This is a genomic window from Rhodanobacter sp. Root627, from assembly GCF_001427835.1.
Classification (GTDB): domain Bacteria; phylum Pseudomonadota; class Gammaproteobacteria; order Xanthomonadales; family Rhodanobacteraceae; genus Rhodanobacter; species Rhodanobacter ginsenosidimutans.
In genome coordinates, this window is the sequence record NZ_LMGW01000001.1 from 1,463,145 (window position 1) to 1,577,219 (window position 114,075).

Below are 114,075 nucleotides of genomic sequence, written 5' to 3' on the forward strand. Positions count from 1 at the left end.
TTGTCCGCCGCGCATGGATTGTCCTATGGATTTTTTCACCCCTGATTTCTTCTCCGGCCTGCTGGCCATCGTGCTGCTCGACCTCGTGCTGGCGGGCGACAACGCCATCGTCATCGCGATGGCCGCCAGCCGCCTGCCCAAGGAGTTGCAGAAGAAAGCGGTGTTCTGGGGCACCTTCGGCGCCGTCGCCGTACGTTTCGCCCTGACCGCGGTGGTGGTCTACCTGCTGAAGTTGCCAGGCCTGATGCTGGTCGGCGGCGCGCTGCTGTTGCCGATCGCCTGGAACCTGCTGCGCCACGACGGCGATGAGAGCCACGAGATCAAGGCAGGCCGCACGTTCTGGAGCGCCTTGCGCACGATCATCGTGGCCGACGCGCTGATGGGGCTGGACAACGTGCTGGCGATCGCCGGTGCGTCACGCGGCCACCTGGGCCTGGTGATCATCGGCCTGCTGATCAGCGTGCCACTGGTGGTATGGGGTTCGACCCTGATCCTGAAACTGATCGAGCGCTTCCCGATCATCATGTACGTGGGTGCTGGCGCCATTGCGTTCACCGCCGCGCGCATGATCGGGCACGACCACTGGCTGGCGGGCTGGTTTGCTGCCCACGGCTGGGCGCAATACGCGCTGGACGTGCTGCTGGTTGGCGCGGTTTGCGTGGGCGGCTGGCTGGCGCAACGGCGGCGGGCGGCACGATCCGCGTCCGCATCGAAGGTCGCCACCCACGGCTAGTACGTGGTGGGCAGGCGCACGGTTACGGTGGCGTCGGGCGTGTCGCGGGTAATGCCGACGCCAAGCGCCACGTTCAGCGTGCGCCGGTCGCTGAGGCGATAGGAACCGCCGACCAGCAAGGTGCCCAGCACCGTCTTCGCCGACCCCGCCACCGTCTTGCCGTTCTGCCTGGTCAGGCCCACGAAACTCTGGTCATAGCCCAGGCTGATGGACGCCTTGTCGTTCAGCGCAAAGCCCATGCCCAGGCTGAGATCCACCACGTCACCCACCTCGATCGTGCCCAGCGACTCCCTGTCCCCACCCAGCACGCGGCGGCTAACGCCATGGCGGGCAAAGTTGTGCAGGTAACTGAGGTTGCCGAAAAACACCACCGGGTCGGACGGATACAGCCAGGTCACGCCCGGCTGCAATGAATAGAAACCCGAGCCCGTCGGCAGTTGCAGCGGCATGCCGGTGCCGGTGACGTTCTGGATGCAGCGGTTGACGCAATCGGTGGTGACATCGAACGGATCGCGACCGGTGCGCGATTTGAAACGCAGCCAGCCCACGAAATAGGGTTTGTCGGCGCCACCGTCATTCATCTGATAGCGCGCGGTCGCCTCGATGTCGCCCAGGCCGTGCCCGCTGGAGGTGAACACGCGATCCTCCGCGCTGCCGGTGAATATCTCGCGGCTGGTCGTGTCGGTATGGCTGTGCAGGTACGGCACCCGCAGCTCCAGTTCCATCCGGTTGGTGAGCCCGTAACGCAACGCCAGCGCGCCGGTCTGCGTGGTGGTCCTGACCTGGCGCGCATCGATCAAGCCGATCAGCACGGCGGGGATCACCGTGTAGCCGATCAGGTCGACCCGGTCGGCCGAGGAATAGCCGAACTGGTACGACGGTTCGATCACGAATTTGCCGCGCGGCGTTAGCACCCCGGGCTGCTCGAAGATGGGCGCCACCGCGGGCGGCCCCGGTTCGCGCACGGGCGCGCGGCCAACCGGTTGCGATGCCGCGGCGACGGCCGTTCCAGTTGTCGCCACGCCGGATGTGGCAGCCGTATTTGCGGTGCCCGCAGACTTGTCACCGCTGTCCATACCCATCTCGTGGCGCAACGTGCGGTAATCCGCCTCCTGTGCCGCCAGCGCGCGCTTGAGCTGTTCGATCTGCGCCATCTGGGCGGCCAGCTGGCTGCGCATGGCATCCAGCCGCTCACCCTGCTGGATCACGTTCTGCCTGATGGCGGCGGGCAGCCCATCGGCGGTGGACGATGCCGGTTGCTGGGCATGCGCCATCCCGAGACAGAGCAAGCCGACGCAACCGGCGGCATATTTGCTTCGCGACGATTTCCCTGCCATGCCCTTTCCTCGTGAGCCCAAAAAGCACGTGCGAAGCCGCACCTCACCGCGTCGTCCGCGTCACCACTCAATGCCCCAGCGACTGGATCAACGCGCCCTGCAAGGTGTCGCCCAGGCGCGCGCTGCGAAACTGGTCCAGGTGATCCACCGACGCGTCGATCGTGGTAAGGCTCTGGATGTGCTGGCCGTCGAGGCTGTTCTGGATCACGGTGGCCGTGGCGGCACCCGATGACACCAGTGCCGCGGTGTTGCCCTGCCCGCCCTGCACCACCGTGAGGACGCCATCGACCGCGGCCAGCGCCCGCGCCTGCGCGGGCGACATGTGGCCGATATCGGGTATCGACACGCTCGTGCGGGTGGCCAGATTGCCGTTGATATAAACCACGCGGTCGATGCCGAACGACGCCAGCAAACCGTTGCCGCTGTCGAAGCCGCCGCGCATGGCATCGAGCTGCGCGTTGCCGACCGGAAGCGACCAGGCATCCATGCAGAGCGACCCGCATGCCGTCGCCAGCGGTGCCGCACCGACCATGCCCGCTGCGATCAAACCCAGCGGGAAAAGGCGAAGATGTCGCGCATGTCGCATCCTGGTCATGGTCCGTTCCACACTCAGAGATCGCCGGGGCCACGTTTGGGCAGGGTGATCCGGTCCAGCCCGCGCCGGTCGATGCCGTCGCCCAGCGAGGCCAGCGGCGCGGCGCGCCAATCGTCCGCGCTGTTGAACACAGCCAGGGTGCGGCGGTTGTGAATGACGAAAACCAGCTTGCTCTGCCATGCCGCCTCGAACGTGCTGCGCGCCATTGCCCGGGTACCGCGCGCGGGGTCGCCCACCAGCACGCGACCGTTGCGCAGGCCCTTCACCACCACGAAATGGTGGTAGCCCTTCTCGTTCAACAGCACGATGGCCGGCACGCTGGACAGGCGCAGCTTGTCCAGCGGTACGTGGAACCCGTCGGCCTCGAAACCGTTGGCGTGCAAAAAACGCTTGATGTCCAGCAGCGAGAAGCCTTCACGCCGGATCTTCGCGCGGTCGCCATGGGTGTACATCTGCTCGAACACCCATTGCTCGTCCACCGGGTAGCCGTACTGATACGTCAGCAGGGTGGCGGTGGCCGCGGAGCCGCAACTGAAGTCGAAATGCTGGCGGATGGTGTTCTTGAAACGCGCTTCCTTGAGGCTGGTGAGGTGGAACGTATAGCCGTTGCCCTGGATGCCTGGCACCTCCATCGTGGCCGCCCACGCCGTGCCGAGCAGCAGCATCGATACCGCCAGCAACACCTTGCACCAGTTGCCATGCTTCATGGCTGGAATTGCACGTTGATGATCGTGGCGTTCTGGATCAGCACGTTGTTGCCGCTGTTCTGGATCACCATCGGCACGCCCGCCGCACCCGTGAATGCGCCGCCGGAAATCGTGTTGTAGCCGCTGGCGACGTGATCGGCGCTGTTGTTGTCCACGGTGCCGTGCAGGTGCATGTTTTCCACGACGTCGGTACCGCCACGCATCGTGGCCAGGGTGGCCGGCGTCGCACGTGGTCCGAAGCCGTCGGTGTTGTCCGGCGTGGCCACATGGGCCATACCTGCCGGCGAGGGAGACACCACCGGGGCCGGTGATTGTGCGAGGGCCGCCATCGCCATGGGCGCCAGCAGGCATCCCGGCAATGTGGGCAGAAGAAATCGGCAGCTTCGCATGGCGTCACTCCGTGAATGCTCGGCGCCAGGGCACGGCGCATTACCGTGCCTTGGCCAGGTCAGGGAAAACGCCGTGGAGCATTACTCCACGGCGAGCTTTCCGTTACGGGCCGACGGTGAGGTTGGCCTGCACATTCACGCTTTGCTGCACCAGCGCGGCAGCGCCGCTGTTCTGGGCGATCACCGCGATACCCGCGGCACCCACGGCGGTGCCGTTCATCTGGTTGGACATGTCGAAGCTGCCGGCATCCGCGTAGGACGTGCCGCCGGCACCACCAGCACCGCCGGCCGCACCCATGCCATCGCCGCCGTTGCCGGCACCACCGTTGCCGCCCGCGCCACCGTTGCCGGCGGTATTGCCGCTGGCACCGCTGCCGCCGCCGCTGCCGGTGGCCGCGCCGCTGTCCGAGGTGGCCGCACCACCGGTACCGGCACCGGCCATCCAGCTGTCCGCACCACCCGTCGCGGTACCGCTGTTGCCGCCGGAGAGCATGCCGGAGCTGTCGTTGTTGTTGTCGCCAGCCGCGCCGCTGCTGTTGCCGCCCGCGCCGAGGCTGCCCGCGGCGACACCGCCACTGCTCGCCGATCCGTAGCCACCGGCGCCGCTATGACCCTGCGCATCGCCACCGCGGCCGCCATGGCCGGCATCGCCGCCATTGCCCCTGGCTCCGTAACCGGCACCGCCGGCACCGCCGCGCCCGCCGTCGGCATTGCCCATGTTGTTGGCGGCGTTGCCCACGGTGACACCCACGTTCGAGACCATGCCGCTCAGTTCGCTGTTGGCGGCGACGCGGTTGACGTTGTTGGAGCTGGTCATGTCATGCGAATCGGCGTGGGTGCTGGAGTTGGAGTGGCTGCTGGAGTCGCTGCTGTTTGCCACGTTTTGCAGCACGGCCGCGTTGTCCTGGGCGTTGGAGCCACCACCGTTGTTCTGGGTCTTGTCCGCCATGGCGGGCAAGGTGAGGCCGATACCGAGGCAGATGGCAGTAGCGATAAGTGTCTTGCGCATTGTCGTTCTCCGTTTGAAAGCCTGATCAAGCTCTGGAATCACCCCGGCGGGCCGGGGCCGTTGTCTGCGATGCCAGAGGGGTCGGATCAGGCGCTCACCGGAACGACAGTGCGTTCGGCGATTCCATGACAACCATCAAGACTTGCTGATCCTGGCTACAACCGGCTCGTGTTCGCAGCGTGCGGAATTTGCATAAACGGTGCCGATCAGACGGATCAGATTAATCTCAAAGAAATCATTGATTTGCGGTTAAAACCAGGAGAACGAAACGCTTCCGTTGCGGAAACGGTGTAACACCGGTGATACACCCGCTGCGCATCACCCGTCGGCAGTTAGGCGCACCGATGGCGCCACGGCGGGCTCGGTGTGACCGCCGTGGCGTCAGTGAGTGGTGTATCGAGGTTGTTACAGGTGTATCGCGGCAAGGCGGTGTTGCCGCTGCCGCGGGGCCTCAATCAGGCGTGTGGAAGAGCATCGCGACTGAAGTCGCTCCTACATATACAGCGTCAGCGCTTGTCGATGGGGATATAGCTGCGGTCTTCCGGGCCGGTGTAGTTGGCGCTGGGGCGGATGATCTTGCCGTCCTCGCGTTGCTCGATCACGTGCGCGCTCCAGCCTGAGGTGCGGGCGATCACGAACAGCGGCGTGAACATCGCGGTGGGCACGCCCATCATGCGGTAGGCGCTGGCGGAGAACCAGTCGAGGTTGGGGAACATCTTCTTGATCTCGGCCATCACCGTCTCGATGCGTTCGGAAACATCAAACAAGGTGGGATTGCCGCCCTCGGTGCACAGCCGGCGCGAGATTTCCTTGATGATCTCGTTGCGCGGGTCGGACACCGTGTACACCGGGTGGCCGAAGCCGATCACGATCTCCTTGCGCTCCACGCGGGCGCGGATGTCGGCCTCCGCGTCATCGGCGCTGCGGTAACGGGAGATGATCTCCATCGCCACCTCGTTGGCGCCGCCATGCTTGGGACCGCGCAGCGCGCCGATCGCCCCGGTGATCGCCGAATAGATATCCGAACCGGTGCCGGCGATGACGCGGGCGGCGAAGGTGGACGCGTTGAACTCGTGCTCGGCGTACAGCACCAGCGACTTGTCCAGCGCCTGCGCGTGCAGGTCGCTGGGCTTCTTGCCGTGCAGCAGGTGCAGGAAATGGGCGGCGATGGATTCATCGTCGGTCTCCGTCTCGATGCGCTTGCCGTTGTGGCTGAAGTGGTACCAGTACAGCAGCATCGAGCCGAAGCTGGCCATCAGGCGATCGGCGATGTCGCGCGCGCCGGTGACGTTGTGGTCGTCCTTTTCCGGCAGCACGGTGCCCAACACCGAGCAACCCGTGCGCAACACATCCATCGGATGGGTGGAGGCCGGCAGCAGCTCCATCGCCGCCTTCACCGGCGCCGGCAGGCCGCGCAACCGCTTCAGCCGCTGGCGGTAATTGTTGAGCTCGGTCCAGTTCGGCAACACGCCGTGTACCAGCAGGTATGCCACTTCCTCGAAGTTGCCCTTGGACGCCAGGTCGTGGATGTCGTAGCCGCGGTAATGCAGGTCATTGCCGCTGCGGCCCACCGTGCACAGCGCGGTGTTGCCGGCGGCCACACCGGACAGTGCGACGGATTTCTTGGCCTTGGGCAGGGCTTGCTCGCTCATGGATATCTCCTGTGATGCAGGGAATTCGAACCTTGAAACGTGTGTCCTGCAGGAGCGCACCCTGTGCGCGAAATGCGTCCGTGAAGAGCTTTCGCGCACAGGCTGCGCTCCTGCAGGGGGAGTCAGTTCTTCTGGGAAAACAGCTCGTCCAGCTTGTCCTCGTACGCGTGATAGTCGAGGAAGTCGTACAGCTCCTCGCGCGTTTGCATCGTTGGCACCGCGGCTTTCTGGGTGCCGTCACGAAGCACGGTTTCGTAGAAGTTCAGCGCGGCCTTGTTCATCGCGCGATAGGCGCCGCAGCAATACAGCGCGATATCGACGTTCGCCTCGCGCAGCTCGTCGGTGGTGAAGAACGGCGTGCTGCCGAATTCGGTGAGGTTGGCCAGGATGGGCACTTTCACCGCGGCCTTGAAGCGGCGGTAGTCGTCCAACGTCTTCATCGCCTCGGGGAAGATCATGTCGGCGCCAGCCTCGACATAGGCGCAGGCACGGTCGATCGCCGCGTCGATGCCTTCCACCGCCGCCGCGTCGGTACGCGCCATGATCACGAAGCCGGGCTCGGTGCGCGCGTCCACCGCGGCCTTCACCCGATCGACCATCTCCTCCTTGCTCACCACTTCCTTGCCGGGACGATGGCCGCAACGTTTCTGGCCCACCTGATCCTCCATGTGCACGGCGGCAACGCCGGCCTGCGTGAAACTGCGGATGGTGCGGGCGATGTTGAACGCGCCGCCCCAGCCGGTGTCGATGTCGACCAGCAGCGGCATGCCGGTGGCATCGACGATGCGCCGCGCGTCGATCAGCACGTCTTCCATGCTGCTGATGCCCAGGTCCGGCACGCCCAGCGAATTGGCCGCCACGCCGCCACCGGAGAGGTAAATGGCCTTGAAACCGGTGCGCTGGGCCATGCGCGCCGCGTAGGCCGTGATGGCGCCGACAACCTGCAACGGTTGCTCCTGCGCCACGGCGGCGCGGAATCGCGCGCCGGGGGAAGCTGTCTGTGTCATGGCGCCTCCGTCAAAGCCGCGATTTTAGCCCACCACGTCTGCGCGGCCGTTCTGCAGGGCAACATATCGATAGTCGCAGCCAATCGAAGCGATGCCGACAATCAATTAGATAGATCGCTCGCCACGTCGTATCTTAGGACTCACCTTCACCAACGAGGATGCTCCCGATGTCCCTGATCAACACCGAAATCAAACCATTCAAGGCGCAGGCTCTGAAGAGCGGCAAGTTCATCGAAGTGACCGACGCCGACCTGAAGGGCAAGTGGTCGGTCGTGTTCTTCTACCCCGCCGACTTCACCTTCGTCTGCCCCACCGAGCTCGAGGACCTGGCCGACAACTACGCCGAGTTCCAGAAGCTGGGCGTGGAAATCTACAGCGTCTCCACCGACACCCATTTCGCCCACAAGGCGTGGCACGACACCTCCGACGCGGTGAAGAAGATCAACTACACCATGATCGGTGACCCGACCCACGCGATCTCGCGCAACTTCGACGTGCTGATCGAAGCCGACGGCATCGCCGATCGCGGTACCTTCGTGATCGACCCCGCGGGCAAGATCCAGATCGTCGAGATCAACGCCGGCGGCATCGGCCGCGACGCCGCGGAACTGCTGCGCAAGGTCAAGGCCGCGCAGTACGTCGCCGCCCATCCGAACGAGGTCTGCCCGGCCAAGTGGAAGGAAGGCGAAAAGACCCTGGCGCCGTCGCTGGACCTGGTTGGCAAGATCTGATTCACCGCGCTACCGAAACCGGGCGCTGAAAAGCGCCCGGCTTCACCTCACTCTGGATGCTTCTGTCAGCGGCTTGCGCCCGGCAACGCTCCCCCGCCTGCCGACCCTCCCCTCGGTACAGGCCGCTGTCACAAACGTCTTTCCTCCCCCCACGATTTTTCTCCGCATCCATCACTGGAGTGGTAGCCATGCTCGATGAAACCCTCAAAACCCAGTTGCAGGCCTATCTGGAAAAGCTGTTGCAGCCGATCGAACTGGTTGCCGCGCTCGACGACAGCGCCAAATCCACAGAGCTGGACGAACTGCTGCAGGAGATCGCCGCGCTGTCGGACAAGATCACGCTGCGCCGCGACGACAGCGAAGCACGCAAGCCCTCGTTCGCGATCAACCGCATCGGGACGGACATCGGCGTGCGCTTCGCCGGCATTCCGATGGGCCATGAATTCACCTCGCTCGTGCTCGCCCTGCTGCAGGTCGGCGGGCATCCCTCCAAGACCGCGGAGGACGTGATCGAGCAGGTACGCAACCTCGATGGCGAATACAAGTTCGAGACCTATTTCTCGCTGTCCTGCCAGAACTGCCCCGACGTGGTGCAGGCGCTGAACCTGATGAGCGTACTGAACCCCAACATCCAGCACGTTGCCATCGACGGCGCGCTGTACCAGGACGAGGTCGAGGCACGCCAGGTGATGTCGGTGCCCACCGTGTTCCTCAACGGCGAGGTGTTCGACCAGGGCCGCATGAGCCTGGAGCAGATCCTGGCGAAGATCGACACCGGCTCCAGCGCCCGCGAAGCGGAGAAGATCAAGGCCAAGGACGCATTCGACGTGCTCGTCATCGGCGGCGGCCCGGCCGGCGCGGCGGCAGCGATCTATGCCGCGCGCAAGGGCATCCGCACCGGTGTGGCAGCCGAGCGTTTCGGCGGCCAGGTGCTGGACACCATGGCGATCGAGAACTTCATCTCGGTGCCGTATACCGAAGGCCCGAAGATGGCGGCGGCGCTGGAACAGCACGTGCACGAATACGAGGTGGACGTGATGAACCTGCAGCGCGCCGAGAAGCTGGTGCCGGCCAGCGACGCCACCGGCGGCCTGGTCGAGGTGCAACTGGCCAACGGCGCCACGCTGAAATCGAAGACCGTGATCCTCTCCACCGGCGCGCGCTGGCGGCAGATGGGCGTGCCCGGTGAAGACCAGTACCGCAACAAGGGCGTGGCCTACTGCCCGCACTGCGACGGCCCGCTGTACAAGGGCAAGCGCGTGGCGGTGATCGGCGGCGGCAACTCCGGCGTCGAGGCGGCCATCGACCTGGCCGGCATCGTGGCCCACGTCACGCTGATCGAGTTCGACAGCAAGCTGCGTGCGGATGATGTCCTGCAGCGCAAGCTGCGCAGCCTGCCCAACGTGGACGTCATCGTCAGCGCACTCAGCACGGAAGTACTGGGCGACGGGCAGAAGGTCAGCGCGCTGGTCTACAAGGATCGCGTCAGCGAAGAGATGCACACGCTCGAGCTGGAAGGCATCTTCGTGCAGATCGGCCTGCTGCCGAACACCGAATGGCTGAAGGGCACGCTGGAACTGTCCCCGCGCGGCGAGATCGTGATCGACGAACGCGGCCAGACCTCCCTGCCTGGCGTGTTCGCCGCCGGCGACGCCACCACGGTGCCGTACAAGCAGATCGTGATCGCGATGGGTGCGGGTTCGACCGCGGCGTTGAGCGCGTTCGACCACCTGATCCGCACGTCGGCACCGGCAGCCGAAACCAGAGCTGTCGCAGCGGCGTGACGCTTGGTACACACCTGTGGGAGCGACTTCAGTCGCGATGCTTCTGCTCTGAAACTCCAAAGCAAGAGCATCGCGACTGAAGTCGCTCCCACAACAACAACACACAAAAAAGCCGGCGAAAGCCGGCTTTTTTGTGTCACATGGATCCGCCGCTTACTTCTTGGCAAACAGATGCTCGACGCCAGCACGCTCCTCGCGCAGCTCCTTGGCGGTGGCGTCCATGCGGGCGCGGGCGAAATCGCTGACGGCCAGGCCCTGCACGATCTCGTACTTGCCGCCCTTCACGGTGACCGGGTAGCCGTAGATCACGCCCGGCTCGATGCCGTACGAACCGTCGGACGGGATGCCCATCGACACCCAGTCGCCCTCGGCCGTGCCCAGCGCCCAAGTGCGCACATGGTCGATCGCGGCCGACGCCGCCGAGGCGGCGGACGAGGCGCCGCGCGCCTTGATGATGGCCGCGCCACGCTGCTGCACGGTGGGAATGAAATCGGTTTCGTACCAGGACTGGTCGACCAGTTCCAGCGCCGGCTTGCCGTCGACGGTGACGTGCGACAGGTCGGGGAACTGGGTGGAGCTGTGGTTGCCCCAGATCGTCATGTGCTTGACGTCGGTGTTGTGCTTGCCGGTTTTCTCGGCCAGCAGGCTCAGCGCGCGGTTGTGGTCCAGGCGCACCATCGCGGTGAAGCACTTCGGATCCAGATCCGGCGCGTTCTGCTGCGCGATCAGCGCGTTGGTGTTGGCCGGGTTGCCCACCACCAGCACCTTCACGTCGCGCTTGGCATGGTCGTTCAACGCCTTGCCCTGCGGCCCGAAGATGGCGCCGTTCGCTTCCAGCAGATCCTTGCGCTCCATGCCGGGGCCGCGCGGACGCGCGCCGACCAGCAGCGCGTAATCGACGTCCTTGAAGGCCACGTTCAGATCATCGGTGGCCACGACGCCGGCCAGCGTGGGGAACGCGCAGTCGTTCAGTTCCATCACCACGCCCTGCAGCGCGGGCAGCGCCGGGGTGATTTCCAGCAGATGCAGGATGACCGGCTGGTCCTTGCCCAGCATGTCGCCAGCGGCGATGCGGAAAAGCAGCGCGTAGCCGATCTGGCCGGCAGCGCCAGTGATGGCAACTCGAACGGGGGCTTTCATGAGCGATGACTCCTACGTGGGGATGTTCAACGGTTGGCTTGGTTTGGTGCGACTTCAGTGGCGATTTCTCAGCTACCCGCCGGAAACACGCGAATACGATGCGCGCCGCGGCATGGCCTTCACCCGTGCAAGGTGAACAAAGGCGGGGATTTTACCACGGCACCGGATGCGCGCTGGAAATGCTGCCGCGCCCCGCACGCCAGCCTCTCCGTCGCAGGGACAGCAGCCTGCTGTGCTGCCCGTCGCAACGCGGGCATGATACGAAGGTCCGCACCGCGGGCACCGCAACCTCACGACCGAAGGAGACGCGCATGCACTGGCTATGGGTATTCGTGATTGGTTTGATCGTTGGCCTGGTGGCCAAACTGCTGATGCCGGGCAAGGACCCGGGCGGCTTCATCATCACCGCCATCATCGGCATCGCCGGCTCGCTGCTGGCGACATGGGTCGGCCAGAACTTTGGCTGGTATCAGGAAGGACAAACCGCCGGCTTCATCGCCTCGGTGATCGGCGCCATCGTGCTGCTGTTGCTGTATCACCTGGTCAAGCGCAAAACGACCTGACCGTGCGCCCGGCGGGGTCTTCCCCCGCCGGGCCTCCACTCAACCCAGCAACTTGCCGGCCAGGCCCTCGAGCGCGCCCAGGTTGAAACCGCCGCCCGCTCCCGGCGCAGCCACCTGGCCGCCAGGTGTCAGGTGATCAACGGCGCCCGGCAACACCTGCGAAAGCTGGCCGAGCAACTGGCCCTGATCGACCCCCAACTTGCCTGCCGCCTCCTGCAGAAGCGAACCCAGGCCGCCCTTCTGCAAGGCCTGGCCCAACTGGTCGCCCGAGACCGGCTGGTTCGACCCGGTGCCCACCCACGACTGCACCGCGTCGCCAAGTCCGTGTTGCTGCAGCATGGCGATGAGGCCCTGCACGCCGCCGGCGCGCTCGATCAATTGTCCGGCCACCGAAATAAGCGAACCGGCTCCGGCCTGTTGTCCCTGGCCACCCAGCAGATCATTGAGCAATGACATGGTCGTTCTCCTTGTGCACTGTCAGTCGAGGAATGCGCATACATGGAACCGCTCGATCATAGGCCGCTGCCCCAACCATGTCTTGGCCGCCCATTCACCTCGCCATAAAAAAACCGCCGGCTCGATACCGGCGGTTTTTGCGTACGGGGTGGACGACTCAGCCGCGCTGGTCGAGCACCGCGTTCCATTCCGCCACGCGCTCGGACTGCGCCGTCAGCAGCGCGTCGACGTCGCCGGACACTTCCACCTTCTCGATCACGTCGCCCTGCTGCACGGCGTTGACCACTTTCTGGTCATCCTCGCCCAGCACTTCGCCGAACACGGTGTGCTTGCCGTCCAGCCACGGCGTGGCGCCATGGGTGATGAAAAACTGGCTGCCATTGGTGCGCGGGCCGGCGTTGGCCATCGACAGCACGCCGGGCTTGTCGTGGCGCAGCGACGGGTTGAACTCGTCCTCGAACTTGTAGCCCGGGCCGCCGCGGCCGCTGCCTTCGGGGCAACCGCCCTGGATCATGAAGTCGGCGATCACGCGATGGAACGACAGGCCGTCGTAGTAACCACGCTTGGCCAGGTTCACGAAACTGGCCACGGTGACCGGCGCCTTGTCGTCGTGCAGCCGCAGGTGGATCGGGCCGCGGTTGGTGGTGAAGGTGACATTGATGGTCATCGATAGTCCTTGAGGTCGGAAACGGTTTGCGCCCATGGCCATGGACGAGGGGCTTGCATCAAAACGAGCCGCCGGGGTCACCAAGAATAACCCAGGCCCTTCCGCGACGCAGTGCGCTCGGCTACCTCCGCAGCATGCGGTGGCGCGGGTGAAAACCGCGCGACCTCATCCACGGCGGCCGGAAACTAGCTGAGCGAAACCACGGCCTGCGTCCGGCTGCTCTCCAGCGCGGCCTCGATGATGCGCACGTTCAGCAAGGTATCGGCCAGCGCCACCGGCGAAGGCGCACCCTCGCGCACATGCCGATAGACGCCCGCGAAGAACGACTGATAGTGGCCCGCCGGCGAGGGAAACCGGCGGCGTTCGTCGCGGCCATCGACGCAGGTGTGCAGAACGCCATACTCCGCCACCGGCTCCTGGCCCCAGTCAGCCACATTCGGCGAGATGCCTTGATCCAGCATGTCGGCCTGCACGTCGGCGCGGGATTTCAGGAACGAGCCCTCCGCGCCATGCACCACGAACCCCGGTACCGGCTCCAGCGCCAGCAGGCTGCTTTTCAGCCGCACGGTGAACGCGCCATACAGCAGCGTCAGGTCGAAATAGTCGTTGACCACCGAGCTGGGTCGATGGGTGCGCAGCACCGCGAAAACCCCCTCCGGCTTGCCGAACAGGCAGATCGCCTGGTCGATCAGATGCGGGCCAAGGTCGTAGATGACGCCCGTGCCCAGCTGATCGACCTCCTTGTGCGCCTTCGCGCTGAGGTTTTTTTCGTAGCGGTCGTAATGGAATTCCGCCTCGATCAGCTGCCCCAGCAGTCCCTTTCCGACAACCTCCCGCACGGCCAGGAAATCGCTGTCCCAGCGGCGATTCTGGAATGCGATCAGCTTGCGATCCTGCCGTGCGGCCAGTTCGACCATCTCGACCGCCTGCGCGGATGTCACCGAGAAGGGCTTCTCCACCACCACATGCTTGCCCGCCAGCAGGGCCATCCGCACGTGCTCGAAATGGTCCACGTTCGGCGTGTTCACCACGACCAGCTCGATGGCCGGGTCCGCCAGCATCGCCTCGACCGAATCGTACGAGCGGATGTCGGGATAGGTATTCGCCACGCGCTTGGCATGGCGTTCCACCACGGCGTGCAGCGAGAACTCGTCCATTGCATGCAGGAATGGCGCCTGGAACATCCGGCCCGACATACCGAACGCGCACAGGCCGGTGACGATGGGGCGCTTGTTTTCCGCCATGGGGTAGCTCCGTGATGGTTTGGCTCGGGGAGATGCGGTTGGGTTGTGCGTCGGCTGAGGGACGCTGGACGTTCAGGAGTATTGCAGCCGCAAAGTGCGGGCGCATTGATGTGGTTTTTGTTCGGCGTTGAGGAGCGCCCCCTTCCGCCCTGTCGGGCACCTTCCCCCCGTTATACGGGGGAAGGAAACTGGCCGTTTCGAGGAGTCCGATCGCTTCCTTCCCCCGCTTGCGGGGGAAGGTGCCAAAGGCGGAAGGGGGCCCTCTCTTCAGCACACCCCAAATCAATCCGCCGCCGGCGACTTCCTGCGCCGTACCGGCTTGGCCTCGCTGGCGGCAATCAGCTGCTGCAAATACGCGATGCCCTCCTCCTCGGGAAAGAACGCCACCACGTCGGCCACGGTCAGGCCATAGCGCTTGCGCAGGGACAGAAAATCCGCCCTTGCGTTGGCGAGTCGCTGGTCGGCGACGGGGACATCAGCGGGAAGGTGCTCCTTGCGATCGATGGCGGCGAGTTCCTCCTGGAAGCGCCGGAATGCATCGTTGGGGACGGTCATGAAACTCGAAGGTGCGGGATGGCGAAGGCCGATATTGTCGCATGACTCGAGCCAACGGCTGGCTGCCGCGCGGATTCGTTCCTCACCCCGGCGCATCCTCCGCCGCCACGAACCCGCCGGTCTGCCGCTTCCACAGCCGCGCATACAGCCCATCGCGTGCGATCAGCTCGGCGTGCGTGCCGCTCTCCACGATCACACCCTTGTCCAGCACCATCAGCCGATCCATGCGGGCGATGGTGGACAGGCGGTGGGCGATGGCGATCACGGTCTTGCCCTGCATCAGGAGGTCGAGGCTGTCCTGGATGGCGGCTTCCGCCTCGGAATCCAGCGCCGAGGTGGCTTCGTCCAGTACCAGGATCGGCGCATCCTTCAGCAGCACGCGGGCGATGGCGATGCGCTGGCGCTGGCCGCCGCTGAGTTTCACGCCGCGCTCGCCGACCAGCGCGTCATAGCCGCGGCGGCCTTCGCCGTCGCTGAGCGTGGGGATGAACTCGTCCGCCCGCGCCTTGCGTACGGCGGCGGCGATCTGCGCATCACTGGCGTCTGGACGTCCATACAGGATGTTGTCGCGGATCGAGCGGTGCAGCAGCGAGGTGTCCTGCGTCACCACGCCGATCTGCGAGCGCAGGCTTTCCTGGGTGACGTGGGCGATGTCCTGGTCGTCGATAAGGATGCGTCCGGATTCCAGGTCGTACAGCCGCAGCAGCACGTTGACCAGGGTGGATTTGCCCGCGCCCGAGGGGCCGACCACACCGATCTTCTCGCCGGCCCGCACGGCCAGGTCGAGTCCCGCGATCACGCCACCCTGCTTGCCGTAATGAAAATGGATGTGCTCGAAACGCACCGCGCCGTTGACCACTTCCAGCGGCATGGCGCCCTCGCGATCCTGCACCGCGCGCGGCTGCGAGATCGTGGTGATGCCGTCCTGCACGGTGCCCACGTCCTCGAAGATGCCGTTGACGACCCACATGATCCAGCCGGACATGTTGTTGATGCGGATCACCAGCCCGGTCGACAGCGCGATCGCGCCCACCGTCACCCGCCCCTCGCTCCACAGCCACAACGCCAGCGCCGAGGTGCCCACGATCAGGAAACCGTTGAGCACGGTGATGCTGGCGTCCATCGCGGTGGTGACGCGGGTCATCCGGCGCAGCTTGTCCGTTTGCTCGGCCATCGCGTCGGCCACATAGGCTTCCTCGCGCCGCGTATGCGCAAACAGTTTCAGCGTCAGGATGTTGCTGTAACCGTCGACGATGCGGCCCATCAGTTTCGAGCGCGCCTCCGAGGCCAGCCACGAGCGGTGCTTGATGCGCGGAATGAAGAACGCCAGCAGGCCGACATACGCAAACACCCACGCGAACAACGGCAGCGCCAGCCACAGGTCGGCCTGCGCAAACAGCACGATGGCGCTGCCGGTGTAGATCACCACGTACCAGATCGCATCGACGATCTGCACCGCCGAGGCGCGCAGCGCGCTGCCGGTCTGCATGATGCGGTTGGCGATGCGGCCGGCGAAATCGTTCTGGAAGAACGCCAGGCTTTGCCGGATCACGTAGCGATGGTTCTGCCAGCGGATGCGGTTGGTGAGGCTGGGCACGATGGCTTGGTTCACCAGCAGGTCGTGGGAACTGTTCAACAGCGGCCGCGCCACCAGGGCCACGAAGGCCATGCCCAGCAGCTCCATGCCGTGCGTGCGGAAGAAGACGTCCGGCCCGCCCTGCGCCAGATCCACCAGCCGCCCGATAAACCCGAACAGCGCCACCTCCACGATGGCCACGCCGAAACCCACCACGATGGCCGCCGCGAACGCGGGCCAGGCCTGGCGCAGGTAGAACAGGTAGAAGCGCCGCACCGACGTCGGCGGCATCACGTCAACCGGTTCCTTGAACGCATCGATGAGGGATTCGAACCAGCGGAAGATCATGGGGAGGCAACGAGCGGGGGATGGGATAACTTGCGTGTCCGCGCCGGGTTTCGCAAGGGCCTGTGGAACCGACTTCTGTGGGAGCGACTTCAGTCGCGATGCTTTTGCTTTGAAACTCCCGACCAAGAGCATCGCGACTGAAGTCGCTCCCACATGATGGGGCCATCGGCACGAACATGAACGCCAGCCTCCGCAACCGGCACGTACGCCCCGGCCGCGATTGACCGCCTGCGGCGGCGCTCCGATCATGCACGGATGCCTATCCTGCTCCGCTGTCTCCTGCTTCTGCTGCTGAGCTTCGGCAGCAGCCTTTCATTGGCCCAGGCCGGCGATCCGTCGCCGGCCGCCATCACGCCGACGGCCACACCGGCGCAATCGCTGGATCAGCTCACCGAACAACTCGATTCGGTGCGGGCCGATCTCAAGAGCAAGGATGGCAATCCGCCGCTGGCCGACCTGCGCGCCACCGCCCTGGGCGTGCAGGACCAGGCGCGCCAGCTGGCCGCCAGTCTGGCGCCGCAAATGATGGCCTTGCAGGCGCAATTGACCGTGCTGGGGCCGGCGCCGGCCAGCGGCGCACCCGCCGAAGCGTCCGAGGTTGCCGCACAACGGCGCCAACTGGACCGGGCGCAGACCAACCTGGACGCGCAGATCAAGCAGGCGCAGTTGCTCAGCCAGAACGCATTGCAACTGGCCGCGCAGATCAGCGGCATGCGCAACGACCAGTTTCAGGCGAGGTTGGCCTCGCGTACGGCCACGCCGTTCAGCGGTGCGTTCTGGCTCGATGTGGCGCGCACCTTGCCGGGCGACACCCAGCGGCTCAAGCGGCTTGGCGTTCGCCTTGGCAATGCGTGGAGCGACGCGTGGCAGCCGCCCAACCGGAAACCGTTGCTGCTTTGCCTGATCGGCGCGGTGCTGCTGCTCGGCGGCGGCCGCTGGGCGCTGGAACGGGCGCTGCTGGGGCTGGCCAAGCGCCATGTTCCGGATGGCCATCTGCGGCGCAGCGCGATGGCCACGGCGGTGGCGCTGACGGCCGTCTTCACCACCGGCCTGGCGGCGGAGCTGGCCTACCTCGGGCTGAACTGGAACGACATCCTCGACGACGACACCGCCACGCTGGCCCATGCCGCGGTGCAACTGGTGTGCTTTGCGGCGTACGTGGTGGGGTTGGGCCGGGCGCTGCTCTCGGTGCGGCGCCCGTCGTGGCGGCTGCCGGCGTTGACCGACCGGGTCGCGCAGTGCCTGCGTCCGTTTCCCTGGTGGCTGGGCGCGGCGGCGCTGGCATTTGGACTGTTCGATCGCGCCAGCCGCACGATCGGCACCAGCCTGCCCGCCACGGTAGCGGCGCGCGGCCTGTTTGCACTGGTCGTCAGCGGCTTGATCGGCATGGCGCTGATGCGGATGCATCGCACGCGCCTGGCATCAGCCAGCAGCGACGCCGAACCACAACATCGCCCCGTGTGGGTAGGCATCCTGATGGCCGCCGCCACGCTGGCCGTGGTGCTCTGCTGGCTGGCAGTGGCGACCGGCTTCATTGCGCTGGCATTTTTCCTGGCCAGGGAAATGCTGTGGGTGGGCGTGATCGTGGCATCCACCTATCTGCTGATCCATCTGCTGACGGATCTGGTCACCGCCCTGCTGGCGCCACAGGGCCGTGGCGGCCAGCGTCTGCAAAGCACGTTCGACCTGCGCCCGCACACGTTGGAGCAGGCGGTGATCGTGCTGAATGCCGTCCTGCGGGTGACCCTGGTGCTGCTGGCGCTGGCGACCGTGCTGACGCCGTTCGGCGCCGGCCCCGGCGACCTGATCACCAGCGCGAAGCAAACGTTCGGCAACCTCAAGCTGGGTGATCTGGCGATCGATCCGGGCAGCATCTTCACCGCCGCGCTGGTGTTCGCGATCGGCTGGTACACGCTGCGCAGACTCAAATGCTGGCTGCGCGACAAGCTGCTGCCGAGCTCCACCATGGAGCTCGGCATGCAGGAATCGCTGGTTACCCTGCTCGGCTACCTGGGCAGCATGCTGGTGTTCGTGCTGACGCTGGCTGCGTTGCATGTGGATCTGAAAAGCATCGCCTGGATCGTCAGCGCGCTGTCGGTGGGTATCGGCTTCGGCCTGCAGGCGATCGTGCAGAACTTCATCTCCGGCCTGATCCTGCTGGTGGAGCGGCCGGTGAAGGTGGGCGACTGGGTCAGCCTGTCGTCGGACGTCGAGGGCGACATCCAGCGCATCAACGTGCGCGCCACCGAAATCCGCATGGGTGACCGCTCCACCGTGATCGTGCCCAACTCGCAACTGATCACCCAGAACGTGCGCAACGTGACCCTCGCCAACGCGCTGGGCCGCGTGCAGATCGTGCTGCCGCTGCCGCTGGATACCGACGCGGGCAAGGTGCGGTCATTGGTGCTGGAGGTGCTGCAGGCGCATCCGGCCACGCTGGACTCGCCCGCCCCGCTGGTGCAGCTGTCCGGCATCGACGCCAACTCGATGACCTTCAGTTGCACCGCCTACGTCAACAGCCCGCGTGACGTGGGCAGCGTGAAAAGCGACCTGCTGTTCGAACTGCTCGACCGCCTGCGCAAGGCCGGGCTCCAGCTGGCGCGCACGCAAAGCATGCTGGTGCGCACGCTGCCGCTGCCCGGGGATGTCGAACCCACGGGCTGAGCCGGTAGTTGCAACCCGTGGCAGGCTAACCGGCGGGCCGGAAATTCAGGGCGTGGCGACAGGCTTCAGCCTTGAATCCGGTCGCGCGATGGCATACATCGCCCAGCTGATCTGCTTGAGCAGGCCGTGGTGGTCGTCGCCGATCCAGTACACATTGCCGTGGGTGCGGTCGGGCAGGAAACGGAACTCGGACTTCGCACCCAGACCATCGAGCACAGCCTTCAGCTTGTGCGCGGAGCCGTCGAGGTAGAACGTGTCGGCGGTGCCCACGTAGAGATGAATCTTGCCGTCCAGGTCGGGTTTCAGCTCGGGCCAGTGCTGCTGCAGGCGGTACGCAATGTCGTAGTGGTCGCGCCAGTACGACACCACCGCCGGATCAACGTCGCCGGTGTCGCGATCGAACATCGGCACAGGCCGACCATCCTTGCCGCGCGGCGAAAACACCCACTCGAACGAAGCCAGCTGGCCGCCGTAGCTGCCCAGCACGCGTTCAAGTTTCGCGAACTGCTCGAACGTACCCAGCACCTTGTCGTGGTTGCGCACCAGCGGGTAGGCCGAGCCGTCGGCGCGGCGATAGACATTGGCATGCGGCGCGTACAGGTCGACGCCGGTGAAGTCGTGGAAGTCGCTGGGGTCGGGCGAGGTCGACCAGGTGCCGCCGAAGATCTTCGGATAGCGCGTCTGCAGCCACAACGTGGCCCAGCCACCGGAGGAGTGGCCGTTGAGGAAGCGACCGTTGACGTCACCATCCATGCGGTAGTGCGCTTCGAGATGCGGGATCAGCTCGGTGGTCAGCGCCTGTCCCCACGGGCCGTTGTTGACCGAGTCGGCAAACTCGTGGGTGCCGGTGGGGCTGGACTCGTCCAGGAACACCCAGATCATCGGCGGCATCTGCTGCTTCGCCATCGCCGTGTAGGCAGTGACGATGGGGCGGATCACGCGATCGTTGTTGCCGCCGAAACCCTGGGTGTAATAGACCGTGGGGTAGCGGGTGGCGGCATTGGCGTAGTAGCCGGGCGGCGTCAGTACCCAGCCGCGCATGTGGATCGGCCGGCCCCAGAACGCGCTCAGCAGCGGGCTGGTGAAATCGACCAGATGCGCGTGCGGGCGTGCCGCGACCACGTTTTCGCGCATCGCCGGCGACGCCGACAGCGGCACGGCCCATGGGTCATCGTCTGCCGGCAAGGCCTTCGCCAGTTTCAGTTTCGGCACACCGGCCGCGGGCAGATGCAGCTTGACCACCTCGCTGACCAGGTCGCCGGCGCCACGCCCCAGGTAGTTGTAGTCGTGGTTCACGTCCAGCACGGCCTGCACCAGGTAATCGCCCGGGGGCAGCTGCGACCAGCCGGCGGGATACGCCATGTGTTCGGTGTCGACGTCGATCGTCTTCCCCGGCACCCAGTGCTCCACCTCGCGTGCCGCCACGCTGGTGACCGTGCCGCTGAACGGATCGGCATCCACCGATTCGACCACGCTGCTCTTGCCCTTCGATTCCGCCTTGGCGGCCGCTTCGGCCACTTTCGCGTCTGTCGCGAACAGCAGCAGCCGACCCGAGGTCGGTTGCGCGCCGTTGGTTCCGAGTTCGACCCGGATGTAGTGATGATCCAGTGCGTGGTCGCCGCGCGCCTGGGCAGCGCCAACCAGCAACCCGAACGACAGCAGGACCGCCACCGCATGATGCCGATACTTCATGTCCCTTCCCCTTGGAGTGTGGGCGGTAGAAACTTTCGAGGCGAAAAAGTGGTTGCGTGAGGACAGATTTTTGCCGATTTGCCGGCCCATGGTGGTTCCATGGGCCAAGAAGCGGCGGAAATATGGACCACGCAACCGCTTTTGCAGCCCGGAAGATTTCTACCGCCCACGCTCTTAGCCTGGGCGCCGCGAACAGCGCGGTGGTGGATCAGTTATCAGTGGTTGGCCGGCTTCAATCGCAAATCCTGGAAATCGAAACTGAAATCGGTCAGCGGCGAAATTGGCTCCATCCGCACCTCGCGCACGGCCCCGTCCGGGTCCAGCGCGTAGCTGACGAACGCATCGGCATTCAGCGTGCGGTCGTCCCAGCGCACCACGAAGGTGTCGTGCTGCCACGGCGTCATCGTGCCGACCAGTTGCGCGGTCTTGCTGAAGCGCATGCGCAGCTTGCCGTTCTCCTGGCTGACGATGATGTCGCCGTACCAGGGGTCGCGGTAGGTGCCGGCGTATTTCGCCAGCGGCAGCGAAGGCTTGCTGTGCTTGTCGCGGGCGGCCTCGTGTTTGGCGAAGCTGTCGTCGGCATGGGCCTGAGATTTCTTCACCGCCTTGGTATAGACGGCCACCCAGTCCGTCTTGTGATCGCGGTTGAGGTAGGCATCCAGCACGCGGTAGGTCACCGCGTTGAAGGCTGCGCCCGATTCGGCATTGGTCAGCACCACCACGCCCAGGTGCTGGTCGGGCACCAGGGTCACCCGCGACACCATGCCGGGCCAGCCGCCGGTGTGCCACACCAGCCGTTGCCCGCGGTAGTCGGACAGGAACCACGACTCGCCGTAGCCGGAGAACTTCGGCGTCAGCGGCGCCAGCTCGGGAATCGACGGTTTGCGGATAGTGATGGGCGTCAGCATGCTCCACATCTGCTGCTGGCTCTTCTCGGAAAACAGCCGTTGCGACTTGCCGTCCGTACCCTTGGTGGGCAGGACGCCGCCGGCCAGTTGCACGTTCATCCACTTGGCCATGTCGTGCACGCTGGCATAGATGCCGCCGGCGCCCGGATCGTTGAGCCAGGCCATCGGCGGCACCGGCTGCAGATCCTTGAAATCGGCCTTGGCGTGCCCCGTGGCCACATCCATCCCGGGTTTGATGTAGGTCTTGTCGATCAGCGACTCGTCCATGCCCACCGGCTTGAAGATGTGGTCGCGCACATAGTCGGCATAGCTCTGCCCGGACGCTTCCTCGATCACCAGCGTGGCCACCGCGAACAGGATGTTGTCGTAGGCATAGCCACTGCGGAAACCATTGGCGATCGGCACATGCGCCAACCGCTGCACCACCTCCTTGGTGGTGTATGAGGTGGGCGGCCAATACAGCAGATCACCCGCGCCCAGCGACAGACCGCTGCGATGCGCCAGCAAATCGCGGATACGCATCTCGTGGGTAATGTACGGGTCGGACATGCGGAACCACGGCAGATGGTCGATCACCCGGTCGTCCATGTTCAGCTTGCCCGCCTCGGCCAGCTGCTGCAGCGAGGCGGCGGTGAACGCCTTGGTATTGGAGGCGATCGCGAACAAGGTGTGCGCATCGACGGCGTCGGGTTTACCCAGCTCGCGCTGGCCGAAGCCCCGCGCCAGCACCACGTTGCCGTCCTTGACGATCGCCACGGCGATGCCGGGCACGTCGAACGCCTTGCGCGCGCTTTCCACATACGCATCGAAATCCTGCAACTGCGCGGGCAGCAGCGGGCGTACCTGGTCGTTGGTGGAGATGGGCAGCTGCGGTATCGAGGAGGTCGGCGCCTGCGCCGCGGCACCCAACGTGGCGACGCACAACGCGCACGCCACCGAGAGGCGCAAGACAAGAGGTCGCTGCAGCATCGATAACTCCATGACAGGGGCAGTCGCACCACTATCGCGGCAAACCGGGCGGCAGGCCAGCGCCGGAAGTCACGCGGCCGCTGGCGGCCGTTCACGACAGTTGCATGCACGTCGCGGCATGCTGCGTTACCAACTCCGCCAGGCCTGTTTCCGATGGAACACCCTGACCACACCGCCGCCAGCAGCGCGCTGCACGGGCCCATCCGCGTCGGTGTGGGCGGCTGGGTGTATGCGCCCTGGCGCGACAATTTCTATCCCGCCGACCTGCTGCGGCGGCTGGAGCTGGATTACGCCAGCCGCCACCTGCGCGCCATCGAGGTCAACGGCACTTACTACAGTGCGCAAAAACCGGCCACCTACGCCAAGTGGGCCGAGGCCACGCCGCCGGGTTTCGTGTTCTCGCTGAAAGCGCCGCGCTACATCACCGAAAGCCGGCCGCTGGCGCACAGCGGCAAGGGCGTGGACAGCTTCATCTACGGCGGCATCGAGGAAATGGGGGATCGGCTGGGCCCGATCCTGTGGCAGCTGCCGCCGTCGCGAAAATTCGATGCCGACGACCTGGACGCCTTCCTGCAGGCGCTGCCTCGCGTATTGAACGGGCGACCACTGCGCCACGTGCTGGAGGTGCGCAACCCCGGCTTCCTGTGCCCGGCTTATGTGGAATTGGCGCGCAAGCACGCGATCCCCACCGTGTTCACCGACTCGCCGAAATTCCCATCGCTGGCCGACCTCACCGGCGACTTCGTCTATGCCCGGCTGATGCGCAGCATCGAAGAGATCGCCACCGGCTACGAAGACAGGGCGCTGGATCAATGGGCGGCGCATGCCCAGGCATGGGCCGCGGGCCGCGACATCGCTGCCCTGCCCCACGTCGGCCCCACCCAACCGCCCGGGCCACCGCGCGAGGTGTTCGTTTTTTTCATCAGCAGCGCAAAACTGCGCAACCCGGCCGCCGCGATGGCGTTGCAGGAGCGAGTTGATCGGCTGGCCTGACGGGAATCGGGAAAGGCAGCGCGCCGCCCCCTCACCGTTCGCCCTGAGGGTAGCCGCGCAGCGGCGAAGTCGAAGGGTGTTTCGCCGCGATGCGGCTACGATGCGAACGGCCAACCGGCACTCGCCCGTTGCGTTTCCGTATCATCACGACTGACCCAAGCCGACCTGCCGCCAACCTGCCATGCGCCGATTCCATCCGCTGATCCTGCTTGCCGCGCTGGTGGTTGCGCTGGTCATGTGGCGACAGCCACCGTCGACCTCGCCGGGGGTGACCCCTACCGCACCGGAAGTCGCCAGCCAGATCGATCACGCGCGCGATTCGTCGACACTGCCAGCGTTCCTGCCGCCCGAGGCCCGCGATACCTTGCGCCGCATCGCCAGCGGCGGGCCATTCGCCCATAGCCAGGATGGCACCGTGTTCGGCAATTACGAGCGCCACCTGCCACAACAACCGCGCGGCTATTACCACGAGTACACCGTGGAAACGCCCGGCGCGCGCAACCGCGGCGCGCGGCGCATCATCACCGGCGACACACCGCCGCGCGTCTATTACTACACCGACGATCATTACCGCAGCTTCCGCCGCTTCACGCTACAACCATGAGCGCGCACCGTTTCGACCTCAACCTGACCCAGCCCGCGCAAAGCGGGGTGTATTTCGTCGGCACCGACGACCTCGACCGGCTGGCGAAGGCGGCGCGACGCGACGAGTTGCAGGTGTGCCGCACGGACCTTGGCGGCTGCGCGGACAAATACGAATTGCTGCAGCGCCTGGCCGTTTCACTGACGTTGCCCGCCAGCTTCGGCCACAACTGGGATGCCCTGGCGGACTGCCTGCGCGACATGAGCTGGTTGCCCGCGTGGGGCTACGCGCTGCTGTTCGAACGCGGCGACGACCTGCGCAAGGCCGCACCGGAAGATTTCACCACCCTGCTCGGCGTGCTGGACGACGCGGCCACCTTCGGTGCCGACCACGACAAACCCTGGTTCGCGTTTCTGGCCCTGCCCGACGAGGCATTCGACGGCGGCTGATCGTGTCACGCTACGCCTCTGCCAACGCACCCATCACCCTGGATACCCATGCAAACGATCGATTTCGAACTGGAAGGCAGCTACGTCGAGTTGAACATGCTGCTGAAGCTGGTCGGCCTGTGCGACAGCGGTGGCGCCGGCAAGCGGCTGGTGGCCGAGGGCGATGTCAAGGTCGACGGCGCCACCGAATTGCGCAAGACCTGCAAGATCGTAGCCGGCCAAACGGTCACGCTTGGCGATGTGGAAATCCGGGTATTGGCTGATCCTGAAGGCTGAACAGCAAAAGCTTTGCTTCCCCCGCTTGCGGGGGAAGCTGCCCGGAGGGCTGAAGGGGGCTTTTCCCAACAGGGAAAGCAAAGACAAGAGCGCCCCCATCCGCCTTCGGCACCTTCCCCCGCAAGCGGGGGAAGGAAACGGGGTGATCCTTGCGCCTTAGGGCTGAAGGTGGCGCTTCAACCTGGCAGTTCGTCCAACCGCCGACCCAGGTCGGCATGCTCCGGCAAACGCAACCCGAACCGCTCCTCCAATACCCGCCGCACCTCCCCGCCATCACGCAACGAATGATGCTCGGGCTCATGGCCCAGCCGGCGCACGGTGAACTCGCGGTCGAGCAGGGTCAGGCGGCGGTCGCCTTCGATGCGGGCGACCACCAGATGGGTGGTGAAGCGGGAGCCGGGATAGGTCGAGACGTAGTGGTTGGCGACCACCAGGTCGATCGGATACGGCGTGTGCAGGTCGAAGCGGTACAGCGGGCGCCAGACGCCATGTACCCGCGACTGCATGCACCAGTCGCTGTCCATCCGCACCAGACGGAAAGGTTCGAGCGGTGTCGGTTGTTCGATATCTGCCTGCAGGCGCAAGGCGCCGGTGAGGGTCTGGCTGCCGAAGCCCACGTCGACCAATCGGGTATCACCATCCAGATCGACGCGCAGCAACATGTGTGTCTGTGCCGTCATGGTGTCGTCGGTTTGCCGCCACAGCACCCGCGCGATCAACGCGGAGACCTCGAAACCGATGGCCCGCAACGCGGCTTGCAGCAACAGGTTCTGTTCGAAGCAGTAACCGCCGCGGCCATCGTGGAGCACTTTGCGCTCGATCGCGGAGAGTTCCAGGTCGACCGGCAGGCCAAGCCAGGGAGTGAGGTTTTCGAAGGGAATGGCGGCCGCATGGGCCGCTACCAGCCCGCGCAGGGTCGGCAGGTCGGGCGCCACGGTGGCGCGATAGTCGATGCGCCGCAGGTAGGCGTCCAGGTCGATGGGCGGGTGCACGCGGGTGGCCGTAGTTATTGGGGCACATGACGGTATCACCGTCGGGACCACGGCGCCCCATGGCAGGCGACGTCGATCAATCGTGGTTGTGCGCGTGCTGCATGGTGTCCAGCGCCAGCGCCGAATGCGCGTAGGCGCCGCCGGCGCGCATCTCCGCCGCCACCCAGATCGCCTCCATGATCTGCTGTTCGCTGGCGCCTTGCTTCAACGCTTCGGCGGTGTGGCCCTTGATGCAATACGGGCATTGGGTGACATGCGCCACCGCCACGGCAATCAACTGCTTGGTGACGGCCGGCACGGCACCCTCGGCAAACACGGCGGCACTGAACGCCTTGAACGCCTTCAGCGGCTCGGGTGCCAGCTCGCGGCGTTTGCGCGCCAGCTCGGCGCTGGCCTGGGGATAGAGGGGTGTGTCCATGGTTGTGCTCCGTGGGGAATCGGCTTCCGGTTCGATCGCAGGGGTATCGAACGGGGATCAGGAAGGCCGTGGCGAGACGCCTTGCACCCAGCTCGGCGGGTCGCTGGCGGGAAAGCTCTGCGCCAGCTCCTCGTCGATGCGCTGCTCGCGCTGCAGCCTCAGTTCCAGTGCGGAAGATGCGGAAAGGGCGGGCCCGCTGATACCGCCGCGCTCCGGCACAACGGCATGGCGATGCAATGGATGGCGAAACACGGACATGGCAATACCTCCTGGTGGACGAACGACGAAACTGCCACCGGGCCCGCCGTGCATGGCGCTCACAACCCCAGGTTGTTGTGCTCCAGCACGCGCTCGGCGCGATAGCTTGAACGAACCAGCGGCCCGGCCACGGCTTCGAGAAAACCCTTGGCCAGGGCCAATTCGCGGTACTGGCGAAACTCCTCCGGCGTCACGAAACGTTGCACCGCCAGGTGATGCGGGCTGGGCCGCATGTACTGGCCGAGGGTGACCACGTCGACGTTGGCGGCACGGATGTCGCCCAGGCTGCGGTCGATCTCCTCGTCGGTCTCGCCCAGCCCCAGCATCAGGCTGGTCTTGGTCAGCGTCTTCGGCGCGTGGCGCTTGGCAAATGCCAGCACGTCCAGCGTCTGCGCGTAACCGGCGCGGGGGTCGCGCACGGGGTGAGTCAGGCGTTCCACCGTCTCCAGGTTCTGCGCATACGTGGCCAGCCCCGCATCAAGCACCGTCGCCACGTCGGCATGCCGACCTGCGAAATCGGGGGTCAGCGCCTCCACCGCGGTTTGCGGCGAGCGCTGGTGGATGGCCCGCACGCAGGCGGCGTAATGGGCGGCGCCGCCATCGGGCAAGTCATCGCGATCGACCGAGGTCAGCACCACGTAGTTGAGCCCCATCAGGGCCACCGCGTCGGCCACCTGCATCGGCTCCAGCGGGTCGAGCCAGCCGTTGGGGTTGCCGGTGCTGACCGAGCAGAAGCGGCAGGCCCGCGTGCACACCGAGCCCATCAGCATCAGCGTGGCGGTGCCGCGGCCCCAGCATTCGGCGATGTTGGGGCATTTCGACTCGGCGCAGACGGTGTGCAGGTTGTGGCTGCGCACGATCTCGTGCACTTCCTCGTAGCGGGCGCCGCTGGGCAGTTTTATGCGCAGCCACGGCGGTTTGTGCCCGATGTCGGGCGTGGCACTGCCGGCGTTGGGGCGGATGCCGCCCTTGATCGCACGGGTGCCCTGCGGGCTGGTGAACTTGGTGCCGTCGGGGACGTGGGTGGGTTGCGGGTCACTGGACATGGGCGGAGTGTCGCGCGTACTTGCGCGACCCGCCATGACATGTATCAGGCGCCACCCGGTCGGTGGCTACAGGCCACGCTTCGGCGGCACCAGCCGCAGCTTGGTCGGCACGTGAAACGAGCGCGGCGACATCAGCTTTTCGATGGCGCTGGCCGTCAGCGCGTACGAATACAGATAGCCCTGCCCCTCATTGCAGCCGGCGCGCATCAGGAACTCGTGTTGCGCCTCGGTCTCGATGCCCTCGGCGATGGTCTTCAGCCCCAGGCTGCGCGACATGGCCAGCATGGCTTCGATGATCGCCACGTCGTCGGTACTTTCCGGCAGGCCGGACACGAACGAGCGGTCGATCTTCAGGTACGCCACCGCCGGCAGTTTCAGATAGGCCATGGAGGAATAGCCGGTGCCGAAATCGTCGACCGCCACCTCCAGCCCCAGCGTATGCAACGCACGCATGGTGCGCTCGGTGTCGTCGCCCATCCGCAACATGGCGCTTTCAGTGATCTCCAGCATCAGCCGCCCGGGCGGCACCCGCCGCTGCTGCATCGCGCGGCTCACGCCATCGACGAAGGCCGCGTGGCCAAACCCGCGCGCCGACACGTTTACCGCCACGCGCACCGGCGGCATGCCGGCCAGGTCCCACGCCTCGATCTGGGCGCAGGCGGTCTGCATCACCCATTCGTCGATGCGGCGGATCAGGCCCAGGCTTTCGGCCACCGGGATGAACTCGCTGGGCAACACCTCGCCCCGGTCGGGATGTTGCCAGCGCACCAGCGCCTCGACCGCCACGATGCGGCCCGTGCGCATCTCGATGCTGGGCTGGTAAACCAGCCGGAATTCCTCGCGAGCCAGCGCCTGGCGCAGCTCGGTGGCCAGCAGCAGGCGGCGGCTTGTGCTGGCGTGCATCATCGGCGTGTAGAAGCGCAGCGTGTTGCGTTCTTCAGTCTTGGCGGCGTACATCGCCGCGTCCGCGTTGGCGACCAGGGTCGCCGCGTCGAGCCCGTCCAGCGGGTAGCCGGCGATACCGATGCTGGCGCTCAGCACGATCTCGTAGTCGTCCACCAGCAGCGGTTCGGACAACACCGCCAGCAGCCGCTCGGCCATCACGCGCGCGTCCTCGCGCAGGTTGAGGTGATGGATCAGCACAGTGAATTCGTCGCCGCCAATGCGCCCGGCCACGTCGCCCTCGGACAACTGGCGGCGGATGCGCTCGGCCACTTTCACCAGCAGCCGGTCGCCAATCGCATGGCTGTAGCTGTCGTTGACGATCTTGAACGCGTCCAGATCGATGAACAGCACCACGGTGGCCAACCGCTCGCGCTCGGCGATGGCAATGGCGTCGGTGCAATACCGCTCGAACTCCGCCCGGTTGACCAGGCCGGTGAGCGGATCGTGCCGGGCCAGGTGTTCCAGGCGCTGCTGCTGCTGCTTGGTCGCGGAGATATTGGTGAACACCGCCACGTAATAGAGCACTTGGTGTTCGGTATCGCGGATAGCGCTGATGCTGAGCTGCTCGGGGTAGCTGGTGCCGTCGCGACGGACGCTCTGCACCTCGCCCAGCCAGTTCCGGCCGGCGGCAATGTCATCCCATATCGACTGCGGCAGGCTGTGGCCGTCGGGCAGGCGGCGCGTGGCGTCGAGGCGCTTGTCGCGCACGGCATCGGCATCGAAACCGGTGAGCTGCTCGTGCGCATCGTTGACGGAAATGATCCGGCGCTGCGGGTCGGCAATGATCACACCCTCGGCGATGCTGGCCAGCGCCTCGGCGGCGATGCGCCGCTCCCGCTCCATCGCCACCCGCTCGGAAATGTCGCGGATGATCGCCTGGCGCACACGCCGGTCGCCCCAATTGACCAGGCTGCACTGCGTTTCCACCGGGAGCTTGGTGCCATCGGCGCCCAGCAAGCCATTGATGGCCGCGCGGCCTTCCAGTTGGGACACCGTCTGGGTGAACAGGTGCACGAAGCGGTCGCCGATCAACTCCCCGGCACGCCGCCCGGTCCATTCCGATGCAGCCCGGTTGGCGTCCAGGATGCGCCCGCTGGCTTCATCCACCATCACGATCGCGTCCGAAGCGCTGTCGAACAGCAACCGGTAACGCTCCTCGGTACCACGAATGCTGGCCAGCGTGCGCCGGGCCATGAGTATCCACAACAAGGCGGCGATAGCGGCCGCAGCCAGTACGCCACCGAACAGCACCTGGCCCATCCAGGTGGCGCCCAGGGCGATTTTCAGCGAAAACAGGTTGCTGCGCGGTTCGATGTAGCTGTTTATCGTACCGATCCGCGCACGCTGACGTGTGACCTCCTGAGCCGACACGGCGCCCAATGCATGGGCACGCTGGAGTTCGAGTGCGATGGTCTCCAACTCGGCGACGGCGTTATCGGTGGATCGCCAAGCCTGCAGTGCGTCGCGCATGTACGGCGCGTCGGAAAAATGATGCAGCATGAAAATCACGCCGGGGATCGCGGTGGGCATCGCATTGGCCCGGCGCAGTCCATTCACGGTGGCGTCGTAGTCGTAGTGCCCCGAGGTGATGTTGTCGCGCGCCCAGCGGTCGGTATTCAGTACGGTCAGGTTGCGCTGAAAATCGCGAAGGTCCGTCGCCGACCCGCTGCTTGCATAGGCATCCAGATCGACCACCGCCTGCTTCTGCGCTTTCGACCAGACGCTCTCGCCGTTGAGAAAGCCGGCGAGAGCCACCTGTGTCTGCAGCGCCACCCAGGTCAAAGCCAGGATGAGCGCCACCATGGCCAGCAATGCATAGACCAGCGGCATCAATCGCCGCGACAGGGGCCGCTGCAAGGTAATCGGGAAAGTACGCATGGATGCCTTTATCTCACGATTTGCGCGTCAATGCGTTTACCAAAGGACCTTGCAGCAACCCGTTCCGTCAAGCTGCCGCTTCGCTGAGAACGTTCAGCATCCGCGAAGGCTGTACACAACGATCAGCAAGTATCCGCATGCTCGTGTAGCTGCGCTTGATACAGGCTGTGATGTGTGCAACCTCCTCGGCTGCCGGGGACGTGCCGAGCAGGGTGCAAACGATTTCCAGCGCCTCCCATGGATGGGTATCGTCATAAGCCGCATGCAACTGTAGCCAGCGTAGCGAACCGGCACGCGTTTTCTCGGGAAAACGCTGCTTGTAGCTCTCGCTTTCATAGATCAGCTGCGACCATTCCCCCGTGGCGCCTTCCACCGCGTAGTTGGTGGCAGCAATGCTGGCTACCAGGCTGTCGCCGCTGCTCACCTCTTCGCACCAATGCGCCAAGGTCTGGGTTCCCCGGGGGGGCATGCCGTTCAGCACTTCATCGCGCGACACCCCTACCCCCTCGGCCCAATGCAACCAGTATTCGGCATGGTTCTGTTCCACGCGGATGTTGCGTACCAGCCAGCGTCGCGCCAGGTTGTCGCCGGCACTACGGCCGTACTGGGTCTTGAGCAGGCTCATCGCCATGTAACCGGGAAACCGCTCGATGACCGGCCAGATGCCACACATGAAATTGATGGTGCCATCGCGACCGAGCGTGCCATCGCTCATCCGGGCCCACAGTTGGTGATCCACCACGCTCTGCTTGGTACTGGCACAGTCCGCGACCATATCTTGCGCCCATTGCGGGTAGCTGGTCAGTTCGGTCAGCGGGCCAGTGCGTTCAAAATGCGAGTTCATGCCGTTCTCCTTGGAGATACAAGTGAGAGGCTGCAGGGTTTGCAGCCTCGGTTGAGCCGGCGCAGGAGACAGGGATCCCTTTTGCCGGTGGTGCTTCAACATCGCGAGCGATGCCAAATCTCATTTCATGAACGCCGGGCCGCGATTGGGCGCGCCGGCCTGCTTGATCGTCATCGTAGACAACCCAGGCGACGATTGCCGCTAACGGCTCGGTCTTTTTCGTATTCGCGCTTCCCCATCACGTAAGGCTTCCGTACGCTGCGCGCCAACGGTCGCCACCTGCATTGACCTTCGATACTCGCGCAGTCCCGCGGCAAGAGAAAGCGCCGGCCCTCCACGGTGTGATGGCGCCCCGCAGCCATCCGACGGCGGCTCCTGAACGGGCCGGGTTCCGCCACCGCTCCCCGCCTGAACGAAATCACGGGCAAGTTGGCGCACAACTCCGTATAATCGGTTAATTCGTCCTTCAAAAACCTGCGTGACGGCCTGTGCGCCGCCCGAGTCGATCCCATGTCTATCGAAAACCTGCGCAATATCGCCATCGTCGCCCACGTCGATCACGGCAAGACCACCCTCGTCGATTGCCTGCTCAAGCAGTCCGGCACGCTCAATGAGCGCACCGTGCTGGCCGAGCGCGTAATGGACTCGAACGACCAGGAAAAGGAGCGTGGCATCACGATCCTGGCCAAGAACACCGCCATCACCTGGCAGGGCAACCGCATCAACATCGTCGACACCCCGGGACACGCCGACTTCGGCGGCGAGGTGGAGCGCGTGCTGTCGATGGTGGATTCGGTGCTGATCCTGGTCGACGCGATGGACGGCCCGATGCCGCAGACCCGCTTCGTGACGCAGAAGGCGTTCGCGATGGGCTTCAAGCCGATCGTGGTGATCAACAAGGTCGATCGCCCGGGCGCGCGCCCTGAATGGGTTGTCGAGCAGGTGTGGGACCTGTTCGACCGCCTCGGCGCCACGCCGGAGCAGATGGATTTCCCGATCGTCTACGCCTCGGCGCTGAATGGCTACGCCGGCCTCAATGACGACGTCCGCGAAGGCGACATGACCCCGCTGTACGAAGCGATCATGCAGCACGTGAGCAAGCCGGACGTGGACCCGGACGGCCCGTTCCAGATGCGCATCAGCCAGCTGGACTACAACAATTTCGTGGGCGTGATCGGCATCGGCCGCATCCAGCGCGGCACGTTGAAGAAGAACATGCCGGTGGCCGTGATCGACCGCCATGGCAAGAAGCGCCAGGGCAAGGTGCTGCAGGTGCTGGGCTTCCTGGGCCTGGAGCGGATCGAGCAGGAAACCGCCGAGGCCGGCGACATCGTGGCCATCTCGGGCATCTCCGAGCTGACCATTTCCGACACCGTGTGCGCGCTGGAGGCCCCCGAGGCCCTGCCCGCGCTGACCGTGGACGAGCCGACCATCAGCATGACCTTCCAGGTCAACAACTCGCCGTTCGCCGGCAACAAGGACCTCAGCGGCGGCAAGTTCCTCACCAGCCGCCAGTTGAAGGACCGCCTGGACCGCGAGCAGGTGCACAACGTGGCGCTGAAGGTCGAGCAGGGTTCGGACGCCGACAAGTTCCTGGTCTCCGGCCGCGGCGAGCTGCACCTGTCGGTGCTGATCGAAAACATGCGCCGCGAAGGCTACGAGCTGGCCGTGTCGCGCCCGGAAGTGATCATCAAGGAGATCGACGGCAAGAAGATGGAGCCGATCGAGCAGCTGGTGGTCGACGTGGAGGAAGTCCACCAGGGCGCCGTGATGGAAAAGCTGGGCATGCGCAAGGGCCAGCTGAAGAACATGGAATCCGACGGCAAGGGCCGCGTGCGGCTGGATTACGAAATCCCGGCGCGTGGCCTGATCGGATTCCAGAACCAGTTCAAGACCCTGACCCAGGGTTCGGGCCTGCTGTTCCACGTGTTCGACCATTACGGTCCGAAGGAAGACGGCCAGATCGCCAAGCGCCTCAACGGCGTGATGATCGCCAATGCCGGCGGCACCACCCCGGCCTACTCGCTCGGGCCGCTGCAGGACCGCGGCAAGCTGTTCGCGGCCGAAGGCGACAACGTGTACGAAGGCCAGCTGGTCGGCATTCACGCCAAGGACAACGACCTCACCGTCAACGTGATCAAGCCCAAGCCGCTGACCAACATGCGCGCCTCCGGCAAGGACGATGCGATCCAGCTGACCCCGGCGATCAAGTTCTCGCTGGAACAGGCGCTGGACTTCATCGACGACGACGAGCTGGTCGAGATCACCCCGAAAGAGATCCGCCTGCGCAAGAAGCACCTCACCGAGAACGACCGCAAGCGCGCCTCGCGCAGCTGAGCTGTCACAGCTGGGTAAAGACAAAAGGCCGCCGCAAGGCGGCCTTTTTTCGTTGGCGATGTTCCTGTGGGAGCGGCTTCAGCCGCGATGCTTTTGCTCAATGGAACGAAGAGCATCGCGGCTGAAGCCGCTCCCACAGGGGACATCGCCAAGGCTGTTACACCACCGGCAACTGCGCCCGCTCCAATGCCGCAATATGCCGCTCCAGCCGCGGCCCCAGGTAGCAATGCGAGCCGCACGACAACAACCCGGCGGCGCCGAACTCGCGCAGATACCACGCCGGCGCGCGGGAGATGAAACCCTGGCGGTCGCCAATCACGTCATCGCGGCTGGTGAACACTTCCAGGAAGGCGATCCCCTCCAGCATCTCCACGATACCGCCCAGGCCAGCGCGGATCTCGGCGGGCTTCAGGTAATGCAGCACGTCGGTGCATACGATCAGGTCGAAGCGCTGTTCGAAACGCAGGTATTCCAGCTGGCCGAAGCTGGCCAGCCCCACATTGCGGCTGCGGCCGTAACGTGCGGCGACATACTCGCTGGCATCCAGCCCGCGGTAATCGATGCCCGGTCGCAAGGCGCGCAGCGGCGCGCGCCACACGGCCTCGCCGCAGCCCACGTCGAGCACGTTGCGGATCGGTCGCGCCAGGTAGTACTCGGCCTGCGCCACCACCATCGCCACCTTGCGCCGCAATTCGGCGGGCGAACCGATCGCGTGACGCGGGTCGCGATACCACTTGTCGAAATAGTTGCGGTCGTAAGTCTTCGGCATGCGCTGGCCCGGGCAAAGCTGCATGGTAACTGTCGCAGACGGCGCGACCCATCTGGGCGACAATCCCCGATCACACAGGAGTGCTGCCTTCCGTGAGTTCCGCTGCGCGATCCACTGCCCTACCGATCGAACCCGGCCTGATGGTGCTGCACGGCAACCGGCTGGAGGATCTGCGCGACCTGCTTGCCGCCTGGCTGGCTCGCGCGCCGTTGCGGCCGCTGGAAAACGAGCTGATGCTGGTGCAGAGCAACGGCATCGCGCAGTGGCTGAAACTGGCCCTGGCCCGCGCGCCGGACGCCGGCGGGCTGGGCATCAGCGCGGCGATCGACGTGCAACTGCCGGGGCGTTTCCTGTGGACCGCGTACCGCGCCGTGCTGGGCCGCGACGCGGTGCCGGCCACCTCGCCGTTCGACAAGACGCGACTCGCCTGGCGGCTGTTGCGGCTGATCCCGCAGCACCTGGACGACAACGACTTCGCGCCCATGCGCGATTTCCTGGGCGATGACCCGGACTGGCAGAAACGCTACCAGCTGGCCGCGCGCGTGGCCGACCTGTTCGACCAATACCAGGTCTACCGCGCCGACTGGCTGGACGACTGGGAACACGGGCGCGACGACCTGCACGATCCCCTGCGCGACCGCCGCACGCCACTGGCGCCGAACCAGCGCTGGCAGCCGCGACTGTGGCGGTTGCTGCTCGATGACGTGGGCGCGGCGTCGGTGCGCAGCCATCGCGCCGCCGTGCACAAGGCGTTCGTCGAGCGCGTACCGACACTGGATGCACGGCCAGCGGGGCTGCCCCGGCGCATCGTGGTGTTCGGCATGTCGTCGCTGCCGCAGCAGACGCTGGAGGCGCTCACCGCGCTGGCGCGCTTTTCCCAGGTGCTGCTGGTGGTCGCCAATCCCTGCCGCCATTACTGGGCCGACATCATCGAGGAGCGCGAACTGCTCAAGGCCAGCCAGCGGAGACAGGCCGGCAAACCCGGCACACCCGCCGTTCCGCGCTACGAGGATCTGCACCTGCACGCCCATCCGCTGCTGGCGGCGTGGGGCAAGCAGGGGCGCGATTACATCCGCCTGCTGGATGGCTGCGACCAGCCCTACCGCTACCGCCAGCAATTCGCCGCGATCGACCGCGGCATCGACCTGTTCCACGACGTGGAAGGCCACGGCCTGCTGCAGCAGGTGCAACAAGCCATCCTGGATCTGGAACCGCTGCCCGCCGACCCGTCATTGCGCAAACCCTGGCGGGCCGACGACGCATCATTGCGATTCCATGTGGCGCACAGCCCGCAGCGCGAGGTGGAAATCCTGCACGACCAGTTGCTGGCGATGTTCGAACGCGCCGCCGCTGCGGGCACGCCGCTGGCGCCACGCGACGTGATCGTGATGGTGCCCGACATCCAGACCTATGCGCCCCATGTGCAGGCCGTGTTCGGGCGGCTGCCGCCCAGTGACCCGCGCTACCTGCCCTGCAGTGTGGCCGACCAGTCCGCGCGCGGCAGCGTGCCGTTGATCGTGGCGCTGGAGCACTTGCTAGCCTTGCCGGAATCACGCTTCGCAGCCAGCGAAATTTTCGACCTGCTGGATGTTCCGGCCCTGCGCGCCAGGTTCGGCTTTGCCGAAGCCGGGCTGCCCACGCTGCGGCGCTGGATCGAGGACGCCGGCATCCGCTGGGGCCTGGATGGCGCGCAGAAGGCCAGCCTGAACCTGCCCGCGCTGGAACAGAACAGCTGGCGCTTCGGCCTGCGCCGCATGCTGCTTGGCTACGCGGTAGGCGATGGCGAATCGCTGGATGGCATCGCGCCGTACGCCGATGTCGGCGGGCTGGACGCTGCACTGCTGGGGCCGCTGAGCCTGCTGCTGGATCAACTGGAACACCACTGGCAGCAATTGCGATTGCCCGCCACGCCCGATGTGTGGAGTGACCGCCTGCACGGGCTGCTGGTGGACTTCTTCGACCGCAGCGACGCCGAGGACGCACTGCGCCTGAACCGCCTGGACGAGGCTCTGGACGAGTGGCAGCAAGCCTGCCGCGAGGCGGATTTCGCCGAGCCCATTCCGCTGGCCATCGTGCGCGAACACTGGCTGCAGGCCATCGACGAGAGCCGGCTGTCGCAGCGCTTCATGGGCGGCGCGGTGAGCTTCGGCACGCTGATGCCGATGCGCGCGATTCCCTTTCGCGTGGTGTGCCTGCTGGGTATGGATGACGGCGCTTACCCGCGCCAGCAGACACCGCTGGATTTCGACCTGATGGCGCAACCGGGCCACAGCCGTCCGGGCGACCGTTCGCGCCGCGAGGATGATCGCTACCTGTTCCTCGAAGCCCTGCTGTCCGCCCGCGAGACCTTGTACGTGAGCTGGGTCGGCCGCAGCGCGCGGGACAACAGCGCGCTGCCTCCCTCCGTACTGGTGGGGCAATTGCGCGACTACCTGGCCGCCGGCTGGTACCGCAACGGTGATACGCCCAGCGACGCCGACGCGGGCAAGAACCTGCTCGCCGCGATCACCACGACCTACCCGCTGCAACCCTTCAGCCGCTGCTATTTCGGCGCCGGCGAGGATGCGCGGGTGTTCACCTACGCGCGGGAGTGGCAGCAGGCGCATCAGGCCCTGCCCGCCGTATTGTCGCCATCGACCCTGGCGCCATGGCAGCCGGACGTGGCGTTGGGCATCGGCGCGTTGCAACGCTTCCTGCACAAGCCTGTGGCGTATTTTTTCAATCAACGATTGAACGTGTTCTTCGCGGACAACAACGACGACGTCAGCGATGACGAACCGTTCGCGCTCGATGGGTTGCAGCGCTACAGCGCCACCCAGGCCGTGCTGCACGCCGCGATCGACCCGGCCGTCGACGACGTCGACCATGCCATCGTCGCGGCGGCCGCGCGCCTGCACGATGAAGGCCGCCTGCCGCCCGGTGGATTCGGTGCCGCGTTGCAGGCGGACATCGCCGAACAGGTCAAGGGGCTGGCCGGCGAATGGCGCGAGGCATGCGTGCAGTGGCCACTCACCGACGACAAGCACGAGCTGCATTACGCCGGCGCGGGATTGCAGGTCGAAGACTGGCTCACCGATCTGCGCCGCAACGACGCAGAACAGTACGGCCGCCTGGAGCTGGTCAACGGCGCCTTGGCGGACAAGAACGGCAAACTGCGCCACGAAAAGTTGTTGTCTGCGTGGGTGATCCATTTGCTGGCCAATGCGAATGGCCTGCACATGCAGACCCGACTGATCGGCGCCGATGCGCAGGCGCGGCTGGATGCGTTGTCGCCCGAAGACGCGGCTGCCCAACTGGATGCCCTGCTCGCCGCCCTGCATGAAGGCATGCAATCGCCGCTGCCCATCGCCCGCAAAACCGCGTTCGCGTGGTTGCAATCGCCGAAAAACCCGGTCACGGCGGCCAAGGCCTGTTACGAAGGCAACAGCTTCGCCCACATCCCCGGCGAAGTGGGCGAAGACGCCTATCTGGCGCGTGCCTGGCCCAGCTTCGAGGCATTGCAGGCGGGTGGCTTCGAGCGCTGGTTGCCGCTGTATCAGGCCGTGGTCGATGCCACCAGCGGGAGCGACGCATGACGCGGATCGAATCCCTCGACCCCCTGCACTTGCCACTGCACGGCGTACGCCTGATCGAGGCCAGCGCGGGCACGGGCAAGACATGGACGATCGCCGCGCTGTATCTGCGCCTGGTGCTCGGGCATGGCGACACCGCAACGCCGTTGCTGCCGCCGCAGATCCTGGTGGTCACCTTCACCAAGGCCGCCACCGCCGAACTGCGCGAGCGCATCCGCGCACGCCTGGGCGAAGCCGCCGCCGCGTTCCGCGGCCAGGGCCTTGCCGACGATTTCCTGACCAAACTGGTCGCCGAGTATCCGGAGGCCGACGATCGCGCCCGCGCCGCCCGCCAGCTGGAACTGGCCGCGCAATGGATGGACGAGGCCGCCATCCACACCATCCACGGCTGGTGCCAACGCATGTTGAGCCAGCATGCGTTCGACAGCGGCCACGCGTTCGTGCAGAACGCCACCGGCGACGAAACGGAGCTGCTGGTCGAGGCCGTGCGCGATTACTGGCGCCAGAACTTTTTCGCGCTCGACCGCCGCGACGCCGAGCAGGTCACCGCGCTGTGGAAAGCACCCGGCGACCTGCAATCCAGCGTCGTGCCGCTGTTGCGCCAGCCGCTGGAGAATCTGCATCTGGACGGCCAAACCCTGCCGGTCATCGACAGCCTCGCCACCGCCATGCAGGCACAACTGGCTCCGCTGCATGAAGCAGACAACATCGCGCGCCAGCTCTGGCGCGACGCCGCCGACACCATCGAGGCCAAACTGAAAGCCGCGATCGAGGCCAAGGCGCTCAGCGCTGCCACCTACAAGGCGGCGCAATTCCCCCTGGACATGGACGAATTGCGCCACTGGGCCAGCGACAACGCCGCCATCGACGACAAGACGCTGGCGCGCTACACGCAAAACAAACTGCTGGCCGCCACCAACAAGAACCACGAGACACCGCGGCACCCCGCCTTCGCCGCCATTGAGCAACTGCTGGAAGCCCGGCCCATCGGCAAGGCACTCAAACCGCTGATCCTGGCCCACGCCGTGCCATGGATCGCGGCGCAGATGGAAACGGCCAAGCAGCAGCGCGCGCAACTGGGTTTCGACGACATGCTCAAGCGTCTGGACCGGGCGCTGCATGACGGCAACGGCGAGCAACTGGCGAACACGATCGCCGCGCAATACCCGGTGGCGCTGATCGACGAGTTCCAGGACACCGACCCGCAGCAATGGCGCATTTTCCGGCAGATTTACGCGCAGCGCGCCGACACCGGACTGCTGCTGATCGGCGACCCCAAGCAGGCGATCTACAGCTTCCGCGGCGCCGATATCCACACCTACCTGCTGGCGCGCAACAGCGCCCGCCAGCCGACCTGGACGCTCACCACCAACTACCGCTCCACCGAGGACATGGTCAAAGCAGTGAACCGCGTGTTCGGTTTCGCCGAGGAACACGCACAGGGTGCCTTCCTGTTCGGCAAGGATCAGCACGGCCTGCCCTTCCTGCCGGTAACCGCGCAAGGGCGCGCGGAGCGCCTGCTGCTGCACGACCTGCCCATGCCCGCGCTGCAACTCGCCGTGGCCGCCGACCCAACGCCGATGAGCAAGGACGCCTACCAGAAGATGATGGCCGCACACGCCGCCGCCACGCTGGTGCAATGGCTGGATGCGGCGCAGCGCGGTGAATGCGGTTTCGCCGATGCGCAGGGCGGCTTCAAGCCATTGTCCACCGGCGATATCGCCATCCTGGTGCGCACCGGTAGCGAAGCGAAGCTCATGCGCGATGCGCTGCAATCGCGCGGGTTGGCCAGCGTCTATCTGTCCGACCGCGATTCGGTGTACGCCTCGCCCGAGGCCCACGACCTGCTGTTGTGGCTGCACGCCTGCGCCGAGCCCGGCTCCGACCGCGCCATGCGCGCGGCGTTGGCCAGCGACACGCTGGGCCAGGGTTATGCCGAGCTGGATCGCCTGAATCAGGACGAGATGTACTGGGAAAGCTGCGGCGACCGCTTCCGCCAGTTGCACGACACCTGGCTGCGCCATGGCGTGCTGGCGATGATGCACGACCTGCTGCACGCGTTCCGCCTGCCCGCGGCACTGCTGGCACGCGCCGATGGCGAGCGCGCGCTGACCAACCTGCTGCATCTGGCCGAACTGCTGCAGCAAGCCGCCACCACGCTGGATGGCGAACATGCGCTGATCCGCCACCTGGCCACCCAGATCGCCGATGCCGGCAGCGCGATGGAAACCGCCGACGAGAAAATCGTGCGGCTGGAAAGCGAAGCCGGGCTGATCAAGATCGTCACCATCCACAAGTCCAAGGGGCTGGAATACCCCGTGGTAATGCTGCCTTTCGTCTGCGGCCTGCGCGAGACGAAACTCACCGACAGCTTCGTCTGGCACGACGACGCCAACCAACCCGCGCTGGATCTACAACCGACCGGCGCTGCACTCGCTGCCGCCGAACGCGAACGGTTGCAGGAGGATCTGCGGCTTTTCTACGTGGCGCTCACCCGCGCGCGCCACAGCTGCTGGCTGGGCATCGGCAATCTCAAGGATGGCCAGAAGAAAACCTCCGGCCTGCACAAATCCGCGTTCGGCCATGTCTTGGCCGGCGGCGAAAGCATCGAGGCGGAAGCGCTTTCGGCACGGATCGAACAGCTTTCAAATGGCCATCCATACGTCCATGTCAGCAAGCTGGAAGAACCAGCGGAAACAAGGCGCCACCAGGCCACCGCCGAGACACCGGCCATCCAGCCCGCACGCACTTTCCACGGACAACCGGCCGAACCGTGGTGGATCGCCAGTTACAGCGCGTTGAAAGTCGCCTCGATGGAAGCGGCACCGCGTCACCCGGCGCCGGAGACGGCTCAGCAGGACAAGCTGACCGAAGCACTGGTCGAATCTTCTGCGGCGCCCCTGCCGATGGGCAACGTCGAAACGCCGACCATCCACAACTTCCCTCGTGGCGCCCAGCCCGGCACCTTCCTGCATGACCTGCTTGAAGCGGCGGCCGACGAAGGCTTTGCGTACAGCGCCACCGCACCAGCCACGCAGAGCGTGCTGATCGCTCACCGTTGCCGCCGCGACTTGCAACGATGGAGCGACATGCTGGCGACATGGCTACCGCAGTTCCTGACTACGCCGCTGCCCTTGCCGACGGGTGGAAGCGTGCCGTTGGCCGCTCTGGCCGACCATGCGTACCGCGCCGAACTGGAGTTCTGGTTCGAGGCCCATCGCGTGGACGCCAGCGCGCTGGATCAGCTGGTCACCGCGCACACGCTGGACGCGCGGCCCCGCGCGCCACTGCTGCCCGACCGCCTCAACGGCATGCTGAAGGGCTTCGTCGACCTGGTGGTCGAACACGACGGCCGCTATTACATCGTCGATTACAAATCGAACTGGCTGGGCGCCGACGCGGCGGCCTACACCACCGATGCCATGCGCGATTCGGTGCTGCACAGCCGTTACGACCTGCAGTACGCGATCTACACGCTGGCGCTGCATCGGCAATTGCGCGCGCGCCTGCCTGGCTACGATTACGCGCAGCATGTCGGCGGCGTGCTCTACCTGTATTTGCGCGGCGTCGATGGCACCGGCCATGGCGTGCACAGCGAACGTCTGCCGTTTGCGCTGGTGGACGCGATGGACCGCCTGTTCGCCGCGGGAGACGCACACGATGCCCACTGAGTCGCTCGCCGCGATGTTCGAATCGGATATCGCACAGCATCGGCTGCGACCACTGGACGTGGCGCTGGCGCGTTTCCTGGCCGAGCGCGACAACGCCGCACCGGCACCGTTGTTGTGGCTGGGCGCCCTGCTCAGCCGTCAGCTGGCCGATGGCCATCTGTGCCTGGATATCGACGCACTGGACGCCCTGGCCGACGAGCAGCAATGGCCCTTCCCCTGGCGCACCTTGCTGCGCCGCGTGCAGGAGGACGTCGGCACATGGCGTTCCCCGTTGATTGCCGACGCCAAGGGCCAGCCAACCGCCGCGCCGCTGGTGCGCGACGGCAGCCGGTTGTACCTGCGTCGCTACTGGAACCACGAATGCCACGTGGCTGCGGCCATTCGCGAACGCCTGGCGCGGCCCCACGAGCTGCCGCTGCAGCTGGCCGACGAACTTCAACGGTTGTTTCCATCAAACGGAAAGAACCCAGTCGAGGCGGTGCACGACACGGCGTCCCTCCACTGGCAGAAAATCGCCTGCGCACTGGCGGCGCGATCTGCCTTCAGCGTCATCACCGGTGGACCGGGCACCGGCAAGACCACCACCGTCGTGCGCTTGCTGGGGCTGCTGCAAACCCTGCATCTGCGCGAACACGCGCGGCCGTTGCGCATCCGACTGGCGGCGCCCACCGGCAAAGCCGCCGAACGTCTGACCGCTTCGATCGTTGCGCAACTGACCACACTGGACGTCGATACAGATGCCCGTACCGCCATTCCCACCCAGGTCGACACGCTGCACCGCCTGCTCGGCTCACGCCCGGACACCCGCCGCTTTCGCCACGACCGCGCCAATCCATTGCATCTGGACGTGCTGGTGATCGACGAAGCGTCGATGATCGATCTGGAGATGATGTCCGCAGTGCTGTCCGCGCTACCTGCCACCGCACGGCTGATCCTGCTGGGTGACAAGGATCAGCTCTCCTCGGTGGAAGCCGGCGCCGTGCTCGGCGACCTGTGCCGCCGCGCGCAGGGCGGTCACTACGATGACGCCACCGCACAATGGCTGAAGGCCACCACCGGCGAAGATGTCTCGCCGTTCGTGACCGCCGACGCCAACGCGCTCGACCAGCAAGTGGCCATGCTGCGGCACAGCCATCGCTTCGATGCCGGCAGCGGCATCGGCAGGCTCGCCGCTGCCGTGAACATGGGCGATGCATCCGCCGTGCACGCATTGCTGACGACCGCCACGACCGACGTGATATGGGAGCCATCGGCGACACCCTCACACCTGGTCGACCTGGCGATAGATGGACGTTCGCACGCACAGGACGACAGCAGCGACGCCAACGCATGCGGACATCGCCACTACCTTGAACAACTGCAGCGCCAACGCCCCACCGATGACGCACGCAACGACGCCCACGATGCGTGGGCACTCGACACACTGCGCGCGTTCAACCGCTTTCAGCTGCTTTGCGCCTTGCGCCGCGGACCGTACGGCGTGGAAGGGCTGAACCGCCAGATCGCCGAAGCACTGCAAGCGCGCGGCCTGATCGAAAGCCGCTTAGCGGGCGTCGGCCCGGGCCATGCAAACGAAGGCTGGTACGAAGGCCGCCCCGTCATGGTCACGCGCAATGACTACAGCCTGGGCCTGTCCAATGGCGACGTCGGCATCTGCTTGCGCTTCCCCGATGGCGAAGGCGGCGCGCGACTGGCCGTGGCATTCCCCGCCAGCACGACGCCGGGCGCAAGAGGCAGCACACACGTACGCCGCATCCTGCCCTCACGCCTCAACGATGTCGCCACTGCCTACGCGATGACAGTGCACAAATCGCAAGGCTCGGAATTCGAACACACCCTGCTGGCCCTGCCACCCGACCCCGGCCCCCTGCTCACCCGCGAACTGCTCTACACCGGCATCACCCGCGCCCGCCGCTGGTTCACCCTGGCTGGCAGCGAGGAGATCATCGAGCTGGCGACCCGGCAACAGACCCGGCGGTACTCGGGGCTGGCTGAGCGGCTGGGAGAAAACCAGGCTCGATAGCACGAATGGCCGCTCAAGAAAGCTGACGACTTCAGTCGCGCGCTCCTATTGAAACCTCGGGGAGAGAAGCGACTGAAGTCGGCTCGTGGAAGGAATCAGGTGGTCGGCGATTCGCAGCTTGCACCCGCACCAAGCTTGCTCGACGCCACTCGACCTGAACCACTGGCGCTCAGCTGGACACCAGGGACGGCTGAGGTACTGCTACCCACTTCATCGGCGTCAGCGACCTTGGCGCAGACATTGAAGGTCACAGGCGTGCTCGACGGCACGCTGGAAACCAGCAGCTCGCCCCGCGAATTGAAAGTGAGCGGCCCGGCCACGTTGGCACGAATCGACGTGCCGGAAGGCGCGGCTTCCGTGCGCAGCAAGCTACCGGCGACCCCTGCTACATAGGCGGCATTGGGTGCAGTCGAGATGTAGACCAGCCAGCCGGCATCGTAATTCTTGCCGGTACTGCAGGCGGTTCCACCCGGTGCGGAAAGCGGACAGACCGTTATGTAGCTTCGCGTGGCAGCCGCCTGCCCGCGCGCAAACTGGAGATCCGAGCGGATGTTGTTCGACTGGGCCACCGCACGATTGCGTCGCATGAAATCCCGCATGCTGGGATAGGCGATCGTGGTGAGTATGGCCAGCACGGTCAGCGATATCATCAGCTCGATGAGGGTGAAGCCCCTCTGCCGCCGTCCGACAGGATGCTGTCTGGCAGGGTCCAATAGAGCACGCCGGTTCGGCAACGAGGGCGTGTGAGTACGCTCACTGGCTGGCATGGGCATCATCCGCGATCACAATATTGGTGAACCTGCTTCTGTGCATCGGCCTTGGCGGCTTCACGCTGCTCGGTAGAGAGCTTGGTTGCCGTGGTGATGTCATCGGGGTTTTGCACGGTTCCCGTATCCAGCACCATGGCACGTCCCGACAGCAGGCGGAGATTGTCGCGCGCCGTGGTGCAAGCCTGCTTGCGGAAATCGCTCTTCGCCGCCTGGAGACCCGTCGCCACATCGGCCGGTGCGGGGCCGGCTGCGGTGGTCGCCGGCGCGGGGCCAGCGCCGTCCGCCCGCAGATGCAAGGCTTGCGCCTTGACCGCTGTCGGTTTCTGCTCACCGTAATGGGTGACGCCGTTGGCATCCGTCCATTTGTAGTAGGTCTGCGCCATGGCACTGCCGATCAGCAGCAGCGACCCCGCCAGTACCGTGGCCCGGCGCATCTTCAACGCCCGCCCCAGCAGGTATCTGCCGTACCGGTACCGCTCGACCCCTTCTCGCCCGAACGCGCCAGGGTGAACGCGGTGCAGGCCGAATCCTGCACCTGTGTGCCCTGTGCCGTGGCGGTGATCAGATAGTCGGTGCTGCTGCTCCCGGCCGGGATGCTGACGCTCACCGTGAAGTACTGGCCGGCCACGCCGGACGTGGCCCCCAGCAACGACAGGTTGTTGGTGTACATGTTGTTGCTGAAGAAATAATTCTCCTGCCTTGATGCCAGATCCTGCAGAGCACGCGTTGCATCCGTGCGATGCCCTCGCAGCACGTACTGCCGATACGAGGGAATCGCAATCGCCGCCAGTATCGAGATGATCACCACCACGATCATCAATTCGATCAGGCTGAAACCAGCCATTCCATGCTTGTTTGTCTTCATTGGTTGTCCATAGGCTCACGCCATGAAATTTCGCCATTGCTGGCTCCCCCTACCGACCCCAGCTCCTGCAGCTTGGTGCCGCCACTCAGGCCGACCGCCGCCGTCACCTGGCCATCCTTCACGATCAGCACGGGCGCCGACGCCTTGCCGCCGCCAAGTCCCACCTTGCGGTTGACGTTGCCCGAGGCATCCGTACCGAAGGACCCGGCAAGCGCGGGGTCAGCCGTGCCCGTCAGATAGTTCATCGCATAAAGGTTGCTGTTGCCGGGTACGGGGATCGGCCGGCACTGGCTTTCCCCGGAATCGAGCTTCTTCTGCCGGCTGGCCGGGAGGTAAGTCGTGGTCTGCAGATCGCCCGCGTACAAGGTCTGGCTGCTCACGACACGTTCGGAAGGAACCTGATTGTCGATGTTCCCCGCCGTCAGCTTCAACTTCCAGCCGGAATAGTTGTAGCAACCCGTGGTGGCGTCTTGTGACGTCAACTTGGCGGCGAGATTATCTACGGTATTTACATCATCGAAACCTTCGGTGGGTAAACCGCTAACCTCTGCGTCCTCGGCCGCGACTTCCACGCTGGTGGTATCAAACAGCGGATCAGTCGTGGGCATTTTCTTGCAGTCCGCATCCAGCCAGCTGATCAGGCTGTTGTCGGAGACGCCGTAGATGTACTGCTGCTGCGTTCCCTGGGCCGACGCACCGTCATCGTCGTTGGTGGTGTAGGAGCGACCCGTACCGAAGAACAGCATCGGGCGACCCGTGGGGTCCAGCGCCACCGTGGGACGAATGGTGACCGGTTGATCCGTGCCAATCACCTGCACCAGCTTGAATGTCGACGGATCACTGGTATCGGCTGCCGTGGCGTTGCCATCCGCATCGGCTGTGCCGCCGGTGTTCATGTCGAGCTTCCACAGCCCACCGGTATAGGTCGCTTTCTTGACCTCCACACTCTTGTCCGGGTTGGTGACTGCGCCGAAATACACGCCTTCGCTGCTGAAGTTCAGGTCGAAGTCCGTGGAAATCATGTCCCCCGCGAAACTGTTGGCGGGACCGGTATCCACCAGCGACGCCACCGGCGTACTGCTCTTGCTGGACACCATGTCGGCCAGATCGTAAACCCAGACCTTGAGCTTGGTGTCGTATGGGGCCGATACCGGCTTGTCGCCGCTGTCACCATTCGGGCCACCGTTGTCGGCCGGCCCAGAACCTACGGTCAGAAGGAAATGCAGCTTGCCGTCGGCCTCGCGGTGTACCGAGAACGCTGGCGCCGCCGAAGCGAAGGTGCCCGTCACAATCTCGCCGAGCACGGTGGGTGGCTGTTCCGGGTCGGTCACGTCGAGGATCACGTAGGCCGAGTTGGACGCCTGGATATCGGCGGCCGTGCCGTTACCCACCGTGTCCACGCTGATGGGACCGCCGCCGAGACGGAACGGCACAGCCATCACCGTGCCCCATCCGCAGACATGCCCCTTGCTGTCGATATCCGCCGTACCTGCCGTACCAGCCTTGCACGCTGTGCTGTTACCCGTAATGGCAGCTGACGTGAAGATCTGCGCGTCAGTCACTACCGGCGAACCGTCGACGTAAAAAACGTGCGTGTAGTCCTTGTCGGCCAGCCAACGCAAATGCGGCACCAGATTGTCGGGGACAAACGCCCATACCTCCTGGCCCAGCTGCCAGTTATTGCCCAGTTTCACGCTGGCGTTGCCGGTGGTCATGCCGCTTTCCGACGTCAGCTGACGCAGTGCCGTCGGGTTGGTCGGGTCGGGGCCCGCCTGGCCGGCGATATAGAAGCCGCCATTGAAGGCATGCAGCATGCCGTCATTGGCGCCCACGTAAACCATCTGACGGCGGCTCTGGTAATTGGCGCGGAACGCGGCATAGCCAAAGTCGCTGTACAACAAGTCATACGACTCCGCCGGCGTACCTACGATCATCGGCGACGAATCCACGATGTCGCCCAGCCGATAGGTATAGGTGGTGCCGGCGATGGGCGCGTCCGCCCCATTCTCATCCACGTGTTTGGGATCGCCCAGGGTAGTGCCGGTGCGGCTGCGGTAGTCCTTCGGGTACTCCACACCCCGCACCCAATTGACCAGCTTCTCGGCTAGCGCGGGGTCTTTCTCGTTGAGCAAGCCGTAATTGCCAAAGCGCTTGCCGTCGGTACCGATGCCACCACAGAAACCCGATGTTGCTGAAAGGGTGTACTTGCCAGTCGTGGCATCACAACTGCCCGCATTCCACACGAAATCCGTCTGCGAACCCGTCGTCACCGTGCCCGTCGCCGTGGAACCGTTCGGTGCACCGGTGAGATAGGTAAAGATGTAACGCTGGCTGTTGCCACTGAGATCCGTGGCATCCCCGTAGGTGCGTTGCTTGGCCAGGTTGGCAATCGCCTTGGCCGCAGCGCTGTCACTGGCCGCCGTCGGGTCGTAATACGCATTGAGCCACTTGCCGGCGTCCCATGCAGGCCGCAGCGGGTTGAACTCCGTGACCATGGAGCAGTCGCCCGTATGCTGAGTCGGGTCAAAATCCTGTCCAGCAGGCGGGATGGCGCAGCGATAACTGGTCATCGCATCCGTCAACGTGCTTGCGGTGTTCTTTCCGGTCGTCACGTAATAGGCGGAACTCTCCAGCTCCTGGGCACCACTGGTGGTGCCTTCCCGCAGATAACTGCCGTCGGACCAAAATGCCTGCAGGCTGCCCGTCCACTTTACGTCGTTGCGTTGCTGGTAGTACTGCACCTGATAAGACAGGCCATAACCCTTGACGTCATTGCTCGACGAAGGCGTGGTGGCGTTGCCGAAGTTGTCGGCTGCCGACGAGCTGATACTGTCGAAAACCGCCTTCAACTGTTCCTTCAACGCACCGGCGTTGCGGGCGAAGAAGTAGTTCTCCGGATCACTGTGGTTAGTGGGCAGGACAGGTGCATCATCCTTGAAGCCGCTGTACTTGGACGCGTACCACAGCGGTGTTTGCAGCATGGCCACAGGGGTTCCCGTGCCAACGGAAAAGCGCGTGATCTGCGGCCTGCTGCTGCAGCCGCCAGAACCGAGGTTGCCAGAGGCGTTACCGAGCAGGTTGCAATTGAATGAAGAACCATTCCTGTCATTGGTTCCCTGGCTCGCCTCACTGTTCCTGACCGAGAATTCCACAAGCCCATCTTTCGTCGTACCGCTTATCTGGTAGCCGATTTTCATGGGGGCCGAACTATATGCCACCAGCTGATTTCGGATGATCACGTCAGTACTACCATCCGGCATGGGTGACTTCAGCTTGCCGTTGCTGTCGCACGCATCTCCTATCGTCCGGGAACTGTCCAGCACCGTTCCGTTCATAACCGCCGGATCGCATATCGCCACACCACCGCTCACGACAGTCGATGGAAGATTGCAACTTTTACCAACGCAATAGGAAATGATATTAGCTTCATCCTGGTCATGATCCGAACCGTACTGCGAATCCTCCCAGATCAAATAGAAGCTTCCAACGTTCGAATAAACGCCAGCTGGCGTCAATCCGTATGTCGTGGAGCCCTTCCCGTCGTAGGCTTTCTGCGCGCCAACACGGACATTGCCGATATAGCAGGTGGCGAAATTACCTCCGTTATTTGGATCAGCGCGGCAACTCGGAGACAGTGAAACAGACTTGCCGTTGCCCACGTTGATGTTGAACGACGGCAGATTATCGGATAACGACACACCGTAGGTCTTCACCTGAAACTTGAGCAGGGTGGCATCGGTCATTTTACGGATCGCCGAAGAGCCATCGGCGTTCCACGCTCCATAGCTCAGACCTGCCAGCAAATAGCTCCCTTGCTGGCCCGGCGCACCATTGCAGATACCCACCAGGTTGGAGAGCTTGCCTATGGACGCGGGTGCACAGAAGGTGGTGTCGCTAGTGGTTTTATCAGCGACAGTAAGCGTCGGGGTAGTCTCGAGTGCATTGATCGAGAGCATGTAACTCCCACTGATTCCCTCGGCATTCTGGATGGCATCCGTCAGGCCAGTAGCATCCAGCGTGGAAGATCCCGTCAGGGTCACCGCCGGCACGTTCTTCGCGTCGAAGGTATTCAGTCCGCTGCTTATCAGAACGATGGAGCAGGCCGCACACTCCTTGTTGCGAAAACTGCCGTCGGTGAGTTTCCCGTACGGGTCAACCCAGGCCGGCGTGGGGAGTGGGCTGCCTGTCTCACGAGTGGGCGTGATATCGCCGTGGATATATTGCAACGCGGTCGCGTACATGCCAGCCAGCGGATTACCAAAATCCGGGCACTTAGCTGGATTCTGCTGAATATCATAGCCACGCCCACCCCATGCGTTGCCCCCGGGGGCATTACAGGCCGTCGAACCCGACGTTCCATAGTCCACTCCATTCCATCCGAACACCTGCAGACGGTCGAGGGTCATGACGATGCCTTCGGTGGCCGTCTTCTTTTTATAGCAAAACGTGCCGTCCTTGCTATTGAACTCGTCACCAACCTCACAACCGGTGCCGGTGGCAGTGCCAGTAGGAGCATTGGAAGCCAGCTTGCCTATGTTCCGGCGCAGTTGCCCGCCTTTGCGGGCGTTGGTCACGGATCCGGTGACCAGGCCAAAACGTTTGATGTCGGAACCACCGTTCTTGCTGTATTTCTGCAGCAGGCCTTCCGGCTTCAGCGAAGTTCCCGTCGCGACGCAGTACGACTCGTTGGGTTGCACGGCGCCGTTCTTGCATACCGTAACCCGCGCCTTGTAATCGGCACCGCTCGATGGCCTGGCGCTATCACCTTCAGCATTGCCGTTACCGGATCTCCATTGGCACTGCAACTTGGCCGTTGATGCCCAGTCCGACCAATTGCCGGAAGCCACGCGAATGACTGGCGTGCTTTTGATGCCGGATATGGCTTGAGTTGGGGTATTCCAGCCGCCTGTTGTGCCTGTGTTGCCCGTGGATACATTACAAAAAGTTTGAGTCCCCGTAAGAGGCGTGTATTTGTTGATATCGGCACCGGAGTAGACCTTCGCCCATGCGTGCAGGTCGTCCGGAATTTCTGCACGTTCAAGGACAGTGCTGGTAGCGGTGTCGATGCTACGTGTGCCTCCATAAAGAACCCAGCGAATAATATCCAGGCGGCTCATTGCCACCCAATTGAGGAAGTTTCCGCTCCAATTACCGGAGCACTGGTGTGTGGTTGCTTTGGTACTCGAGGAATAGGTTCCGCTGTCACTGCTATAGCTGTAGCAGATATCCGGATCGAAATAGCCGTTATAGATAAAAGCGTTGTTATAAGTGGTATCGATCTTGCCGTCGTTATCCAGGTCGGTGTAATCCGGGTACGCCTTGTTGAACAATTGCTCGTCCCGCGACATCACCAGCATGACCAGTGGCGGTACGTGGGGTGCGGCGAGCGCATTGACCCCGGAGGGGTACGATTCGAAATCAGGCATATCCGCGGTGGAAATCCTGCCCGGTGTCACCGCCGGAGCCGTGCTCTGGGCGGAAACACCCACCAGGGCCACGCCACTGATGATGACTATCGGGAGGCTCAGCCACAGGCCGCGCAAAATGTTTTTGAACGTGGTCATGCCTGCGTCCTCATTTGATTTCCAGCTTGTATTGAGCAATGGTGGCGGCCTCGCCATTACCCGGCACCTTCGTGTCGCTGCGTACCTGCAGAAGCAACGCACCACCACCCTTGGCGGTACCCACACCGACGCTGGAATAGCCCTGCTGCGACGCTGCGCCGGAGCCCTTGTTGAGCATGACGCCGTCGCGGACGATCGCAACCCGGCTATTGATCTTCTGGCTTGCCCCGCAGGACTCGCTGCCATCCGCACAAGTGTTCATGACCACAGCGTCGTCCCAGGTCGATGAATCGTAGTTGTAGCTTTCGGTATGCGTGGCGCAGGTCTGCGGCATGTAGAAAATGACCAGGTTGCTGCCGCCGCAGGATGTCTGCAGACCTTCGCCATCATTGGTTTTGGGGTTGATCAGATCGATCCACGCCTCGCGGTGGGCGAACGTGGTGTACAGGTCGAATTTGCCATCCGGCACGCTGCCACCCCAGCTGACTGGCCAGCCGCGGTTGAACACGTGATCGGCCAGGATGGCCTCCGGAATCACCCGCGCCCGCTCGGCTGCCTCGAATGCCTGCTCGTGCCGCGCGGTGGCGGTGGTCATGCGCATCTCGAGCAAGGTGTCCTTCATCACCATCAAGGCCACCAGGCTCAGCATGACAAGAAATACCAGCCCGACGAACAGGGCCACGCCGCGTTGATACCGACTCGATGGCACGACGATGCCCCGTGAATTAACTGGTGTCGGCATGGCAATCATCCCCTCACCCGGTTGCGCAGCTGCACGACGAACTGCTGGCTGGCACGCACGAATTGCCAGGGTTTGTCACCGTAAGGCTTGAAGCCGGCGCAGCCGGTGGTGGTTGCCGCGCTGCCATTGTTGATGGTGTAGGTGCAGTTGCCCAGGGTATAGGTCGCCACGTGCGGCACTGTGAGGTCCCGCACTGGGTTGACCGCCACCAGCGATACGCGCGCCGAGATCACGTCGGCCCAGTTACCAACATTGTCCGCAGAGTGGTACTCGGGCGCCATGCCCGTGGCAGCGGATGCCTCCCCATACTCGATCTTGAGCTGTTCGATACCATCCACCACCGGATCGGAAACGAAATTGCCGTCACTCAAGCGCATGCGCATCAACGTGGGCAAGGGCTGGCCACCATCCGCCGAAGCGGTGCATGTACTGCCCGTCATCACGTTGCACGGGCGCAGGTAGTACATATCGATCTGATAGGGATAGGCATACCGCATCAAGGTGGCATTGGGCTGCGGAGCCGGCACGCTGCCAGCGAAGAGTTCGGCCCTGTTACCCGGTGTGGAAAGCAGGAAGATCCGGTCCGCGTTGCCGGTGATGGTGCTGGCCGCAACAGGCACCGGGCCGGGCGACAACACTTGCGGATCGGCATAGCGCAGCACCAGCACGTCCGAACCGGGCACGTAATTGGCGGTGCCGCCGATGCATGTCGAATCTATCGGCGGACTGGCGGCGCCGTTGTAGCCGAAAATGCCACCGCCGCCAGTGGTCGAGTACGTGATGGCCGTGGCCCAGTTGCCGTCGCAATCACCGTTGTCCGTCACCGTGGCGCTGGCGCTGGAGTCAACCGTCACGCCAACAGCCTTGTTACCGCCCCAGAAATCCACCATGCGCAACGACCAACCCAGACGATCGGAGGCGATACGCATGTTTTCCTGGAGGTAGTTGTTGCCCGATTGCACCTGGTAGGCCTTGCGATTGGCCACGAACAGGTTGATCAAGCCGGCCACCACAAGCAGGCCCAGCACCATGGCGATCATCAGCTCGATCAGCGAAAAGCCCCGTGCAGCGTGTGCCATGCCACGCATGACACGGCCATCGGCAACCTCAGAACTGGCTGGGCTGGTAGTCGAAACTGTATGAATCATTGGTGGGGACTCCGCTGGCGTTGGCGCGCATGCCGCTCCAGCTCGATGTGATGACAAGGGTTCCGCTTTGAGAGGCGTCGGCGCTGGAGGCCCCAGTGGGGTCGGTGCCCCTTACCGTGACCAAGGCCAGGCCGGACGCATCGGCACTGCCGTTGGCCTTGAGCGGAACCGCCGCGCCCGCCCTGAGTTGGGTAACCCAACGTGCCAAATCACCCTTGGCCTGCTTGCAGGCCGCATTCGGGCACCCCGAACTCGATGGCGTAGCCGTACCGTCATAGGCGTAGTAGCTGTCGCTGAGATCGCCATTCTTCGCGGCAATATCCGTCTCGCTGGCTACGCCATAAACCCCCGCAGGATTGGCGCGCATGGCGTCGGCCAGCGACCGTGCCTGCAATACGGCGACGGTACGTGCCCCGGCCTGCTTGGTGTATTGGGCACCCTTGATCTGCATGAGCGCGATGCCCAGCACGCCGATGCTGAAAATCAGCATGGCGACCAGCACCTCGATCAGCGAGACGCCTCGCTGACGCGACAAGACTTGCATGGAAAATTCTCCCTGATACCCCTTCGTGCAATGTAGCCATTCCGCAGCTCTCGACCAGCCCTCTCCCGACAAGCGGTAGCAACGGCCCGATGAGCGGTGTCCGGGCACCGTGAAAACGTGACCGTGGTCCGGTGCGCGATAGGTGCGGGCATGCCTGGTATTAAGGGTGCGGCGGGGAAAAGGTTGCCGACCAGCGCTTGCGGCGCACGCCCTGCGGAATGCCTGCCCGCCACACAGCTTGCGCCAACCACCTCCCGCCCCGTAAAATTCGCGGCTCACTGCCGGAATAGCTCAGTTGGTAGAGCGGCGCATTCGTAATGCGTAGGTCGGAGGTTCGACTCCTCTTTCCGGCACCAGTTTCCTGCAAGACCCGAAGCCCCGGAAAGCGCGAGTTTTCCGGGGCTTTCTTGTGTCGGCGAAGCTCCCCGCTGAGGTGAAGCCACCCACGCCAGGCTTCGCGCTCAGGGGCTCTGCCTGATCTCCATCAGCACGACATCATTGGTTCGCATCGGAACGGGCACGCTTGCCTTTCCATCGGCGTCGACCATCACCGCGAGAATCCCGGGTTGGTCGGTGGTGGCCGCCTGCAATTGCTGCAACTGGCCTGGCGTCAGTGACGCCGGGGAACCCATGCGCAGATAGGCGGTGTACGCGTCGTTGGCGTCGTAGCCCGTGCGGTAAACCGCGGCTTGGTAGGTGCCCGGCGGCAGATGCTTCAGGTCGAGCGTGACGGCGCCATCCTGCCGGGAGGGAAACACCTTCGTGTAGAACGGGCGGTTGCTCTTGTCCTGCGTTGGTTGCACGAAATCCCAGACCAGCACCTTGAGCACGCCGTCGTCCCACGTCACGTAACTCTGCGCGTCGGCGGTTTTCAGCTGGCTTGCGCCGAGCCGGTTCAAATACTTGTAGGCGAACCAGGCCGGCTTGCGGATGCCCTGCGGATTCATCAGGCCGAAACCGCCCTGGAACGGCGCCGTGGGCGGGCCCGGTTCCTCGAACAGGTCGCTGAAGGTCCAGTAGCTCATGCCCTGCGCCAAACCTTCCGACGCCTTGAGCTTGCCGAGGATGTACGCGGCGCTGACGTACGAATCATGCACGGGATCGCGTGGCGTATAGCTGCTGCTCCACTCGGTGAAGTACAGCGGCAGGCCGGGCATGGAGGATTGCTCGATCTGCTGGCGCACGCGGCGCACGTCGCCGACGATCGCATCCGGTGATGGCGAGAGTTTGGTGTCGCTCTCGCCATGCTCATCGAGGAAGCCGCCATCGACGCCATAGGTATGCGTGGTGATGAAATCGATCGGCACGCCGACCTGCCTGGCGTGCGCAATCAACTCGGGCACCCAGGCCGCACCCGCCGTGGCCGGGCCGCCCACTTTCAATTGCGGATCGACCTGCTTGATGTGGCGCACGGTGGCATCGAAAAGGTCGAAATAGGCTTTTTGATCGGCGCCCTCCCAGAAGCCGCTCAGGTTCGGCTCGTTCCAGACCTCGAAATACCAGCGCCGGATCTCCTGCTGGCCGTAGCGCTGCTCCAGGTGACGCACGAACGCGGTCACCAGCGCGCTCCACTTCGAAAGCACCGGATGGGAGGTGTTGCCCTTCCAGTAGAAGAGGTGCTGATCCGAGGTCCGCATCGCCTCCGGCGTGAAGCCCAGCTCCACGAACGGGCGGATGCCCATCGCGAGCAAGCGATCGTAAAGCGCATCGATGCCGGTCCAGTCATAAACCGGTTTGCCGTCGACCTCGCGATAGGTGCCGAGCACGTCGTGGAAGATGGCGTGGAAACGGATGTAGCGAAAGCCCAGTTCCTTCCTTGCGGTCTGCAGCTGCGCGAGGCTGTCGTCGCGCATCAGCGTGCCGGGGTAATCGGAGCCGATGGAGAAATTGAAGAAACGATCCAGCGGCGACGTCTTCCCCTGCACATCGATGTCGATATGTCGTACCCCTTGCGCGGCGTAGACGACGGGCACCAGGCAGACCAGAAGCACAACCAGGCTGCAGGCGGTAAGGGAACGGCGGAAAGTGGGCATGTTCATGGCGCCAGTAAAGCAAACCCGGGCCAGCGATTTCCGGCAGCGGCCTTTACGATTTTCACCAGTTGCCGCAAGCAGGGCACCAAGGGCTTTCGCCGCGGAACAAACCGTGGGTACCGCCCACGCAAAAGGGCCGCGATCACTCGCGGCCCTTTGCTTGAATTTTGGCGCCCGAAGTTGGACTCGAACCAACGACCCCCTGATTAACAGTCAAGTGCTCTAACCAGCTGAGCTATTCGGGCGGGAGCTGCGTAGTTTGTAGTTCGTGCGCTCAGCTGTCAACCCATCGGGAGCAAATTTCGCGCCCTTTTCAAGGCGTACGCACGCGGTAGCAAGGCACGTACGCCGCGCCGCCGGGCAGCTTCATGCGTTGCTGCTCCACGAAGGCCTGCAGCAGCTTGTCCAGGGCCTGCATGATGTCGCTGTCGCCGTCGATGTCGAACGGCCCGTGCTGCTCGATGGCGCGCACACCCTCCTCCTTCACGTTGCCGGCGACGATGCCGGAAAACGCGCGGCGCAGGTCGGCGGCCAGTTCGTGGCGGGGCCGATCATGCCGGATCTGCAACGCCCGCATCGCGGCGTGGTCCGGCTGGAACGGCAGCTGGAACGCATACGGCACCTGCAGTGCCCAGTTGAAGAAGAAGGCATCCTTGGTATCCAGCCGGTGGTGGCGAACCTTTTCCACGCCCTTGACCATGGCCCGTGCCACCGTCGCCGGGTCGTCGACGATGATCTGGTAACGCTCGGCCACTTCATCGCCCAGGGTCAGGCGCAGGAATTGATCGATCTGCTCGAAGTACGCCGCCGATTGTTTCGGCCCGGTAAAGATCAGCGGGAACGGCGTATCGGCGTTGTCCGGATGCAGCAGGATGCCGAGCAGGTAGAGGATCTCCTCGGCGGTGCCGACGCCGCCGGGAAACACGATGATGCCGTGGCCGATGCGCACGAAGGCTTCGAGGCGTTTCTCGATGTCCGGCATGATCACCAGGTGGTTGACGATCGGGTTGGGCGATTCGGCGGCGATGATGCCCGGCTCGGTCAGCCCGATATAGCGGTTGTGCCGGTGGCGCTGCTTGGCGTGCGCAATGGTCGCGCCCTTCATCGGCCCCTTCATGGCACCGGGGCCGCAACCCGTGCAGATGTCCATGCCGCGCAGACCGAGCTGGTAACCGACCAGCTTGGTGTAGTCGTACTCCTCGCGCGAGATGGAATGCCCGCCCCAGCACACCACCAGGTTGGGGTCGGCATGCGGCTTGAGGATGCGCGCGTTGCGCAGGATCTCGAACACGTCCTCGGTGAGCCGGTCGGATTCATCGAGATCGTCGCCGGTGTGCTCCAGCTGGGTCGCCACGTAGACGATGTCGCGTACCACCGCCACCAGCAATTCGTTGATGCCGCGGATGATCTGGCCATCCACGAACGCCTGCGCCGGCGCGTGCGAAAGCTCGATCTTGATGCCGCGATCCTGCTGCAGCACCTGGATGTCGAAATCCGGATATCGCTCCAGGATGGCGCGCGGATCGTCGCTGATGCTGCCCGAGGTGAGCACGGCCAGCGCGCAACGGCGCAGCAGTGCATGCAGCCCGGACCCGCTGGCGCCACGCAGGCGCACCACCTCGTTGCGGGACAGGATATCCAGGCCGCCCGCGGGCGAAATGCGCGCGCTGACGGTGGCGACTTTGCCGGAACCGGTGTTTACAACATTCATGCACTACATCTCCATGCCGTCTCGATACGGCGGACTCGTTAGCTTCACGCGCGGGCGTCGACAGGGTCAAGCCAAAAAAAACCGGCGCCCTCGCGGACGCCGGTCTGTTCGATCAATCCACAGGTTCGCTTAGAACGTGTAGCGAAGGGTCAGCATGGCCGACCAGCGCGAAACCACGCGGGTCGGGTTCTGGCCCGATTCGTACACGCCAATCGGCGTTGCCTGGTAGTTGCCGTTCTTGTCGGTCGGCAGCTTGTAGACGTACTTGCCGTCCACCACGCCGTTGTAACCGGCGAGGTTGCGCGTCTGGTACTGAATGTAGGGCACGCTGCCCCAGTCCTTGTTGACCAGGTTCAGGAAGTTGTAGACATCCAGTCGCAACTCACCCTTGTGGCCCTTGAAGAAGCCCGGAAGCTCCTGCACGAAGCTCATGTCCAGCTCGTTCGACCAGGGCAGATGGCTGGCGTTGCGGCCGGCAACGTCGCCGCGGTGGGCATTGAGGTACTCGTTGTTCGTGATGTAGTCCTGGAACTGCTGCACGAGCTGGGCACTGGCGGGCTTGCCCTTGCTGTCCACGTAGGCACCCACCAGCGCGTCGTTGACCTGCGGGATGTAGGCCAGGTCGTAATAGCTGATGCCGTCGCCATTCGCGTCGCCGCTGTAGACCCAGCTGTACGGCAGGCCGTCGTGGCCCAGGTACAACGCCGAGATCTGCGTGTTGTAGTCGCCGAAGAACTTGTGCTGCCAGGTCAGCGACAGCTTGAGGCTGCGCGGAATGTTGTAGGCGGAAATTTCGTTCTCGTTGCCGTTCGGATTGATGCGCGGCATGTACTGGTAGCTGGAGAACGCCTGCGAGCTGCCGCCCGAATTGACCTCGGTCGAATGGCTGAAGGTGAAGCTGGCGTTGCCGAAGAAGTTCTCCGAGAACGGCTTGCGCAGCGACAGGGTGAAGCTGTCGGCCTTGCCCTTGTGGGTGTTGGTCAGCTGCGTGGAAGCGGTGGAGAACGCCGGGTTGGCACCGTTGTTCGGGCCCTTGGTCGCGCCAGGCGTGACCCAGTATTGCTCGCGGCCGTCAGGCAGGTAGCCCGAGGGCGTGCCCAGGTTGATCGCCTTGTACAGGATCGCATTGCGCACCTGGATGTGCTGGTACTCGGCCGAAGCGATCATGCCCCACCACGGCAATTCGCGATCCAGCGCCAGCGCGGCCTTCCACACGGAGGGCAAGCGGAAGTCCTTGGAGATCGTATCCACCGGGCCGGCCACCGCGCAGCCGGGCGAGTCGTCGATGATCTGGTTGTGCGCGTCCGGGCTGAAATCCGGCTTGGCGTCGCAATGCGAGCCGTAGCCGTACTTGTAGTCAACGAGGGTAAGGCCGTTGTTCTGGTACGGGTTGGTCATCCATACCGTGGGCGGTGTGGTCTGGAACAGGCCCACGCCACCGCGCAACTGCATCATGCGGTCGCCTTCGAAGTTGTAGTTGAACGACAGACGCGGTTCGACCACGCGATTACTGGAACCGACCGCGTAGTTGTTCGGATAGCCGAACGCGGCAGCGGCATCGGCGTTGTACGGCGGCTTGTGGTCGGAGTACGGGATGTCGACGCGGACGCCGTACATCACCGACAGGTTGTCGGTGACCTGCCAGGTGTCCTGCAGGAACGGGGTGTACTGGCGATAGGTCCACTTGGCGGCGATGTCGCCGATGCCGCGGTCGCCGGCGGGCTGGTACAGCTCATAGCTGTCGTAGTTGCCCGCACCGGCGGCGAAATCGTCGATGCTGTTGAACGTGTACGAACCGAACTCCGTGCGGCCGAACAGGTTGTAGATCTGGTCCTGCTCGAAGGCCAGGCCACCCTTGATGGTGTGGTCGCCGGCGTAATAGGTGCCCGCGACAAACGCCGTCCAGCGCTTGGTGTTGATTTCGTTGTAATGGCGGAACTGGTCTTCGCCCAGGTTCACCGACGGGCTGTTGAACGAATCGGTGTGCACCTGGATGGCCGGCTGGTCCTTGGCGCCACCCGCCAGCTGCGAGAACTGCTGGAAGCCGATCTTCACCTCGGTGGAGAAATTGTCGGACCAGTCGTCGAACAGGTGGATCACCGAGTTCTCGGTGAGGCTGTTGGTGGTGTACCAGTAGCTGCTCAGGCCGACCGACGAATTGCCGTTGCCGTTGACCTTCGGATACGACTCTTTCGTGCGCTGGTAGGTGAAGCTGGCGCGGTGGTTGTTGCTGATGTTCCAGTCCAGCTTGACCAGGTAGCGGTCATCCGTCAGGTCGGTCGTGCCTCCGGCAACGTCGCCCGGATCCAGGCCGTAACCGATGGCGATGTTGCGGATGCGCTCGATGTCGCCGGGAGAAACAGCATTGCCGGTGGACGGGCCATCACCGAGGCTCGGGTCATACGCCACATTGGACGAGGAGCCCACGCCGGTGGTCTTCTGCTTCTCGGCGGACACGAAGAAGAACAGCTTGTCCTTGACGATCGGGCCGCCCAGGGTCACGCCCTTGGTGGCGTCGATGCCGTAGCCCTTGTAGTGGTAGTTCGGGTCGTCGCGGTCCAGATAGCCGGCGTCGCCTACCAGGTGGCTGGCGTTGCGATAGGCGTAGTAGACCGAGCCGTGGAAATCGTTGGTACCCGACTTGGTCACCGCGTTGATGCTGGCGCCCACGCTGTTGGAGGTGGTGTCGAAATTCGCGGTGGAGATGTTGTATTCGGCGATGGTGTCGGGCGAGATCGGCGAGCCCTGGTACGGCAGGCCGTTGGCGTTGAGGCCAAACGGGTCGCCCTGCGATACGCCGTCCACGCTGATGTTGTTGTAGCGGGTGTTCTGGCCGTTGGCGGAGATGGCGCCGGAACCCTGGTCGGTCACCGTGATGCGCGGATCAAGACGCGCGATGTCCGAGATCGAGCGGTCAGCCTGCGGCGTCGCCTGCAACTGCTTCTCGGAAAGATTGGTCGACAGGCCCTTGTTGTCCGGCGTGAAGGTCTGCATCAACGCGCTGGCGGACACTGTCACTCCGGAAAGGTCCTGAACATTCTTGGCCTGCTCGGCGCTCATGGTCAGGTTGACCGTGCTTTCCTGGCCCAGCTGCAGGTACACCTGATCCTGCTCGCCCTGGGTCAGGCCGGCCTTGGATGCGGTCACATCGAACGGGCCGCCCACGCGCATGCCCTGGGCCGAATAGCGTCCATCGGCGTCGGTGGTGGTGATCTTCGTGGTGCCGGAAGGCTCATGCACGATCTGCACGGTGGCGCCCGCCACCGGCTGGCCGGCGTTGTCGAGCACGCGCCCACTGATGGCGGACGAGGTGACCTGCGCCATGGCGGGCGCACTCGCCACCAGCAGGGAGGCAATGGCGAGGGGCAGGATCTTGGTGCGTATCGGGTTATTCATTCTTGATCGACCTTGGGCTCACAACGGATTCGTGGGCGTTGCCGGTGACTGCGGGACGGCACGGGCAACGCCGCTGGACAGGTTTCGGACCATCATCGAAGCCGACCGACGGCCTCGATTGTTAAAAAATATTAACGATAGTGTATGACACTTTTATAACGCTTGCAGGTGCCTCGATGCGCGTGGTCACCCCAAAACTCAACGTTTAATGCATGAATATCAGTCACTTATAAAATTTCACCGATTCAGCCGCTGCCGCCCCCAGGTAGCGCGCCCGCTTGGACGCCTTCAGATTCGCCAGATCCAGCATCACCAGGCCGTCGACACAGCCGGAGAAATCCGGGTCCTCGCCAAAGTCCAGAAACTGCACACCCGCCGGCTCCATCAAGTCGACGTACTGGCGATACAGCACCGGCAGGCTGACGCCCAGGGCATCGAGCTGGTGTTTGAGCTGGCCCAGGCCCTCTTGCGGGTCCAGCCCGGCCAGTGCCTGATGCACGCGCTCGGCCACCTGCGGCGACACCACGAACGGCTGGCGCGCCGCGGCCAGGCCCGGCGCGCCGAAATAATGCTGGTGCGCCACGGCGATCCACTCGCGCGCCTCGCGCGGCAGCTTCACCGACATGCTGACCGGGCCGAACAGGTAGCGGATTTCACGGTGACGCTGCAGATACAGGCCAATGCCCTGCCACAGCTGATCGAGTGCCCGCGACCGCCAATACGCCGGAGCGATGAAACTGCGCCCCAGTTCCAGTCCCTGGCTCAGGCGGCTCTCGAGCGCGGGCGAATAATGGAACAGGCTGGCGGTGTACAAACCGGCCATTCCGCGCTCGGACAGCACCCGGGCGCCATGACCGAAGCGGTAGGCACCCACGATGCGTTGCGCCACCGGGTCCCATAGCAGCAGGTGCTCGTAATGGGCGTCGTACGCATCCAGGTCGCAGCGCTGGCCGGTGCCCTCACCCACCTTGCGAAAGGTCAGCTCGCGCAAGCGGCCGATCTCGCGCAGCACCGCGCTGTCGCACGAACCGGTGAATAGCAACACCTGTTTTCCATCCGACAGATCGCCCAGTTTTTCGGCGCCGGCCAGTTCGTCGACCAGCTGCTGCACGGGCTCCGGATGCGCCAGCGCCACCTGCCCGCCGAAGATTAGCCCGCGACCACGCGCTACCCGATAGACGTGCCGCCGCATCAGCACCGTCGCGCGTGCCGGCGAATTCCCGCTGCGCAAGGCCAACTCATCGGGATCGATCAGGGCGCCAATCTGGAAGCCGATACGCCGCTGTCCCGCGGCCACCGCCTCGCGCGGCAGCATCGCCGTGCTCAACGGCTTGGCCAGCATCGACAGCCCGTAGAAAGCGGCGGAATTGCGCGCCGTCACGTGGATCGGCAGCACCGGCACCTTTCGCCGCAACGACAACCGGGCGAAACCATCCGACCAGCGCCCGTCACGCACGCCCGTGGCGCGCATGCGCGACACTTCGCCGGCAGGAAACACGATCAAGGCCTCGCCGTTGTCCAGCGCGCGATAGATGCCACGCAGGCGCGAAGCGGCGCCGTTGCCGAATACATCCACCGGCAGCAGCAGGTCCCCCAGTTGCGGCACCACGGCCAGCCAGTCGTTGCCCAGCACCCGCACGTCACGACGCACGGAGCCGATCAACTGCAACAGCGCCAGCGCATCCTGCATGCCCAGCGGATGGTTGGCGACCACCAGCAGCGGGCCGTCCACCGGAATGTTCTCGCGCTGCTGCGGGTAGACGTGGCTGCGCGTTCCCAGCAGCGCCAGCGTGCGGTCGACAAAGTCGAAACCGCGCGCAGCGCCAGCCTGGTCAAGCACGCGGTTGAAGGTGGATTCGTCGGCCAGGCGTCCGAAAAGCCCGGCCATGGGGCGGCGGATCCTGGGGTGCTGCGCCAGCCAGGGCATCCGCTCGACCAGCGCCTGTTCAATGCTCAGCATGTCGCGCCCTCGAGAGTTTTCCCCAATCTGTCAGACGATTGTGACAACAGGTCGAGTATGTGCGGCGTCAATGCCGCTTCATCCGGGGCGCCGAGGGAAAGCGCCTCGCGCTCAGATCGCCAGATGCAGGAACGAGGCGACGCCGCCCAGGAACATCTGCACGGACAAGGCGATCAGCAACATGCCCATGACCCGCTCCAGCGCCGTCAGCACACTCTCGCCCAGCCAGCGGAACAGGTAGGTGGCGCTGAGCAGGATCACCGACGTGGCCAGCCACGCCAGCAACAAGGCGATCACCCAGTCGGCGGTGCGACCGGGCTGGGTGTTGGTCAGCAGCAGCAGCGCGGCCATGGCCGACGGGCCGGCCACGCCGGGGATCGCCATCGGCACGATGAACGGTTCACCCTCGCCCGCCTTGCCAAAGATGCCGCCGCCGTCGGCCGGCGGAAACACCATGCGGATGCCGATCAGGAACAGCACGATGCCGCCGGCGATGCTGATCGAATCGGACTTCAGCTGCAGCAGCTTCAGCATGAACTGGCCGCCGAACAGGAACACCAGCAGCACGCCCAGCGCAATCAGCAGCTCGCGCACCATCACCAGGCGACGCCGGCGCGGCGGCACGTCCTTGAGCAGGCTGAGGAAGAACGGGATGTTGCCCAGCGGGTCCATGATCAGAAACAACATGATTCCCGCCGACAACGTGGTCATCTGCGTTTCCATCGAACCGGAGGCTCCTTGGGTGGCGGGTCGTTCGACCCGTGCAGGGGTTGCGTACAGACTGCGGTTTTACACCGAAACCAGCGGCCGCCTGCGAAGGCGGTGTACCGCTCGGAATCAGGCGCCGTCGCGCAGGTCCAGCACCGCGCCACGCGCCGGTGCCGCATCGGGGCCAAGCAGGTAAACCGCCGCTTCCGCCGTCGCATCAGGCAGCGGCAGTTGCATGGAGTCTTCGCCGAAATAGGCCATGCGCCGCAACGTGGTGCGCATGGGCGCGGGAAGCAGCGCATGCGTGCGCATCGCGCCGTCGTCGGTTTCCTGATGCAGGATCGCCACCAACCGCTCCAGCGCCGCCTTCGATGCGCCATAGGCGCCCCAGTGCGCCCGCTGCAACAGCTCCGGGTTGTCCAGCACGAACACCACGGCGCTGTCCGGCGCGCCAAGCAGCAGCGGCATGCAGGCCTGGGTCAGCGCGAAGGGCGCCGACACATTCACGTGCATCGTGCGCAGCCAGGCATCGGGCTTGTGCATGACGATGGGCGTGAGTCCGGCAAAATTCGCCGCCGCATGCACGATGCCGTCCAGACGGCCAAAGTCGCGCTCCAGCCCTTCGGCCAGCGCGGCGTAATCGGTGGGCGTGGCCGCCTCCATGTCCAGCGGATGGATCACCGGCTCGGGCAAGCCCTCGGACATCATGGCGTCGTAAAGCTGCTCCAGCTGGCGCTTGCGCTTGCCGGTGATGACGACTGTGGCACCGGCGCGCGCAGCTGCGCGCGACACCGCGCCACCCAACCCGCCATAGGCACCGGTGACGAGAACAACGCGCCCGGCCAGCGTATCGGCCGCAGGTTTCCAGCCCTCGGGCAAGCGGGCTACAGGCAGCGCGGTCAATGCGTCGTTTCCGCGACGTCGCTGGCCATGCGTGCCAGTTCACCGGCCACCTGCAAATCCTCGATGACGTCGCAGCCGCCGATCAACTCGCCCTGGATGAACATCTGCGGGAACGTGGGCAGGTTGGCGAAATGCGGCAACGCTGCGCGCACCTGGGGATCGGCCAGCACATTCACGGCGTGGAATGGCGCACCGGCATCGCTCAACGCACGCGCCGCGCGGCTGGAAAAACCACACATGGGAAATTCCGGCGTACCCTTCATGAAGAGCACGATGGGATGCTCGGCAAGCATCGCCTTGATTCGTTCGTTAATATCCATGGTTCGAATGTTTCATCTTTACAATGCGTGCAGGCCGGCATTGTATCAGCCCCCCAGCGGCCGGCCGTTGCGACCGGTCGCGCTTCCTCCGCCATCGCCAAGGAGCCAATCATGGCAATTGAACTTCCTCCCCTTCCGTACGAAAAAAGCGCCCTCGAGCCCCATATCTCGGCCGAAACGCTGGAGTTTCATTACGGCAAGCATCATCAGGCCTATGTCACCAACCTGAACAAGCAGATCGAAGGCACCGAGTTTGCCAACGCATCGCTCGAGGACATCATCAAGAAGTCGTCCGGCGGCGTGTTCAACAACGCGGCGCAAACCTGGAACCACACGTTCTACTGGAACTCGATGAAGCCCAACGGCGGCGGCGAGCCGACCGGCAAGCTGGCCGACGCGATCAACAAGGCGTTCGGTTCGGTCGAGAAATTCAAGGAGGAGTTCACCAAGTCCGCCGCCGGCAACTTCGGCTCGGGCTGGACCTGGCTGGTGCAGCGCCAGGATGGCTCGCTGGGCATCGTCAACACGTCCAACGCCGCCACCCCGATCACCGGCACCGACAAGCCGCTGTTCACCGCCGACGTGTGGGAGCACGCGTATTACATCGATTACCGCAACGCCCGCCCGAAGTATCTGGAAGCGTTCTGGAATCTCGTGAACTGGGATTTCGCGGCGAAGAACCTGGCCTGATTTTTCCTGTCAGCGCCACCAAAAAAACGGAGCCGTCATGGCTCCGTTTTTTTATGGGTCGACGCGGTCGCGATGGCGCTTAGCGGGTCAATGCATCCAGCGCCGGCTGCGCTTGCGGCAGGCGGCCCAGTGTCGTGGCGACATCAGCCAGACGATCGGCCAGGGCGCCGGACGTGGGCGCGCAAAGCGTGGCATGGCCGACCTTGCGACCCGGCCGTGCTTGTTTGCCGTAGTCATGCCAGTGCGCATCCACCGTGCGCAATACGGGCGCGGGATCCGGCAGGTCGCCGATCCAGTTGAACATCGCCGATACGCCGCGCGCCTCGCAATCACCCAGCGGCATGCCGAGGACGGCGCGAACATGATTCTCGAACTGGCTGGTGTGCGCGCCTTCGATCGTCCAGTGGCCGGAGTTGTGCACGCGCGGCGCCATCTCGTTGCCCAGCAACTCGCCGTCTTTCACGAACAGTTCCAGCGCGAAAACGCCGACATAACCCAGCCGCTCGGCCAATGTGCGCGCCAGCTCGGTGGCCCTGCCCTGCAGCTGATCGATATCCGGCGCGGGCGCCAGGCTCATGCTGAGCACGCCATCGGTATGCCAGTTTCGGGTCAGTGGCCAGGTGTTGAAATCACCGTTGCGACCGCGCACCGCGATCACCGACAACTCGCGCTGGAACGGCACGAAAGCCTCCAGGATCAGGCCATGCCGCGCGGCGGCCGCACCCAGCGATGCCCATGCGGCATCGGCATCGGCGATCGAGTGCAGGCGGAACTGCCCCTTGCCGTCGTAACCCAGCCGACGCGTCTTCAGAATGGCCGGCGTGCCGATCGTGGCCAGCGCCTGATCCAGCATCTCGCGGGTATCCACCGCCATGAACGCGGCCGTCTGCAGGCCACAGTCGCGAAACATGGTCTTTTCGGCCAGACGATCCTGCGCGACGGCCAAGGCCTGCGGCGCGGGGAACACCGCCACGCGCTCAGCCAGCCAATGCGCGGTTTCCGCAGGCACATTCTCGAAATCGAAGGTGACCACGTCGACTTTCGCGGCAAACGCTTCCAGCGCGGCGTAATCGGTCCAGTCGGCCACCACCAGCGGCGCCACCTGACCGGCGCAGGCATCGGCGACGCCGTCCACGACCAGGGTCTTCACGCCCAGCGGCGCCGCGGCCAGCGCCAGCATGCGGGCCAGTTGACCGCCACCAAGAATGCCCAGCACGGGCTGCCGATCAGCGGTCATTGACGGGGATCCGGTTGATCGATCACCGCTTGCGTCTGGCGGCTGCGCCACGCGTCCAGCGCCTTGGCCAGCTCGCCGTCGTGCAAGGCCAGCACCGCGGCGGCCAGCAATCCGGCATTGACGGCACCAGCGCGCCCGATGGCCAGCGTCCCCACCGGGATGCCGGCCGGCATCTGGGCGATGGAGAGCAGTGAATCCATGCCGTTGAGCGCCTTGGACTGCACCGGCACGCCGAACACTGGCAGCCGCGTTTTTGCCGCCAGCATGCCGGGCAGGTGCGCCGCGCCGCCAGCCCCGGCAATCACCACCTGGATGCCCCGGCCGGCAGCCTGTTCGGCGTAATGAAACAGCAAGTCAGGCGTGCGGTGCGCGGAGACCACCTGCACCTCGTGTGACACGCCCAGCTCGGTCAGCACATCGGCCGCGTGCTGCATGGTTTCCCAGTCCGAACGTGACCCCATCACCACGCCAACGCGCGGCGCCCTGATTGCTGCTGTCATGGTTCGGCCGTCCAAAAACCGCTATTGTACGGGCTTTCCGCAGCTCCGGCATCCCGCATAAATCATCATGGACAAGCGCTTACTCGACATCCTGTGCTGCCCGGTCAGCAAGACACCGGTGCGGCCCCTGGGCAAGCATGAACTCGACGCCCTGAATTCGGCCATCAGCGCCGGATCCGTCGATACCGTGGCGCACGCCCGCGTGAGCCAACCCATCACCGAAGGCCTGATCACCACGGACCGGAAGGTCATCTACCGGGTCGACGATGGCATTCCTGTCATGCTCCCGGAAGAAGGTATCGGTACGCTGCAACTGACGGATTTTCCGGCGGCATCCTGAAAACGAGTAAATGCCCTGCGGCCATCGGGCCGACCGGATCATTGATAATGTGCGCCAGGCATGACATGCGGGCTCGCTTTGGCTTATTGTGGCATTCCGACCGGTTCGCCCGGGCGGCACTGCATGACTGATGACGCTCCGGGGGCGTGGCTATGAACGAAGCCAGTGACTCATCAAAAATCGTCAATTTGAACCAGCGCATGGATCCTTCCAGCGAGCGCGTCGGTGAATTGCTTGCAACGGTTCGCACCATTGCCAATCGTTTGCTGCAGCAGTGGGTCGGCAACGTGTTCGAGCATGTCGACGACGCATTATTCGACCTGGCCGAAAAGGCCGAGAACAATGCGGCCCAGATGCACTACTTCGATGGCATGCGCGACGTGCGCAAGCGTCGGGCGACGGTGGAGCGGTCGTTCCTGTCCACCATCGGGCGCGAGCTGGGCGAACTGGCCAGCCGCCGTCCGTCGGCAACGCATTCCCCCGCCCCTACCGGCGTGGTGGAGTTGTCGCTGGTTGCCGACAACGAACTGGAAGAATCGCTGGCGATCACCAGCATGATCGGCAAGAACGAATCGCGCATGTCCCGCGATCTGTTCGCCGTCAATCATCGCCTGTCGGTCATTTGCGGCGGCCACAAGATCGACGACAGCAACAACCCCGTCGCGCCCGCGATCCTGTCCCAGGCATTCCGCACGGCATTGCACGAACTCAGTGCCGACATGCGCGTGAAGCTGATTATCTACAAACTGTTCGACCGCTATGTACTGTCGGCGCTCGAGGAGTTGTATCAGGCGATCAACGCGGAGCTTATTCGCGCTGGCGTACTGCCCCAACTGCGCCCCCACGTGGCTCGCCAGCCGTCCGGTACGGCGGCTGCGTCCTCGTCGGTAAATGGCGAACGCCAAGGCGTGGCCAGCGAGGAGTCGGGCGACATTCCCGGCGACCTGCTGCAAACCCTGCATGCGCTGTTCAGTGCACGTCGTGGCAATCCCGGTGAAAGCGGCGACGGCGGGGCGGGCAATTATTCCAGCGGCCCGTTGCCCTCGGTGAACGAGTTGCTGGGCGCACTCAGCGTGTTGCAGAACCAGATAGCCACCACTGACGCGCAACCATCGGCCGGCGGCCTGTCCGGTGCCAACCTCAGCCACGAGGTCACCGCGCTGAAGGAACAACTGCTGCGCCAGATCGGGGCCTTGCGTGGTGCACGGCCGGGCCAGGTGGCCTCGATCGACGAGGACACCATCGACCTGGTCGGCATGTTGTTCGAATTCATCTTGGAAGACCGCAACCTGCCACCGGAGATGCAGGTGCTGCTGGCTCGACTGCAGATTCCCTATCTGAAAGCGGCCATCATCGATCGCAAGCTTTTCGCGCATCGCCAGCATCCGGCACGGCGCCTGCTCGACGGCCTGGCGGAACAGGCGAAGGGCTGGTCCGACGAATCCGACCGCGACCGGCGCCTGCACGAGAAGGTCAAGTCCATCGTCGAACAGCTGCTGCACGAATTCGATGATGACATGGGCATTTTCGACCGGCTCCTGGCGGACCTGCAGCAGTTCCAGGAACTGAGCATGAAACGCGCGGATCTGGCCGAGCTGCGCGTGGCCGAATCCACCCGCGGCCGCGAAAAGCTGGAATACGCACGTCGTCGCGCCGCCCGGGAAATCGTCGAGCGGATCGGCACCAACGAATTGCCACCGTTGATCCATGGCGTACTGGCCCGCGCATGGGCCAATCACATGGTGCTGCTGCTGTTGCGTCACGGCGATGATTCGACCGAGTTCAAGGTGGCGCTGCATTTCGTCAATGAATTCATCGCCAGCAGCCGTCCCGCCCAAACCCCTGAAGCCCGGCAGGCGCTTAGGCAGATGTTGCCCGGCATCGAGCGGGCGCTACGTCACGGCTTGGCCAATGTCGCTTTCCAGGAGCCGGATATCGAGCGACTGCTGGGTCAGTTGCATACCTACTACCGCCAGCAACTGGGCGAGATAAACCCTTCCGCCGCACCGCCGGCGGAGGACGAATCCACACTGCCTATCCCCGACAGCATCCAGCCGCTGGTTCAGGCCGCACCGGATTTCGACGACGACAATCTCGGTTTCGCGTCTCCGGACATCACTACGGACAGCCCCGAGTATCGTCAGGTGGAAGCGCTTCAGTCGGGCACCTGGCTGGAGCTCTCGCTCGCCGATGACTCCTGCACGCGGGCCAAGCTGTCATGGATCAGCCCGATGACCGGGCGCTACCTGTTCGTGAATCGGCGCGGGCTGAAGGTGGCGGATTACGCGCCACGTGAGCTGGCCACCCTGCTGAAGCAGGGCAAGGCGCGCGTACTGGCCGCCAACGCGTTGTTCGAGCGAGCCATGAGCGCCATCGTGGACCGCCTCAGCCATCCGTCCCCTGTCACAGAAGAAGAATGAATTCCGGCACGCCTTTTTCGCCCCCTTCCCCCGACCAGATCAGCAACGACATCGAACGCGCTTTCGCCGAGGACATCGGCGCAGGCGATGCAACGGCGGACCTGCTCGGCGCCGATGCCCACGGGCGCGCCGAGCTCACCTGCCGTGACGACGCGGTATTGGCCGGAAGCGCATGGTTCGAGGCCTGCTTCCAGCGGCTGGATCCCTCAGTCCATATCGAATGGCGGCTGCAGGACGGGCAACGGGCTACGGCTGGTGCCGTGATCTGCCGCCTTTCCGGTCAAGCCCGGGCATTGGTGACGGCGGAGCGTTCGGCGCTGAACTTCCTGCAATTGCTGTCCGGCACCGCCACCGTCACCTCGTCCCATGTCGGGGCCATCGCCGGCACCGCCGCGCGCATCCTCGACACCCGCAAAACCGTACCGGGGCTGCGATTGGCGCAAAAATACGCGGTGCGTTGCGGCGGCGGCCACAACCAGCGGATGGGCTTGTACGACGCCATCCTGATCAAGGAAAACCACATCATCGCCGCGGGCAGCCTCGCAGCGGCGGTGCAATCGGCGAGGCAAAAACACCCTGATCTGCCACTTGAAGTCGAGGTGGAGACGCTGGCCGAGCTGGCACTGGCGCTGGAGACGGATGTGGACCGCATCATGCTGGACAACTTCGACCTGCCACAAATGGCCGAAGCGGTGCGGATCACGGCCGGCCGTGTGCCACTGGAAGCTTCGGGCAACGTCGACCTGCAGACGATCGGCGCCATCGCGCGCACCGGCGTGGATTTCATTTCCGTGGGTGCGCTGACCAAGCATGTCCACGCGGTGGATTTCTCCCTGCGCCTGCAATTGAGCTGACGGCTCAGCGTTTGTGGGGTAAACCACTTCCTGTGGTGTACCTCTGTCGCGCTTCCGGTACATGCCCGGAAGCGCTCACGCGAATGAATCACCGGCGTGATCGACACGCCCCCGCCCATCGCGACCGTGCTTCGAGATTGAAAAATCACAACCTCTCGGCGCGCCAACTCCCCGAACCGGTGAATCGTCCGTCGCCGACCGCACCGCAGGCCGAACGATATGCCGGCGATCGCTTGCACACGGTAGCGACGGCCCACACACTGACGGCATGAGCAATCTTTCAGACCTGCTGTTGCTGCTGTCGCTTGGTGCCGTTGTCGGCCTGTGGCTGAAAATCAGCGCGGCGCGGGAACATGCCGTACGCGAAGCGCGTCGCTTGTGCCTGCAACATGGGCTGCAACTGCTCGATGAAACCGTCGGGCTGCGTGCCTTGCGACTGCATCGCGGCAGTCCCGGCCGGGGCAGGATCGAGCGCTGCTACGGGTTCGAGGTCAGTCTTGAAGGCGATGATCGCAAATCCGCGCACATGTGGATGCTGGGCACAGCGATCAGCGCACTGAGCTTGCCTACGCCAGACCTGCCGGTGTCTCCGGTTGCCATTACCGGCGCGACAAGCGCAAGCCACCAGACATCCGACAACGTGATCCCGCTGCGTCCCCGTCGCGCCGACCAACGCCTGCACTGATTCCCGCGTTTACGCGCGGTACCTGTTGGTTATTTGACGACGCGCAGATGCGCGCCGCGCTTTGGCGCCGCTTCGGCGGGTGCGGCGGGGCCGGCGGACGTCTTGTCGTCGTCGGGCGGCGTGGTCGGCGGAGGCATGTCGCCCTCCTCCTCGGCCGGGAACATCATGCCTTGCCCGTTTTCCTGGGCATACAGCGCCAGCACCGCACGAACCGGTATGTGGATCGACTGGCTGACGCCAGAGAAGCGCGCCTGGAAGCTGATCCAGTCGTTGCCCAGGTCAAGGTTGGCGACGGCGCGCATGGCGAGATTGAGCACGACCTGGCCGTTCTTGATGACCTGGGGCGGCACCCTGACCCCTTCCACGCCGGCGTCCACCAGCACGTACGGGGTGAGGTTGTTGTCGCTGATCCAGTCGTAGATCGCCCGCAGCAAATACGGGCGATTGGAACTCATCGAGGGGGACTCGTCGGTGCTCATCTGTGGGGGTGATGCCTCAAGGCCAGGGGCCAAATGAAAGTCGATGTTTGCGGGCGTACCAGAATGTTGGCGGCGGACAGCTGAACATCAACAAATGGATCGTGCGTCGACAGCTTGTCAGCCGTCGCCCGTGCCGTCAGCGTTGGACACCCTGCGACAGCGGGCGGAAAAATGATGTCAAGACGGCCGCAGCCGGCTTCAGCGCACCGTTTCCAACCGCATGTTTTTTTCGTCCTCGGTAAGACTGCGCTCGAAGCCCTGGCTGTGGAACAGCCGCTCACCGTAATCGACGATCGGTCGCCCTTCCTTGCCAAGATCAACGTCCAGCGACGGCAACCGCCAGATCACCGGGGCCACCAGGCAGTCCACCAGGCTCATCTCGGGGTTGAGGAAGAAGCGCGACGCCTTGAACAGCGGCACCGTGGAAAGCAGGTTCTGCCGCAGCCGCTTGCGCGCGGCGTCCGCGGGCCGACCACCAGCACGGATCACATCCACTTCCGTCAGCCAGTCTTTTTCGATACGCACCGCCGCAACACGAAGCCTGGCGCGCGAAAGCGGATCGATCGGCATCAGAGGCGGATGTGGATAACGTTCGTCCAGGTATTCGCACACCACGCTGGTGTCATAGAGGACCAGGTCGCGATCAACGAGCGTCGGCGTCGTGCCGTAAGGGTTGAGCTCCACCAGCTCCGCCGACGCCTTGTCGCGGTCCACGATCACGCGTTCGTAGCTGACGCCCTTGGCTGCCAGAACCAGTCGTGCCCGGTGACACTGGATGTCATCGGCCAGGGTATACAAGGTGAGTACGTTACGTGAGCGCGCGCTTTGAACCATGCACCAATCCCCTTCGTCGACACGAAGGCGGCGGCTGGTCGGCCGCCGCATTCGCAGGGTTATCTCACCCGTTTCAGTGGACGTCTTTCCAGTATTCCTTCTTCAGCATGTATGCCAGCAAGGTAAAGAAGGCCAGGAACAGCAGCACCCAGACACCATAGGCATGGCGTTCAAGCGCGGCCGGTTCGGACGCGTATTCCAGGAAGCTGGTCAGATCGCGGGTAGCCTGCTGGAACTGCGCCGGGGTCAGTTTGCCCGGGTGCGACAGCACCAGCTTCTCCACCTGCGCATCTTCACCGGGCTTGGCCGGCTTCATTTCCGCCGTCTGCAGACCCTGCAGCTCCCACATCGGGAACGGCATCGAGGCGTTCGGGAACACGGTGTTGTTCCAGCCCACCGGACGGCTCGGATCCAGGTAGAACGAGTTGAGGTAGGCGTTGACCCAATCAGCGCCCTTGGCGCGCACTTCCAGCGACAGATCCGGCGGTGCCTTGCCGAACCACGCTGCGGCCGAGGCCTCGGGCATGTGCGAGATCACCGGTTCACCGAACTTGGCACCGGTGAAGTTGAGGTTCTGCATCACTTCCTGTTCGGACAGGCCCAGATCGGCCGCAATCCGCTCGTAACGCATGTACTTCAACGAGTGGCAACCCACGCAATAGTTGAAGTACAGCTTGGCTCCGCGCTGCAGCGACGCCTGGTCGTGCACGTTGGTGCCAGCCGCCGGCAAACCGCCCTCTTCGGACGCCTGCACCGACATGCTGCCGACGAGCAGACTCAGCGCCAACGCCACCGGGAAGATGTATCGCTTCATTAGCAGCTGCCGCTTAGTCATGCGTGGTCACCCGTTCCGGAACCGGCTTGGTCTTTTCCCAGCCGAAATATGTGTAAGCCCAAAGGAAGGCGAAGAAGCCGAAGTAGACGAGCGTCATCACGCGGCCGAACAGGTTCTCCCAGAACGTCACGTCGACATCGCCGAACCAGACCGGGATCACCTCGGCGGTAATGCCCGCACCGACCGCGCCCAGCGCGAAGAACGACAGCACGAACAAGCCCAGGCCCACCTTGAAACCGGTGCCGCGGTAACGGATCGACTTCACCTTGCCCCGATCGAACCAGGGCAGCGCGAACAGCACCGCGATGGCGCCGAACATCGCCAGCACGCCCCACACGGCCGAGCCGAGGAAGGACGGGATCATGCGCACGATCGCGTAGAACGGGGTGAAATACCACACCGGCTTGATGTGCGACGGAGTCGCCAGGTTGTTCGCCGGGATGAAGTTGTCATGCTCCAGGAACCAGCCGCCAAACGTCGGCGCGAAGAAGATGATGAACGCGGCGATCATCAGGAAGAAGCCCACGCCGACCAGGTCCTTCACCGTGTAGTACGGATGGAACGGAATGCCGTCGGCCGGCTTAAGCGCATCCCAGCGGTTGCCCTTGGGACCCTTCTTGATTTCCACGCCGTCGGGGTTGTTGGAGCCCACTTCGTGCAGCGCGGCGATGTGCAACACCACCAGCAGCAGCAGCACGATCGGCAACGCGATCACGTGCAGTGCGAAGAAGCGGTTCAAGGTGGCGTCGGCGGGCAGGAAGTCGCCCATGATCCACTCCACCAGCGTGTCGCCGATGTAGGGGATGGTGCCAAACAGCGAGATGATCACCTTGGCGCCCCAGAACGACATGTTGCCCCACGGCAACACGTAGCCCATGAAGGCTTCCGCCATCAGCACCAGGAAGATCAGCATGCCGAGCAGCCACACCAGCTCGCGTGGCTTCTTGTACGAGCCGTACATGATGCCGCGGAACATGTGCAGGAACACCACCACGAAGAACAGCGAGGCGCCGGTGGAGTGCATGTAGCGGATCAGCCAACCCCACTCCACGTCACGCATGATGTACTCGACCGAGTTGAAGGCTCCCGCCGCACTCGGGTTGTAGTTCATGGTGAGGAAGATGCCGGTGACGATCTGGTTGATCAGCACCAGCAGCGCCAGCGAACCGAAGTAGTACCAGAGGTTGAAGTTCTTCGGCGCGTAGTACTCGGTCATGTGCGCGCGGTACATCGGCGCCATGCCGGGTGCGCGTTCGTTGACCCAGTCACCGATGCTCGTGAATACGTTGGCCATCAGACAGCCTCCTTCGGATCCACGCCAATCTGGATGGTGTTGTCGTCAACAAAGTGATACGGCGGCACCGGCAGATTCTTCGGCGCCGGTACGCCCTGGAACACACGGCCGGCCAGGTCGTAGCGCGACTTGTGGCAGGGGCAGTAGAAACCGCCTTTCCATTCCGGATCGAACGGCTCGGGCTTGATCTCCGGCACGAAATCGGGGACGCAGCCCAGATGCGTGCAGATGCCGATCACCACCAGCCATTCCGGCTTGATCGAGCGCGCTTCGTTCTGTGCGTACTTCGGCTGCTGGTCGGCCGAGGCGCCGTCGGACTTGGGGTCCACCAGCCGCGAGTCGACCATCGGCAACGTGGCCAGTTGCGCCTTGCTGCGATTCAACACGAACACCGGCAGGCTGCGCCACGACACGGTCAGCATCTGGCCGCTCTCGATCTTGGCCAGAGACTGCGTTACCGGAGCACCGGCGGCCCGGGCTCGCGCGCTGGGTTCCCACGACTTGATGAAGGGCACAGCCGCCGCAACGATTCCCACCCCACCAACCACCGCAGTGGTTGCTGTAAGGAAACGGCGGCGGCCGTGATCGACGACTTCGTTCGCCATCAGGCTCTCCGGTACTTGCAATATCATCGTGATGGGTTTGGGCATGCCGATCGTCGAAGCCTCAAGCTGCTTCGCCGAAACTGGCAGAACCAGTGCCCGCAAAAATCGCGTTAGTGTAGCGTCAGGGCCGGCCCCGTACAATAAAACACCTACCCGGCGATGGCGACGCGCCGCGGCCCCAGCTCCCGACTTGCCGAGTATCCCCCTCGATATGAAACATGCCGCCGGCACGCTCGCCTTCATTGCCCGATTCGTGATTCTCGGGCTGGCGATCGCCTTCGTGATCACCCTGTTGTGGCCCGGCAGCGGTGATCGCCTGCGCAGTCGATTCGGGGTAACGACCACGCCGCCAGCACGTACCGAGCCGACCAGTGCGCCGGCCGGCAGCCCGTTGTCGTATGCCGACGCGGTGGCCGCCGCCGAACCTTCGGTGGTGAATATCTACGCCAACAAGATCGTCACCGGCCAGGCCTTCCGGATGTACAACGATCCGCTGCTGCAGCAACTGCTCGGCGGGCAGCCGACCACATACCAGAGGCGGGAACAGACTCTTGGGTCGGGCGTGATCGTCAACGCGCAGGGCCAGGATTACGTACTGACCAACAACCACGTCATCGCGCACGCCGCCGATATCCAGGTGCTGCTCTACGACGGCCGCATCGCCAAGGCGACGCTGGTGGGCGCCGACGAGGAAACCGACCTGGCGGTATTGAAGATCGACGCCAGCAACCTGCCCTCCATCCACATCGCCGATCAGCAACCACTGCGCGCCGGCGACGTAGTGCTGGCGATCGGCAACCCGCTGGGCCTCAACCAGACCGTGACGATGGGCATCGTCAGCGCGATCGGGCGCCAGTTGAACAGCTCCAGCGCCGAGGATTTCATCCAGACCGACGCGGCCATCAACCTCGGCAATTCGGGTGGCGCGCTGATCAACGCCCGCGGCCTGCTGGTCGGCATCAATACGCTGTTGATCGGCAAGGCGGCCGGGGCCGAGGGCATCGGTTTTGCCATCCCGGTCAACACGGCCATGAAGGTCCTCGACCAGATCATTGCCACCGGGCACGTGGTGCGCGGTTGGCTGGGCGCCGATTACGCCTTCGTGCCGGTGGCCGCCAACAGCGGCCTGCCGGCGGCGGCGCGCGGCGCCCAGGTAACGGACGTCTATCCGGGTAGCCCGGCAGCCCTCGCCGGCCTGCAGCCGCACGACATCCTGCTGAAAATAGGCAAGGACGACATTCTCGATCCAGCCGATCTGCGACGACATGAGGCAGCGTTGGAACCGGGCAGCAAGGTCACGGTTTCCGGCCTGCGCAACGGCGCTCCCTTCCATTCGGAACTGACGGTCGCCAAACGTCCGCCCATGGCCACCAGCACCACCTCGGACGACTGAGCGGAATCCCGCCTGGCCCAGTTCACCCGGCCCGGTCAGCCCGGCCCGCTGGCCGCCAGCGGCGGATGGATCGCTGCGCCATAACGCTGCCGCAGCGTACCGACACGTTCTACATACACCTTGGTTTCCGCGTACGGCGGCACGCCGTTGTAGCGTTGCACGGCGCCCCGGCCCGCGTTGTAGGCAGCCGCCGCCAAGCGTTCGTTGCCGTGGAAATTCTGCAGCAGCAAACCCAGGTAACGCGCGCCGCCGCGGATGTTCTGGTCGGCATCGAAGGCATCCAGCACACCCATGTCGCTGGCCGTGCCCGGCATCAGTTGCATCAGCCCCTGCGCGCCCTTTATCGAAAGCGCGCGCGGATTGAACGCGCTTTCGGCATGGATGATCGCGCGCAGAAACGCCTCGTCGACGCCATATTCAAGACTGGCGGCACGGATGGTGTCGTTGTAGGCGGTGAGGTTGAGCGCCACCCGCCCCCAGCGAATGGTGGAATGCAGATCGCAGGCAGCACAGGTGGCGATGTAGCTGAAAAGCAGGGTCGCCGCCTTGCGGCCGCGCGGCGGCAGGTTGGTGTATTCAACGGTGCCGTCGTGGCCCACGACACGGTAAACCGCTCCGCGCAACACCCTGGTCGACGGGGCGATCGCCGTGGCTGGCGCCGCTTCGGCATCATGCGATTCGCGATAACTCCATTGCCCTGGCTTGGCGGCGACGGCGACGGGTGCCGGGTGCGCGCCCTTGCCGGTGGTGCTTGCGCTCGCCTCCACCTGGGCCAACGAAGCGCGCCGTACCGAGGCCGCGCCCACCGCCGTGGCACTGGTCTGCACGCTCCCTTGCACGTTGGCCAGCGACACCGGCTCGATGCCATCCGCTGCCAGGCTGCGCGCCGAGGTCGTCACGTCGCCGTTCGCCCGCGCCAGCGATGCCCGCGGCACCGGCACCTTGCGCGACGGCGAGGCACCGAACGTGCTGATCCGCTTGCAGCCGTGGTAGCCCACCGTGCTGCTGCTGAACACCGCTTCCCCACCGCTGCCCGTGCAGCGGTACAACGCACCCGCTGAAGCACCCGGCAGCCAGAAGGCGCCGCACAGCAATGCGCCGGCCAGCGCGAGCCGGCGCGGCAACGTGATCAAGGAGAAGCCCCCGGCGAACCGACCGACGCTTCCCCCGTGGCGTGCGGTATCGAACATGCGCAGAGTGTGGCGCCAACGCAACGTCGACGCCAAGTGCAATGTCTCACTTTTGCGGAACCGCAGCGGCCCGCGGCCAGTTGACGCAAGTGGTTGATCCGCGAAGCATCGATTGGCGGGGCCAGTCGTGCAGGGGTAAAATGCGCGGTTCAGTGCATTACGCCTCACCAACCACGGTACCCACGCCATGAGCGGCAAACTCTTCATCAAGACCCACGGCTGCCAGATGAACGAGTACGACTCGGCCAAGATGGCCGACGTGCTGCGGGAGTCGCACGGCATGGAGCTGACGCTGGACGAGTCCGAGGCGGACGTGATCCTGATCAACACCTGCTCGATCCGTGAGAAGGCGCAGGAAAAAGTCTTCAGCCAGCTCGGCCGCTGGAAGCAGCACAAGAAGGACGGCAAGCCGGTGCTGATCGGCGTCGGCGGTTGCGTGGCCTCGCAGGAAGGCGCGGCGATCGTCAAGCGCGCGCCGTACGTGGACCTGGTGTTTGGCCCGCAGACCCTGCATCGCCTGCCCCAGCTGATCGAGCAGCAGCGCGCCAGCGGCTTGCCGCAGGTCGACATCAGCTTTCCGGAAATCGAGAAGTTCGACTGCCTGCCCGAGCCGCGCGCCGAAGGCCCCACCGCGTTCGTGTCGATCATGGAAGGTTGCTCGAAGTACTGCAGCTACTGCGTGGTGCCGTACACCCGCGGCGAGGAACTGAGCCGTCCGTTCGACGACGTGATCGTCGAAGTCGCCAAGCTGGCCGCCCAGGGCGTGCGCGAGGTCAACCTGCTGGGCCAGAACGTCAACGCCTACCGCGGACCCACCTTCGACGGCGGCACCGCCGACCTGGCCGTGCTGATCCACGCCATCGCCCAGATCGACGGCATCGGCCGCATCCGCTTCACCACCTCGCATCCGCTGGAGTTTTCCGACTCGTTGATCGAGGCCTACGCCAACGTGCCGCAGTTGGCCAACTACCTGCACCTGCCGGTGCAGGCCGGCTCCGACCGCATTCTCAGCGCCATGAAGCGCGGCTACACGGCGCTGGAATTCAAGCAGAAGATCCGCAAGCTGCGCGCGGTGCGGCCGGATATCTGCGTGTCATCCGACTTCATCGTGGGCTTCCCCGGCGAGACCGAGGCGGATTTCGAGAAGACCATGAAACTGATCGAGGACATCGGCTTCGACCAGAGCTTCTCCTTCATCTTCTCCTCGCGCCCGGGCACACCGGCGGCGGGGCTGGCCGACGACACGCCGGCCGAAGAAAAGCACGCCCGGCTGAGCCGGCTCCAGGCCGCGATCAACGCCAATGCGAAACGGATCAGCCAGGCGATGATCGGCAGCGTGCAGCGCGTGCTGGTGGAAAAACCCAGCACGCGCGACGCCTCCGAGCTGACCGGCCGCACCGAGAACATGCGCTTCGTGAACTTCGCCGGCCACCCGCGCCTGATCGGCCAGTTCGTCGACGTGGAGATCACCGAGGCGATGGCCAATTCGCTGCGCGGACGCGTGAAGCTGACCGACGACGTCGCCGCCTGACTCTGTCGCCCGGCCGAACGGCGGCTGGGCGATCCCCCGGGTAACCAATCGCCGCCACCGCCCAGGGCAGATCGAAGCTCACCATCGGCTCGGATTTCGGCTACTGCCGCGCCATACCCGCCTTTGCCGGTGGGTAGGGGCCTGCCGGCCGCGGAAAACGGGCTCCGGCACAGCGGCGCGCACGAGGCTCCACGAAAAGTGGGCACGGCCTCTCCGAACCTCGCCGGCGGTCACAAATGACCTTGCAAACAATGGATGACCTTCCGCGCAGACTGCGGTAGATTCAACAACATACGGGGATGGGGTAGAAATACGGTTATGTCTTCTGAAGTGCAAGCAACGCTCGCGGGTTTATCCGGCATGGCGCGCCGGCTGGTATCCGAAGGCGTACTGCCGGAGACGGATGTGCGCAAGGCGATGTCCGACAGCGCCGCGCATAAAACCACGCTGGCGGTCTGGCTGCTGGACCATGGCCTGGTCGACAGCGCGCGCATGACGCAGATCGCGTCAGCCGAATTCGGCATGCCGATGATGGATGTCTCGGCGCTCAATCCGACCACCATGCCGATGGACCTGATCAGTGAAGCGCTGATCAGCAAGCATCAGGCCCTGCCCCTGTTTCGCCGTGGCAAGCGCCTGTTCGTCGGCATTGCCGATCCCATGCAGTCGCGCGCGCTGGACGAGATCAAGTTCAACTCCAACTGCAATGTCGAACCGATCCTGGTCGAGCGTGCCACGCTGCAGCGCACGATCGAGACCTTGCTCAACAGCATGCGCGACACCATGCCGGATATCGGCGGCAGCGAGCTGGACGGGCTGGAGCTGGAGATCGGCGATGACGAGAGCGAGGCCGCCGGCACCGGCGTCGACGCGAACGCCAACGACGACGCGCCGGTGGTGAAATTCGTCAACAAGATCCTGCTCGACGCGATCCGCCGCGGCGCGTCGGACATCCATTTCGAGCCGTTCGAAACGCAGTACCGGGTACGCCTGCGCATGGATGGCATGTTGCGCGCCGTGGCCAGCCCGCCGATGAAACTGGCCAACCGCATCTCCTCCCGCCTGAAGGTGATGTCGCAACTGGACATCGCTGAGAAGCGCGTGCCGCAGGATGGCCGCATCAAGCTCAACCTGTCCAAGACCCGCGCAGTCGACTTCCGCGTCAGCACGCTGCCGACCCTGTTCGGCGAAAAGATCGTGCTGCGTATCCTCGATGGCTCGTCGGCCAAGGTCGGTATCGAAAAACTGGGCTACGAACCGGATCAGCAGAAGCTCTACGTCGACGCCATCCACAAACCCTACGGCATGGTGCTGGTCACCGGCCCCACCGGCTCGGGCAAGACCGTGTCGCTGTATACCGGCCTGAACATGCTCAATACCGCCGAGCGCAACATCTCGACGGTGGAAGACCCGGTGGAAATCCGCGTCGAAGGCATCAACCAGGTGCAGCAGAACGCCAAGCGCGGCATGACTTTCGCCAGCGCGCTGCGATCGTTCCTGCGCCAGGATCCGGACGTGATCATGGTCGGCGAAATCCGCGACCTGGAAACCGCGGAAATCGCGATCAAGGCGGCGCAGACCGGCCACATGGTGCTGTCCACGCTGCACACCAACGACGCGGCACAGACCATCGCCCGATTGATGAACATGGGCATCGCGCCGTACAACATCACCTCGTCGGTCACCCTGATCATCGCCCAGCGCCTGGCCCGGCGCCTTCACGACTGCAAGAAGCCGCAAAGCCTGCCGCCGAACGTGCTGCTGGCGGCGGGCTTCACCCAGGCCGACATCGACGCGGGCATGACCGTATACGAAGCGGTCGGCTGCTCGGGGTGCAATGATGGCTACAAGGGCCGCGTGGGCATTTACCAGGTGATGCCGATGCTGGAGGAAATCCAGAAGATCATCCTGCAAGGCGGCAACGCCCTGCAGATTTCCGAGGTGGCGAAGGCGCAAGGCATCAATGATTTGCGTGCGTCGGCACTGCTCAAGGTGAAAAACGGGTTGACCAGCCTGACCGAGATCGACCGCGTCACCAAGGACTGAGCAAGACATTTGTTGGAAAAACCGTTGGCTGGAGTTGCGTTGCGCGCCACGGTTTGGGGGCTGGAAATTGGCATAAGCTGTACTGACCTTGCCTGCCGCCTGCGGCAAGTCTGGATTGGATCATTGGGGGAAAATGCGCATGGCCACGGCTACCGCAAGCAAGACGCGCACGCTCGGCGCCCAACGCGCCGAAGTCAGCAGGCTGACCACCTACGAGTGGGTGGCGCTGGACAAGCGCGGCAAACGAATGAAAGGCGACATGCCGGCGAAGAACGCCTCGCTGGTAAAAGCCGAACTGCGCCGCCAGGGGATGAATCCGCAGACCGTGCGCGAACGCGCCAAGCCGCTGTTCGGTTCGTCCGGCAAGCCAGTCAAGCCGCTCGACGTCGCGGTTTTCAGCCGCCAGATCGCCACCATGATGGCGTCCGGCGTACCCATCGTGCAGTCGTTCGACATCATTGCCGACGGCCAGAAAAACGTCCGCTTCAAGAACATCCTGCTGGATGTGAAGCAGAACATCGAAGGTGGCTCGGCCCTGCACGAAGCGCTGCACCGCTATCCGGTGCAATTCGACGAGCTGTACTGCAACCTGGTGCGCGCGGGTGAAGCCTCCGGTGTGCTGGACACGGTACTGGACACCGTGGCCACCTACAAAGAGCGCATGGAAGCGATCAAGAAGAAGATCAAGAAAGCGCTGTTCTACCCGATGATGGTGCTGGCCGTGGTGTTCATGGTCTGCCTGATCATGCTGCTGTTCGTGGTGCCGGTGTTCGCCAAGACCTTCCAGGACGCCGGCGCGCAGCTGCCGGCGCCGACGCAGTTGCTGGTGAGCGCTTCGGAGTTCATGCAGAGCTATTGGTGGGTGGTGATCGGCATCATCGGCGGCAGCATCGCGGCGCTCATTGTCGCCAAGAAACGCTCGGTGAAGTTTGCCCATTTCCTGGACCGCATGGCGCTCAAGATGCCGGTGATGGGCAACATCGTGCGCAACTCGGCCATCGCCCGTTTCGCCCGCACGCTGGGCGTCACGTTCCGCGCCGGTGTGCCGCTGGTCGAGGCGCTGGATGCGGTGGCAGGCGCCACCGGCAGCGTGGTTTATGGCGACGCGGTGCACCAGATGCGCGAGGACATCGCGGTCGGCCACCAACTGCAACTGGCGATGAAGCAGACCGGCCTGTTCCCCAACATGGTGGTGCAGATGACTGCCATCGGCGAGGAATCCGGCGCCCTGGACAACATGTTGTTCAAGGTGGCGGAGTTCTACGAGGAGGAAGTCAGCAACGCGGTCGACACGCTGTCGACCCTGCTCGAGCCCATCATCATGGTGGTGCTCGGCACCTTGGTCGGCGGCATGGTGGTCGCGTTGTACCTGCCGATCTTCAAGCTCGCCGGCACGTTCTGAGCTTGCGAAGAACATGATGCGGAAACGGCGGGCAATGCCCGCCGTTTCCGTTGTAGGAGCGCACCCTGTGCGCGAAAGCTCTTCGCGCACAGGGTGCGCTCCTACACGAAGCACCGTAACCTAGGCTGCTCTCTTCGCACGCCTCACATACAAGGCTGACGCATGCCCGATCTTCCTTTTGCCCTTTGGATCACCATCGCCGTCGTGCTGGGCCTGCTGGTCGGCAGTTTCCTCAACGTGGTGATCCTGCGCCTGCCCGAACGGATGGCGGCGGGGTGGCGGCAGGAAGCCCGCGACGTGCTGGAACTGGAGGCCGACGCCACGCCACTGCCGCCCGGCATCGTGCGCGAACCATCGCATTGCCCGCACTGCAAACATCGCCTGGCGGCTGGCGACAACATCCCGCTGTTCAGCTGGCTGCTGCTGCGCGGGCGCTGCCGTTATTGCAAGGCGGCCATCTCGATCCAGTACCCGCTGGTGGAACTGCTCAGTGGCATCCTGAGCGCCGTCATCGTGTGGAAGTTCGGGCCGACCGGGGTGGCGCTGGCGGGGTTGGTGTTTACCTGGACGCTGATTGCGCTGGCCGGCATCGACTTCCGCACCCAACTGCTGCCCGATCAGCTGACCTTCCCGCTGCTGTGGCTGGGCCTGCTGCTGTCGTTGCTGCCGATGTTCGTGGCGGCACCGTCGGCGATCATCGGCGCCGCCGCCGGCTACCTGAGCTTGTGGAGCGTGTACCGGCTGTTCAAGCTGCTCACCGGCAAGGAAGGCATGGGTTACGGCGATTTCAAATTGCTGGCCGCGCTGGGCGCGTGGATGGGGCCGGTGTCGTTGCTGCCGATCATCCTGTTGTCGTCGCTGATCGGTGCGCTGATCGGCGGCACGCTGATTGCCCTGCGCCGGCACCAACGGGAGTTGCCGATGCCGTTCGGGCCGTTCATCGCGGCGGCCGGCTGGGTCTGGCTGGTAGCCGGTGATGGCCTGCTGCAGGGCTACATGCAGTTCACCGGCCTGCGATGAACACGCGGCCTTTCGTCGTCGCCGTGACCGGCGGCATTGCCTCCGGCAAGAGCGCGGTGACGCGCCGGTTCCAGGCCCTGGGTGTGCCTGTGCACGACGCCGACGTGGCGGCCCGCGAAGTCATCGAACCGGGCACGCCCGGACTGCGGGCGGTGGTGCAGGCCTTTGGCCAAGACGTGCTGGACCAGGACGGCCGGCTGGACCGCCCCGCGATGCGCCGCCACGTGTTTGCCGATGACGGCGCCCGACGCAAGCTGGAACAGATCATCCATCCACGCGTGCGCGAGTGGCTGCACGATCGCGCGATGGCGCAGCACGATCCCTATTGCCTGCTGGCGATCCCGTTGCTGGCGGAGAACATGGACGCCTACCGCTGGGTGGATCGCGTGCTGCTGGTGGATGCGCCGCCAGCGACGCAGATCGCGCGGCTGGTCGAGCGCGACGGCATCGACGCGGCGCTGGCGCAGCGCATGCTGGATCGCCAGGCGAGTCGCACCGAACGCCTGGCCGTGGCCGACGACGTGATCGACAACAGCGGCGGTGAAGCAGCACTGGACGACGCCGTCATGGCACTGCACCAGCGCTATCTGGCGCAAGCGCGTTAGGAAGCAGTACCACCCACCGTCATGTTGTCGATCTTCAGGGTTGGCTGGCCCACGCCCACGGGCACGCTCTGGCCGTCCTTGCCGCACACGCCCACGCCTTCATCCAGCTTCAGGTCGTTGCCGATCATCGAAACGCGGTTGAGCACTTCCGGGCCGGAGCCGATCAAGGTGGCGCCCTTCACCGGGCGGGTGATGCGGCCGTCCTCGATCAGGTAGGCCTCGCTGGCGGAAAACACGAACTTGCCGTTGGTGATGTCCACCTGCCCGCCACCGAAATTGGGTGCGTACAAGCCACGTTTCACCGAGCGGATGATTTCCTGCGGGTCGTGCTGGCCGGCCAGCATGTAGGTGTTGGTCATGCGCGGCATCGGCAGCGCGGTGAACGATTCGCGGCGACCGTTACCGGTGGATTTGACGCCCATCAGCCCGGCGTTGAGCTTGTCCTGCATGTAGCCCTTGAGGATGCCGTTCTCGATCAGCGTGGTGCACTCGGTCGGCGTGCCTTCGTCATCGATGCTGAGCGAACCGCGGCGATTGGCAAGCGTGCCGTCATCGACCACGGTGACCCCAGCGGCAGCCACGCGATCACCGATGCGGCCGGCGAAGGCGGAGCTGCCCTTGCGGTTGAAATCGCCTTCCAGCCCGTGCCCGATCGCCTCGTGCAGCAGCACGCCGGGCCAGCCCGGACCAAGCACTACCGTCATGCTGCCGGCCGGGGCATCGACCGCCTCCAGGTTCACCAGCGCCTGGCGCACGGCCTCGTCGGCGAAACCCAGGGCGCGGCCGTTCTCCATCAGTTCGCGATAACTGTGGCGACCGCCACCGCCGGAATGACCCTGCTCGCGCCGGCCGTTCTGCTCCGCGATCACCTGCACGCTCATGCGCACCAGCGGCCGCACGTCAGCCGCCAGGGTGCCGTCGGAGGCGGCGATCAGGATGGTGTCGACGGTGGCGGCAATGCTGACGATCACCTGTTTGATGCGCGGGTCGCGCGAACGCGCATACGCATCGACCTCGCGCAGCAGCGCGATCTTGTCGGGGTTGGGCAGGCTGTCGACCGGATCGATGGCCGGATACAGCTGACGCGCGCCGTTCAGCGCCAGCGGCTTGCCGGCGCCGTTGCCGTCATGCGCGATGGCGCGGGCCGCTTTGGACGCCTGCAACAGCTGCGGCATCACGATCTCGTCGGAATAGGCGAAGCCGGTCTTTTCACCCGAGATGGCACGCACGCCCACGCCCTGCTCGATCGAATGACTGCCGTCCTTGACGATGCCCTCCTCCAGCAGCCACGACTCGCTGCGCGAATGCTGGAAATACAGGTCGGCGGCGTCGATCGACGGCCCCATCAATTGCGAGAAAACGCGATCGAGATCGGTGGCGGCAAGGCCGCCGGGCGTCAACAACCGGCGCTCGGCCTGGGCAATCAGGGAATCCATCAAATCTCAGCCATTCAATGCGGGGGAGTCTTGTCAGATGAGGGTCGGAGCGCACCGTTTAAAGGGAACCTGCGGGGATCGCCGCCCCAACGTTGCCGTCGCGGGCCTCAATGCGCGGCAGAACTGGCTGGCGCCGGCAGCAAGGTCGTACCGGCCGCAGGCGGCTCCCCCGCGTCGCGATACGGCGGCGCCAGAACCGGCGCGGTTGTCGCGGGCGTGGGCACATCGTGTTTCTCGATCAGCGTCATCACTGGTTTGTCCCAGCTGCCGCTGACGTGATATCGGGCGCCTGCGGCGCGGTTGAGGCCCTTGCCGAGCAAGCCCTGCATGGCGATCCCCGCCGCCGCACCGATGGGTCCGGCCACTACGGCTCCCACGATCGGCAAGCTGTTGCCCACATGCGGTACCACGGTCACCTGCTGGTCGTAATCGCGGCTGCGCAGGCCGGTGCGGCCGGAAATGCTGATCCGGGCCGCCGGCCCCTGAATCACCAGGTTGTCGGTGGTGGCATTGCCGTCGGCCAGGGTGAAGTCGCCGGTGATCGCGTCGAATGCGAGGCCCTTGCCGAACACGTCGCCGAAATCCAGGGTCAGCCGACGCGGCAGTTCGGCCATCGACACCAGACCGAACAACCGGCCCATGCCGGGTGGAACCTCCGGAATGCGGCCGTCGCTGACGTTCACTTTCAAGGTGCCGCGCATGTTGGCCAGCGCCAGCGCCGAGGGCGACCCGGGCCAGCTGGCATCCAGCTCGTCATGCGTCTTGCCGCCTTCGAACAGACCGGTGTAGCCCAGCGCGGTCAGCATGCTGCCGAGGTTTTCCGCGGCGAATTCGATGCGCATATGAGTATGACTGTCGCTGGCCGTGCCATTCCAGTCGCCACTGCCGGTGATCTGCACGCGACTGGACAGCGCACGCAGTTGATCGATGTGCATGCCGTCGGCCGTCGGCCAGCTTTCCAGCCGCGCTTCGCCCAAGCGCGCCGTACCCAGGCGCAAATCACTCACCCACAGATGCAGCGGCGGTACCGATGCGGGAGCGATGCCGGTATCGGACGGGTGATCCTCCACCGCGGACGCGGGAGTCGGCTCGGCCGGTGGCGCCGCGGCCACTGCGGGCGCGGCAGACGGCTTGTGCGGCTCAGTCGACTCCTTCGTCTCCTTCGGCCAGTACAAGCGCTGCAACCGCGCCGTGATGCCGCGCTTGGCGAGTTCCTGCCGCGGAATGCTGAAATTGCCGACCATCGCCGCGCCCGTCACGTCCACGCTCAACGCATCCGGCTGCACATTGGCGCGGATCTGCATCGCACCCAGCGGCTGGCCAAACCACTCGGCGTGTTCGGTGCTTACATCCACGCTTTCCAGACCCGGCCCATCGCCGCCCGTGCCGGCCGCAGCGCGCTGGACCCAGCCTGTCACATCCAGCGTGTCGGCGTGACCGAGGATGCGCAGGTCTTTTGCGGGCAAGGCGGTGGGCATCTCGCTGCCGAAGGCCAGGGCGCCGGCCAGCGGCTTCCGCGCACCCGGGTTGCCCGTGTTCGGTACATCCTGCGGCAGACGCAAATGCCCGCGCATCACCTGCCCCAATGACAGCTGCACATCGCTGCCATCGACCGGCAGCGTCAGCGCCACGTGCAGCGGCAGGCTGCCATTGGCGGGTTTGCGTAGCGGAGCCGGCAGATCGAGCGCGGTGCCGTCCAGGCTGGAATCGATGCGCAAGGACTGCGCGGCGGGTGCCGCGCCACGCGAATCGGCAATGGAAAAACCGACCGTGAAATCGCTGCGGCCGTCGGCAAGCTTGCCCAGCCAATCCAGCGTCGGGTAATCGCTGACCAGTTCGGCCATCGTGTAGCGGCCTGTCATGCTGGCCGAAAGCACTGTCGATGGGTCACCGGTTGCGGCACCCACCGCCAGTTGCAGCGTCGAGGGCTGGCCATGGAACGCGCCGCTCAACGGCCCCACCCGCAGGCCATGCGCGTCGAAACGCAGCGGGCCGGCAAGCTTGCCCAGCGCCAGGTTCCAGTCCGGCGCATCAAGATCGGCGGCACTGAGCTGCGCCTTGCCGTCAAGGCTCACCGACTGCACGTCATGCAGCGGCAACACCAGGTGGAAATCGAACGTGGCGCTGCCGCCGAGTTTCATTTTTGCCAGTACATCAGCCTCGCGACGCGCCACCGGGCTTTGCCGGGCGAACGTGAGCAGATCACGGGCGGCGCCGTGGCCGCTCACGTTGAGGTCGAGCAGGCTTTGCCCGTAGTCGGGTATCACCGCGACAGCCTTGTCGACCTTGACGCCCAACGACTGGCCACTGCTGGCTTCGGCCAGCAAGCCGTTGTTGACGAAACTGGCGACCACATCAACGCCTTTGGCGACCGGCCATTCGTCGTGGCCATAATCCAGCGTCAGGTCGCTGATGTTCGCGTGCGCCTCGAACCGCCCTTCATTGTGGCGAAACGGCCAGTCGGCCAGATTCCCGTGCAGCACGACCTGCGCGCTGTCGAGCGTGCCGCCGGCCAGTGCGGTGTCCAGCCAGGCGGTGGTCCCATGGGGCGATGTCGATGGCGGAAGGAACAGGCGCGTCGCCGTGACATCCGCGTGATCCACCGCGGCATACAGGTCGACAAACGGCTTGCCGCCTTTCGCGGGCAACAGCACCTGGCCACGCACCTGCCCGGCAAAACCGTCGCCTTCGATGTCGAGTGCATCGGCGCCGAGATGCCAGTCGTCACCGTCAGGCCAGAACGCCAGCGTGCCGCCAAGTTTCGACAACGCGAGTGGCTGGCGGAAAAGATGCGGGAACGTCAGCGTGGTCGCCTGCACGGGCAGTTCCAGCGAAAGCGCCTCGCCATCACCGCGCAGGGTGCCGCGCAACCCGCTGACGCCCGGCAATGCACCGGCCGCGTCGATGCCCACGTCCTTGAACGCCAGCTCGATCGACCGCAACCCGGCCGCCTCGCTCCAGTTCATCGCCAGCCGGCTCAATTCACCATGGGGGCGTCCATCGCCCAGCCACTGCGCCACCCCGTTCGGGAGCCCGGATTTCAGCGCCAGCCACGGCAACAATGGCGCCAGTTGCAGATCGCGGGCGGCAACGGCCAGCCACCGCTTTCCATCTGCCGGCTGGTGCAGCGCCAGCACCAGCGCGCCGCCCTGGTCGCCCGCCCAGCGCAGTTCGTAACCGTCATCGTTCCGGCGCAGGCTGGCCACGCCATGCAAGGCGGGCACGTTGGCGCTGTCGTGGTTCGGCGCGGTGATCTGCACGTCGTTGAGATCGAGGCGCGCGGTGGCGCCGACGATGCGCTTGTCGCGCCAATCAACCCAAACCCCCAAGCGACCATGGCCACGATTGGCCGTATAGCCGTCCATATCGACGCCTTGCAGCGCCGCCTGGAGATCCACCTGATCCGCGCCGAGCCAGAGCCTGCCCGCACTGCCGTCATCGCTGAAACGCCCGACCACGCTCAGTGATCCCGCCGCACCGGTCCGGTGCAGCACGCCACCAACCCGCAAGTTTCCGCCGCGACGGCTCAGCCGAAGCTGACGGGAGGTGAGTGTGTAATGCCGGTCGAGCGCTTCATCGGTGACATTGACGCGCACGTCGTTCAGCCACAGATCGAGCGACATGCCTCGCAGCGATACCGGCTGCCGCTGCGCCGTGGCATCCGTACCGATGCCATCGAGATGCCAGCGGCCATCACGACTGTGCAGGACATCGAGTTGCAACCCGCTCACGTGCAGGTTGAACAGATGCCGCGACGGCCAAAGCCAGCCACCGAAATCGAGCTTCAAACTCGACGAGGGAATGTGCAACGGGCTTCCGCTTTCGCCTACCGGCACGCCGATGGTCACGCCATGCAGCACCAGCGACGGGCCGGAACGGGGGCGATGGCCCTCCATCGCCTCGATGCTGACGGGGCGTTGCAGGCGTTGCGAAAGCTTTGCGGCCACCCAGTCCGGGTGATGGGCCACCAGCGGCAGCAACAGCTGCGCCAACGCCACCATCAATGCGAGGGCGATCAGCAGACTGCCTGCCGTCCAGCCCAGGCCACGAGCGGCCCGCTGCCAACGGCGTCGCCACTCCATGTTCACGCGCAACGGATCCCGACGGATTTACAGCAAAACGACATCAAACTGTTCCTGCGAATAATGCTCTTCAGCCTGAAATCGTATGCTTTTGGAGATGAACTCTTCCAGTTCCGCCACCGCGCCTGACTCTTCTTCCAGGATGCGGTTGACCACCGCCGGGTTGGCCATCACCAGCAGCTTCTCGGCATCGAACTGGCGGACCGCGCGGGTGATCTCGCGGAAGATCTCGTAGGTGATGGTTTCGGCGGTTTTCAGCACGCCCCGGCCGTTGCAGGTGGCGCAGGGCTCGCACAGTTGCCGGGCCAGGCTTTCCGTGGTGCGCTTGCGCGTCATCTCCACCAGGCCCAGTGCGGAAATCGGGTACACGGTGGTCTTGGCGTGGTCGCGCGCCAGGCCCTTGTTGAGCATCCGCAGCACCTGGCGCTTGTGTTCCTCATCCACCATGTCGATGAAATCGATGATGATGATGCCGCCCAGATTGCGCAGGCGCAGTTGCCGCGATGCGGCCTGGGCCGCTTCCAGGTTGGTGCGGTAGACGGTTTCTTCCAGATTGCGGGTGCCGAGGTAGGCGCCGGTGTTGACATCGATGGTGGTCATCGCTTCGGTCTGGTCGACGATCAGGTAACCGCCGGATTTCAGCGGCACCTCCTTCTTGAGCGCGCGCTGCATTTCGTCCTCGGCCCCGTACAGGTCGAAGATCGGTCGCTCGCCGTCGTAGTGCTCGATGCGGTCGTCCAGGCTCGGCATGAACTTGTGCACGAACTTCACCACGTTGTCGAACGTGGTTTGCGAATCGACGCGCACCTTTTCGATGTCGCTGTTGAGCATGTCGCGCAGGCTGCGCAGCGGCAGCGACAATTCCTCGTAGACGCGCTCGCCCGCCTTCGCCTTGGCGATGTTCTCCTGCACCACACGCCAGACCTTGCCCAGGTAGGCCACGTCGAACGCCAGCGATTCGGCGCTCTGCCCCTCGGCGTTGGTGCGCACGATATAACCCAGCCGGTGGCTGCCGGGAATGTCCTCGCCGATCATCGGCGTGAGCACGTCCTTGAGCCGCTGGCGTTCGGCCTCGTCCTCGATGCGCGCGGAAATGCCCAGGGTGCGCGAATACGGCAACAACACCAGATAGCGGGAAGGAATCGACAGGTGCGCCGACAACCGTGCGCCCTTGGTGCTGATCGGGTCCTTGACCACCTGCACCACGATTTCCTGGCCTTCGTGCACCAGTTCGCTGATCGATGGAATGTGGCCGTTGCCGTTCGATTCCGTGCCATCGGCGCCACCCGGCGCCGGCGGCTTCACGATGTCCGACGCGTGCAGGAACGCCGCGCGCTCCAGCCCGATCTCCACGAACACCGCCTGCATGCCCGGCATCACCCGCTGCACGCGACCCTTGTAGATATTGCCCACGTAGCCACGTTTGGAGGCGCGTTCGACATGCACTTCCTGCAGCATGCCGTTCTCGACCACACCAACTCGTGTTTCCCGCGGGGTTACGTTGATCAGGATCTCTTCACTCACCACACACCCCCAGGACAAGTGTTCTTTATAGCGGGTGGCCGCGGCGGCTGTCGATCCATCGCACGGGCTGTTGTGACGCGGTCGGCCTACGCCGACGATGCGACACGACGATCAGGTACACGGCGCCGGATGAAAGCGCGCCCATAGCGCTCTCAGGGCGAACCCGGCGACGGCCCGTCGGCAGGTTGCGCCAGCAGCGGACGGGAGCGGTCCGGCGGTGACGCGGCGCTTTCAGCCTGATGAAACTCGGTGCGGCGCAGCGGCAGGTGCTGCGGATAGTTGGCCTGCACGAATGCGATCAGCCCCTCGCGCACAAAACAACGCAGGTCCCAGCCGGTGCCCGAATCCACGGTGCTGACCAGCACGCGCAATTGCATCGCCTGTTCATTGGCGTCGGTCACCTGCAACACGCACACCCGGCCGTCCCACTGCGGTGCCTGCTTGCACAACCGCTGCAACTCCGCGCGCAATGGCTCCAGTGGCATGCGGTAATCCAGCCACAGAAACACCGAGCCGATCAGCTGCGAGGTGGTGCGGGTCCAGTTCTGGAACGGGTTCTCGATGAAATAGTTCAGCGGCACCACCAGCCGCCGCTCGTCCCAGATGCTCACGACGACATAGGTGCCGGTGATTTCCTCGATGCGGCCCCACTCCCCTTCGATGATCACCACGTCGTCCAGCCGGATCGGCTGCGCCAGCGCGATCTGCAGGCCGGCGATCAGGTTGCCCAATACCGGCTTGGCGGCAAAACCCAGCGCCAGTCCCGCCACGCCCGCCGACGCCAGCAGGCTGGTTCCGATCTGGCGAACGCCGGGGATCGTCATCAGGATCAGTGCGGCGCCAATCAACACCAGGATGACGTCCCCGGCGCGGCCCAGCACGCGAGCCTGGGTTTGTACCCGCCGTGCACGCAGGTTGTCAGCGGTGTTGAGCGGATATTCGCGCACCATCCAGCTCTCCAGCGCACCGATGCACGACACGCCCAGCCAGGTGGCGGTGCCGATCAACGCCGCCAGCAGCACGTGCTGTATCAACCCGGGAACCATTGGCGACATGCGCAAGGCCACCGTCAACGTGATCAACGGCACCAGCCAGCCCATCGGCGCACTGGCACGGTGCAACATGTCGGTGGCCACCTCGCGGCCACGCGTCAGCCGGCGCAACACCAGGTAAACCAGACGGTGCAACAAGGCGCCGAGCAGCAAGGCGACGACGATGGTGGCGCCCAGTCGTGCCCACGGATGGGCGTTCCAGAAATCGATGAGGGGGATCATGGCCGCCACCTTGGCAGCGCCTACGTCCATGCCACGTCGATACGGGAGCAAGTTAAAGTAAGGCAATGAATGCGCGCCCCATACTGCTGGCCTGGAGCGGCGGGAAGGATTGCCTGCTCGCCCTGCAGCGATTGCTTGCCGACCCACGCTGGCACGTCGTCGGCCTGCTCACCACCATCAACCGCTCCTACCAGCGGGTGGCCATGCATGGCGTGCGGCAGGAAGTGCTCGCCGCACAAACCGCCGCGCTCGGCCTGCCGCTGGTGGAAGTGGCGCTGGACTGGCCCGGCAGCAACGAGGCCTATGAAAAGGCACATGCGGAGGCGCTGGCGCAGGCACAACGCCGCTGGCCCGGACTGCGCCATTGCGCTTTCGGCGACCTGTTCCTGCAAGACGTGCGCGACTATCGGGTGCGCCAACTCGGCCGCGAAAACTGGCGCGCGGTGTTTCCCTTGTGGGGCGAGGACACCACCCTGTTGTCGCGGCGCTTCATCAGCGAAGGTCATCGCGCCAGGTTGTGCTGCGTCGACACGCAGCAACTGGACGCAGGTTTCTGCGGCCGCGACTACGATGCGGCGCTGCTCGATTCGCTCCCCGCCGGCGTCGACCCCTGCGGCGAACGCGGCGAATTCCACACACTGAGCTACGCCGGGCCACTGTTTCGCCAACCGCTGACCTTGAACCGCGGCGAATCGGTGCTGCGCGACGACCGCTTCCAGTTCACCGATTTCCTGCTTGCGGACGCGTGATGGTGGCCGATGCGGACATGATCCTGCCCGACCTGCTGCAACCGGGCCTGGCCCTGGTGTTCTGCGGCACCGCCGCGGGCAAACGATCGGCCGCCGAACACGCCTACTACGCGCACCCCGGCAATCTGTTCTGGCGCGCACTGCACGAGGCAAGGCTCACCCCGCGCCGACTGGCGCCTTCCGAATTCCCCGTCTTGCCAGACTTCGGCATTGGCCTTACCGACCTGGCCAAGCGCCACAGCGGCAATGACAACCAACTGCCACCTGACGCCTTCGACGTATCTGCACTGCACGCCAAGATCGCGATTTATTCCCCGCACGTGCTCGCGTTCACCAGCAAGAATGCCGCACGCGCTGCGCTGGGCCACGCGGTGGATTACGGCCTGCAGACCGGGCATATCGGCACGACACAGTTGTTCGTACTGCCCTCGCCGTCCGGCCAGGCGCGAGGGCACTGGCAGATTGCGCCATGGCTCGCGCTTGGGCAGTTGGTGGAGACGCTGCGCAACCGGTGAAGCCGGGCGCAGCATTCGCGCGCTAATCGATTGGCGTATGCCGGTAGACGCTGACGTCCGACGGCCGCACCGCCGGCGCCTTGTTCGACCACGACTGGCGGATGTAGCTGACCACCGCCGCCACATCCTCGTCGTTCAATTCCTGCGCATAAGGCGGCATCGAGTACGGACGCGGATTACCCGCGGTGACCGGCGCAAAACCGCCCAGCAGCACGGTGCGGATCGCGTTGATGCCGGTCGGTTCGTTGATCGAGGTATTGCCGTCCAGCGGTGGATAGATGCCCGCCACGCCGCGACCATCGGCACCATGGCAATCCGCACACCGATCCGCATACAGCTGCGCGCCCTTCTTCCGGTCGAACGACACGCGCGACACCAGCGCCTGTGCGGCCGGGCGCGCCGGCAACGATTGCAGATAGGTGGCGATCGCATCCAGATCCGTGTCGGTCATGTGCTGGGTGCTCTTGCGCACCACGTCCGCCATGGGCCCGAAGGCTGCGCCCTTGGCCGACTGACCGGTTTTCAGCAGGTCGACGATGTCGCCCTTGCTCCACCCTTCCAGCCCGCCACCCTGGTTGACGCTCAGATCGGGGGCGTACCAGTTCTGCTCGGGAATCTGGCCGCCGGTCAGCGTGTGATCGGGAGACAGGCCGCCGAGTGCGTCACGCGTGGCATGGCATTCGTTGCAATGGCCCAGGCCCTGTACCAGGTAGGCGCCGCGATTCCACTGTTCCGACCGCGCGGGGTCAGGCTGATAAACCCCAGGCTTGAAATACAGCGCGCGCCACGCCGCAAGGCTGCGACGCAGGCTGTACGGGAAACGCAACGAGGGCTCCTCGGACGCCTGCCGCACGGGCGGCAACGACTGCAGGTAGGCGAAGATCGCCAGCGCGTCGTCATGCGTGACCTTGGTGAACGAGGTGTAGGAAAACACCGGATACAGCAACTCGCCGTGGCGTCCCTCGCCCAGGTGCAATGCCCGCCAGAAATCCTCGAAGCTCCACTGGCCCAGGCCGGTCTCGGGGTCCGGCGTGAGGTTGGGCGCCGGCACATTGCCGAACGGCGTCGCCAGCGAACGACCACCCGCATAACGAACGCCGCCCTTGCGGGTATGGCAGGCCGCACAATCGCCAACCGCGGCAAGGTATTCGCCGCGGGCAATCAGCGCGGGGTCACGCAGAGTGGTGGCACTCACCTGGGATGATGCGGACTGTGGCGATTTTTCCCGGGGCGAGGGGAAGAACGTCCACGCCAACGCCAACGCCACGAGCACGATGACGACCGCCAGCAAACCGCCAAGCCACCGCTTCATGGCGTGACTCCGGCGTCACTCACCACGCACCAGCCCGGCAAGACCTGCTTTTCGACATCGGCCGGCTGCGCGTGCATGTCCGTCGGTGGCGGCAGGCTGCCCAGCCACGCGGCGACCGCCGTGATGTCGGAATCACGCAGGCGATTGGCCACGATCGCCATGCAATCGGGCGACTTTGCCGCACGGGTATGCGTGCGCCAGGAGCCGATCTGCGCGCTGACGTAATCGTAGGACAACCCGGCCAGACCCGGCATCGCCGGCTCCACGCCGGTAAGCCGCTCACCATGGCAACTGACACACGAGGGGATGCCGCGTGTCGAATCACCACGTTCCACCAACTGCTTGCCGCGCTCCATCACCGCCGTGGAAACCGAAGGCACCGGCGACTGGTGATAAGGCGCTTCCTGGGCGGAAAAATAGGCGGCGATCTCTTCCATGTAAGCCGGGCTAAGCTGGCGCACGGTGTATTCCATCGGCGCGTACTTGCGCAGACCGTCCTGGAAATAAGCGAGTTGCTGCGCAAGATAAGCAGCCGGCTTGCCCGCCAGTCGCGGGAACACACCGTCGCCGGCGGAGCCCTCGCCGTGCACGCCATGACAGGTGGTGCAGGCTTTCACGCGCTGCTGAATCGTATCGGGAACCTGCGGCTGCGTGTCCGCGGTGGATACGGAATCGGCGGCCAACGTCGTGGCAAGAGGCGCACAAACCACGAGCAACGCGATCGCTGCCCGCGAAGCCCATCCCGACCAGGCGAGGTACGGCAAGACAAACCAGTTCATCCGCCGATTATAGATCCCCTGTCACAGGCAATCGCGCAAACATGGAGTCAACCGCGACGTCGTGCCGCACCTCGCCGCGTGGATTTCCCGGGAGGATCAGCCGTGGAAGGGAATCTTTCCGTTCGACTTGCGCACGATCAGCATGGCCATTTCCAGCGACTGCTCGTAGTTCAAGCGCGGATCCACCATCGATTTGTAGGCACGGTCCAGATCCGCATCAACCAGGCCACGTGCGCCGCCGGTGCATTCGGTCACGTCCTCGCCGGTCAACTCCAGATGCACGCCGCCCAGGCGCGTACCTGCCGCCGCGTGGATATCGAACGCCTGATCGAGCTCGCCGCTGATATTGGCGAAGCGTCGCGTCTTGTAGCCGTTCGACGTGCCCTCGGTATTGCCATGCATGGGGTCGGCCACCCACAACACGCGGCGCCCTTCGCGCTTGACCGCCTGCAGCAACGGCGGCAAGGCCTCGCCGATTTTCGTGTTGCCCATGCGATGGATCAGCGTGAGCCGGCCCGGCTCATCCTCGGGGTTCAGTGCGTCGATCAAGGGCAGCAACTGGTCCGCCGTCACCGTGGGGCCCACCTTCACCGCCACCGGATTGCGGATGCCGCGGAAATATTCCACATGCGCGCCATCCAGCGCCGCCGTGCGCATGCCGATCCAGGGGAAGTGGGTGGAGAGGTTGAACCAGCCAGGGTTACGCGGCACTTCGCGCGTCAGCGCCTGCTCGTAATGCAACAGCAGCGCTTCATGCGAGGTGAAAAAATCCACCTTGGAAAAACCGGCAATCGGGCCGGCCAGCGTTTCCATGAACTGCAGGGAATCGCCGATGGCCGCCACCATTTGCCGATACTCGGCCGCCCAGGGCGAATGCTCCACCCAGGCCAGGTCCCAATACTCGGGATGGCGCAGATCGGCGAACCCGCCATCGACCAGCGCACGCACGAAGTTCATCGTCAAGGCGGAATGCGCATGCGCCTGGATCAACCGCTGCGGATCGGGCCGCCGCGCGGCGGGCGTGAATTCCGGGCTGTTGACCAGGTCACCACGAAAACTCGGCAGGCTCACGCCGTCGCGCGTTTCCATGTCCGCCGAGCGCGGCTTCGCGTACTGGCCAGCAAAACGCCCGACCCGCAATACCGGCTTCTTGAGACCGTGCACGAGCACGAGACTCATCTGCAGCAATACCTTCAACCGGTTGGAAATGATCGGGCTGCTGCAGTCGGCGAAGCTCTCGGCACAATCGCCGCCCTGGAGCAGGAATCGCTGCCCATCCTGCGCCTCGGCCAAGGCCTGCTTCAGAGCCAGAACCTCCCACGACGTCACCAGCGGCGGCAGCTGCGCCAGGTGCGTGGTGGCCGCGGCCAGCTCGGCTGCGTCCTCGTAATGCGGCTGCTGGAGTGCTTCGTGCTGCTGCCACGATGCCGGGGTCCACGACGCCGGCGCTGGCGGGAAGGTGTTCGCGCCCCGCTGCGACCCAGGTTGCATGATCATTTCCCCACGCTACGACGACGGCTTGCCACGATCACCAGCACCGCCAGCAACACGAACCACAACAAACTCCACGCCGGCATCGGCAAGCCCAGGATGGGCTCCACCTTGGCGCACTCACCCGAACCGGTGAACACCAGCTTCAGCATTTTCCCCAACGGAAACGCATCGAACAGATAGCCGATGCCGGGACCGCAGGACGGAACCTGATCCGGTGGCAGCGTTTGCAACCACAGGTGCCGGCCGGCAGTGACAAGCCCGCCCAGTGCACTCAGCAGCACCAGCCCCGCGTATGTCCACCGACCGTTGCGGCCGCTCGGCGCATGCAAGCCTCCCAGCAAGAAGAAGAAACCCATCGCAAGGAAGGCAATGCGCTGGAACACGCACAAGGGGCAAGGCGCCATGCCGAGGCCGTATTCGGCGTACAGGGCGAAAGCGAGCAAGCCGAAACAGGCGCAAAACCCGACGAGGAAACTGACGCGGTACGACCAACGAAGTGGATTCATGACATCTTGCTGCATGGCGAGCTCCCGACATTACCGGTTCGGCGCGATGCTGTCAGCATGCCGGACCGGGCCAAATACATCATCGCACCGGCGATGGATGCGCCGACAGAACCGATCTTTCGACAAACAAAAACCCCGGAAGGTTGCCCGACCGGGGTTTCGTGTTTGGACGTCTGGATGTCCGTGCCGCTTAGTCGGCGTCGACTGCCTCGACCTGCGGACGGCCCACCAGCTCGACGTACGCCATCGGCGCATTGTCGCCGGGACGGAAGCCGCACTTCAGGATACGCAGGTAGCCGCCGGGACGTTCGCGGTAGCGCGGGCCCAGCTCGACGAACAGCTTGCCCACCGCTTCCTTGTCGCGCAGGCGCGAAAAGGCGAGGCGACGGTTGGCGACGCCATCGGTCTTGGCCAGCGTGATCAGCGGCTCGGCGACGCGGCGAAGTTCCTTCGCTTTGGGCAGGGTGGTACGAATCAGCTCGTGCTTGAACAGCGACGAGGCCATGTTCTTGAACATGGCTTCGCGATGGCTGCTGGTGCGATTGAGCTTGCGTCCGGAATATTGATGGCGCATGGCGGAAAACTCTCTAGTCTGTTGTTATGAAAAACCGGCACCTGTGTCCGGCTTTCCGCGGATTGCCCGCTTTTATTCGGGATTCGGGATTAGAGATGCGGGATTCGTGAAAAGCATGCGCTCGCGAGAGCGTGCCTTACCGAATCCCGAATCCCGTCTGCCGAGTCCCGGCTTTCAATCAACCCAACTGCATGCCGTGGGACAAGCCCGGCGGCGGCCAGTTTTCAAGCTTCATGCCCAGGGCCAGGCCACGGCCACCCAGGACGTCCTTGATTTCGGTGAGCGACTTCTTGCCCAGGTTCGGCGTCTTCAGCAGCTCGACCTCGGTCTTCTGCACCAGGTCGCCGATGTAGTAGATGCTCTCGGCCTTCAGGCAGTTCGCCGAACGCACGGTGAGTTCCAGATCATCGATCGGACGCAGCAACAACGGATCGAAACCGCTCTTCTCGGCGGTGCTGATGTCGTTCTCGCGACGCGAGAAGTCGCCAAAGACCGACAACTGGTCGTTGATGATCTCGGCCGCCTTGCGGACCGCATCCTCGGCATTGATGGTGCCGTTGGTCTCGATGTCGAGAACCAGCTTGTCGAGGTTGGTACGCTGTTCGACACGAGCCGCATCCACCTCATAGGCGACGCGCAACACGGGGGCAAACGACGCGTCCAGCTGCAGCCGGCCGATCGGACGCGCCTCGTCATCCGGATGCTGGCGCGCGCTGGCCGGCTGGTAGCCGACGCCGCGACGCACCTTCAGGCGCATGTTGAGTGCGATGTCCTTGGTCAGGTGGCAGATCACGTGCTCGGGGTTGATGATTTCCACCGAGTGATCGACGGCGATGTCGCCGGCGGTGACCACGCCCTTGCCCTTCTTGGACAGCGTAAGGGTGACTTCATCGCCGGTGTGCTGACGAATCGCCACTTCCTTCAGGTTGAGCAGGACTTCGATCACGTCCTCCTGCAGACCCTCAAGGGTGGTGTACTCGTGCAGCACGCCATCGATTTCCACCTCGACGATGGCACTGCCAGGGATCGAGGAGAGCAGCACGCGACGCAGCGCGTTGCCCAGGGTGTGGCCAAAGCCACGCTCGAGCGGCTCGACCACCACCTTGGCGCGGTTGGCTCCGAGCTGTTCGACGCTGAGGCCACGAGGCCGCAGCACGCTAGTTGACGAAACTGCCATGCAGAGCTCCGGTAATTACTTCGAGTAAAGCTCGATGATCAATGCTTCATTGATGTCGGACGGCAGATCGCCGCGATCCGGCACCGACTTGAACGTACCTTCAAATTTCTTGGCATCGACCTCGACCCAGATCGGACGCAGGTCCATCGTGTCGAACACGGTTGCCGCTTCCTGCACGCGCAGTTGGCTGCGCGCCTTTTCAGTCAGTGCAATCGCATCGCCCGGACGAACCTGGTACGAAGGAATATTCACTTTCTTGCCGTTCACCAGGATCGCCTTGTGGGCAACCAGCTGACGCGCCTGGGCGCGGGTCACCGCGAAGCCCATGCGATAAACGACGTTGTCCAGGCGGCTCTCGAGCAGGCGCAACAGGTTTTCACCGGTGTTGCCCTTGAGCGTGGTCGCCTTGGTGTAGTAGTTGCTGAACTGGCGCTCAAGCACACCGTAGATGCGCTTGACCTTCTGCTTCTCACGCAACTGCACGGCGTAGTCGGACATGCGCATGCGCTTGTTGGCGCCATGCTGACCGGGCTTGTTTTCCAGCTTGCACTTGGAATCCAGCGCACGCGCCGGGCTCTTCAGGTTGAGATCCGCACCCTCGCGACGGGCGAGTTTGCAGGTAGCTCCACGATAACGGGCCATGGGTTACTCCTTAGACTCGACGCTTCTTGGGGGGACGGCAGCCATTGTGCGGAATGGGCGTGACGTCGATGATGTTGAGCACCTTGAAGCCCAACGCGTTCAGCGAGCGCACGGCCGACTCGCGACCCGGGCCTGGGCCCTTGATCCGCACTTCGACTGTCTTGACGCCATACTCGCCAGCCACGCGACCGGCCTTTTCCGCTGCGACCTGCGCAGCGAACGGGGTGGACTTGCGCGAGCCACGGAAACCGGCGCCGCCGGCGGTAGCCCACGACAAGGCATTGCCCTGGCGATCGGTGATGGTGACGATGGTGTTGTTGAAGGAAGCCTGCACGTGGGCCACCGCATCGGTGACAACGCGCTTGATCTTCTTCTTTGCTTTTACCGGCTTAGCCATATTCGGAATCCGTTACTTCTTGATCGCGCGACGGGGACCCTTGCGGGTACGTGCGTTGGTACGCGTGCGCTGACCGCGCACCGGCAGGCCACGACGATGGCGCAGGCCACGGTAGCAACCAAGATCCATCAGACGCTTGATGGCGATACCCACCTCGCGACGCAGATCACCTTCGACAATGTACTTGCCGATCTCGTGGCGGATTTTCTCCACCTCACCCTCGCTGAGGGACTTGATCTGGGTGGTGGGAACCACACCAGCATCCGCGCAGACCTTTTTGGCCCGGCTGCGGCCGATACCGTAAATGCTCTGCAAACCAACCCAGACATGCTTCTGGACCGGCAAATTGACACCCGCGATGCGCGCCATGATGTTCTTTCTCCGATGCGTTTCGTGCGCGGTAAACGCGCAATTCTAACCTGAATTACACTGCCGGGAAAGCCCTGCGGCACCGCGGTGCCGCCACCTCCCGACTTCGAACCCGACACACGCAGCTCAACTGCGGCGAAGGTTGGCCTTCTTGAGCAGACTTTCGTACTGATGACTGACCAGATGCGCCTGGATCTGCGACGTGAAGTCCATCACCACCACCACCACAATCAGCAGCGAGGTGCCGCCGAAATAGAACGGTACGTGCCAGAAGCTCTGCATGAACGACGGCACCAGGCACACCAGCACCAGATACAGAGCGCCCACACCGGTCAAGCGCGTCATTACCGCGTCGACGTAACTGGCCGTGGCCCGACCCGGACGGATGCCCGGAATCAGCGCACCTGACCGCTTGAGATTGTCGGCGGTCTCATCGGCGTTGAAGACGATCGCCGTATAGAAGAACGCGAAACCAATCACCAGGATCGAGTACACGATGTCGTACAACGGCTCGCCCGGATTCAGCGACTGCGTCAGTTCCTGCAGCCAACGTGACTGGTGACCGGTACCGAACCAGGTGATCGCCGTTGCCGGGAACATCAGCAGGCTGGACGCGAAGATCGGCGGGATCACACCCGACATGTTGATCTTCAGCGGCAGGTGCGAGCTCTGGTTCTGGTAAGCGTTCTGACCGCCGCCGCGTCGCGCGTAATTCACGGTGATACGCCGTTGCGCACGCTCCATGAACACCACGAACGCCGTGACCGCCAGGACCAGCCCGAACACCATCAACAGCTTCAGCACCGTCAGCTCGCCGTTGTTGGCCATGCCCAGCGTATGCACCACCGCTTCCGGCAGGCCGGCAACGATACCGGCGAAGATCAGCAGCGAGATGCCGTTGCCGATACCGCGCTCGGTCATCTGTTCGCCCAACCACATCAGGAACATCGTTCCCGCGGTCAGCCCGATCACCGATGCCATGATGAAGCCGAAGCCCGGGTGGTAAACCACCGGTGCCCCGCCGGCCGCCACCTGCTTCTGCAGCGCCACCGCGATACCGAACGACTGGAACAACGCCAACCCGACCGTGCCGAAGCGCGTGTACATGGTCATCTTGCGCTTGCCGGACTCGCCTTCCTTGCGCAGTGCCTGCAGACTGGGTACGACCGACCCCATCATCTGGATCACGATCGACGCGGAAATGTACGGGATCACGCCCAGCGCGAACACCGAGAACCGCTCCAGCGCGCCCCCCGAGAACATGTTGAACATGTCCATCAGGCCATTGCCGTTGACCAGGCTGGTCATCGCCGCCGGATTGACGCCGGGCACCGGAATGAACGAGCCCAGGCGGAACACCACCAGGGCGCCGATCACGAAGAAGATGCGCTGACGAAGCTCCGTCAGCTTGCCGAGCTTGCCGAGTGCATTGCCCTTGGCTGCAGCCACCGTCTTACTCCACGCTGCCGCCGGCCGCCTCGATGGCTGCCTTGGCGCCGGCGGTAGCCAGCAGACCTGACAGCTTCACCGCGCGACCGATCTCGCCCTTCAGGACGACCTTGACCTTCTTGGCGCGACTGTTGATCAGGCCAGCCTGATGCAGCGCGACGACGTCGATCACGTCAGCCTTGAGACTGGCCAGCTGGTACAGGAACACTTCCTGGCTGCCGACCTTCAGCTTGGAACGGAAACCGACCTTCGGCATCCGGCGGTTCAGCGGCATCTGGCCGCCTTCGAAACCGTACTTGTGGGTGCCGCCCGCACGGGCATGCTGACCCTTGTGACCGCGACCGGCGGTCTTGCCCAGGCCCGAACCGATACCGCGACCGACGCGCAAACGCGTCTTGTGCGAACCGGCGGCCGGCTTGATGTCATTCAGACGCATGATGATTACTCCTCGACCCGGACCAGGTAGTAGACCGTGTTGATCAGGCCACGAACCTGCGGGCTGTCCTTCAATTCGCGGACATCATTGAGCTTGCCCAGACCCAGCGCCTTCACGCTGAGACGGTGACGCGCCTGCACGCCGCGCAGGCCCTTGACCAGGCGCACGCGCACGGTCTTGTCGGCGGTTGCTTGAGACTTAGCCATTGCCGAGCACCTCTTCCAGTGTCTTGCCACGCTTGGCGGCGATCTTCTTGGGCGAGGCGACCGCCTGCAGACCCTTGATGGTGGCGCGCACCAGGTTGATCGGGTTGCGCGAGCCGACCGCCTTGGCCAGCACGTTCTTGACGCCAACCACTTCCAGCACGGCACGCATGGCGCCGCCGGCGATCACGCCGGTACCTTCGGAAGCGGGCTGCATGTAGACGCGGGCCGCACCATGGTTGGCCTTGATGGCGTACCACAGCGTGCCGTTGTTCAGTTCGATGTTCACCATCTGGCGGCGGGCGCGCTCCATCGCCTTGGAAATGGCCACCGGCACTTCACGTGCCTTGCCATAGCCGAAGCCGACCTTGCCCTCGCCGTCGCCGACAACCGTCAGCGCGGTGAAACTCATTTGGCGGCCACCCTTGACGGTCTTGGCCACGCGGTTGACGGCAATCAGCTTTTCGAGCAGGCCGTCCGAATTTTCGCGATCGTTAGAAGACATGTTCTATCCGTATGCCCGACAAACGGGACTTTGCTTGCGGCTGGGCCGCTTGGAGTTGTAGGTGTTGCTTGCGGCATCGGCACGCCGGAGGCACTGCCGAACCAGGTGTCGCTTTCTTAAAACTTCAGACCCGCTTCGCGAGCAGCTTCGGCCAACGCCTTGATACGCCCGTGATAGCGGAAACCGGAGCGGTCGAATGCCACCGACTCGATACCGGCAGCCTTGGCGCGCTCGGCCACAGCCTTGCCCACCGCCGCGGCAGCGGCCAAGTTCTTGGTGCCCTTCAGGCCTTCGGCCACGGACTTCTGCAGCGTCGAGGCAGCGGCCACCACGTTGGTACCCGACGCATCGAACACCTGCGCGTACAGATGCTGGCCGGTGCGATGCACCGACAGGCGCGCAACCGCCAGCTTGCGGATGTGCGAGCGGGTGGACTTGGCGCGGCGCAGACGACTTTCGTTCTTGTTCATCGTTATATCTCCAGGAAGCGGATCGACTTGCATGAGTGTTAGCGAATCGCCCTGCTCTTTTGAGGAGTGCGGCCATGAATGGCCGCTTTCCTCACGCAGGGAAAGCGTACTAACCCACTTAAGCCTTCTTGGCTTCCTTCATCGTGATCTTCTCACCGGCATAGCGGACGCCCTTGCCCTTGTACGGCTCGGGCGGACGGAAGCCGCGGATCTTGGCGGCCACCTGGCCGACGCGCTGCTTGTCGCTGCCCTTGATCAGGACTTCGGTCTGCGTCGGCGTCTCGATGCTGATGCCTTCGGGCGCTTCAAACACCACCGGATGGGAAAACCCGAGGCTGAGGTTCAGCGACTTGCCGGTCATCGAAGCGCGATAACCCACGCCGACCAACTCCAGCTTGCGCTCGTAACCGTCGGAAACGCCCTTGACCATGTTGGCCAGCAACGCACGCGCGGTGCCGCCGAACATGTCATCAGTACCTTCGGCGAGGCTGATGGTGGCAACGCCGTTGTCCACCGCCACCGAAACACCCGGCAGATGATGAACGGACAGGGTTCCCTTCGGGCCCTTGACCGAAATGTTCTCGGCACCCACGACCAGTTCCACGCCCTTGGGCAGGGTAATCGGCTGTTTGGCTACTCGTGACATGATCGACTCCTTATGCCACTTGGCCGATGACTTCGCCGCCCAGACCCTTGGCACGGGCCTGCGCGTCGGTCAGTAGACCGGCGGAAGTCGAGATGATGGAAATGCCCAGACCGCCCAGCACCTTGGGCAGCTCGTCCTTGCCGCGATACACACGCAGGCCGGAGCGGCTGACACGGGAAATGGTCTCGATGGCGGGTGCGCCGTCGAAGTACTTGAGTTGAATCTCGAGTACTGGCTTGCCCTCCTCGGCGGAGGTCTTGAGATCGAGGATATAACCCTCGTTCTTGAGAAGGTTGGCGATCGCCACCTTCAACTTCGACGACGGCATACGAACGGTCGGCTTGCCCATGGCCTGGGCATTGCGGACGCGCGTAAACAGATCGGCGATGGGATCAGTCATGCTCATGAAAACATCCTTCAGAGTGCACCGATATCCGATAAAACCGGAAATCAATCAGATTGTGAGCCAGCATGGAAGCCGGCCTGCGTTGCGCAGACCGCCGACTATATCAGCTTTACCAGGTTTTAGCGAATCTCGATGCGGTAGTCGCATCAGCGATGGCGACATGCCAGCGCGTGGCTCGACGTCGGGGCGGAATGCCCCGACGTCGGCTCAATCAAATTACCAGCTGGCCTTGCGCAGACCCGGCACGTCGCCGCGCATGGTCGCTTCACGCAGCTTGTTGCGACCCAGGCCGAACTTCGCGTAGACGGCACGCGGGCGGCCGGTCAACGCGCAGCGCGTGCGCTGGCGTACCGGGCTGGCGTCGCGCGGCAGCTTCTGCAGTTTGCCCTGGGCGTCCATCTTCTCTTCATAAGAAGCGGTGGCGCTCAGTACGATCGCCTTCAGTTCGGCGCGCTTGGCGGCGTACTTCTGGACGAGTTTGGTCCGCTTGATATCGCGGTTCACCATTGATGTCTTGGCCATGGATAACGCCTATCAGTTGCGGAACGGGAAGCTGAACGCGGCCAGCAAGGCCTTGGCTTCGTCATCGGTCTTGGCGGTGGTGGTGATGGAAATGTCCATACCGCGCAGCGCGTCGACCTGGTCGAAATCGATCTCCGGGAAGATGATCTGTTCCTTGATGCCGAAGTTGTAGTTGCCACGGCCGTCGAATGCCTTCGCCGACACGCCGCGGAAATCGCGCACGCGGGGCAGCGAGATGTTGATCAGGCGGTCCATGAACTCCCACATCTGGGCGCGGCGCAAGGTGACCTTGCAACCGATCGGCCAGCCGTCGCGGATCTTGAACGAGGCCACGGAAACGCGCGCCTTGGTCGTGATCGGCTTCTGGCCCGAAAGCTTGGCCATATCGGCCACGGCATTCTCCAGCACTTTCTTGTTGCCGGCCGCTTCGCCCACGCCCATGTTCAGCGTGATCTTGGTGATGCGGGGAACCTGCATCACGTTCTGGTAGCCGAACTGCTCGGTGAGCTTCGCCACTACCTGCTCTTTATAAAACTTTTCAAGGCGCGTCATGATCGTGTTCCTTACGCGTCCACGACCTCGCCATTCGAACGGAACACGCGGACCTTGCGCCCATCTTCGAGCGTTTTGGTGCCGACGCGTTCACCCTTGTTCGTGGCGGGGTTGAACAGCTGCACATTGGAGAGATGGATCGAAGCTTCACGCTCGACGATACCGCCAGCCTGGTTGGCCTGCGGGTTCGGCTTGGTGTGGCGCTTGACCAGATTCACGTTGGAGACGAACACGCGCTCGCCTGCAACACGCAGCACATCGCCGCGTTGGCCCTTGTTTTTGCCGGTGATCACGAGGACCTGATCACCTTTACGGATACGGTTCATGTCTTGACTCCGCTCAGAGCACTTCAGGCGCGAGGGAGACGATCTTCATGAACTTCTCGCTGCGCAGCTCGCGGGTAACCGGCCCGAAAATACGGGTGCCGATCGGCTCGAGCTTGTTGTTGAGGAGGACCGCTGCATTGCCGTCGAAACGGATCAGCGAACCATCGGGACGGCGCACGCCCTTGGCGGTACGAACCACCACGGCGCTGTACACCTCGCCCTTCTTTACCTTGCCGCGGGGAATCGCATCCTTCACGGTGACCTTGATGACATCGCCGATCGCGGCGTAACGGCGCTTGGAGCCACCGAGCACCTTGATGCACATCAGTTCCTTCGCGCCGCTGTTGTCCGCTGCGGAGAGCGTGCTTTGCACCTGAATCATGTCTGCACCCTCCCTTAGACGCTGGCGCGCGTGATGATTTCGACCACACGGTGATGCTTGGTCTTGGACAACGGACGGCACTCGGCGATACGTACGAGATCACCTTCGTTCGCACCCAGGTCGTCCTGCGCATGCAGCTTGGTCGAACGACGGATGATCTTGCCCAGCAGCCAATGCTGCACCTGGCGCTCGACCAGCACGGTGACCGTCTTGTTCATCTTGTTGCTGGTGACGCGACCCTCGAGGGTACGCGCCTGCTTCGCTTCTGCTTGAACTTCTTGATTGTTGGCGCTCATCTCGGCCGTCCCTTACTTCTTGCCGCCGAGCACGAACTTCGTGCGGGCGATGTCACGCCGAACGCGGCGAAGCTGGTGCGGCTGAGTGAGCTGGCCGGAACCCTTTTGCATGCGCAGGTTGAACTGCTCCTTGCGCAGGTCCAGCAGGTGCTGCTTCAACTCGTCGGCCGACTGGTTATTGATATCTTTGCTGGCCATCACATCACCGCCCTGGTCACGAACTGGGTCTGCACGGACAGCTTCGCCGCCGCCAGACGGAACGCTTCACGCGCCGTGGTCTCGTCGAGACCCTCGATCTCGTAAAGCATGCGGCCGGGCTGGATCTGGGCAACCCAGAACTCGACGCTGCCCTTGCCGGCGCCCATACGCACTTCGATCGGCTTCTTGGTGATCGGCTTGTCGGGGAACACGCGGATCCACAACTTGCCGCCACGCTTGACGTAGCGCGTGATGCAACGACGGGCGGCCTCGATCTGACGCGCGGTGATCGCACCGTGCGTGATCGCCTTCAGGCCGTACTCGCCGAAACTGACGAGGTTGGCGCACTGGGCCAAGCCGTCGTTGCGGCCCTTGAACTGCTTGCGGTATTTGGTTCGCTTAGGTTGCAACATGGCAACTCTCCTTACTTCGCAGACCGCTCGCGGCGGCCGTCACCGGCCTCGCGACGCGAATCATTACGACGACCTTCGCCACCCTCGCGGCGCGGCTGCGACGACTCGTCCTTCGACTCCTGGGTGGCCGCGGCGAGATCGAAGATTTCGCCCTTGAAGATCCACACCTTGATGCCGATGATGCCGTAGGTGGTTTTCGCCTCGGCAAAGCCGTAATCGATGTCGGCGCGCAGCGTATGCAGCGGCACGCGACCTTCGCGGCTCCATTCGGAACGAGCGATCTCGGCACCGTTCAGACGACCGGACACGTTGATCTTGACGCCCAGCGCACCGAGGCGCATCGCGTTGCCGACCGAGCGCTTCATCGCGCGGCGGAACATGATGCGGCGCTCCAGCTGCTGCGCGATCGACTCGGCAACCAACTGCGCGTCGAGCTCGGGCTTGCGCACTTCGCTGACGTTGATGTGCGTCGGGACGCCCATCATGTCGCTGACTTCCTTGCGCAGCTTCTCGATATCCTCGCCCTTCTTGCCGATCACCACGCCCGGACGGGCGGTGTGGATCGTCACGCGTGCGGTCTTGGCCGGACGCTCGATCTGGATTTTCGAGATGCCGGCCTGGGCCAGCTTCTTCTTCAGCATGTCGCGAACCTTGATGTCAGCCACGAGGTACGTGGCGTAATCGCGCTTGTTCGCATACCACTTCGAGTTCCAATCCTTGGCAATGCCGAGGCGGATACCGGTGGGATGAACTTTATGACCCATCGTCTATATCCTCGGTCAGTTGCCAACAACCACAGTGATGTGGCTGGTGCGTTTCAGGATGCGCGAACCGCGGCCCTTGGCCCTGGCGTACATGCGCTTCATCGCCGGACCTTCGTCGACGAAGATGCTGGACACCTTCAGCTCGTCAACGTCGGCGCCGAGATTGTTCTCGGCATTGGCGACGGCCGAAAGCAGCACCTTGCGAACGAGGTGTGCGGCCTTCTTGTTGGTGTAGGTGAGCACGTCGCTGGCCCGGCCCACGGGAAGCCCGCGGACGAGATCAGCCACCAGGCGTGCCTTTTGCGCCGAGATGCGGGCGCCACGCAGGATCGCTTTGGCTTCAGTGCTCATCACTTACCCTTCTTGTCGCCGACATGGCCCTTGAACGTACGGGTCACCGCGAACTCGCCGAGCTTGTGCCCGACCATGTTCTCGTTGATCAGGACGGGCACGTGCTGACGGCCGTTGTGGATGGCGATGGTCAAGCCGACCATTTCCGGCAGGATCATCGAGCGGCGCGACCAGGTCTTGATCGGACGCTTGTTGTTGGCGGAAACCGCAGCTTCCACCTTCTTTACGAGGTGAAGGTCGACGAACGGACCTTTCTTCAGAGAGCGAGGCATGTCGGTTTCCTGTTACTTCGTACGACGACGCACGATGAACTGCTGCGTGCGCTTGTTGTTACGGGTCTTGTAACCCTTCGCCGGCGTGCCCCACGGGCTGACCGGATGACGACCACCGGAGGTCTTGCCTTCACCACCGCCGTGCGGATGGTCGACCGGGTTCATCACCACACCGCGAACGGTCGGGCGGATACCCAGCCAGCGCTTGGCGCCGGCCTTGCCGAGCTTCTTCAGGCTGTGCTCGCCGTTGCCGACCTCACCGATGGTGGCGCGGCAATCGACCGAGACGCGGCGCATTTCGCCGGAGCGAAGACGCAAGGTGGCGTAGCCGGACTCGCGGGCCACCAGCTGCACCGAGGCGCCGGCGCTGCGGGCAATTTGCGCGCCCTTGCCCGGACGCAGCTCGATGCAATGGATCGTGCTGCCCATCGGGATGTTGCGCAGCTGCAGGCAGTTGCCGGCCTTGATCGGCGCGTCGCGACCGGACACCAGGCGATCGTCCACCTGCACGCCCTTGGGCGCGATGATGTAACGACGCTCGCCATCGGCGTAGCACAGCAGCGCGATGTGCGCGGTGCGGTTCGGATCGTATTCGATGCGCTCGACGCGGGCGGCGATGCCTTCCTTGTCACGCTTGAAATCGATGATGCGGTAGTGCTGCTTGTGACCGCCGCCGCGATGACGCACGGTGATGCGGCCATGATGGTTGCGACCGCCGCTGCGGGACTGCGACTCGGTCAACGCCGCGTACGGCGCACCCTTGTACAGGCCTTCCGTCTTGACGCTGACGGCGTCGCGACGGCCTGGCGAGGTCGGCTTGTGGTTGATTAGTGCCATCTCAAAGAACTCCTGGCTCAGGCCTTGGCGGACACGTCGATGGTCTGGCCATCGGCAAGACGCACATAGGCCTTGCGCTTGCCCTGGCGGCTGCCAGCGCGGAAACGGAAGGACTTGACCTTGCCTTTCGTGTTGACGAGGTTCACCTGCTCGACTTTCACGTCGAACAACTTCTCCACGGCAGCGCGGACATCGGCCTTGGTTGCCGCGGGGGCAACCACGAATACGTACTGGTTGTGCTCGGCCAGACGCGCCGATTTCTCGGAAATGTGCGGCGCGCGCAGCGTATCGAGAATGCGTTCGTTGTTCATGCCAGCCACTCCTCGATCTTCTTCACCGCATCGACCGTCACCACTACGTGGTCGGAGCCGACGAGGCTGACGGGGTTCAGGCCCATCACGTCCAGCACATGGATATAGGGGATGTTGCGCGCGGCCAGAAACACCGACTCGGACGCATCTTCGGACACCAGCAGCACGCGACCGGAAACGTCCAGCTCGGCCAGCTTGGCAACCATCGCGGAGGTCTTCGGCGTTTCGATACCAAAGCTCTCGACCACCTTCAGGCGATCCTGACGAATCAGCTCGGAGAAAATCGAGCGGATCGCCACGCGGTAGGCCTTGCGGTTGACCTTCTGCTCGTAGCTGCGCGGCTTGGCGGCAAACGTGACACCGCCACCGATGAAGATCGGAGCGCGGTAATCGCCGTGACGGGCGCCGCCGCCCTTCTGCTTCTTGAACTTCTTGGTGGTACCGGACATCTCGCCACGCGAGAGCTGCGCCTTCGTACCGGCGCGGCCGGCGGCCTGATAGGCCACCACGACCTGATGAACCAGGGCCTTCTTGTACTCACCGCCGAACACTTCGTCGGACACGCTGAGCGACTTGGCACCAATGACATTGAGTTCCATGGCGTCTCTCCTCAGCTCTTCGTCGTCGGGCGGATGATGACGTCGCCACCGGTTGCACCGGGGACCGCGCCCTTCACCGCGATCAGATGACGCTCGGCGTCGACCTTGACCACTTCCAGACCCTGCTGCGTGCGGTTGACCGCACCCATGTGACCGGCCATCTTCTTGCCCGGGAAAACGCGACCCGGGGTCTGGCGCTGACCGATGGAACCCGGCGCGCGATGCGACAGCGAGTTACCGTGGGTAGCGTCACCCATCTTGAAGTTCCAGCGCTTGATCGTGCCCTGGAAACCCTTGCCCTTCGACACACCGGCAACATCGACGATCTGGCCGACGCTGAACACCTCGTCCGCCTTGATGTCGGCACCGACGCTGTACTTGCCGAGATCATCGGCGGACACGCGGAATTCCCACAAGCCACGACCCGGCTCGACCTTTGCCTTTGCGTAATGACCCTTCAGCGGCTGGGTCAACAGGTTCGCGCGCTTGGTGCCCGCTGCAACCTGGACGGCGCTGTAGCCATCGTTATCTTCCGTCTTCAGCTGGGTCACGCGATTCGGGGTCGCTTCGATCAGCGTCACCGGAATCGAGCGGCCATCTTCAGTGAAGAGGCGACTCATGCCGCATTTGCGGCCAACCAATCCGATACTCATCTTCGTATCCTGTCTGTCGCTCAACCGAGCTTGATCTGAACATCGACGCCAGCGGCGAGATCAAGCTTCATGAGCGCGTCCACGGTTTTGTCGTTCGGGTCGACAATGTCGAGTACACGCTTGTGCGTGCGGGTCTCGTACTGATCGCGCGCATCCTTGTCCACATGCGGGGACGTGAGGATCGTGTAGCGCTCGATCTTGGTCGGGAGCGGGATCGGGCCGAGTACCGTTGCGCCAGTGCGCTTGGCGGTCTCGACAATCTCGCTGGCCGAGCGGTCGATCAGTCGGTGATCGTATGCCTTCAGCCGAATCCGAATCTTCTGGTTCGCCATAACCGTGTCCTGTTGTCGAAAGAACGTAATGTGAAACGGAACGGCTTCTCACCGATCCGCACAACCTGTTTCTGCACCACATCGGGGCCGCAAACACGCCGCCCCAAATCCGAAAAGCCCAGGCGAACGTTGACGGCTCGCCTGGACCAGCATTTGCCTTCGCGCAAAAAAACCGATCATCGGCCATGCCTTTGATCGAGTGAGATTGCGAGGGCCGTCCTCGGCCAGCGAACTCGAAACACTTCCTGTGTCTCATTTCGCGGTAGATCGACGAAAACCATGTCCGTCGATAAGCAAGCTGCGAAGTATATCTGCAAACTTCCGCTTAGTGAAGCCCCCTCGACATTTCAGTCGATGGGAACCTGCGCGGGAATGCACACGAGGCCGCGCAAGGCGGCCTCGTGATTGACGGCTTTACTTGATGACCTTGGCCACCACGCCGGCGCCGACGGTGCGGCCGCCTTCGCGAATAGCGAAACGCAGGCCTTCGTCCATCGCGATCGGGTGGATCAGGCTCACCACCATCTTCACGTTGTCGCCCGGCATCACCATTTCCACGCCCTCGGGCAGCTCGCAAGCGCCGGTGACGTCAGTGGTGCGGAAGTAGAACTGCGGACGGTAGCCCTTGAAGAACGGGGTATGACGGCCACCCTCATCCTTGCTCAGCACATAGACCTCGGCCTCGAAGTCGGTGTGCGGGGTGATCGTGCCCGGCTTGGCCAGCACCTGGCCACGCTCCACGTCGTCACGCTTCGGCGAAACGCAGGCCTTCGTCCATCGCGATCGGGTGGATCAGGCTCACCACCATCTTCACGTTGTCGCCCGGCATCACCATTTCCACGCCCTCGGGCAGCTCGCAAGCGCCGGTGACGTCGGTGGTGCGGAAGTAGAACTGCGGACGGTAGCCCTTGAAGAACGGGGTATGACGGCCACCCTCGTCCTTGCTCAGCACATAGACCTCGGCCTCGAAGTCGGTGTGCGGGGTGATCGTGCCCGGCTTGGCCAGCACCTGGCCACGCTCCACGTCGTCACGCTTCAGGCCGCGCAGCAGCAGACCGGCGTTGTCGCCTGCCTGACCCTGGTCCAGCAGCTTGCGGAACATTTCCACGCCGGTGACCGTGGTCTTCTGCGTGTCGCGGATACCGACCACTTCGACTTCGTCGCCGACCTTGATGATGCCGCGCTCGATACGACCGGTGACGACCGTGCCGCGRCCGGAGATCGAGAACACGTCCTCGACCGGCATCAGGAACGGCTTGTCGATGGTGCGCACCGGCTCCGGGATGTAGCTGTCCAGCGCGTCGACCAGCTTGATGATCGCCGGCACGCCGATTTCGCTCTGATCACCTTCCAGCGCCTTCAGCGCCGAACCGTGGATGATCGGGGTGTCGTCGCCCGGGAAGTCGTACTTGGAAAGCAGCTCGCGCACTTCCATYTCGACCAGCTCGAGCAGCTCGGCGTCGTCGACCATGTCGGCCTTGTTCAGGAACACCACGATGTACGGCACGCCGACCTGACGCGACAGCAGGATGTGCTCGCGGGTCTGCGGCATCGGGCCGTCAGCGGCCGAGCACACCAGGATCGCGCCGTCCATCTGCGCCGCACCGGTGATCATGTTCTTCACATAGTCSGCGTGGCCCGGGCAATCGACGTGCGCGTAGTGGCGCACCGGCGATTCGTATTCCACGTGGGCGGTCGAGATCGTGATGCCGCGCGCCTTCTCTTCCGGCGCCGCGTCGATCGCGCTGTAGTCCTTGAACTCGCCACCGAAGCGCTCGGCACCGACCTTCGTCAGTGCGGCCGTCAGCGTCGTCTTGCCGTGATCCACGTGACCAATCGTGCCGACGTTGACGTGCGGCTTGGTGCGTTCGAATTTACCCTTTGCCATGACTCAAACCTCGAAAGAACTGTTATTCGG

The 114,075-nt window shown here is 64.3% G+C and carries 107 protein-coding genes, 2 tRNA genes and 1 pseudogene; 28 read left to right on the forward strand and 82 right to left on the reverse strand.

The features are described from left to right. Window positions 1-25 precede the first annotated feature (25 nt). Window positions 26-733: a TerC family protein gene (locus tag ASD68_RS06835; RefSeq protein WP_056080442.1), complete on the forward strand. Its 708-nt coding sequence runs from the start codon at window positions 26-28 to the stop codon at window positions 731-733. Here the strand turns inward: ASD68_RS06835 and ASD68_RS06840 are convergent. The 7 genes from ASD68_RS06840 to prpB all read right to left on the reverse strand — a co-directional run bounded on the left by ASD68_RS06840 (window position 730) and on the right by prpB (window position 7,429). Next, on the reverse strand, window positions 730-2,070 hold the full coding sequence (locus tag ASD68_RS06840; protein WP_056604785.1) for an acetate kinase: 1,341 nt from the start codon (window positions 2,068-2,070) through the stop codon (window positions 730-732). The two genes, ASD68_RS06835 and ASD68_RS06840, sit on opposite strands and share 4 nt — an antisense overlap. 67 nt (window positions 2,071-2,137) lie before the next feature. Beyond that, a complete protein-coding gene (locus tag ASD68_RS06845; RefSeq protein WP_156458352.1) occupies window positions 2,138-2,665 on the reverse strand; it encodes a hypothetical protein in 528 nt (175 codons plus the stop codon). A gap of 14 nt (window positions 2,666-2,679) precedes the next feature. Next, window positions 2,680-3,372, reverse strand: coding sequence for a C39 family peptidase (locus tag ASD68_RS06850; RefSeq protein WP_056604791.1), 693 nt, complete (start codon window positions 3,370-3,372; stop codon window positions 2,680-2,682). After that, window positions 3,369-3,761, reverse strand: coding sequence for a hypothetical protein (locus ASD68_RS06855; protein ID WP_235578652.1), 393 nt, complete (start codon window positions 3,759-3,761; stop codon window positions 3,369-3,371). The genes ASD68_RS06850 and ASD68_RS06855 overlap by 4 nt, the downstream gene beginning before the upstream one ends. A gap of 103 nt (window positions 3,762-3,864) precedes the next feature. Further along, window positions 3,865-4,770, reverse strand: coding sequence for a hypothetical protein (locus tag ASD68_RS06860; RefSeq protein ID WP_056604797.1), 906 nt, complete (start codon window positions 4,768-4,770; stop codon window positions 3,865-3,867). A gap of 506 nt (window positions 4,771-5,276) precedes the next feature. Next, window positions 5,277-6,422: a 2-methylcitrate synthase gene (prpC, locus tag ASD68_RS06865; protein WP_056080455.1), complete on the reverse strand. Its 1,146-nt coding sequence runs from the start codon at window positions 6,420-6,422 to the stop codon at window positions 5,277-5,279. Window positions 6,423-6,544: 122 nt separating this feature from the next. Beyond that, window positions 6,545-7,429, reverse strand: coding sequence for a methylisocitrate lyase (gene prpB, locus ASD68_RS06870; RefSeq protein WP_056080458.1), 885 nt, complete (start codon window positions 7,427-7,429; stop codon window positions 6,545-6,547). 167 nt (window positions 7,430-7,596) lie between these two features. Between prpB and ahpC the strand changes: the two genes are divergently transcribed. Together ahpC and ahpF are read left to right on the forward strand one after the other, a co-directional pair. Next, window positions 7,597-8,160 (forward strand): alkyl hydroperoxide reductase subunit C, encoded by a 564-nt coding sequence (gene ahpC / locus ASD68_RS06875; protein WP_056080462.1) that lies wholly within the window; start codon window positions 7,597-7,599, stop codon window positions 8,158-8,160. A gap of 188 nt (window positions 8,161-8,348) precedes the next feature. Beyond that, on the forward strand, window positions 8,349-9,944 hold the full coding sequence (gene ahpF / locus ASD68_RS06880; RefSeq protein WP_056604800.1) for an alkyl hydroperoxide reductase subunit F: 1,596 nt from the start codon (window positions 8,349-8,351) through the stop codon (window positions 9,942-9,944). A gap of 153 nt (window positions 9,945-10,097) precedes the next feature. On the opposite strand, the gene ASD68_RS06885 is transcribed toward ahpF, so the two are convergent. Continuing rightward, complete coding sequence (locus tag ASD68_RS06885) at window positions 10,098-11,084, reverse strand: malate dehydrogenase (protein ID WP_056080468.1); 987 nt, start codon at window positions 11,082-11,084, stop codon at window positions 10,098-10,100. On the opposite strand from ASD68_RS06885, the gene ASD68_RS17255 reads away from it, so the two are divergent. Continuing rightward, entirely contained in the window at window positions 11,083-11,220 is a 138-nt protein-coding gene (locus ASD68_RS17255; protein WP_235578653.1) for a hypothetical protein, read from the forward strand. The genes ASD68_RS06885 and ASD68_RS17255 overlap by 2 nt on opposite strands. 175 nt (window positions 11,221-11,395) lie before the next feature. After that, window positions 11,396-11,647 carry a GlsB/YeaQ/YmgE family stress response membrane protein gene (locus ASD68_RS06890; protein WP_056080470.1) on the forward strand — a complete coding sequence of 84 codons (252 nt, stop codon included), beginning with the start codon at window positions 11,396-11,398 and terminating at the stop codon, window positions 11,645-11,647. 39 nt (window positions 11,648-11,686) lie between these two features. Here ASD68_RS06890 and ASD68_RS06895 read toward each other — a convergent pair whose 3' ends face one another. From ASD68_RS06895 to ASD68_RS06915, 5 genes are all read right to left on the reverse strand, one after another. Continuing rightward, window positions 11,687-12,103: a YidB family protein gene (locus ASD68_RS06895; RefSeq protein WP_056080473.1), complete on the reverse strand. Its 417-nt coding sequence runs from the start codon at window positions 12,101-12,103 to the stop codon at window positions 11,687-11,689. 157 nt (window positions 12,104-12,260) lie between these two features. Continuing rightward, window positions 12,261-12,770, reverse strand: a complete 510-nt coding sequence (locus ASD68_RS06900) for a peptidylprolyl isomerase (protein WP_056604803.1) — start codon at window positions 12,768-12,770, stop codon at window positions 12,261-12,263. Between the two features lie 185 nt (window positions 12,771-12,955). Next, window positions 12,956-14,014 carry a Gfo/Idh/MocA family oxidoreductase gene (locus ASD68_RS06905; RefSeq protein WP_056604806.1) on the reverse strand — a complete coding sequence of 353 codons (1,059 nt, stop codon included), beginning with the start codon at window positions 14,012-14,014 and terminating at the stop codon, window positions 12,956-12,958. Between the two features lie 282 nt (window positions 14,015-14,296). After that, on the reverse strand, window positions 14,297-14,569 hold the full coding sequence (locus ASD68_RS06910; protein WP_056080478.1) for a hypothetical protein: 273 nt from the start codon (window positions 14,567-14,569) through the stop codon (window positions 14,297-14,299). Window positions 14,570-14,651: 82 nt separating this feature from the next. Beyond that, window positions 14,652-16,490, reverse strand: a complete 1,839-nt coding sequence (locus ASD68_RS06915) for an ABC transporter ATP-binding protein (RefSeq protein WP_056605261.1) — start codon at window positions 16,488-16,490, stop codon at window positions 14,652-14,654. 258 nt (window positions 16,491-16,748) lie between these two features. Between ASD68_RS06915 and ASD68_RS06920 the strand changes: the two genes are divergently transcribed. Continuing rightward, window positions 16,749-19,157: a DUF3772 domain-containing protein gene (locus ASD68_RS06920; RefSeq protein WP_056604808.1), complete on the forward strand. Its 2,409-nt coding sequence runs from the start codon at window positions 16,749-16,751 to the stop codon at window positions 19,155-19,157. Between the two features lie 45 nt (window positions 19,158-19,202). On the opposite strand, the gene ASD68_RS06925 is transcribed toward ASD68_RS06920, so the two are convergent. Continuing rightward, window positions 19,203-20,849 carry an alpha/beta hydrolase-fold protein gene (locus ASD68_RS06925; protein WP_056604811.1) on the reverse strand — a complete coding sequence of 549 codons (1,647 nt, stop codon included), beginning with the start codon at window positions 20,847-20,849 and terminating at the stop codon, window positions 19,203-19,205. A 215-nt stretch (window positions 20,850-21,064) separates the two neighbouring features. After that, window positions 21,065-22,726, reverse strand: a complete 1,662-nt coding sequence (locus ASD68_RS06930; protein WP_056080486.1) for a serine hydrolase — start codon at window positions 22,724-22,726, stop codon at window positions 21,065-21,067. Window positions 22,727-22,879: 153 nt separating this feature from the next. Here ASD68_RS06930 and ASD68_RS06935 point away from each other — a divergent pair, with 153 nt between their 5' ends. The 4 genes from ASD68_RS06935 (at window position 22,880) to ASD68_RS06950 (ending at window position 25,027) form a co-directional block, all read left to right on the forward strand. Next, the gene (locus tag ASD68_RS06935) at window positions 22,880-23,719 is read left to right on the forward strand and encodes a DUF72 domain-containing protein (protein WP_056080489.1); all 840 of its coding nucleotides are present in this window, start codon (window positions 22,880-22,882) and stop codon (window positions 23,717-23,719) included. Window positions 23,720-23,900: 181 nt separating this feature from the next. Beyond that, complete coding sequence (locus ASD68_RS06940) at window positions 23,901-24,323, forward strand: ribonuclease domain-containing protein (RefSeq protein WP_056604813.1); 423 nt, start codon at window positions 23,901-23,903, stop codon at window positions 24,321-24,323. Further along, a complete protein-coding gene (locus ASD68_RS06945; RefSeq protein WP_056604816.1) occupies window positions 24,320-24,751 on the forward strand; it encodes a barstar family protein in 432 nt (143 codons plus the stop codon). Before ASD68_RS06940 ends, ASD68_RS06945 begins: the two co-directional genes overlap by 4 nt. Window positions 24,752-24,799: 48 nt before the next feature. After that, entirely contained in the window at window positions 24,800-25,027 is a 228-nt protein-coding gene (locus ASD68_RS06950; RefSeq protein ID WP_056080498.1) for an RNA-binding S4 domain-containing protein, read from the forward strand. 176 nt (window positions 25,028-25,203) lie between these two features. On the opposite strand, the gene ASD68_RS06955 is transcribed toward ASD68_RS06950, so the two are convergent. From ASD68_RS06955 to ASD68_RS06980, 6 genes are all read right to left on the reverse strand, one after another. After that, window positions 25,204-26,019 carry an arylamine N-acetyltransferase gene (locus ASD68_RS06955; protein WP_056604819.1) on the reverse strand — a complete coding sequence of 272 codons (816 nt, stop codon included), beginning with the start codon at window positions 26,017-26,019 and terminating at the stop codon, window positions 25,204-25,206. Between the two features lie 76 nt (window positions 26,020-26,095). Continuing rightward, window positions 26,096-26,437 carry a carboxymuconolactone decarboxylase family protein gene (locus ASD68_RS06960; RefSeq protein WP_056080505.1) on the reverse strand — a complete coding sequence of 114 codons (342 nt, stop codon included), beginning with the start codon at window positions 26,435-26,437 and terminating at the stop codon, window positions 26,096-26,098. A gap of 57 nt (window positions 26,438-26,494) precedes the next feature. Further along, window positions 26,495-26,695 carry a hypothetical protein gene (locus tag ASD68_RS06965; RefSeq protein ID WP_056604822.1) on the reverse strand — a complete coding sequence of 67 codons (201 nt, stop codon included), beginning with the start codon at window positions 26,693-26,695 and terminating at the stop codon, window positions 26,495-26,497. Between the two features lie 59 nt (window positions 26,696-26,754). Then, window positions 26,755-27,741, reverse strand: a complete 987-nt coding sequence (lipA, locus tag ASD68_RS06970; protein ID WP_056604825.1) for a lipoyl synthase — start codon at window positions 27,739-27,741, stop codon at window positions 26,755-26,757. A gap of 66 nt (window positions 27,742-27,807) precedes the next feature. Beyond that, window positions 27,808-30,564 carry an EAL domain-containing protein gene (locus tag ASD68_RS06975; protein ID WP_082545977.1) on the reverse strand — a complete coding sequence of 919 codons (2,757 nt, stop codon included), beginning with the start codon at window positions 30,562-30,564 and terminating at the stop codon, window positions 27,808-27,810. A gap of 67 nt (window positions 30,565-30,631) precedes the next feature. Next, entirely contained in the window at window positions 30,632-31,408 is a 777-nt protein-coding gene (locus ASD68_RS06980; RefSeq protein WP_056604831.1) for an iron-containing redox enzyme family protein, read from the reverse strand. Between the two features lie 510 nt (window positions 31,409-31,918). Here ASD68_RS06980 and typA point away from each other — a divergent pair. After that, window positions 31,919-33,745, forward strand: a complete 1,827-nt coding sequence (gene typA / locus ASD68_RS06985) for a translational GTPase TypA (RefSeq protein WP_056080515.1) — start codon at window positions 31,919-31,921, stop codon at window positions 33,743-33,745. Window positions 33,746-33,902: 157 nt separating this feature from the next. On the opposite strand, the gene ASD68_RS06990 is transcribed toward typA, so the two are convergent. Further along, window positions 33,903-34,514, reverse strand: a complete 612-nt coding sequence (locus tag ASD68_RS06990) for a class I SAM-dependent methyltransferase (RefSeq protein ID WP_056604834.1) — start codon at window positions 34,512-34,514, stop codon at window positions 33,903-33,905. Window positions 34,515-34,606: 92 nt separating this feature from the next. Here ASD68_RS06990 and recC point away from each other — a divergent pair, with 92 nt between their 5' ends. Genes recC through recD form a run of 3 tightly spaced genes read left to right on the forward strand, consistent with a single transcriptional unit; the run spans window position 34,607 to window position 43,780 of the window. Beyond that, on the forward strand, window positions 34,607-38,089 hold the full coding sequence (gene recC / locus ASD68_RS06995) for an exodeoxyribonuclease V subunit gamma (protein WP_082545997.1): 3,483 nt from the start codon (window positions 34,607-34,609) through the stop codon (window positions 38,087-38,089). Continuing rightward, window positions 38,086-41,757, forward strand: coding sequence for an exodeoxyribonuclease V subunit beta (gene recB / locus ASD68_RS07000; protein ID WP_056604839.1), 3,672 nt, complete (start codon window positions 38,086-38,088; stop codon window positions 41,755-41,757). Before recC ends, recB begins: the two co-directional genes overlap by 4 nt. After that, window positions 41,747-43,780 (forward strand): exodeoxyribonuclease V subunit alpha, encoded by a 2,034-nt coding sequence (recD, locus tag ASD68_RS07005; RefSeq protein WP_056604842.1) that lies wholly within the window; start codon window positions 41,747-41,749, stop codon window positions 43,778-43,780. The genes recB and recD overlap by 11 nt, the downstream gene beginning before the upstream one ends. A 95-nt stretch (window positions 43,781-43,875) precedes the next feature. Here recD and ASD68_RS07010 read toward each other — a convergent pair whose 3' ends face one another. Genes ASD68_RS07010 through pilV form a run of 7 tightly spaced genes read right to left on the reverse strand, consistent with a single transcriptional unit; the run spans window position 43,876 to window position 53,413 of the window. After that, window positions 43,876-44,514, reverse strand: coding sequence for a GspH/FimT family pseudopilin (locus ASD68_RS07010; RefSeq protein ID WP_343123438.1), 639 nt, complete (start codon window positions 44,512-44,514; stop codon window positions 43,876-43,878). A 38-nt stretch (window positions 44,515-44,552) separates the two neighbouring features. Continuing rightward, window positions 44,553-44,984 (reverse strand): DUF4124 domain-containing protein, encoded by a 432-nt coding sequence (locus ASD68_RS07015; RefSeq protein WP_056604844.1) that lies wholly within the window; start codon window positions 44,982-44,984, stop codon window positions 44,553-44,555. Between the two features lie 2 nt (window positions 44,985-44,986). Beyond that, the gene (locus ASD68_RS07020) at window positions 44,987-45,394 is read right to left on the reverse strand and encodes a type IV pilin protein (RefSeq protein ID WP_056604847.1); all 408 of its coding nucleotides are present in this window, start codon (window positions 45,392-45,394) and stop codon (window positions 44,987-44,989) included. 17 nt (window positions 45,395-45,411) lie between these two features. Next, a complete protein-coding gene (locus ASD68_RS16815; protein ID WP_156458353.1) occupies window positions 45,412-50,979 on the reverse strand; it encodes a hypothetical protein in 5,568 nt (1,855 codons plus the stop codon). Between the two features lie 10 nt (window positions 50,980-50,989). Beyond that, window positions 50,990-51,721: a pilus assembly PilX N-terminal domain-containing protein gene (locus ASD68_RS07030; RefSeq protein ID WP_162245063.1), complete on the reverse strand. Its 732-nt coding sequence runs from the start codon at window positions 51,719-51,721 to the stop codon at window positions 50,990-50,992. A 5-nt stretch (window positions 51,722-51,726) separates the two neighbouring features. Then, window positions 51,727-52,809 carry a PilW family protein gene (locus ASD68_RS07035; protein WP_056080544.1) on the reverse strand — a complete coding sequence of 361 codons (1,083 nt, stop codon included), beginning with the start codon at window positions 52,807-52,809 and terminating at the stop codon, window positions 51,727-51,729. A 19-nt stretch (window positions 52,810-52,828) separates the two neighbouring features. Further along, window positions 52,829-53,413, reverse strand: coding sequence for a type IV pilus modification protein PilV (gene pilV / locus ASD68_RS07040; RefSeq protein ID WP_056604857.1), 585 nt, complete (start codon window positions 53,411-53,413; stop codon window positions 52,829-52,831). Window positions 53,414-53,693: 280 nt separating this feature from the next. Between pilV and ASD68_RS07045 the strand changes: the two genes are divergently transcribed. Beyond that, window positions 53,694-53,769: transfer RNA gene (locus ASD68_RS07045), tRNA-Thr, on the forward strand. 105 nt (window positions 53,770-53,874) lie between these two features. Here the strand turns inward: ASD68_RS07045 and ASD68_RS07050 are convergent. From ASD68_RS07050 to grxD, 8 genes are all read right to left on the reverse strand, one after another. After that, window positions 53,875-55,452, reverse strand: a complete 1,578-nt coding sequence (locus ASD68_RS07050; protein WP_156458354.1) for a beta-xylosidase — start codon at window positions 55,450-55,452, stop codon at window positions 53,875-53,877. Between the two features lie 162 nt (window positions 55,453-55,614). Beyond that, window positions 55,615-55,691, reverse strand: a tRNA-Asn gene (locus ASD68_RS07055). A 68-nt stretch (window positions 55,692-55,759) separates the two neighbouring features. Next, window positions 55,760-57,157, reverse strand: coding sequence for a nucleotide 5'-monophosphate nucleosidase PpnN (ppnN, locus tag ASD68_RS07060; protein ID WP_056080551.1), 1,398 nt, complete (start codon window positions 57,155-57,157; stop codon window positions 55,760-55,762). Window positions 57,158-57,286: 129 nt separating this feature from the next. Then, window positions 57,287-60,553, reverse strand: coding sequence for a TonB-dependent receptor (locus ASD68_RS07065; RefSeq protein WP_056604859.1), 3,267 nt, complete (start codon window positions 60,551-60,553; stop codon window positions 57,287-57,289). A gap of 223 nt (window positions 60,554-60,776) precedes the next feature. Further along, complete coding sequence (locus ASD68_RS07070; RefSeq protein WP_056604862.1) at window positions 60,777-62,513, reverse strand: lysophospholipid acyltransferase family protein; 1,737 nt, start codon at window positions 62,511-62,513, stop codon at window positions 60,777-60,779. Window positions 62,514-62,624: 111 nt separating this feature from the next. Continuing rightward, window positions 62,625-63,224: a YhgN family NAAT transporter gene (locus ASD68_RS07075; RefSeq protein ID WP_056081082.1), complete on the reverse strand. Its 600-nt coding sequence runs from the start codon at window positions 63,222-63,224 to the stop codon at window positions 62,625-62,627. 126 nt (window positions 63,225-63,350) lie between these two features. Next, on the reverse strand, window positions 63,351-64,124 hold the full coding sequence (locus tag ASD68_RS07080; protein ID WP_056604863.1) for an SDR family NAD(P)-dependent oxidoreductase: 774 nt from the start codon (window positions 64,122-64,124) through the stop codon (window positions 63,351-63,353). Next, window positions 64,121-64,444 (reverse strand): Grx4 family monothiol glutaredoxin, encoded by a 324-nt coding sequence (gene grxD, locus ASD68_RS07085; protein ID WP_040671014.1) that lies wholly within the window; start codon window positions 64,442-64,444, stop codon window positions 64,121-64,123. Before grxD ends, ASD68_RS07080 begins: the two co-directional genes overlap by 4 nt. Before the next feature lie 111 nt (window positions 64,445-64,555). Between grxD and ASD68_RS07090 the strand changes: the two genes are divergently transcribed. After that, a complete protein-coding gene (locus ASD68_RS07090; protein WP_056080564.1) occupies window positions 64,556-65,134 on the forward strand; it encodes a Fe-Mn family superoxide dismutase in 579 nt (192 codons plus the stop codon). A gap of 79 nt (window positions 65,135-65,213) precedes the next feature. Here ASD68_RS07090 and ASD68_RS07095 read toward each other — a convergent pair whose 3' ends face one another. Together ASD68_RS07095 and purE are read right to left on the reverse strand one after the other, a co-directional pair. Beyond that, a complete protein-coding gene (locus ASD68_RS07095; RefSeq protein WP_056604866.1) occupies window positions 65,214-66,371 on the reverse strand; it encodes a 5-(carboxyamino)imidazole ribonucleotide synthase in 1,158 nt (385 codons plus the stop codon). Continuing rightward, entirely contained in the window at window positions 66,368-66,871 is a 504-nt protein-coding gene (gene purE, locus ASD68_RS07100) for a 5-(carboxyamino)imidazole ribonucleotide mutase (protein WP_056080571.1), read from the reverse strand. The genes ASD68_RS07095 and purE overlap by 4 nt, the downstream gene beginning before the upstream one ends. Window positions 66,872-66,938: 67 nt before the next feature. On the opposite strand from purE, the gene ASD68_RS07105 reads away from it, so the two are divergent. From ASD68_RS07105 to ASD68_RS07120, 4 genes are all read left to right on the forward strand, one after another. Then, window positions 66,939-67,211, forward strand: a complete 273-nt coding sequence (locus tag ASD68_RS07105) for a Trm112 family protein (RefSeq protein ID WP_056080574.1) — start codon at window positions 66,939-66,941, stop codon at window positions 67,209-67,211. Between the two features lie 152 nt (window positions 67,212-67,363). Next, a complete protein-coding gene (locus tag ASD68_RS07110; RefSeq protein WP_056604870.1) occupies window positions 67,364-69,631 on the forward strand; it encodes a DUF1631 domain-containing protein in 2,268 nt (755 codons plus the stop codon). Continuing rightward, entirely contained in the window at window positions 69,628-70,485 is an 858-nt protein-coding gene (gene nadC / locus ASD68_RS07115; protein WP_056604873.1) for a carboxylating nicotinate-nucleotide diphosphorylase, read from the forward strand. The genes ASD68_RS07110 and nadC overlap by 4 nt, the downstream gene beginning before the upstream one ends. A 268-nt stretch (window positions 70,486-70,753) precedes the next feature. Further along, window positions 70,754-71,170, forward strand: coding sequence for a DUF3301 domain-containing protein (locus ASD68_RS07120; RefSeq protein WP_056604875.1), 417 nt, complete (start codon window positions 70,754-70,756; stop codon window positions 71,168-71,170). Window positions 71,171-71,199: 29 nt separating this feature from the next. Here the strand turns inward: ASD68_RS07120 and ASD68_RS07125 are convergent, their stop codons facing one another. The 5 genes from ASD68_RS07125 to petA form a co-directional block, all read right to left on the reverse strand. Then, a complete protein-coding gene (locus ASD68_RS07125) occupies window positions 71,200-71,625 on the reverse strand; it encodes a ClpXP protease specificity-enhancing factor (RefSeq protein WP_082520146.1) in 426 nt (141 codons plus the stop codon). 222 nt (window positions 71,626-71,847) lie between these two features. Continuing rightward, on the reverse strand, window positions 71,848-72,483 hold the full coding sequence (locus ASD68_RS07130; protein WP_056080587.1) for a glutathione S-transferase N-terminal domain-containing protein: 636 nt from the start codon (window positions 72,481-72,483) through the stop codon (window positions 71,848-71,850). Window positions 72,484-72,556: 73 nt separating this feature from the next. Beyond that, entirely contained in the window at window positions 72,557-73,297 is a 741-nt protein-coding gene (locus tag ASD68_RS07135) for a cytochrome c1 (protein ID WP_056604877.1), read from the reverse strand. 13 nt (window positions 73,298-73,310) lie between these two features. Continuing rightward, window positions 73,311-74,612 carry a cytochrome bc complex cytochrome b subunit gene (locus ASD68_RS07140; protein WP_056080593.1) on the reverse strand — a complete coding sequence of 434 codons (1,302 nt, stop codon included), beginning with the start codon at window positions 74,610-74,612 and terminating at the stop codon, window positions 73,311-73,313. Further along, complete coding sequence (gene petA / locus ASD68_RS07145; RefSeq protein ID WP_056081086.1) at window positions 74,612-75,217, reverse strand: ubiquinol-cytochrome c reductase iron-sulfur subunit; 606 nt, start codon at window positions 75,215-75,217, stop codon at window positions 74,612-74,614. The genes ASD68_RS07140 and petA overlap by 1 nt, the downstream gene beginning before the upstream one ends. Window positions 75,218-75,428: 211 nt before the next feature. Here petA and ASD68_RS07150 point away from each other — a divergent pair, with 211 nt between their 5' ends. Next, window positions 75,429-76,610 carry a trypsin-like peptidase domain-containing protein gene (locus ASD68_RS07150; RefSeq protein ID WP_056604883.1) on the forward strand — a complete coding sequence of 394 codons (1,182 nt, stop codon included), beginning with the start codon at window positions 75,429-75,431 and terminating at the stop codon, window positions 76,608-76,610. 35 nt (window positions 76,611-76,645) lie between these two features. Here the strand turns inward: ASD68_RS07150 and ASD68_RS07155 are convergent, their stop codons facing one another. After that, window positions 76,646-77,743 (reverse strand): lytic transglycosylase domain-containing protein, encoded by a 1,098-nt coding sequence (locus tag ASD68_RS07155; protein WP_343123435.1) that lies wholly within the window; start codon window positions 77,741-77,743, stop codon window positions 76,646-76,648. A gap of 244 nt (window positions 77,744-77,987) precedes the next feature. Here ASD68_RS07155 and miaB point away from each other — a divergent pair, with 244 nt between their 5' ends. From miaB to coaE, 5 genes are all read left to right on the forward strand, one after another. Beyond that, window positions 77,988-79,331 carry a tRNA (N6-isopentenyl adenosine(37)-C2)-methylthiotransferase MiaB gene (gene miaB / locus ASD68_RS07160; protein ID WP_056080601.1) on the forward strand — a complete coding sequence of 448 codons (1,344 nt, stop codon included), beginning with the start codon at window positions 77,988-77,990 and terminating at the stop codon, window positions 79,329-79,331. Window positions 79,332-79,649: 318 nt separating this feature from the next. After that, the gene (gene pilB, locus ASD68_RS07165) at window positions 79,650-81,377 is read left to right on the forward strand and encodes a type IV-A pilus assembly ATPase PilB (RefSeq protein ID WP_056604896.1); all 1,728 of its coding nucleotides are present in this window, start codon (window positions 79,650-79,652) and stop codon (window positions 81,375-81,377) included. A 139-nt stretch (window positions 81,378-81,516) separates the two neighbouring features. Further along, window positions 81,517-82,779, forward strand: a complete 1,263-nt coding sequence (locus ASD68_RS07170) for a type II secretion system F family protein (RefSeq protein WP_056604900.1) — start codon at window positions 81,517-81,519, stop codon at window positions 82,777-82,779. A 162-nt stretch (window positions 82,780-82,941) separates the two neighbouring features. Beyond that, window positions 82,942-83,799: an A24 family peptidase gene (locus ASD68_RS07175; protein ID WP_056604903.1), complete on the forward strand. Its 858-nt coding sequence runs from the start codon at window positions 82,942-82,944 to the stop codon at window positions 83,797-83,799. Then, window positions 83,796-84,404 (forward strand): dephospho-CoA kinase, encoded by a 609-nt coding sequence (gene coaE / locus ASD68_RS07180; RefSeq protein ID WP_056604906.1) that lies wholly within the window; start codon window positions 83,796-83,798, stop codon window positions 84,402-84,404. The genes ASD68_RS07175 and coaE overlap by 4 nt, the downstream gene beginning before the upstream one ends. On the opposite strand, the gene tldD is transcribed toward coaE, so the two are convergent. From tldD to ASD68_RS07200, 4 genes are all read right to left on the reverse strand, one after another. Then, complete coding sequence (gene tldD, locus ASD68_RS07185) at window positions 84,401-85,843, reverse strand: metalloprotease TldD (protein WP_200945333.1); 1,443 nt, start codon at window positions 85,841-85,843, stop codon at window positions 84,401-84,403. The genes coaE and tldD overlap by 4 nt on opposite strands. A 104-nt stretch (window positions 85,844-85,947) precedes the next feature. Beyond that, a complete protein-coding gene (locus ASD68_RS07190) occupies window positions 85,948-89,922 on the reverse strand; it encodes a YhdP family protein (RefSeq protein ID WP_235578675.1) in 3,975 nt (1,324 codons plus the stop codon). Window positions 89,923-89,949: 27 nt separating this feature from the next. Continuing rightward, window positions 89,950-91,446 carry a ribonuclease G gene (rng, locus tag ASD68_RS07195; protein WP_056081093.1) on the reverse strand — a complete coding sequence of 499 codons (1,497 nt, stop codon included), beginning with the start codon at window positions 91,444-91,446 and terminating at the stop codon, window positions 89,950-89,952. A 152-nt stretch (window positions 91,447-91,598) separates the two neighbouring features. Further along, window positions 91,599-92,720: a mechanosensitive ion channel family protein gene (locus tag ASD68_RS07200; RefSeq protein WP_235578654.1), complete on the reverse strand. Its 1,122-nt coding sequence runs from the start codon at window positions 92,718-92,720 to the stop codon at window positions 91,599-91,601. Between the two features lie 65 nt (window positions 92,721-92,785). On the opposite strand from ASD68_RS07200, the gene ASD68_RS07205 reads away from it, so the two are divergent. Both ASD68_RS07205 and ASD68_RS07210 read left to right on the forward strand, forming a co-directional pair. Next, entirely contained in the window at window positions 92,786-93,469 is a 684-nt protein-coding gene (locus tag ASD68_RS07205) for an ATP-binding protein (RefSeq protein ID WP_056080620.1), read from the forward strand. Window positions 93,470-93,486: 17 nt separating this feature from the next. Next, on the forward strand, window positions 93,487-93,984 hold the full coding sequence (locus ASD68_RS07210; RefSeq protein ID WP_235578655.1) for a mismatch-specific DNA-glycosylase: 498 nt from the start codon (window positions 93,487-93,489) through the stop codon (window positions 93,982-93,984). A gap of 22 nt (window positions 93,985-94,006) precedes the next feature. Here the strand turns inward: ASD68_RS07210 and ASD68_RS07215 are convergent, their stop codons facing one another. The 33 genes and pseudogenes from ASD68_RS07215 to tuf (ASD68_RS07375) form a co-directional block, all read right to left on the reverse strand. Next, window positions 94,007-95,296, reverse strand: coding sequence for a cytochrome c (locus ASD68_RS07215; protein WP_056080625.1), 1,290 nt, complete (start codon window positions 95,294-95,296; stop codon window positions 94,007-94,009). Continuing rightward, window positions 95,293-96,075, reverse strand: coding sequence for a c-type cytochrome (locus tag ASD68_RS07220; protein ID WP_056604916.1), 783 nt, complete (start codon window positions 96,073-96,075; stop codon window positions 95,293-95,295). The genes ASD68_RS07215 and ASD68_RS07220 overlap by 4 nt, the downstream gene beginning before the upstream one ends. 96 nt (window positions 96,076-96,171) lie before the next feature. Then, the gene (locus ASD68_RS07225; protein ID WP_056605270.1) at window positions 96,172-97,566 is read right to left on the reverse strand and encodes a 3-deoxy-7-phosphoheptulonate synthase class II; all 1,395 of its coding nucleotides are present in this window, start codon (window positions 97,564-97,566) and stop codon (window positions 96,172-96,174) included. A 2-nt stretch (window positions 97,567-97,568) separates the two neighbouring features. After that, window positions 97,569-98,075 carry a disulfide bond formation protein B gene (locus ASD68_RS07230; protein ID WP_056081096.1) on the reverse strand — a complete coding sequence of 169 codons (507 nt, stop codon included), beginning with the start codon at window positions 98,073-98,075 and terminating at the stop codon, window positions 97,569-97,571. 190 nt (window positions 98,076-98,265) lie between these two features. Continuing rightward, window positions 98,266-98,649 carry a 50S ribosomal protein L17 gene (gene rplQ, locus ASD68_RS07235; RefSeq protein ID WP_056080634.1) on the reverse strand — a complete coding sequence of 128 codons (384 nt, stop codon included), beginning with the start codon at window positions 98,647-98,649 and terminating at the stop codon, window positions 98,266-98,268. A 178-nt stretch (window positions 98,650-98,827) separates the two neighbouring features. After that, the gene (gene rpoA, locus ASD68_RS07240; protein WP_056080637.1) at window positions 98,828-99,826 is read right to left on the reverse strand and encodes a DNA-directed RNA polymerase subunit alpha; all 999 of its coding nucleotides are present in this window, start codon (window positions 99,824-99,826) and stop codon (window positions 98,828-98,830) included. A gap of 15 nt (window positions 99,827-99,841) precedes the next feature. Further along, entirely contained in the window at window positions 99,842-100,468 is a 627-nt protein-coding gene (rpsD, locus tag ASD68_RS07245; RefSeq protein ID WP_056080640.1) for a 30S ribosomal protein S4, read from the reverse strand. 10 nt (window positions 100,469-100,478) lie between these two features. Then, window positions 100,479-100,865 (reverse strand): 30S ribosomal protein S11, encoded by a 387-nt coding sequence (rpsK, locus tag ASD68_RS07250; protein WP_007082196.1) that lies wholly within the window; start codon window positions 100,863-100,865, stop codon window positions 100,479-100,481. 12 nt (window positions 100,866-100,877) lie between these two features. Continuing rightward, window positions 100,878-101,234 (reverse strand): 30S ribosomal protein S13, encoded by a 357-nt coding sequence (gene rpsM, locus ASD68_RS07255; protein ID WP_007082195.1) that lies wholly within the window; start codon window positions 101,232-101,234, stop codon window positions 100,878-100,880. A gap of 126 nt (window positions 101,235-101,360) precedes the next feature. Then, window positions 101,361-102,683: a preprotein translocase subunit SecY gene (secY, locus tag ASD68_RS07260; RefSeq protein ID WP_007082194.1), complete on the reverse strand. Its 1,323-nt coding sequence runs from the start codon at window positions 102,681-102,683 to the stop codon at window positions 101,361-101,363. Window positions 102,684-102,687: 4 nt separating this feature from the next. Next, entirely contained in the window at window positions 102,688-103,125 is a 438-nt protein-coding gene (gene rplO / locus ASD68_RS07265) for a 50S ribosomal protein L15 (protein ID WP_193385306.1), read from the reverse strand. Further along, window positions 103,125-103,325, reverse strand: coding sequence for a 50S ribosomal protein L30 (gene rpmD, locus ASD68_RS07270; protein WP_040671001.1), 201 nt, complete (start codon window positions 103,323-103,325; stop codon window positions 103,125-103,127). Before rpmD ends, rplO begins: the two co-directional genes overlap by 1 nt. Beyond that, window positions 103,318-103,827: a 30S ribosomal protein S5 gene (rpsE, locus tag ASD68_RS07275; protein ID WP_007082191.1), complete on the reverse strand. Its 510-nt coding sequence runs from the start codon at window positions 103,825-103,827 to the stop codon at window positions 103,318-103,320. The genes rpmD and rpsE overlap by 8 nt, the downstream gene beginning before the upstream one ends. A gap of 116 nt (window positions 103,828-103,943) precedes the next feature. Further along, window positions 103,944-104,303, reverse strand: coding sequence for a 50S ribosomal protein L18 (gene rplR, locus ASD68_RS07280; RefSeq protein ID WP_193385305.1), 360 nt, complete (start codon window positions 104,301-104,303; stop codon window positions 103,944-103,946). A 112-nt stretch (window positions 104,304-104,415) separates the two neighbouring features. Then, window positions 104,416-104,943: a 50S ribosomal protein L6 gene (gene rplF, locus ASD68_RS07285; RefSeq protein ID WP_056080644.1), complete on the reverse strand. Its 528-nt coding sequence runs from the start codon at window positions 104,941-104,943 to the stop codon at window positions 104,416-104,418. 10 nt (window positions 104,944-104,953) lie between these two features. After that, window positions 104,954-105,349, reverse strand: a complete 396-nt coding sequence (rpsH, locus tag ASD68_RS07290; RefSeq protein WP_056080647.1) for a 30S ribosomal protein S8 — start codon at window positions 105,347-105,349, stop codon at window positions 104,954-104,956. A 216-nt stretch (window positions 105,350-105,565) separates the two neighbouring features. Next, window positions 105,566-105,871, reverse strand: a complete 306-nt coding sequence (gene rpsN / locus ASD68_RS07295; RefSeq protein WP_007082187.1) for a 30S ribosomal protein S14 — start codon at window positions 105,869-105,871, stop codon at window positions 105,566-105,568. Between the two features lie 12 nt (window positions 105,872-105,883). Further along, complete coding sequence (rplE, locus tag ASD68_RS07300; protein WP_193385304.1) at window positions 105,884-106,426, reverse strand: 50S ribosomal protein L5; 543 nt, start codon at window positions 106,424-106,426, stop codon at window positions 105,884-105,886. 8 nt (window positions 106,427-106,434) lie between these two features. Then, entirely contained in the window at window positions 106,435-106,749 is a 315-nt protein-coding gene (gene rplX, locus ASD68_RS07305; RefSeq protein WP_007082185.1) for a 50S ribosomal protein L24, read from the reverse strand. Between the two features lie 13 nt (window positions 106,750-106,762). Then, window positions 106,763-107,131: a 50S ribosomal protein L14 gene (gene rplN, locus ASD68_RS07310; protein ID WP_007082184.1), complete on the reverse strand. Its 369-nt coding sequence runs from the start codon at window positions 107,129-107,131 to the stop codon at window positions 106,763-106,765. A 14-nt stretch (window positions 107,132-107,145) separates the two neighbouring features. Beyond that, window positions 107,146-107,427: a 30S ribosomal protein S17 gene (gene rpsQ, locus ASD68_RS07315; protein ID WP_007082183.1), complete on the reverse strand. Its 282-nt coding sequence runs from the start codon at window positions 107,425-107,427 to the stop codon at window positions 107,146-107,148. A 12-nt stretch (window positions 107,428-107,439) separates the two neighbouring features. Next, window positions 107,440-107,625, reverse strand: coding sequence for a 50S ribosomal protein L29 (gene rpmC / locus ASD68_RS07320; protein WP_007082182.1), 186 nt, complete (start codon window positions 107,623-107,625; stop codon window positions 107,440-107,442). Continuing rightward, window positions 107,625-108,038: a 50S ribosomal protein L16 gene (rplP, locus tag ASD68_RS07325; RefSeq protein ID WP_007082181.1), complete on the reverse strand. Its 414-nt coding sequence runs from the start codon at window positions 108,036-108,038 to the stop codon at window positions 107,625-107,627. The genes rpmC and rplP overlap by 1 nt, the downstream gene beginning before the upstream one ends. 11 nt (window positions 108,039-108,049) lie before the next feature. Further along, window positions 108,050-108,802, reverse strand: a complete 753-nt coding sequence (rpsC, locus tag ASD68_RS07330; RefSeq protein ID WP_007082180.1) for a 30S ribosomal protein S3 — start codon at window positions 108,800-108,802, stop codon at window positions 108,050-108,052. Window positions 108,803-108,817: 15 nt separating this feature from the next. Further along, complete coding sequence (gene rplV, locus ASD68_RS07335; protein ID WP_007082179.1) at window positions 108,818-109,153, reverse strand: 50S ribosomal protein L22; 336 nt, start codon at window positions 109,151-109,153, stop codon at window positions 108,818-108,820. Further along, a complete protein-coding gene (gene rpsS, locus ASD68_RS07340; RefSeq protein WP_007082178.1) occupies window positions 109,153-109,425 on the reverse strand; it encodes a 30S ribosomal protein S19 in 273 nt (90 codons plus the stop codon). Before rpsS ends, rplV begins: the two co-directional genes overlap by 1 nt. Window positions 109,426-109,437: 12 nt before the next feature. Next, complete coding sequence (gene rplB / locus ASD68_RS07345; RefSeq protein WP_007082177.1) at window positions 109,438-110,262, reverse strand: 50S ribosomal protein L2; 825 nt, start codon at window positions 110,260-110,262, stop codon at window positions 109,438-109,440. Window positions 110,263-110,279: 17 nt separating this feature from the next. Continuing rightward, a complete protein-coding gene (rplW, locus tag ASD68_RS07350) occupies window positions 110,280-110,573 on the reverse strand; it encodes a 50S ribosomal protein L23 (protein ID WP_007082176.1) in 294 nt (97 codons plus the stop codon). Beyond that, complete coding sequence (gene rplD / locus ASD68_RS07355; RefSeq protein WP_007082175.1) at window positions 110,570-111,172, reverse strand: 50S ribosomal protein L4; 603 nt, start codon at window positions 111,170-111,172, stop codon at window positions 110,570-110,572. Before rplD ends, rplW begins: the two co-directional genes overlap by 4 nt. 11 nt (window positions 111,173-111,183) lie before the next feature. Next, window positions 111,184-111,825, reverse strand: a complete 642-nt coding sequence (gene rplC / locus ASD68_RS07360) for a 50S ribosomal protein L3 (RefSeq protein ID WP_056080653.1) — start codon at window positions 111,823-111,825, stop codon at window positions 111,184-111,186. A gap of 20 nt (window positions 111,826-111,845) precedes the next feature. After that, on the reverse strand, window positions 111,846-112,157 hold the full coding sequence (gene rpsJ / locus ASD68_RS07365) for a 30S ribosomal protein S10 (RefSeq protein ID WP_007082173.1): 312 nt from the start codon (window positions 112,155-112,157) through the stop codon (window positions 111,846-111,848). Window positions 112,158-112,571: 414 nt separating this feature from the next. Beyond that, window positions 112,572-112,910 (reverse strand): annotated as a pseudogene (gene tuf, locus ASD68_RS07370) (elongation factor Tu); the annotation flags it as partial. Continuing rightward, window positions 112,903-114,045, reverse strand: coding sequence for an elongation factor Tu (gene tuf / locus ASD68_RS07375; protein ID WP_056604920.1), 1,143 nt, complete (start codon window positions 114,043-114,045; stop codon window positions 112,903-112,905). The pseudogene tuf (ASD68_RS07370) and the gene tuf (ASD68_RS07375), both read right to left, overlap by 8 nt. Between the last annotated feature and the right edge of the window lie 30 nt (window positions 114,046-114,075).

Excerpts from the sequence above, each read along its gene's own strand:
- ASD68_RS06935 (WP_056080489.1), top strand. The coding sequence starts at position 22,880 with ATGGAACACCCTGACCACACCGCCGCCAGCAGCGCGCTGCACGGGCCC.
- rplX (WP_007082185.1), bottom strand. The coding sequence starts at position 106,749 with ATGAACCGTATCCGTAAAGGTGATCAGGTCCTCGTGATCACCGGCAAA.
- prpB (WP_056080458.1), bottom strand. The coding sequence starts at position 7,429 with ATGACACAGACAGCTTCCCCCGGCGCGCGATTCCGCGCCGCCGTGGCG.
- pilV (WP_056604857.1), bottom strand. The coding sequence starts at position 53,413 with ATGCAAGTCTTGTCGCGTCAGCGAGGCGTCTCGCTGATCGAGGTGCTG.
- recB (WP_056604839.1), top strand. The coding sequence starts at position 38,086 with ATGACGCGGATCGAATCCCTCGACCCCCTGCACTTGCCACTGCACGGC.
- rpsD (WP_056080640.1), bottom strand. The coding sequence starts at position 100,468 with ATGGCCCGTTATCGTGGAGCTACCTGCAAACTCGCCCGTCGCGAGGGT.
- ASD68_RS06905 (WP_056604806.1), bottom strand. The coding sequence starts at position 14,014 with ATGGCGGAAAACAAGCGCCCCATCGTCACCGGCCTGTGCGCGTTCGGT.
- ASD68_RS07015 (WP_056604844.1), bottom strand. The coding sequence starts at position 44,984 with ATGCGCCGGGCCACGGTACTGGCGGGGTCGCTGCTGCTGATCGGCAGT.
- ASD68_RS07125 (WP_082520146.1), bottom strand. The coding sequence starts at position 71,625 with ATGAGTTCCAATCGCCCGTATTTGCTGCGGGCGATCTACGACTGGATC.
- rpsC (WP_007082180.1), bottom strand. The coding sequence starts at position 108,802 with ATGGGTCATAAAGTTCATCCCACCGGTATCCGCCTCGGCATTGCCAAG.
- ASD68_RS07110 (WP_056604870.1), top strand. The coding sequence starts at position 67,364 with ATGAACGAAGCCAGTGACTCATCAAAAATCGTCAATTTGAACCAGCGC.
- rplN (WP_007082184.1), bottom strand. The coding sequence starts at position 107,131 with ATGATTCAGGTGCAAAGCACGCTCTCCGCAGCGGACAACAGCGGCGCG.
- ASD68_RS07030 (WP_162245063.1), bottom strand. The coding sequence starts at position 51,721 with ATGCCGACACCAGTTAATTCACGGGGCATCGTCGTGCCATCGAGTCGG.
- ASD68_RS07135 (WP_056604877.1), bottom strand. The coding sequence starts at position 73,297 with ATGAAGCGATACATCTTCCCGGTGGCGTTGGCGCTGAGTCTGCTCGTC.
- ASD68_RS07105 (WP_056080574.1), top strand. The coding sequence starts at position 66,939 with ATGGACAAGCGCTTACTCGACATCCTGTGCTGCCCGGTCAGCAAGACA.
- nadC (WP_056604873.1), top strand. The coding sequence starts at position 69,628 with ATGAATTCCGGCACGCCTTTTTCGCCCCCTTCCCCCGACCAGATCAGC.
- rpsQ (WP_007082183.1), bottom strand. The coding sequence starts at position 107,427 with ATGAGCGCCAACAATCAAGAAGTTCAAGCAGAAGCGAAGCAGGCGCGT.
- ahpF (WP_056604800.1), top strand. The coding sequence starts at position 8,349 with ATGCTCGATGAAACCCTCAAAACCCAGTTGCAGGCCTATCTGGAAAAG.
- ASD68_RS07190 (WP_235578675.1), bottom strand. The coding sequence starts at position 89,922 with ATGGAGTGGCGACGCCGTTGGCAGCGGGCCGCTCGTGGCCTGGGCTGG.
- rpsM (WP_007082195.1), bottom strand. The coding sequence starts at position 101,234 with ATGGCGCGCATCGCGGGTGTCAATTTGCCGGTCCAGAAGCATGTCTGG.
- lipA (WP_056604825.1), bottom strand. The coding sequence starts at position 27,741 with ATGTCCAGTGACCCGCAACCCACCCACGTCCCCGACGGCACCAAGTTC.
- prpC (WP_056080455.1), bottom strand. The coding sequence starts at position 6,422 with ATGAGCGAGCAAGCCCTGCCCAAGGCCAAGAAATCCGTCGCACTGTCC.
- ASD68_RS06925 (WP_056604811.1), bottom strand. The coding sequence starts at position 20,849 with ATGAAGTATCGGCATCATGCGGTGGCGGTCCTGCTGTCGTTCGGGTTG.
- ASD68_RS07210 (WP_235578655.1), top strand. The coding sequence starts at position 93,487 with ATGATCCTGCCCGACCTGCTGCAACCGGGCCTGGCCCTGGTGTTCTGC.
- ASD68_RS17255 (WP_235578653.1), top strand. The coding sequence starts at position 11,083 with ATGAGCGATGACTCCTACGTGGGGATGTTCAACGGTTGGCTTGGTTTG.
- ASD68_RS06895 (WP_056080473.1), bottom strand. The coding sequence starts at position 12,103 with ATGTCATTGCTCAATGATCTGCTGGGTGGCCAGGGACAACAGGCCGGA.
- ASD68_RS07150 (WP_056604883.1), top strand. The coding sequence starts at position 75,429 with ATGAAACATGCCGCCGGCACGCTCGCCTTCATTGCCCGATTCGTGATT.
- ASD68_RS07170 (WP_056604900.1), top strand. The coding sequence starts at position 81,517 with ATGGCCACGGCTACCGCAAGCAAGACGCGCACGCTCGGCGCCCAACGC.
- ASD68_RS06945 (WP_056604816.1), top strand. The coding sequence starts at position 24,320 with ATGAGCGCGCACCGTTTCGACCTCAACCTGACCCAGCCCGCGCAAAGC.
- ahpC (WP_056080462.1), top strand. The coding sequence starts at position 7,597 with ATGTCCCTGATCAACACCGAAATCAAACCATTCAAGGCGCAGGCTCTG.
- ASD68_RS07095 (WP_056604866.1), bottom strand. The coding sequence starts at position 66,371 with ATGACCGCTGATCGGCAGCCCGTGCTGGGCATTCTTGGTGGCGGTCAA.
- pilB (WP_056604896.1), top strand. The coding sequence starts at position 79,650 with ATGTCTTCTGAAGTGCAAGCAACGCTCGCGGGTTTATCCGGCATGGCG.
- grxD (WP_040671014.1), bottom strand. The coding sequence starts at position 64,444 with ATGGATATTAACGAACGAATCAAGGCGATGCTTGCCGAGCATCCCATC.
- ASD68_RS07200 (WP_235578654.1), bottom strand. The coding sequence starts at position 92,720 with ATGATCCCCCTCATCGATTTCTGGAACGCCCATCCGTGGGCACGACTG.
- rpmC (WP_007082182.1), bottom strand. The coding sequence starts at position 107,625 with ATGGCCAGCAAAGATATCAATAACCAGTCGGCCGACGAGTTGAAGCAG.
- ASD68_RS07215 (WP_056080625.1), bottom strand. The coding sequence starts at position 95,296 with ATGAAGCGGTGGCTTGGCGGTTTGCTGGCGGTCGTCATCGTGCTCGTG.
- ASD68_RS06980 (WP_056604831.1), bottom strand. The coding sequence starts at position 31,408 with ATGAACTCGCATTTTGAACGCACTGGCCCGCTGACCGAACTGACCAGC.
- ASD68_RS07130 (WP_056080587.1), bottom strand. The coding sequence starts at position 72,483 with ATGGTTCAAAGCGCGCGCTCACGTAACGTACTCACCTTGTATACCCTG.
- ASD68_RS16815 (WP_156458353.1), bottom strand. The coding sequence starts at position 50,979 with ATGACCACGTTCAAAAACATTTTGCGCGGCCTGTGGCTGAGCCTCCCG.
- ASD68_RS07140 (WP_056080593.1), bottom strand. The coding sequence starts at position 74,612 with ATGGCCAACGTATTCACGAGCATCGGTGACTGGGTCAACGAACGCGCA.
- ASD68_RS06855 (WP_235578652.1), bottom strand. The coding sequence starts at position 3,761 with ATGCGAAGCTGCCGATTTCTTCTGCCCACATTGCCGGGATGCCTGCTG.
- ASD68_RS06835 (WP_056080442.1), top strand. The coding sequence starts at position 26 with ATGGATTTTTTCACCCCTGATTTCTTCTCCGGCCTGCTGGCCATCGTG.
- ASD68_RS07070 (WP_056604862.1), bottom strand. The coding sequence starts at position 62,513 with ATGCTGAGCATTGAACAGGCGCTGGTCGAGCGGATGCCCTGGCTGGCG.
- rplV (WP_007082179.1), bottom strand. The coding sequence starts at position 109,153 with ATGAGCACTGAAGCCAAAGCGATCCTGCGTGGCGCCCGCATCTCGGCG.
- ASD68_RS06890 (WP_056080470.1), top strand. The coding sequence starts at position 11,396 with ATGCACTGGCTATGGGTATTCGTGATTGGTTTGATCGTTGGCCTGGTG.
- typA (WP_056080515.1), top strand. The coding sequence starts at position 31,919 with ATGTCTATCGAAAACCTGCGCAATATCGCCATCGTCGCCCACGTCGAT.
- ASD68_RS06900 (WP_056604803.1), bottom strand. The coding sequence starts at position 12,770 with ATGACCATCAATGTCACCTTCACCACCAACCGCGGCCCGATCCACCTG.
- ASD68_RS06940 (WP_056604813.1), top strand. The coding sequence starts at position 23,901 with ATGCGCCGATTCCATCCGCTGATCCTGCTTGCCGCGCTGGTGGTTGCG.
- ASD68_RS07075 (WP_056081082.1), bottom strand. The coding sequence starts at position 63,224 with ATGACCACGTTGTCGGCGGGAATCATGTTGTTTCTGATCATGGACCCG.
- ASD68_RS07050 (WP_156458354.1), bottom strand. The coding sequence starts at position 55,452 with ATGAACATGCCCACTTTCCGCCGTTCCCTTACCGCCTGCAGCCTGGTT.
- rpsN (WP_007082187.1), bottom strand. The coding sequence starts at position 105,871 with ATGGCCAAGACATCAATGGTGAACCGCGATATCAAGCGGACCAAACTC.
- ASD68_RS07090 (WP_056080564.1), top strand. The coding sequence starts at position 64,556 with ATGGCAATTGAACTTCCTCCCCTTCCGTACGAAAAAAGCGCCCTCGAG.
- ASD68_RS06965 (WP_056604822.1), bottom strand. The coding sequence starts at position 26,695 with ATGTCCGTGTTTCGCCATCCATTGCATCGCCATGCCGTTGTGCCGGAG.
- rpsH (WP_056080647.1), bottom strand. The coding sequence starts at position 105,349 with ATGAGCATGACTGATCCCATCGCCGATCTGTTTACGCGCGTCCGCAAT.
- rpmD (WP_040671001.1), bottom strand. The coding sequence starts at position 103,325 with ATGGCTAAGTCTCAAGCAACCGCCGACAAGACCGTGCGCGTGCGCCTG.
- ASD68_RS06860 (WP_056604797.1), bottom strand. The coding sequence starts at position 4,770 with ATGCGCAAGACACTTATCGCTACTGCCATCTGCCTCGGTATCGGCCTC.
- ASD68_RS07065 (WP_056604859.1), bottom strand. The coding sequence starts at position 60,553 with ATGAATAACCCGATACGCACCAAGATCCTGCCCCTCGCCATTGCCTCC.
- ASD68_RS07220 (WP_056604916.1), bottom strand. The coding sequence starts at position 96,075 with ATGAACTGGTTTGTCTTGCCGTACCTCGCCTGGTCGGGATGGGCTTCG.
- ASD68_RS06950 (WP_056080498.1), top strand. The coding sequence starts at position 24,800 with ATGCAAACGATCGATTTCGAACTGGAAGGCAGCTACGTCGAGTTGAAC.
- ASD68_RS06850 (WP_056604791.1), bottom strand. The coding sequence starts at position 3,372 with ATGAAGCATGGCAACTGGTGCAAGGTGTTGCTGGCGGTATCGATGCTG.
- rplD (WP_007082175.1), bottom strand. The coding sequence starts at position 111,172 with ATGGAACTCAATGTCATTGGTGCCAAGTCGCTCAGCGTGTCCGACGAA.
- rpsS (WP_007082178.1), bottom strand. The coding sequence starts at position 109,425 with ATGCCTCGCTCTCTGAAGAAAGGTCCGTTCGTCGACCTTCACCTCGTA.
- rplB (WP_007082177.1), bottom strand. The coding sequence starts at position 110,262 with ATGGCACTAATCAACCACAAGCCGACCTCGCCAGGCCGTCGCGACGCC.
- rplQ (WP_056080634.1), bottom strand. The coding sequence starts at position 98,649 with ATGCGCCATCAATATTCCGGACGCAAGCTCAATCGCACCAGCAGCCAT.
- rpsK (WP_007082196.1), bottom strand. The coding sequence starts at position 100,865 with ATGGCTAAGCCGGTAAAAGCAAAGAAGAAGATCAAGCGCGTTGTCACC.
- ASD68_RS07020 (WP_056604847.1), bottom strand. The coding sequence starts at position 45,394 with ATGGCTGGTTTCAGCCTGATCGAATTGATGATCGTGGTGGTGATCATC.
- ASD68_RS06910 (WP_056080478.1), bottom strand. The coding sequence starts at position 14,569 with ATGACCGTCCCCAACGATGCATTCCGGCGCTTCCAGGAGGAACTCGCC.
- miaB (WP_056080601.1), top strand. The coding sequence starts at position 77,988 with ATGAGCGGCAAACTCTTCATCAAGACCCACGGCTGCCAGATGAACGAG.
- rplP (WP_007082181.1), bottom strand. The coding sequence starts at position 108,038 with ATGTTGCAACCTAAGCGAACCAAATACCGCAAGCAGTTCAAGGGCCGC.
- ASD68_RS07205 (WP_056080620.1), top strand. The coding sequence starts at position 92,786 with ATGAATGCGCGCCCCATACTGCTGGCCTGGAGCGGCGGGAAGGATTGC.
- ASD68_RS07225 (WP_056605270.1), bottom strand. The coding sequence starts at position 97,566 with ATGCAACCTGGGTCGCAGCGGGGCGCGAACACCTTCCCGCCAGCGCCG.
- ASD68_RS06960 (WP_056080505.1), bottom strand. The coding sequence starts at position 26,437 with ATGGACACACCCCTCTATCCCCAGGCCAGCGCCGAGCTGGCGCGCAAA.
- rpoA (WP_056080637.1), bottom strand. The coding sequence starts at position 99,826 with ATGGCAGTTTCGTCAACTAGCGTGCTGCGGCCTCGTGGCCTCAGCGTC.
- rpsJ (WP_007082173.1), bottom strand. The coding sequence starts at position 112,157 with ATGGCGAACCAGAAGATTCGGATTCGGCTGAAGGCATACGATCACCGA.
- ASD68_RS06990 (WP_056604834.1), bottom strand. The coding sequence starts at position 34,514 with ATGCCGAAGACTTACGACCGCAACTATTTCGACAAGTGGTATCGCGAC.
- ASD68_RS07175 (WP_056604903.1), top strand. The coding sequence starts at position 82,942 with ATGCCCGATCTTCCTTTTGCCCTTTGGATCACCATCGCCGTCGTGCTG.
- ASD68_RS07120 (WP_056604875.1), top strand. The coding sequence starts at position 70,754 with ATGAGCAATCTTTCAGACCTGCTGTTGCTGCTGTCGCTTGGTGCCGTT.
- rpsE (WP_007082191.1), bottom strand. The coding sequence starts at position 103,827 with ATGTCTTCTAACGATCGCGAAAATTCGGACGGCCTGCTCGAAAAGCTG.
- ppnN (WP_056080551.1), bottom strand. The coding sequence starts at position 57,157 with ATGAATGTTGTAAACACCGGTTCCGGCAAAGTCGCCACCGTCAGCGCG.
- ASD68_RS06975 (WP_082545977.1), bottom strand. The coding sequence starts at position 30,564 with ATGCGTACTTTCCCGATTACCTTGCAGCGGCCCCTGTCGCGGCGATTG.
- petA (WP_056081086.1), bottom strand. The coding sequence starts at position 75,217 with ATGGCGAACGAAGTCGTCGATCACGGCCGCCGCCGTTTCCTTACAGCA.
- ASD68_RS06930 (WP_056080486.1), bottom strand. The coding sequence starts at position 22,726 with ATGCTGCAGCGACCTCTTGTCTTGCGCCTCTCGGTGGCGTGCGCGTTG.
- ASD68_RS06845 (WP_156458352.1), bottom strand. The coding sequence starts at position 2,665 with ATGACCAGGATGCGACATGCGCGACATCTTCGCCTTTTCCCGCTGGGT.
- rplC (WP_056080653.1), bottom strand. The coding sequence starts at position 111,825 with ATGAGTATCGGATTGGTTGGCCGCAAATGCGGCATGAGTCGCCTCTTC.
- ASD68_RS07230 (WP_056081096.1), bottom strand. The coding sequence starts at position 98,075 with ATGAATCCACTTCGTTGGTCGTACCGCGTCAGTTTCCTCGTCGGGTTT.
- ASD68_RS06885 (WP_056080468.1), bottom strand. The coding sequence starts at position 11,084 with ATGAAAGCCCCCGTTCGAGTTGCCATCACTGGCGCTGCCGGCCAGATC.
- recD (WP_056604842.1), top strand. The coding sequence starts at position 41,747 with ATGCCCACTGAGTCGCTCGCCGCGATGTTCGAATCGGATATCGCACAG.
- rplF (WP_056080644.1), bottom strand. The coding sequence starts at position 104,943 with ATGTCACGAGTAGCCAAACAGCCGATTACCCTGCCCAAGGGCGTGGAA.
- ASD68_RS07035 (WP_056080544.1), bottom strand. The coding sequence starts at position 52,809 with ATGCGTGGCATGGCACACGCTGCACGGGGCTTTTCGCTGATCGAGCTG.
- rplW (WP_007082176.1), bottom strand. The coding sequence starts at position 110,573 with ATGAACAACGAACGCATTCTCGATACGCTGCGCGCGCCGCACATTTCC.
- purE (WP_056080571.1), bottom strand. The coding sequence starts at position 66,871 with ATGACAGCAGCAATCAGGGCGCCGCGCGTTGGCGTGGTGATGGGGTCA.
- ASD68_RS06920 (WP_056604808.1), top strand. The coding sequence starts at position 16,749 with ATGCCTATCCTGCTCCGCTGTCTCCTGCTTCTGCTGCTGAGCTTCGGC.
- ASD68_RS06840 (WP_056604785.1), bottom strand. The coding sequence starts at position 2,070 with ATGGCAGGGAAATCGTCGCGAAGCAAATATGCCGCCGGTTGCGTCGGC.
- coaE (WP_056604906.1), top strand. The coding sequence starts at position 83,796 with ATGAACACGCGGCCTTTCGTCGTCGCCGTGACCGGCGGCATTGCCTCC.